Consider the following 115,343-nt stretch of genomic DNA (forward strand, 5'->3'; position numbering starts at 1 on the left):
TCAGCTACGGCACGCTGTTGCGCATCTTCTTCTCGGTGATCGCGGACCCGACGACGCTCAACTATCAGGGGCCGGATCACGGCACCCAATATCGCAGCGCGCTCTTCCCGCTGAACGGGGAACAAGACAGGGCCGCAAGAGCCTATCTTGTCCAACTCGGCCGATCGGGCCTCTGGGAGGGTCCCATCGTCACGCGCCTCGAACGCTTCACCGGCTTTCAGGACGCGGACGATTATCACCAGAATTTCCTGAGCAAGAATCCGCGCCATCCCTATATCCTGCGCTGGGACATGCCCAAGCTTGCCGCGTTGAAGACGATGTTCCCTGCACTCTACCGCGATCGGCCATCAGCCTGAAAATGGAGCCTTCATGAGTGACACCCAAGGCCTCAAACTCCTCTCGACCCTGCATGAGGACGGTCGTCTGATCGTCGAACTGGTCGAGGAAACGCTGCCCGCGCCCAGGGGCGGTGAAGTCCTGGTCCGGGTGGAGGCCGCGCCGATCAACCCGTCAGACCTGGGTCTGCTTTTCGCGTCCGCCGATGTCGCCAATGCCGATTATGATGAGCGGCGGATCGTCGCCCGGATGCCCGATCCTGCTCGCCGCGCACTGGCCGCACGGGTCGGCCAGCGCATGGCGATCGGCAATGAAGGCGCCGGTACCGTCATCGCCGCGGGGGAAGCGCCCGAAGCACAGGCGCTGCTTGGCAGTCGGGTGGCGCTGATCGGTGGGGGCATGTTCGCTGAATATAGGCTGGTCGATGCCAGTGCCTGCATGGCCCTGCCCGGCGATGTAACGGCGGAGCAGGGGGCTTCGGCCTTCGTCAACCCGCTGACCGCGCTCGGCTTTATCGAAACCATGAAGCGGGAGGGGCACAAGGCCATCGTCCACACGGCCGCCGCCTCCAATCTCGGCCAGATGCTGGTTCGTATCTGCCAGCAGGACGGCATCCCTCTGGTGAACATCGTCCGCAACGACGCGCAAGTGGCGATATTGAAGGATATGGGCGCAGACCATGTCCTCGACAGCGGGAAAGACGATTTCCCCGTCCAGCTCGAAGCGGCCGTCGCCGCGACCGGAGCCACCATCGCCTTCGACGCGATCGGAGGCGGGGCGCTGGTCAGCGAGATTCTCCATGCCATGGAGCGGGTGGCCAGCAAGGACGCACCCTATAGCCGCTATGGCTCCAACAGCCGCAAGCAGGCCTATGTCTATGGTGCGCTGGACCTGTCGCCGACCATCCTGACGCGCAGCTTCGGCTTTGCCTGGAATGTCGGGGGCTGGCTGCTCTTCCCCTTCCTCCAGAGTGCTGGCGCCGAAACGGCCGAGCGTATGCGCCAGCGCGTGCGCGACAATCTCACCACCACCTTCGCCAGCCATTACAAGGCTCGCATCTCTCTTGCAGAAGCGCTGAGCCGGGAGGCGGTGCTGACCTACAACGCCCGCCGCACCGGGGAGAAATATCTGATCGTCCCGAATTGAAGGGGGCGGTTCAGTCCTTCTCGTCCGCAGGTCGGACATAGGCGCCCTGGCCGTCGGGCGGGACCAGTGATCTGTCCCTGACGGTCAGGGTGAGCGTCCGGAAGCCGGGGTTGGGCACATCCTTCGTCTTTTCGGAGGTCAGGATGACGGCACCGTCCTTTTCGGTCCATCTGCCCTCCGCAAAAAGATCGAGCGCGCCATAGACCAGATACCATTGGAAGCGGCCGTCCGGATGGAGCATCAGTTCCGAGCCGGTCTCCATCACGCCGCGCAGATAATAATGGCCCGTGCGTTCGGAGGCTTGGGCCAATAGGGGGCTGGCAAGGAAGGCCGTCAGCGGCAGAAGGGCGATGGGGGCACGCATCCCGCAATGATATCGCATGGCGGCGCGGGGCAATAGCCCTACCAGGCGCGGGGGCTATGGCCGACGCGGTTCGATACCTGCCGCTCGATCTCGTTGAGTTGGGCCTGGTTGAGGACGCCGGAAAGGAGCAGTTGGCGCATCAGCTCGTCCACCAGCGCCGCAAGGAAGTGAAGCTGTGCCCTTTCGGACAAGGTGTCGTTGCTGTCGACGTTCATGGCCTGACTCTCCGGCGTAAAGGCCTAGTCTTACGGGCTGATGGGGCGACGCATAGGGTGCCGAGCGCGGGGCGTCCTTCATTCGAGGCGGCTCGACGGATATGGTTAAGATGGGGCAATTGTCGCACCGCGCAGGGCGAGACATTGTCGTCGACACCCGGAACGAAAACGCTCCGCCGCGGGGGGCTGGGCGGAGCGTCTTGTGTTTGTCTGGCGGACCGGGTTTTACGCCGCCAGGAACATCTCCGGGTCGAGCGCCATCAGGCTGTCTGCGCCGCCCTCGATCTTGCGGCGAAGCGATCCTGCATCGGGCATGATACGTTCCGCGAAGAAGCGCGCCGTCACCAGCTTGGCTTCGAGGAATTTCGCGTCCTCCGCGCCCGCCGCGAGCTGGGTTGCCGCCGCAGTCGCCATGCGCAGCCACATCAGGCCGGTCGCGACGATGCCCAGAATGTGCATATAGTGGACCGCACCGGCCCCGGCATTGTCGGGATTCTTCATTGCATTCTGCATCAGCCACATGGTTGCGGCACCAAGTTGGCCGCTGGCCTTTTCCAGCGCTTCGGCGATCGGAGCGAGCTTGTCATCGGCCTTGGCATCCGCGACTTCGGTGGCGATGATCTTCAGGAAAGCCTGGAGCGCTCGGCCGCCGTTCATGGGTAGCTTGCGGCCGACCAGGTCCATCGCCTGCACGCCGTTGGTGCCTTCGTAGATCTGGGCGATCCGGGCGTCGCGCACATATTGTTCGACGCCATTTTCCCAGATGTAGCCGTGGCCGCCGAACACCTGCTGCGCCATGACGGCGACGTCGAATCCCTTGTCGGTGCCATAGCCCTTGATCACCGGTGTCAGGAGCTGGACGAGGTCGTCCGCCGCCTGGCGTTCCTCTTGCGTGGCGGCATTGTGGGAGAGGTCGACCTGAAGCGCGCCCCACAGCATCAAGGCGCGCAGCCCTTCGGTCAGCGCCTTGGCCTCCATCAGCATGCGGCGCACATCGGGGTGGACAAACAGCGTGTCGGCCTTCTCCTCCAGATCCTTGGGACCGGTCAGCGCCCGGCCCTGGCGCCGGTCATGGGCATAGGCGGCGGCATTCTGATAGGCGATCTCCGCCTGTCCCAGGCCTTGCAAGCCGACACCCAGGCGCGCGGCGTTCATCATGATGAACATGGCGGCCAGGCCCTTATTCTCCTCGCCCACCAGCCAGCCGGTCGCGCCGTCATAATTCATGACACAGGTGGCATTGCCGTGGATGCCCATCTTATGTTCCAGCGATCCGCAGGAGACGGCGTTGCGTGCGCCCAGGGAGCCGTCTTCGTTGACCAGGAACTTGGGGACGACGAACAGGGAAATGCCCTTGCTGCTGTCCGGCGCGCCGGGCGTCTTGGCGAGGACGAGGTGGATGATATTTTCCGCCAGGTCGTGCTCGCCTGCCGAAATGAAGATCTTGGTGCCGCTGATCGCATGGCTGCCGTCGGCATTGGGCACGGCCTTGGTCTTGATGAGGCCGAGATCGGTGCCGGCATGCGGTTCGGTCAGGTTCATTGTGCCGGTCCATTTGCCCGACACCATATGGGGGATATATTTCTGCTTCTGCTCTTCGTTGCCCTTGGCGAGCAGCGCGGCGACGGCGCCGCTGGTCAAACCATGATACATCTCAAAGCTGTGATTGGCCGAGAGTATATATTCGCTAACAGCCGTCGCGACGACATGGGGCAAACCCTGGCCGCCATATTCCACCGGCGCGTGGAGCGTGGTCCAGCCGCCCTCGACATAGGCGTCATAGGCCGCCTTGAAGCCTGTTGGGGTCTTTACATTGCCGTTGGCGTCGCGAGTGCAGCCTTCCTTGTCGCCAATGGCGTTCAGCGGGAAAAGCACTTCGGCGGCGATCTTGCCGCCTTCTGTCAGGATCGCCTCGACCAGATCGGCCGTCGCATTTTCGAAGCCGGGCAGGTTGGTGTAGCGGTCCAGGCCCACGACATGGTCAAGCACGAAGCGGGTGTCGCGGACGGGAGCGGCATAACTGGGCATGGATCTTCTCCGAGGGTTCTGTTCTGGTGAAGGCGGATTATCTGTGAAGGACGGCCACGAATTGCGCCAGTTCGGCAATGGCGGCGTCGATGTCGTCCTTCTGCCGGGTCAGGAGGGCGATGCGCGCCTCACATTTGGCGACGGTGACGCGGCGCTGTTCCTCATGTTCCTCATCGGCGTCGTACAGGTCGATCATCTCGCGAATGTCGGACAGGCTGAAGCCCACCCGCTTGCCGCGCAATATCCAGGCAAGGCGGGCGCGATCGCGGCGCGAATAGATGCGGGCGAGACCCTGGCGTTCGGGTGAGATCAACCCTTCATCCTCATAGAAGCGCAGGGCGCGGGCGGTGACGCCAAATTCCTCCGACAGGTCGGTGATGGTGTAGCTCTGCCGGTCGCTATGATCGGGCAGTTCGATACCGGCGATGCTGGTGCGTTTGTCCATGTCGGTTGATGTAACTGTGCTTTACGTTTACGTCAAGGTCAGTATATCTTGCCGTGGCTCTTTTGTCCTAGTGACAGGGCGGTCGGTCGCCGCTAGGGCTTTGGCGACATGATGAGCGCTGTCAGACAATCGGAAGCCGCAAGGGGTCTGCTGGCCACGCTGGCTCTGCTTGTGTTGGCGATCCAGCTTGTCGCCCCCTCCGGCTTCATGCCGGTGCGGACCGAACGAGGCGTCGTGGTGACGCTTTGTACCGGCCAGGGCGCCGTCAATGTGGTGGTCGACCGGGGTGCCGTTGGCCGGGATGGGGCAGCGGGCGAACATCATCGCCAGGATGATGGCGCACCGGGCCAGCAGCATTGCCCCTTCGCCGCATCGGTGCAGCCGGCCGTGCCGCCGCTGGTGTTGGCCGATCTGCCGTTGCCGGCCTGGCAGCTCGGTTTCGGGCCGATAGCCTTTGCGCTCAAGACCGGGGCGATCGCTCGGCTGGCCGCGCCGCCGCCACCTTCATCGGGGCCTCCCGCCACCTTCTGAAAATCCGCTGTTTTCTTGTGATTTTTCAGTAAGGTTATCCTTCTATGTCCGCTTTTTCCGTTGCGCGCGGCGTTTCGCTGTGCGCGCTGGCCTGCTCGCTTTCCGCTCCTGTCCTGGCGGATGAAGGCGGCGATCAGGGCCGCATCATCGTCACCGCAAGTCCCATTGTCGAGGCAGTAGCGGAGAAGGTCGTCCGCACGCCCGGCGGCGTCGATGTCGTGTCGGCCGAGGATTTCGAAGACAAGCTGGCCGTGTCGTTGCGCGACACGCTGAGCTTTTCGCCGGGCGTCTATACCCAGCCGCGGTTCGGTCAGGAGGTACGGATTTCCATTCGCGGATCGGGCCTGTCGCGCGGCTATCATATGCGCGGGCTGACGCTGTTGCAGGACGGTATTCCGATCAACATGGCCGACGACAACGGCGATTTCCAGGAACTGGACCCACAGGTCTTCCAGCATCTGGAGGTCTATCGCGGCGGCAATGCGTTGCGGCTGGGCGGATCGACGCTGGGCGGGGCGATCAACGCGGTGACGCCGACGGGGCGCACGGCGCCGGGTGCGGACATGCGGGTCGATGGCGGGTCGTTCGATACGCTGCGGGCCAAGGCGGCCTATGGCTATAGCGACGAGCGGGGCGATGCCTGGGCGGCCGTGTCCGCCGACCGGTCCGATGGCGACCGCGATCATGGGCGGCGCAAGGCGTTGCGTTTCAACGGCAATGCCGGGCTGAAGCTGAACGATCGGGTGGAGACGCGCTTCTATGCGAGCGTGCAGACGATCCGGCAGAAGCTGTCGGGATCGCTGAATGAAGGCGATGCGCTGGACCTTCCAGCCAAGGGCAATTTCGCCGGGGATCAGGCGCGCAATATCGATTCGATCCGCTTGCAGAACCGGACCACGGTACAGCTTGGCGGCGGGCAACTGGCGTTTGGCGTCTATTATAATGCCAAGGCGCTCGATCATCCGATCTATCAGGTCGTCGACCAGAAGTCGGAGGATCGCGGCGTCTTTGCCAGCCTCGATTGGGCGGGCGATTGGGGGGGATTGCCGGTCGAGCTGACGCTGGGCGGTCAGGCACGCTTCGGGCAGGGCAAATTCCGCCAGTTCGTCAATGTGAACGGCCGGGCCGGGGCGCCGACCTCTTACCAGAAGGCGCGGGCGCAAACGATCAACAGCTATGGCGAGGTGCGGATCGCGCCGCTGTCCGGGCTGTGGCTGATCGCGGGCGGCATCTATACCCATGGCGAGCGGCGGCTGGATAATCGTTTCGCCCCGGCGCGGAGCGGGGATGTGTCGTTCGATGCCTTTGCACCGAAGTTCGGACTGCTGTTTGAACCGGCGCGGGCGGTGCAATTCTATGCGAACTACAGCCGGTCGGTGGAACTGCCGGGCTTTATCGAGCTGGGGCAGACAGCGATCGACGCGAACGGCGTCGCCTTGCCCGGTTTCACGCCGCTTGGCACGCAAAAGGCCTGGACGGCGGAGATCGGCACGCGTGGGACGCTGGGCATGGCCCATTGGGATGTCAGCCTCTACCGCGCCGACCTGAAGGGCGAGATGCTGCAATATAATGTGATGGCCGGGCTCTATCCGGCGGCGACCTTCAATGCGGACCGGACCCGGCACCAGGGGATCGAGGCGGGGCTGGACCTGGCGCTGACCCCTTGGGCTAAGCTGCGGCAGGTCTATCAATATAGCGATTTCCGGTTCCGCGACGATGCGCAGTTCGGGAACAACCGCCTGCCGGTGGTGCCGCGCCATTTCTATCGCGCGGAGCTGAAGCTGGGGACGAACCGGTTCAGCGTCTCGCCCGCCGTCGAATGGCTGCCGCAGGGGGCCTGGGTGGACTATGCCAACAGCAAGCGGGTGGGGGATTATGCCACGCTGAACCTTGGTGCGCAGGCGGAGGTGAAGCCGGGTGTCACCCTGTTCCTGGACGCGCGTAACCTGACGGCCGAGCGCGCGATCGGCGACATCAGCGCGGTGGTGAACTATGCGAAGCTGGCGCCTGCAAGCCGGGCGATCTTCTATCCCATCGAACGGCGCGCCTTCTATGGCGGCGTTCGTGCGCGGTTCTGACCATGGAAAGCGGAACCTTTTACCGGGCGATGTGGCGCTGGCATTTCTATGCCGGGCTGATCGTCCTGCCGATGCTGGCGCTGATGGCGGTGACGGGCGCGCTCTATCTCTACAAGCCGGAGATCGAGCGCATCGTCTATCGCGACCGGATCGTGGTGCAGCCGGGCGGGGCGCTGGTCGCGCCGTCGCGGCTGGTCGCTGCGGTCGAACGGGCGAGTGGCGGGGTGGTGAGCCAGATCCAGCGTCCGGCAGGCGATGGGGAGAGTTGGCGGCTGATGGTCGGTAGGACGGTCTGGTTCACCGATCCCCATGACGGGCGGATATTGGGCAGCATGGCGGGCGGCGGCGTCATGAAGACGATCAAGGATTTGCACAGCCTGGCGATCACCGGACCCATTGGCAATCGGCTGGTCGAGGTGGTGGCGGGCTGGGCGATCCTGTTGTGCGTGACGGGGCTCTACCTGCGCTGGCCGCGTGCGGGGAACCGGGCGCTGGCGCTGCGCGGGCGGCCCGGCGGGCGGCTGTTCTGGCGCGATCTGCACGGGACGGTCGGCTTTCTGGCGGCGGGCGTGATCCTGTTCCTGGCCGTCACCGGCATGCCCTGGACGGAGGTCTGGGGTGGCGGGTTGCGTGGAGCGATCGCAGCGCAGGGGCTGGGGCGGCCATCTGCCGCCATTGTGCCCTGGAGCGCGCCGGTCAAGGAGGCGCTGCCCTGGGCATTGCGGGAAGGTGGCGCCGTTCCGGGTGGTGCTGGCGGCGGCATCGGCGTGGACGAGGTCGTGCGGATCGCGGACCAGCGTGGCCTGGGGGGCGGCATCACGATCAGCTTTCCGGCCTCCGCAGGCATGCCCTGGCTGGTTTCGGCGCAGGCCGTGAAGGCGGAGGATGCGCGAGTCCTCACCATCGACGCAGGCTCCGGCGCGGTGGCGCAGGATGTCGACTGGCGCATGTTCGGCGGCGGCGCCAAGGCGGTCGAATGGGGGGTCGCCACCCATCAGGGGCTGGAATATGGCGAGCCGAACCGGCTGCTGATGCTGGCGGGGTGTTTGTGCCTGCTGCTGCTCTGCGTGACCGCGCCGGTGCTGTGGTGGAAACGGCGATGGGGTGAGCCTCCGGCGGCGACGCCTGCTGCCAGGCGCATGGTGGCGGGGCTGATGCTGCTGTTGGGCGTGCTGTTTCCGCTGACGGGCCTCAGCATGATTGCCGCGCTGCTTGGAGAATGGGGGGTAGTCCGCCTGCGCAGGGCATGACAGGGCTGGAGCCGACTCGGTAATGGGTTTAGGGGCGGGCGGATGTTACGCCTTTCCGGACTGAAACTGCCCCTCGACCATCCTGCCGAGGCGATGCCCGTCGCCATTTGCGATCGCCTTGGCCTCGCGCCGCAGGAACTGCTGAGCCATGTCGTGGTGCGTCGGGGCAATGATGCGCGGCGGAAGAATGCGATCCAGCTTGTCTATACCGTCGATGTCGAACTGGCCGACGAAGCCGGGGTGATGGAACGCTTTGCCAGGGATCATGACGTCCGGCCCCGTCCGGATACCGATTACAAGTTCGTGGCAAGGGCGCCCGCGGGCTGGTCGGGCAAGCGGCCCGTGGTCATCGGCGCGGGGCCGTGCGGGCTGTTCGCCGGGCTGATCCTGGCACAGATGGGTTTCCGGCCGATCATCCTCGATCGCGGCAAGGTGGTGCGGGAACGGACCAAGGATACCTGGGGGCTGTGGCGCCGGGCCGAACTCAATCCCGACAGCAATGTGCAATTCGGGGAAGGCGGGGCGGGCACCTTTTCGGACGGCAAGCTCTATTGCCGGGTGAAGGACCCGCGTTTCCTGGGCCGCAAGGTGCTGGAGGAATTCGTCGCGGCGGGCGCGCCGGACAATATCCTGACCGAGGCGCATCCGCATATCGGTACCTTCCGCCTCGTTTCGATGGTGGAGGCGATGCGGCGCCAGATCGAGGGGTTGGGCGGCGAATATCGCTGGCAGCACCGGGTCGACGAGCTGGAACTGGAACGGCGGGGTGACGGCACGCAGACGCTGCGCGGGGTGCATTTGGCGGATGGCGGTTTCATCGAGACGGACCATGTTGTCCTGGCGGTGGGCCACAGTGCCCGCCCGACCTTCGAGATGCTGCATCGGCGCGGCGTGCATATCGAGGCCAAGCCCTTTTCCATCGGCGTGCGGATCGAACATCCGCAAAGCTGGATCGACCGGGCGCGTTATGGCAATTGCGCGGGCCACCCGGCGCTCGGCGCGGCGGCCTACAGCCTTGCCCATCATTGCGCCAACGAGCGAACGGTCTACAGCTTCTGCATGTGCCCTGGCGGACGCGTGGTGGCGGCGACTTCGGAGGAAGGGCGCGTCGTCACCAACGGCATGAGCCAATATTCGCGAGCCGAGTTCAATGCCAATTCGGGTCTGGTCGTGGGCATCGATCCGGAGCGGGACTATCCCGGCGGGCCGCTCGCGGGCATCGAATTGCAGCGCCATTGGGAAAGCATGGCCTTTGTCGCGGGTGGCGCGAGCTATCATGCGCCCGGGCAGAAAGTAGGGGATTTCCTGGCCGGACGGGCGTCCACGCAATTGGGCGAGGTCGTGCCTTCCTATAAGCCGGGCGTTACCATGACCGACCTGTCGCGCTGCCTGCCCGCATTCGTGCTGGAGGCTTTCCATGAGGCTATCCCGGTCTTCGGGCGGCAGATCGCCAATTACGACCACCCCGACGCGGTGATGACGGGGGTGGAGACACGGACCTCCTCCCCGATCCGCATAAGCCGGGGAAAGGATTTTCAGAGCCTCAATGTGGCGGGGCTTTATCCGGCCGGGGAGGGCGCGGGCTATGCCGGCGGGATCCTCTCCGCCGCGATCGACGGTATCAAGGTGGCCGAAGCGGTGGGTCTCGGCATCGCAGCGAACTGACTGCAATCGTCCTGCCGGCTTCACCCTGATCGTTCGACGGCCGTCGCTGGTCGAGGGGAACTGGACCCCGGCCCGGACATTATTCAACCGGTCAGTGGGCATCGTGCTGACGCCAGGCGCATGAGCGCGCTCCATCCCCAGCCCGCGCCCAGCACAGGGAGGCGCGCCGATGATCCTTCTCTACGTCCATGCCTTGGCAGCGACCGGCGTGGTGCGCAACGCGCGGCTGCTGGCGTCGGGTCTTGCGGCGCGCGGTTATCCGGTGGAATTGGTGACGGCAACGCCGGGCGGCGAGGGTGTTCCTGGCGTTCCCCATCATGCGTTGCTGCGGGAAAGCCGTACCTCCAGCCTGTTCGAAAAGTTGATCGCGATCGGCGCGCTTCGCCGCCATCTGAAGCGCCGCCGGGCCGATTTGCTGATTTCCGCCGGCAATCAGGGCCATTTCGTGGCCTGGGCGGCAAGCCGGGGTCTTGGCCGGCTACGCCGCGTCTATCGCATCAGCAACGACATGGTACGCGCCATTCCGGGCGCACCCCACAGCGGATCGGCGAGTTGGGAAAGGCGCATCATGGCCCGGCTCATCGCGTCTGACGCCGACCGGATCGTGCTGGTGTCACCGACACTGGCCTCCATTCCAGCCTTTGCCGGTGCGGCCCGTGAGGGGCGGGTGGCGATCATCCCCAACGGCATCGATGCGGCCGCGGCGAAGGCGGACGCGGACGCCGCGGCGCCCCATATCTGGATGACGAAGGATATGTCCGTGATCCTTGCCATCGGCAGGCTGGCGAAACAGAAGAATTTCGAGACGCTGTTGCGCGCCTTTGCCATGGTGCGGTGTCGACGGCGAGCGCGGCTCATCATTCTGGGCGAGAGCCGCGACCGGATGCGTGATCGATTGATGGCGCAGGCGCGCAAACTGGGCGTCGCAGATGATCTGGCGTTGCCGGGCGTGGTCGCCAATGTCTTTCCCTGGCTGGTTCATGCGGATGCCTTCGTCCTGCCGAGTTGGTGGGAGGGATCGCCCAACGCGCTGCTGGAGGCGATGGCCGTCGGGATTCCCGTGGTCGCTTCCAGCACGGCCGGCAATGCGGCCGACCTGCTGGACGGCGGGCGGTTCGGGCGGTTGATCAATCCCGCCGATGCCACGGCTATGGCGGAGGCGCTGTTGGGCCAACTGGACCCCGCCAGCGCCATCGTCCCGGGTGATCGGATCGAGGCGTTCAGCCTGCGACGGGTGGTGGCGGGGTGGATGGAGGTGATCGACCGGCTCGGCCTGTCGCCGCGGCCCGAAAGAGAGCGAGTCGTTGCTTGCCGGCTTGGCCCGGTCCACCAAAATTGATCCGGCAAAATGGGTTGGCCGTTGCTGTTGCGACGGCATCGCAGCGATGTTCCATATCGGGACAGGCGGACGGCATTTTGAAATATTCCATATGTGTCTCAGATCATTGTTTTATATTCATTACTAAAGCTTCCTGTTTTGTAATATATAGCTTCGCGCCGTCTTTCGGCCGGTCAATACCGCCGCAGCGGCATCCCAAAATCCTATCACATCATAATGGCAGAGGAGGTCCTCATGCATGCCAAGCCCTTGATTTTGGCGCTTTGCTCATCCCTGCTGCTTTCAACAGGGGTTAGTGCCAGACAGCCAGGCGACCAATTGACTGTCGTTGCTTCACCGGAACAGCAAGTCACCTACCAGAAATGGTCGGACCGGACGGAGAACCGATTGACCAGCAGCATCCGCCGCAGCGCGGGTTTTTTCAATGATCGTCATTCGGTCGGCTATGCGCGTGTGCAATTCCGCCTGGATGCCGAAGGACGACCTCAGGCCATTGCCGTTGCCGGGCCGTCCGAATCCCGTACGATCGACCGCATATCGGTGCGCGCCGTCAGGACCATGGGGAGTTTGACACCGCTGCCGCAGGGAATATCCGCAGATTCCAAGTTCGAGGCATGGATCATCGTCGCCGATGATGTTTGGCAGAGGGACGATATGATGAGCCAACTGCGTGCGGATCAACGCGCGCGCACGCTGGTGCAGGCGGATAAGGAACAGCCTGTCCTGATTGCGGCGCGTTGAACGCTGCCTCTCCCCCAGGCCGTGTTTCGCGTTGCGGAGTCTGGAAGGGTGATCGAATGGGGTGATGGATGGTATCCGTCGCCCAGCGCCCTTCCAGCTTCCATCCCGCCTATATGGCCTCTCCTGATTCCGGCTCCTTCCCCAAAAACATGATATTTCCATGTTTGGCCGTTCCCGGTGTGGCAGATGCCGTGCCCCTGCGACCCGTGAATGGATATTTGATCCGGTACTTTCCTCTGGCTTCTGGCTTGCCTCCAGAACAGAGACGTAAGATATGATGGTCTAAAGGTTAATTATCATCACTCAGAAGAAGTGTACGGGTAAATCTTTAGTTATAGGTGCGGAAAGGGGCAGGGATGGGGAAGAGGAAATATTTCCTGTGAAGGAAGCTGCGACCATGATGGTGGCTGGGGCGGAATGATCGCGGCCTTGTTGATCGCCTCCGCTGTGACGGTGGTCGATGGCAGCATGCTGCGGGTCAATGGAGAGCCTATTCGCCTGCTTGGTATCGAGGCGCCGGACGTTGCCGCTCGCTGCCGCAAGGGTAGGATCTGCACGCCGGTCGATCCGCGTCGGAGCAAGGATAGCCTCAAACATTCGCTGCGCGATCCGATCACCATCGTTCCGGTTGCGCGCGATGCCGCCGGACGGACGGTGGCGATCATCTACGCGGGGGGACTGAACATCTCCTGCGAGCAGCTTCGCAAGGGTATGGCCGTGTACAAGCCCCATTGGGACAGTGGACGCCGGCTGGCCAAGGAATGCCGCTTCGCCCGCGCCGACGGTAAATAGAATCGCTTACCCCGTTTGCGCCATTGCGGCGCATTGCGCCGCATGCGCAATTGATCCGGCGGGCTTTGGCCCGCGTGCGACCTGACTTGCCTCGCCTGCCTTTCAAAAGGAGCGGGGTTTTTCGTGGAAATGGGCCATTCGCGCGCGACATGGCTTGCCCGGCGAGATTCGTTTTGGCGCTTATCCGCTCGTCATGGCTGCGACGCCGAGCCGCGGGATCGATCGTTTTCCGGCCCGTTCCATTGGCCCGCTGGCCGGATTGGCGGTGGTGCCCAATTTCGTTTCGAGTCAAGAAAAGCGACAGATTTCAGCAGCGGAGCGCGGAAGCCTGCCGACTGTCCCGGCCCAGACATCTGTGATAAACCACATGCCTCCCGTAATGCTGATCGCGAAGGGAAATCACATGGCAAATCGCTTAGTCCTGGCAACCTTGGCAACAATGCTTTCGGTTGGAGTATGTCAAGAAGCCGTAGCGCAGGATGCGGCTGAAACAGCGATTATTCTGGGCGGCGTGGGGCATGCGCAACGTGGCGCAAGCTCGTTGGGGGCGGCTATTTCACAGAGCTTCAACAATGCCGGTAATGCCTTCAGGACACCAAGCGCGAGAACCGTTTCTCACAGACCAGTTTCGGCGGCAGCAAGGTCTCGTGCCGCTCATGCTGTGCCCGTCGTGGAAGAATCCGGCGACCCGTTCGAGGGGACGAATGCGCCCATCTACCGGCTGGGTAACGGCGCTTCCATCAGCGCCAGTGGTGGGCTGACCCCGGAACCGAATGTCAGGTGCGTCAGGGATTGCCCAGCCGCCCGGTAGAGGTCGAGAGCTTTCCCCCGCAACTCATGTTTGCCGAACTGAGCGCCCTTCCAATGGGTTCAATCGCTTCAATCCAGTTGACAGCGATGGCTTCAGCACCGGTGCGGATGCCCTCGACAGCGACATTGGTCTGCAGAAGATGGCCCACATTTTTCAGCCAACCAACTTCCCACAAAGCACCATCGCGCGCTTGAACATAAAGGCTGACCGCTCCTGCGACCAGAACGCCTTCGAGGCGAAAATATGAACCGATATTCATCATGGGCAGATATGCCCATTTCGATGACAGCACCATGACCAGCCCCCTGGCGCGTGCCAATAAGCGGATAGGGTGAGCCTGGCTCTATGAGGCGCTATCTTGCGACGGAGAACGGCCAGTTGGAGCGATAGGCGGATCGCAAAGCTCAATGATAGCCAGAACGAACGGGGGGAGAGCGCTCATGGTCGCCTCCTGTCCGGCCCAACAATGAACAGCGTCTCAATCCGACATCTGAAAGCCTGCAAGGCAATCGGGCGGCAATGGCGCGACGGTCGTCCCGGAAAGCCGTGCATCGATCTGCTTTGACAACGCCGCGCACGCGTCGGAGAATGTGGGCGAGCTTCAGACTTGCAGTTGGAAACAGTTGAAGCTTCGGGCAGGGCTGCCCACGGATACTGATGGGGGCAGTTTTCTGATGTTTAACGGACAACCCTTTGTTGATCATTACAAAATCTTGCAGGTCAGTCCGAAATGTGACGCGAGAGGGTTGGAGGCTGCATATCGCTTGCTGGCGAAGCGATACCACCCGGACCATGCTGAAACCGCGGATGTCACGAAATTCAATGAAGTCATCAAGGCATATAATGCGCTGAGGAGCGCCAAGAAGCGTGCCGAATATAACATATTATACGCGACGAGAACCGGGTTCGATTTCTCCGAAAAAGATGAGATGGATGATGGGCAATCTGCATATGACGATGCTGATGCGCACGAAAAAATCCTTCATTTCCTGTACACGAAACGACGAGAAAATGCTCAGGATGCCGGTATTGGTCGGTATTACGTCCAGAAAATGTTAAACTGTTCTGACAACCATTTCGAATTTCATCTGTGGTATCTCAAGGCAAAGGGCCTGATCGAGATCACCGAAAATGGGACTTTGGCGATCACAATCGATGGCGTTGACCATGTGATCTCAATGTCCCGGACCGCCATGCGAGAGAAATTGCTGATCGCTCAGGCCATTGACCGTCAGGGACAGGCATAGGGGCGAGGCGCCTGCCGGCGATGCCCGGCTGGCTCCTGGCAAAACGGATAGTGCGATCTGATGGCCCAACATGCAGCCAGGTTGGGCCGCAGCCTTTCCCGTACAGGTCAGCAGCGATGTTTGCTGTCGACCTCTTTTCCGATCAGCGCGCCCGCGCCACCACCAATGATCGTGCCCGGCAGACGGTCGCCGCGCGTATCTACCGCTCGGCCAAGCAAGGCTCCCGCCGCTGCTCCGACCAACAGGCCAGTGGTGCCGCTGGTCTTGCAATCGCGGCGCACGTAGCGCGGCCGGTCATCGCGATAGTAGCGGCCATCGTAATAGCCGTCACGCTCATGATGCTTATACCAGCCCCGATGCCGTCCATTGTCCGCCATCGCGATCGACGGCACCGTTGTAGCCAGCATGGCGGCGAGGCCCAATGCCAATGTGATCTTCTTCCCCATGACTATCTCCCTGATGTTGCAGACAGTCTTTGGATTACGCGGCGTGGCTGCTCGCTGAATGGTCGATTTATCCGACGTTCATCAGAATGGCAGCCTCAACTCGACCAACGGCAACCGTAAGATTTTTTCGAGATATGACTAAGGTTATGGCGAACAATGACGGGTGCTCATAGGAGGGGCGCGCTCTTGCAGGTCACTGGCCTGTGGCACCCCGCTTCCTTACCCTGGGAGGCGGGGTTTATGTGGGGCATGATCATTCGCATCATGACAAACTGGCAGATCAGCACGTGTTGACGCTATCCCAATCCAGATGTCTGCTCTCACTTTCCTTTTCCCTGCCTAGCCATTCAAAAATGCCCCGTCTCTGCATGGAGAGACGGGGCCAGTTGGGTCGCACTACAGGCATTGCCTGCACAGGGAGAACGTCCGGACAGCAGTAAGGATCGCGAATATTTGGAGTTATGGCGGAGGATATAGGAAGAGGCCTGCTCGGCATGGCCGGAAGAACTTCCGCCCGCTTCAGATCCAGAAACGAATGAGCCCCGCGCTTGAAGGGGGCAGCGCGGGGCTTTTCGATCAAGGGGGATCGAGAACGCCAGCGTAACGTCTGTTGTTGTGATTCGCCTATCTAGCGATGGTGATAATCCCAATTAGTTTGTTCCGTGCCATATGTCATCCATGGACCAAGGAACCGCCGGGAGGAAGCGCGGACGCGCGAAAAATGGCGGAAAGGCGCGGGACTGGACCGCATCCGAAAATGCCCACCATATGAAGCGTCGGAAGACCAAACCGCTGAGTTTTATTGGAAAATCTGGATGCCCGACAAGGATTCGAACCTTGATTGACGGAGTCAGAGTCCCCCAAGATGGTACGGTTTTCTGCGGTTTTTAGGTTCCATGTTGCATCGGTGTTGCATGTGAGAGGCTAGGGTCTGGGCGTGAAGAGGCAGTCTCCGACGCTGAGGCCGAAAGTCCTACAGGTGGCTGTTAAGGCTCATTGCGAATTTGCATTGACGGCAAGGTGCTATCGTCCTCATCAGTGCGACAACAGCGCGAGGGACGAAGTTTGGCAGTACTTTATCATCTGGGGCAATTTCCTCCAGCCGATCTGGATCTTGCTCAACTGTTCCCGCTGGTGGGGCCGGCCAATGCGGCCGTCGCCCGCTATGAGGGCGTACTTTCCGGAATCCCGAACCCCAATGTCCTATTGTCGCCCCTGACTGCTCAAGAAGCCGTTCTCTCCAGTCGGATTGAAGGCACCCAAGCGACGCTGGGTGAAGTGCTTGAATTCGAGGCGGCGGGCGTTACCGATGATGAAAGCACCCCGAAGAAGGCGGATATCCGCGAAGTCCTGAACTATCGGGCGGCGCTGCATGAGGCGGTGCGGCTCATGGCTGAAGGCCTGCCGCTGTCGCAGCGACTGATCAAAGCCGCGCATCGTGTTCTCATGGATGGGGTGAGAGGGCGCAACAAAGATCCGGGCGAATATAGGCGCATCCCCAACTGGATTGGCACCGAAGGATGCACCATCGAGCAGGCGCGGTTCGTACCTTGCGGGGCGGACGACCTGCCGGGCTGCATGAATGCATGGGAGAGCTACATTCACGCGGATGCGCCTGACCGGCTCGTGCAACTGGCGATTGTGCATGCCGAGTTTGAAGCGATTCACCCCTTTCTGGATGGCAACGGCCGGTTGGGGCGGCTGGTGATCCCCCTGTTCCTGCACACCCATGGCTTGCTTTCACAGCCGAATTTCTACCTGTCCGAATATCTGGAGGCCCACCGCGCGGAATATTATGATCGCTTGCTGGCCATCTCGCGCGATGGCGATTGGACGGGGTGGGTCGCCTTTTTCCTTCGAGCCGTGGCTGCCCAAGCGGAAGTCAATATCGGCAAGGCACGTGCCATCCTGAAGCTGCACGAAGAATTGCGTAACTGGATCGTTGAAGCCACGCATTCCCAATATGGTGTCCGCGCACTCGACTGGATGTTTGTCCACCCGATCTTCAGTACGTCGGATTTCATACAGTCGGCGGATATTCCGGGGCCAACGGCCAGAGGGATCGTCCGGAAGCTGCGGGAGCATGGAATGTTGAGGGAACTGGTGGCTGCTTCTGGCCGGCGATCAGCTGTTTTTGCCTTTGCTGAGTTGCTTAACATTGCCGAAGGGCGAGAGGCTTTTTGATGATCGTGAAATGAAGGCAAAAAAGTTTGTTGTTAGCGAAATGGCGTTTTTCGATCATCAAACTGGTTTGTTGTAAATTCGCGATCATCAAAATCCGCTCGCGAATTGGACGGCCCAAAAATGAGGCGGTAAAACTGAGCTGCGTCCAAATGCGTTTCCCCGGCCTATCTGCCCGATTGAGAGAACGCCACCGTCCGGTGACAGTTCGGCGCGGGAAAACGGCTTTGCGGCTACAACGTAGCTCGACGGACGCGTGTGTTCAATCCGCCGCCGAAATTGGCCGGTCTCCGATCAGATCCCGCTCGATGGCTGCCGCAACGGCCGCATCCTGATCGGCTTGGTCAAACAGATGGCCGTAGGTATCAAAGGTGACCTGTATCGAGCTATGCCCCATCCACTTTTGCACTCGCTTCGGATTCACCCGCTGTTCGATCCAGAGCGAGGCGGCGGCGTGGCGGAAGTCGTGCAGGGTATAGCGTTGGGCCACCACCGGCTGCTGTTCTTTGTCCAGCGCCGGCTTGCCATCCTTCATCATCGGATCGGCAATACCGGCCGCAAGCTGCACGGCGCCCATGATGTTCACGTTCATAAACATGTGGCTCATCACGCGCTTAGCCAATGATGGGAACACAAGGCCGTCATCGGTGGGAGGACAGGCCAGCTTCCAGGCTGTAAGGGCGGCAATGGCAGAGGCGGGGAGGGGGATAGTCCGATAGCCGGCCTCTGATTTCGGGGGGCCAATTACGTTCTTCACGTCGGCGCGCTGGTCGACCGTCACCGTAGCCGCCTTCAAGTCTATACACCTCCAAGGCAGGCCGCGCAGTTCTGATGCGCGAAGACCGGCGAAGATGACGATGAGGGCGAGGGGGTAGGCCATCGGCTCGCTGGACGTCTTGGCGGCGTCGATGATGGCTTTCAGTTCGGCTTTGGTCGGGATGACCACCTTGGGCTTTTCGCGCTTCGCTCGGCGCATCTTTACGCCCGCCACGACATTCTGCGCGACATAGCCGCGGCCTTGGGCCTCGCTGATGATAGCGGTGAGAGAGCGGAGAACACGAGAGGCCATCGGCCGGGACAGCTTCTCCATCAACTCATCGCGCCAGCCTTCCGCCATTGGCCGCGTGATCTGGCTGAGCTTTTTGTCGCCGCACATGGGCACTATGTGCAGGCGGACATGCTGACCATAGGCGGCGAGGGTGGACGCCTCCAGGTTCTCGCGCTCCCCGCGCTTGATCCAAAGGTCGGCCGCCTTGGCGATCGTGATGGACTGGCTGTCAGGGGTGTGGGTGCCCTGCTGGACTTGGTACGCTGCCGTCGTCAGCCACGCTTCGGCGTCCTTTTTCCGGTCGAACTGCTTGGCGCGGCGCTTGCCGGCCGCATCCTTATAGTCGACCAGCCATGACTGCTTGGCGGTGCCGTCGGGGGCGGTCCAGGTGCGGCGGCGGATGCTAGTCACCTTGCATCCGATCCTTAAACATGTCGGCTAGATCGGCCTTTTCACGTTCCTTCGCCCACCAAATCAAGGCATTTGAGAAATCATCGGACGAAACGCCATGATGCTCGTTTAGATAATCAGCAATCCTGAATATTAGCGTTGTAGTGTTTACAAGGGAAAGTCGAGAAACCCAGAACTCATTATTGAGTTCCCTTATTTTACAACCTCTAAAAGTAGCTAGATTCATGTAAAATTGTCTATCTCCTTCACTAAGTCCACTTTTCGTGCCTTGCAGGCTGGCAAGTGCGGCAGGGTCAAAAAAGATAACATAGTAATCAGGAATATCGATTTTCCCGTATTTACCGGTGAGGAGGTGCCCTGCGTAACCCGCTGCTGTAGGAAGCGCGCCGCTGTAGTGGCGAAGTAGTGCCACGATCGCTTCCGGTAACATTCCCAGCTGCAGCATCTCGAATGCAACGCCCAAAGAAACCAGACTACCCGCACCGTACGCGGCTGGCTTTCCCCTTCCTGTGTTTACGCCTGGCGGAAACTTCAGCCTTTGAAAGTGCTGTAAGCGCCCTCTCAGCGCGGTCTGCCGGTCATCTGCCACTTCGTGCAAATGAGTTAACAGGCGTAACAAACCAGCCTGTGTGAGGGGGAAGGAAAACGACAAAATGCCTCCAGAACAACAACGATATGTTTTTACCTTGCAGGAACTCGCTCGCATGTCTATGCACAAGATGAACATAACAATGTGTTACTGGTTATCGGAGGTAATATATGGATATGCTCGGTGATGATCTGCTTGAAGGCGCGAAGGGCGTTGAAGAGCATTCCAAGGGAAAAATCAGGCAGCGGCAGGTTTACCGCATGGTCGCGGCGCCAGCGCCAGATATTCAGGCCGTCCGCCAGAAGCTGAATCATCTGTTGGAATTCGGCATGGTTGAACAGAGCGAGCTGCGCGCCATCGCTGCTGACGTTGAGCGTCTTTACGTTGACGTGCAAACGCTGGAATATGCCACAAAATCGGCCAAGGCCACTCAGCTCGGAACAGCGCTGGATCATGGGCTGAATGGGCTGGCTGCGGGCCGTTTGATCCCACGCAATTACCTGATCGCAGCTCCCGAGCTGGTCGCAATTCTCGAGAAAAATATCCCCGCGTTGAAGATCGCCGGCACCGCAATCCACGCCCGGCACCGGTCGAGCATGATGTAATGGGAGTTGGTGGAGTTTTCTGTTCCTCCACCGTGCGCGGCAACCGCGCACCGTTGGCCGCCGGGGACATGGGCGTCGACCCGGCGGCTGGCGAACAACAGCATACCATCGGGTCATTGAGTTCACTGCCGGTTCGACATCCGGCGGGCGCGCGTCCCACGGCGCTGCGCGGGCAGGCGGCGATATCCGTATTGGTCGCCGCCTGCCTTGAACATGTCCATCCAGAGGTTGGCGAAGGGCAGCGACTTCGCCGCGCGCGGCAACGCAGCGCCGCCACCGCCGGGGTTTCGAGTTCCCCCGGCGGTGGCGAACATCAGGATGACAGGAATTTCAGTTCGCCGCTGGCTGATGGTCCCAGCGGGCGCGGGCCGGGAGTACCGCGCGGGCGGGCAGCGGATTTCAGACTCTCCGCTGCCCGCCTCGATCATCAGTTTCGGAGGTTCCTATGAACGATGAACCCGAAGTTCCCAACGTTCCTTATACTCGATCGACCCTACCGGACGCCTCGTGCATCGTGGTCGGTCAGCGCCTGGTGATGGATCAGCAGGTTTACACCATTCTGCGCGTCGACCCTTGCCGCCGGCGTGACGGCTCCATTCGCACGATGATCACGTGGTCGGCACCATGCGCTGAATGTGGTGAAACCTTCTACGGCACAAGCGTCTGCGGCGGTGGCACCCCCACGCGCCGCTGCTTCACCCATCGCACCGGCGGCCGACCTGTGCGCGGCTATGATCCCGGCTAAGACCGCCAGTGCACCGCCTTGGAACAACATCATCTGCTTCTGAAGCAACCCTATGTTCTGGACTTCGCTTGTGTGCGTGAGGCCGGAGAGAAGGCTGCTGTCATAGGGAACTTCGGCGGAGACCGTAGTTTGGACGTTGAACGCGATGACAAGGGCAACTAGCCCGATCACAACCAAAATCCAGCCGGGTACATAGATGCTTGCGCCTGGCGCATTGGCAACGCGTTCTCGATCCCGCGCCGCCGCCTCATAGTAGCCGGTGGTGAATTCGAAACCGCAGATGCAAATATCCTTGTCCGGTCTGCGCGTGAGGCCGCAATTCTCGCATTTCGGCATGATGCTCTCCCCCTTGAGCTTAGGCGTCGAACGATGCCACCTCTCGCCTGCGCTCATCAAGCCCGCAGATGCACCCGTTATGATACAGACATCATGATGAAGAGAAGCAGGCCCAGCACGCAAAAGCCACCGAACAGATATGCCGTCATCACCTTGTTCTTGGCTGCCTCAGCATTAGCCGCTGCCTCATCGCGCGCATAGCTAATGCTCTCTGTTGAGGTAGGCATTTCACCTTCCGTTGCAGAGGTGACGGGCGTCGTTCCGGCGAGCGACGTGCCGGTGATGTCGCGCAGTCGATCTTCAAGCGTGCCGCCCACCAGCAACAATATGCCCGCCAGGAAGACGAAGCCGCCGCCGTGGAAGATCATCTCCCTGAGCTGCGCCCGCGGGAGATTATAGGTATCGGTGAAGCGGCCAGAGCCGATCTGGCTACCCAAAGACGTCAGATTGATCATCTCTTCCGTCGAGACCGTCGACGGCAACAGCAGTAGCGCCACGGCTGCAATCAATATGCCGGCCGCGATCAGCCCGAATCCCCATGCCTTCATGATGTCCACCCCTTTGCATCTGGTCCTGCTTAACCGGTGAAAAAGGGGGCGGGCAATCGCCATAAAATAAGGGGCCGAAACGCCGTGCAACACGCTTCTCATGTTGCATTCATGTTGCATGGAGTCGCCGGGAACTCTCGGAAATCACCGGAAAACGGCGGAATTGCGCGGGTTTCCCTTGCAACATGGGATTGCGGATGGGGGAGGGGCTTAGTGCCGCGAAGTCACTGATTTTCTTAGGGAAAGTGTGGATGCCCGACAAGGATTCGAACCTTGATTGACGGAGTCAGAGTCCGCTCTCTTACCATTAGAGGATCGGGCATCATGGTAAGCCAGTGGCTCACCGGAGACGGCCAAATAGGCGGGGATTCGGCATTGGTCAAGAGGGTTGCGACAGGCATTTCGCACAATTTCGCGCCTTGGCCATGGAACCCCAAAAGATAACCCGCCGGACAGGCTGTCGCTTCCGGCGGGTTCTTCATCAATCCGAAAGATCAGAGAATCTGCTTCCCCAGATAGGGAGCAGGCGCCCCTGTTTCCAAGACCTTATTCCATATCCTCGGTGGTGAAATCCTCACCCTGGACGGCGCCCAGCGGATCGTCTCCGATGGCTGCTTCCGGACCCTGGCGCAGTTCGGCGGCATGCTCTTCAGCAGCCGTCTTAGGCGCAATCAGGTCGACCTGGGCGGAGGCGCGCAGCGCGGCCCGCATCGCCGCGTCACGCGACGAGGCGGCAACGCGCATGCGGTTCATGCCAGCGCCCGTACCCGCCGGGATGAGGCGGCCGACGATGACATTTTCCTTGAGGCCCACCAGCGTGTCCTTCTTGCCCTGGACCGCCGCTTCCGTGAGGACGCGGGTGGTTTCCTGGAAGGAGGCCGCCGAGATGAACGAACGCGTCTGGAGCGAGGCCTTGGTGATGCCGAGCAGCACCGGCTTACCCGCGGCGGGCGCGAAGCCCGGCTGGAGCTTGGCGTTGATCTCGTCCATTTCCTCGCGGTCGATCTGCTCGCCCACCAGCAAAGTGGTGTCGCCGGACTCGATGATCTCGACCTTTTGCAGCATCTGACGAACGATCGTTTCGATGTGCTTGTCGTTGATCTTCACGCCCTGCAAGCGATAGACTTCCTGGATTTCCGCGACCAGATATTCGGCCAGCGGCTCGATGCCGAGCACTTCCAATATGTCGTGCGGGTCAGGCGAACCGCCGATCAGGTTGTCGCCGCGCTTCACGAAGTCGCCTTCCTGAACGTCGATCACCTTGCTCTTGGGGATCAGATATTCGACCGGCTCGCCGCCATCCTCGGGATTGATGGCGATCTTGCGCTTCGCCTTGTAATCCTTGAGGAACTGGACGCGGCCCGAGACCTTGGCAATGATCGCATTGTCCTTGGGCTTGCGGGCTTCGAACAGTTCAGCGACGCGTGGCAGACCGCCGGTGATGTCGCGGGTCTTCGCAGCTTCGCGAGAGACACGCGCCAGCACGTCACCGGCCTGCACCTGCGCACCATCGTCGACCGACAGGGTCGCGCCCACCGCCAGCATGTAGCGGGCGGCTTCGCCCGACTGGTCGTCGAGCAGGGTGAGGCGCGGCCGCAGATCTTCCTTGGTGCGGGCGGCACCACGATGCTCCGTCACGACGCGCTGGGCGATACCCGTCGCTTCGTCGGTTTGCTCGGCTAGCGTCTTGCCGTCGATCAGGTCCTGATACTTCACGATACCGGGCTTTTCGGTGATCACCGGCATGGTGAAGGGATCCCACTCTGCAAAGCGCTCGCCCTTCGCCACGGGGGCACCATCGGCAATCAGGACGGTAGCGCCATAGGGCAGGCGGTGCGTTTCGCGTTCGCGGCCTTCATTGTCGATGATCGCGATCTCGCCATTGCGGGCGAGCGACAGGCGGCGGCCATTCTTGTCGGTGATGGTCGGCATGTCGCGCAGCTCGATCGTGCCGTCCGACATGGCTTCCAGGTTCGACGTTTCGTTGAAGTTCGCCGCGCCGCCGATGTGGAAGGTACGCATGGTGAGCTGCGTGCCCGGTTCACCGATGGACTGCGCCGCGATGACGCCGACCGCTTCACCGATATTGACCGGCGTACCACGGGCGAGGTCACGGCCGTAGCACTTGCCGCACACGCCCATCTTGCTTTCGCAGATCAGCGGGCTGCGGATCTTCACGGCCTGCGTGCCGATGGCTTCGATCTGCGCCACCAGCGCTTCGTCGAGCAGCGTGCCGATCGGCACGATGACTGTACCGTCCTTGCTGTCGACAATATCCTGCGCCGTGGTGCGGCCCAGAATGCGCTCACCGAGCGAGGCGATGACCGAACCACCCTGAACGATGGCCTTCATCTCCAGTGCCTTTTCGGTGCCGCAATCTTCCTCGACGATGGTGCAGTCCTGCGACACGTCGACCAGACGGCGGGTCAGATACCCTGAGTTCGCCGTCTTGAGCGCGGTGTCGGCCAGACCCTTGCGAGCGCCGTGGGTGGAGTTGAAATATTCAAGGACGGTCAGGCCTTCCTTGAAGTTCGAGATGATCGGCGTTTCGATGATTTCGCCCGACGGCTTGGCCATCAGGCCGCGCATACCGGCAAGCTGCTTCATCTGGGCCTGCGAACCACGGGCGCCGGAGTGGGCCATCATGTAGATCGAGTTGATCTGGGCCATGCGGCCGGTCTGCGGGTCCTTGGGCTGGGCGCGGATCTCGTCCATCATGGCGTTCGCGACCTGGTCGCCGCAACGGCTCCAGGCGTCGATCACCTTGTTGTACTTTTCCTGCTGGGTGATCAGGCCGTCCTGATATTGCTGCTCATAGTCGGCCACCAGCGCCTTGGTCTCGTCGACCATCGCGGTCTTCGAATCCGGGATCACCATGTCGTCCTTACCGAAGCTGATGCCGGCCTGGAACGCGTGGCGGAAGCCCAGCGCCATGATGGCGTCGGCGAACAGCACCGTGTCCTTCTGGCCGGTGTGACGATAGACCTGATCGATCACGTCGCCGATTTCCTTCTTGGTGAGAAGGCGGTTGACGACGTCGAAGGGCACCTTGTGCGACTTGGGCAGGCATTCGCCCAGCAGCATGCGACCGGGGGTCGTCTCGAACCGCTTCATATATTGCTGACCGTTTTCGTCGGTCTGCGGCACGCGGCTGGTGATCTTCGAATGCAGGGTCACAGCCTTGGCATAGAGAGCCTGATGGACTTCCTGCATGTCGGCCAGCAGCATGCCTTCGCCCGGCTCGCCTTCGCGCTCCATGGACAGGTAATAGATACCCAGCACCATGTCCTGCGAGGGGACGATGATCGGCTTGCCGTTCGCGGGGCTGAGGATGTTGTTGGTCGACATCATCAGCACGCGCGCTTCCAACTGGGCCTCAAGGCTCAGCGGGACGTGGACGGCCATCTGGTCGCCGTCGAAGTCGGCGTTGAAGGCCGAGCAGACCAGCGGGTGAAGCTGGATCGCCTTGCCCTCGATCAGCACGGGTTCGAACGCCTGGATGCCCAGGCGGTGGAGCGTCGGCGCGCGGTTCAGCATGACCGGGTGCTCGCGGATCACTTCGTCCAGGATGTCCCAGACTTCCTTGCGCTCCTTCTCGACCCACTTCTTGGCTTGCTTCAGGGTCATGGACAGACCCTTGGCGTCGAGGCGGGCGTAGATGAAGGGCTTGAACAGTTCGAGCGCCATCTTCTTGGGCAGGCCGCACTGGTGCAGCTTGAGTTCCGGACCGGTCACGATGACCGAACGACCCGAATAGTCGACGCGCTTGCCGAGCAGGTTCTGACGGAAGCGGCCCTGCTTGCCCTTCAGCATGTCGGACAGCGACTTGAGCGGACGCTTGTTCGCGCCGGTGATGACGCGACCACGACGGCCGTTGTCGAACAGGGCGTCGACGGCTTCCTGCAACATGCGCTTTTCGTTGCGGACGATGATGTCCGGCGCGCGCAGTTCCATCAGCCGCTTCAGGCGGTTGTTGCGGTTGATGACGCGGCGATACAGGTCGTTGAGGTCCGAGGTCGCGAAGCGGCCGCCGTCCAGCGGCACCAGCGGGCGCAGTTCCGGCGGGATGACCGGCACGACGTCGAGGATCATCCACTCCGGACGGTTGCCCGAGTCCAAGAAGCTCTCCACGACTTTAAGCCGCTTGATGATCTTCTTGGGCTTCAGTTCCGACTTGGTGACTGCCAGTTCGTCCAGCAGCGCCTGCTTTTCGCCCTCAAGGTCGAGGTCCATCAGCATCTGCTTGACGGCTTCGGCGCCGATGCCGGCGGAGAAGGCGTCCTCGCCATATTCGTCCTGCGCGTCGAGCAGTTCGTCTTCGGTCAGAAGCTGGAACTTTTCGAGCGGGGTCAGGCCCGGCTCGGTGACGATGTAGCTCTCGAAATACAGCACGCGCTCAAGCTGCTTGAGCTGCATGTCGAGCAGCAGGCCGATGCGCGAGGGCAGCGACTTCAGGAACCAGATGTGCGCGACGGGCGCGGCCAGTTCGATATGGCCCATCCGCTCGCGGCGGACCTTCGACACCGTGACTTCGACACCGCATTTTTCGCAGACGATGCCCTTGTACTTCATGCGCTTATACTTGCCGCACAGGCATTCATAGTCCTTGATCGGACCGAAGATGCGGGCGCAGAACAGGCCGTCACGCTCGGGCTTGAACGTGCGGTAGTTGATGGTTTCCGGCTTCTTGATCTCGCCGAAGGACCAGGACCGGATGCGCTCGGGCGAGGCGAGGCCGATCTGGATCTGGTCGAAGGTTTCCGGCTTCTGGACCGGGTTCGCGAAGTTGGTCAGTTCGTTCATGATTCATGTCCCTCTAGAGGGTAAAATTTCTCGGGCGAAGAAGGGGAGGGGCGCCGCCGATAGGCAGCGCCCGACACGCCTTATTCCGCCGCCTGCGCGAAGCCGTCGCCGTCTTCCTCGATCTCGTCCATCGCGGCGAGTTCGACGTTGAGGCCCAGCGAGCGCATTTCCTTGACCAGCACGTTGAAGCTTTCGGGGATACCGGCTTCGAACGTGTCGTCGCCCTTGACGATCGCTTCGTAGACCTTGGTACGTCCGACCACGTCGTCCGACTTCACCGTCAGCATTTCCTGCAACGTGTAGGCGGCGCCGTACGCCTGGAGCGCCCACACCTCCATTTCACCGAAGCGCTGGCCGCCGAACTGCGCCTTACCGCCCAGCGGCTGCTGGGTAACAAGCGAGTAGGGGCCGATGGAACGGGCGTGGATCTTGTCGTCGACCAGGTGGTGCAGCTTCAGCATGTAGATGATGCCGACAGTCACCTTGCGGTCGAAACGGTCGCCGGTGCGGCCGTCGAACAGGTCCGACTGGCCCGACGAGTGCAGGCCCGCCAACTCCAGCATCGCGGACACGTCGGCTTCGCGGGCGCCGTCGAACACTGGTGTCGCCATCGGCACGCCGCGCTGGAGATGTTCGGCAAGGTCGACGATCTGCTCGGCCGTGCGGCCGTTGATCTGGTCGGCATAGTGCTCGCCATAGGTTTCCAGCAGGCGGGTCTTGACCGCATCCGGCATCTCGCCAGCCTGCGCGTTCGGATTGGCTTCGCGCCAATCTTCCAGCGCATGCTTGAGCTGCTGACCGAGGCCACGCGCGGCCCAGCCAAGGTGCGTCTCGAAGATCTGCCCGACGTTCATGCGCGACGGCACGCCCAGCGGGTTCAGCACAATGTCGACATGGGTGCCGTCTTCAAGGAACGGCATGTCCTCGATCGGCAGGATGCGCGAGATCACACCCTTGTTCCCGTGACGGCCGGCCATCTTGTCGCCCGGCTGGAGCTTGCGCTTCACCGCGACGAACACCTTGACCATCTTGAGCACGCCCGGCGGCAGCTCGTCGCCGCGCTGGAGCTTGTCGACGCGGTCCTCGAACTTCTCGACGATCAGCTTCACCGCTTCGTCATACTGCGCCTTGACGGCTTCGATGCCGGCCTGACGCGTGTCGTCCGCGACCGCGAACTTCCACCATTCGTGACGCTCGACCTCGCCCAGCAGGGCTTCGTCGATCTCGACACCCTTGCGCACGCCCTTGGGAGCAGCCGCAGCCGTCTGACCGAGCAGCATTTCCTGAAGGCGGTTGAAGGTCGCGCGGTTGAGGATGGCGCGTTCGTCCTCGCGGTCCTTGGCGAGACGGTCGATTTCCTCCCGCTCGATCGCCATGGCGCGCTCATCCTTGTCGATGCCGTGGCGGTTGAACACGCGCACTTCCACGACCGTACCGGCAACGCCCGGCGGCAGACGCAGCGAGGTGTCGCGCACGTCGCTCGCCTTTTCACCGAAGATCGCGCGAAGCAGCTTTTCTTCCGGCGTCATCGGCGATTCACCCTTGGGGGTGATCTTGCCGACCAAGATATCGCCCGGCTCCACTTCGGCGCCGATATAGACGATGCCCGCCTCGTCGAGGTTGCGCAGCGCTTCCTCACCGACGTTCGGGATGTCGCGGGTGATGTCTTCCGGCCCCAGCTTGGTGTCGCGGGCCATGACCTCGAACTCCTCGATATGGATCGAGGTGAAGACGTCATCCTTCACGATCCGTTCGGAGATCAGGATGGAGTCTTCATAGTTGTAGCCGTTCCAGGGCATGAACGCGACCAGCGTGTTGCGGCCCAGCGCCAGCTCGCCAAACTCAGTCGACGGGCCGTCGGCGATCACGTCGCCAGCCTCGATCAGGTCGCCCACCTTCACCAACGGACGCTGGTTGATGCAGGTGTCCTGGTTGGAGCGCTGGAACTTCTGGAGCGTATAGATGTCGACGCCCGACTGGCCGGGTTCAATGTCGCCGGTGGCGCGGATCACGATACGGGTCGCGTCGACCTGATCGATGATGCCCGCGCGCTTGGCGGCGATGGCCGCGCCCGAGTCACGCGCAACCGTGCCTTCCATGCCGGTGCCGACGAACGGCGCCTCGGCACGGACCAGCGGCACGGCCTGACGCTGCATGTTCGACCCCATGAGCGCGCGGTTGGCGTCGTCATTTTCCAGGAACGGAATGAGCGAGGCCGCGACCGAGACGAGCTGCTTGGGGCTGACGTCCATCAGGGTGATGTGGTCCTTGGGCGCCATCAGGAATTCGCCCGCTTCACGCGCCGAGATCAGATCCTCGGCCAGCGTGCCCTCTTCGGTCAGTTCGGCGTTGGCCTGCGCGATGGTGTGCTTGGCTTCTTCCATCGCCGACAGATAGACGACCTCGTTCGTCACCTTGCCGTCGATCACCTTGCGGTACGGCGTTTCGATAAAGCCGTACTTGTTCACGCGGCTGAAGGTGGCCAGCGAGTTGATCAGACCGATGTTCGGGCCTTCCGGCGTTTCAATCGGGCAGATGCGGCCATAATGGGTGGGGTGGACGTCGCGGACTTCGAAGCCCGCGCGCTCGCGGGTCAGACCGCCCGGCCCGAGCGCCGAGACACGGCGCTTATGGGTGACTTCCGACAGCGGGTTGGTCTGGTCCATGAACTGCGAAAGCTGCGAAGAGCCGAAAAACTCACGCACGGCGGCCACGGCGGGCTTCGCGTTGATGAGGTCGTTCGGCATCACGGTCGACACGTCGACGCTGCTCATGCGCTCCTTGACGGCGCGCTCCATGCGGAGAAGGCCGACGCGATACTGGTTCTCCAGCAGTTCGCCGACCGAGCGGACGCGGCGGTTGCCGAGATTGTCGATATCGTCGATCTCGCCCTTGCCGTCCTTCAGGTTCACCAGTTCCTTGACCACGGCGAGGATGTCCTCGACGCGCAGGGTGGTGACGGTATCCTCGGCATCGAGGTCGAGGCGCATGTTGAGCTTCACGCGGCCGACGGCCGAGAGGTCATAGCGCTCCGGATCGAAGAACAGGCCGGCGAACAGCGCTTCGGCGGTTTCCTTCGTCGGCGGTTCGCCGGGGCGCATGACGCGGTAGATGTCGGCCAGCGCCTGATCGCGTTCCTCGGCCTTGTCGGCCTTGAGCGTGTTGCGAATCCAGGGACCGGTGGTGACATGGTCGATGTCGAGCAGTTCGAGACGGTCGATGCCCGCCTTGTCCAGCTTTTCGAGGTTTTCCGGCGACACTTCGTCACCAGCCTCGATGTAGATTTCGCCGGTGCTCTCGTTGATGAGGTCGTAGGCGCTGTAGCGGCCATAGACTTCCTCGGTCGGGATCAGCAGCGTCTCAAGCCCGTCCTTCTCCGCCTTGTTGGCGGCGCGGGGCGAAATCTTGTGACCGGCGGCGAACACGACTTCGCCCGACTTGGCGTCAACAATGTCGAACGCCGGCTTCTGGCCGCGCCATGCTTCGGCGGTGTAGGGAATCTGCCAGCCGCCTTCGCCACGGACGAAAGTGACCTTGTTGTAGAAATAGCCGAGCATGTCCTCCGGCGTCAGGCCCAGCGCATAGAGCAGCGCGGTGACCGGCAGCTTGCGCTTGCGGTCGATACGGACGTTGACGATGTCCTTGGCGTCGAATTCGAAGTCGAGCCACGAACCACGGTAAGGGATGACGCGGGCGGCGAAGAGATATTTGCCCGACGAGTGGGTCTTGCCGCGATCATGGTCGAACAGGACGCCCGGCGAGCGGTGCATCTGCGACACGATGACGCGCTCGGTTCCGTTGACGATGAAGGTGCCGTTCTGGGTCATGAGCGGCATGTCGCCCATGTAGACATCCTGCTCCTTGATATCGAGCACGGAGCGGGTTTCGGTGTCCTGGTCCACTTCGAACACGATCAGGCGCAGCGTGACGCGCATCGGCGCCGCATAGGTGATGCCGCGCTGACGGCATTCCTCGACGTCATATTTCGGCTCTTCGAGTTCGTAGTGAACGAAGTCCATTTCCGCCGTGCCCGCGAAATCGCGGATCGGGAAGACCGAGCGCAGCGTCTTTTCCAGGCCGGAGACATAGCCGATCTTCGGGTCGGAACGCAGGAACTGCTCATAGCTCTCCCGCTGGACCTCGATCAGGTTCGGCATCTGCACCACTTCGTGGATGTCGCCGAATACCTTTCTGATGCGCTTCTTCGCGCCGGTATTGCTGATCGTGGGGAGAGCTTTGGTCGCCATTGCGGTTCCTGCCTGTAGTTCGTCGAATTTTTTCGCATCGCAGCGAAAATTCAGCCTTTGCATGACAAGTTTCGGGGTGATTCGCCCCTATGCAGTCACGCAAAAAAGTGCGGGCCGGGACTGTCCGATCCGCACTGTCAGCGTCTTGTAACCCGCCGTTTTCGCCCCATTCCGCCGGTTTCGAGCGCTAAACGAAACCGATCCCCGAGCGATCCGGGGGACGGCCCCCGCCTCGCCCGATGGCGGTGCATGGACCGGATTTGAATAGCCCATATAGGTCCGAGGTCGCTGTTTGTGAAGGGGCTTCCCGTGTCCGACTACTGCCTTCCCGCATTTGGCGGACGATCTGCCGGCGGTGGCGCAGTCTTGACCTGTCCGTCGGCCCGAGTCTCCGATGGGCGGATCAGTGCGACGAGCGCCGCCGCCGCCAGAGCCATTGCCGCATAAATCAGCACGGGCAGGTCATAGCCGCCGCTCGCAAGGTGCATCCAGTCTGTCCATATCGGTGCAAGCGCGCCCACCAGGCTGATGATCGCGGTGTTGATGCCCAGCAGTCGCGAAAAGGCGTTCGGGTGGACGCTGTCGGCCAGCAGCATCGGTCCCGACTGGCCGGGCAGGGCGCTGGCGATGCCCCATAGCAGGACAAAGGCGGTCACTCCGCCCCATCCCATGATACGCACGCCGATAAGTGCCGCCGTGCCGGCCGCCAGCAGCATCGCCGTGCCGATCAGCGCAGGCTGCGGCCCGATACGATCGGCCAGTATACCGCCCAGCAGCAGCGCCGGGAGGCCCAGCAGATTGGCGATGCTGTATGCGGCCACCGCGCCCGGTTGCGAAAGGCCCTGCGCCATGAGTCCGTCGACGGCCGCGAAGAGTATGCCGTTGATTGCCAGTTGCAGCAACGTCATCGCGCCGACGATCCGGCGGACATTCCCGCTGCGCAGGACGAGCCACAGCGGGCGTTCGTCGGTCTCGGTGGTCCTTGCGATCCGACCGCTGGGCACCGCCAGCACGAGCGCCGGACAGGCGAGTATGATCACCAGCGTGCAGAGCTGCATCGCCGCGCGCCAGTCCCAATGGATAATGGCCCCGCCGATGAGGGGCGGTACGACCGCGCCCGCCATGACCGCCGCGCCAAGGAAGACGCCCAGCGCTGCCCCCCGCCGCCGGGGATGGTGGCGGGTGATGATCGCGATGCCTGGCACGATGGTGGACGAGCCGACGCCTGCTCCTGCCACGGCCATCGCCGCCGCGAGCCACAGCCGTTCCTGCGCCAGCGATGCAGCGGCACAGCCCGCCGCGCTCAATATGATGCCGCCGAGCAGTACCGGCCGCACGCCCAGCCGGTCCAGCGCCCAGCCGACGGGCGCCGCCATGATACTCATCGCCAGCAGAAATGCTGTGGCGGCGATACCGGCCCGTCCGCCGAAATCCGCCGCCATGGCGGGAAGGAAAAGGCCGAGCGACATGAGAGTGCTACCCTGGATCAGCAGGGTGATGGCGGATAGCGCCAGCAGCGGTGGCGAGACCGGTATGGCGGAGAAAGAGGCAGGGCGGCGGACCACCGGACCGCCCTTATCGATTTTCTGCGCCGAAATGAACCGGTTGATGTCCGATTTGTGCAATGCGGCATCCATCAAGTCGGTATAGTCCATTCGGCTTTGGGTTCCGTGGGGACGGAACGGGTGGGGATGGAGCTTTGATCCGCACGGAAGATATTTATGACGCCGCCACGGACGATGCGGCTTTCGACCGGCTGGCTTCCACGCTGGCGGGCGCCGTGGGCGCGCGTTCGGGGGTGCTGCATTGGGGCCATGCATCCGATCATGTCGCCGAGATTTCCTATTCGGGCTATTTTTCCGACAGGCAAATGGCGATTTACGAAGAGGAATTCCAGGACGACGACTTATGGGGGGCGGCGGTCGTTCGGGCCGAAGCCGTCAATCGCGTCTGGAATGTCGAGACGTTCGTATCCGATCATATCTATGAGGGCAGCCGAATCTACAATGAGTGGATCAGGCCCATGGGCGATGATACGTTTCGCTGTTTGGGCGGAGTGATCCACAGGGATGGCCTGACCGGCCATATCGGCCTGCATCGCGGCCGCGCGCAAAAGCCCTTCAATTCCCAGGAGGAGCGCGTGATCCAGGAGAATATGGGCCATATCGCCCGGATGTTCGCGATTCGCAGCAAGCTCGACCGCATCAATCACCATGGCCGGTCCTTGCAGGCCACGCTCGATATGCTGGGGCATGCCGTCTTCACGCTGCGCCCGAACGGGACGCTGATCGACTGCAATCGGGCGGCGGATATGTTGCTGTGCAGGGCAGATGGGCTGACCTTGCGTCAGCGGCAGTTGAAGGCACGCGACCCCCGCGATGACGAAGCCCTGCAGACCGCGCTGAGGATCGCATCGGCGCGCGAGGGCGGGCAGGCCAGTGCGATCTTCATCCATCGGGCGGCGGATTCGCCCTATGTGCTCTCGATCGCGTCGGTGCGCGTCGGCGCGCAGCGGCAGATCGTTGCCATAGCCACGGATCCGAATGAAGAGGATGCAAGTCTTACCAGTCGCATTCGCGCGCTCTATGGCCTGACCAAGGCTGAAGCGGAGGTGGCTCAGGCGCTCTGCGCCGGTCGGGGCCTGGAGGAATTGTCCCAGGAACGGGGCGTGGCGCTCAATACCGTGCGTACGCAGATCAAGAATATCTATGCGAAGCTGGATTGCAGCCGTCAGTCCGAACTGGTGGCGCGCATCGGTGCGTTGCCGCGCTTGAGTGCTGCGAAGAACGGAGATTAAGGGCGCCCGGAATCTCCTGTTCCTGCAAAGGCAGGAGCATGACGTCAGGGCTGGGCGGGTACGGCAATGACGGGGGGAGGTGGGGTAATCTTCACCGTTTCGAACCGCTCTTTACGGCGCACGCCGGCAAGTTCTGGTGCGGCGGGAGGCGTAGCAGATGCGGTTGCCGTGGGAACGCGCTGGCGCATGCATTCATCCTTGTTGCCGCGCGGCGTCTGTATGCAATTCCACAACGCGCGCTGCAAACCCGTCGCCTCGTTGTGGATATAGGCGAACGCCATGCTTTCCATCTGGTCGCCGGACAACGGCAGGCCAGCCGGCGCGGTGCCGATACGCCACGCCATGATCCGGCATTCCGGCCGGCCCGCGCAAAAGGTTTGCGCCAGCGCCGGCCAACTGTCCGGCGCCGTATTGCGCCCCAGTTCGACCAGGAAGCTTTTCGCGCCCGGTGCGATCGCGATCAGCCGCACGCCTGCCATCATCTTGCCCAGCGAGTCCGCCCCGATCGCCTGTTGCGGCTGCGCGGTCAGGTCATGCAATGCGCCCCCGGCGAGCAAGGCGGCCGACGGCACGACGACCGCGCCCGGCCCGCCCTGATGAGCGGCGGACAGTCGGGCGATACGCGCGATCAACGGCTCGCCATTGTCGCCGGTCCGGCGGAAGGCGGGCGGCGTGCCCCACCAGCCGCGCCAGCGGAAGAAGAGGTGGGTGCCCACCGCGCCGATCTTGTCCAGACTGCCACTCCAATAGGGAACCACCCAGTCGGTGTGATAATGGGTGGCATAGCCGACAGGCTTGTAGACCTTGCCCGCCAGGGCCGATCTGGCGATCTCCCGCGCCCTTTCCCATGCCGCCTGAGTGGGCGTGCGGGCGAGGGCGCCATCACAGGTGAAGGTGAACTGGCAGCCGGTGGCGCGTTCCTGCCCCTGAAAGACGACGCCGCAGACGGTCTTGGGAAAGGCGGGATGGCGTACGCGGTTGAGCACGACCTGTGCCACGGCCCGCTCGCCTGACGCATCGTCGCCCGCCTCATAAAGTTGCGCCGCGGCCAGACAGTCCGTGGCGCGGGCGAGATCGGTTTCGGATCCTGTGAAGAGGAAAGGCCGCGCCGCCGGATTGGGCAGGTGGGAAAAGGGCACGGCGGCGTTGAACGTTCGCGCCTGATTCCGGTCGAGCGCATAAAAATCGACCGGCTCTACCGGCGGGGGCGGGGTTGCCGGACGTTTGAGACGCGTGACCGAGACGGCGTCAAACGGATGCTTTGACGCGGGTATGCGCCCTTCCCAGGTCGCGACCATGGCGGGCAGGCCGACGAACAGCATGAGCCAAAGCAGCCACGCCCATTTGCGTGGCTGGCCAGGGGGTGCAGCGTCGGTCATGCCCGGCCCGGAACTGCCTTATTCGGGCAGGAAGTCGGGCACCGACAAATAGCGTTCGCCGGTGTCATAGTTGAAGCCCAGAACGCGGCTGCCTGCGGCGAGTTCCGGCAGCTTCTGAGCGATGGCGGCGAGTGTCGCGCCGGAGGAGATGCCCACCAGCACCCCTTCCTCCCGCGCGGCGCGGCGGGCGAACTCCTTGGCGTCAGCCGGATCGACCTGGATCACGCCGTCGAGCAATTGGGTGTGGAGGTTTGCCGGGATGAAGCCAGCACCTATGCCCTGGATCGGGTGGGGGCCGGGCTGGCCGCCGCTGATGACATGGGACAGGGTCGGCTCGACCGCATAGACCTTGAGATGGGGCCAGAGCTGCTTGAGCACCTGCGCCACGCCGGTGATATGACCGCCGGTGCCGACGCCGGTGATCAGCGCGTCCAGGGGCGAGTCAGCAAAATCGGCGGCGATTTCCTGCGCCGTGGTGCGGACATGGACGTCGATGTTCGCCGGATTCTCGAATTGCTGCGGCATCCACGAGCCGGGGGTCTGCTCGACCAGTTCCAGCGCGCGCTCGATTGCGCCCTTCATGCCCTTTTCACGCGGCGTCAGGTCGAAGCTGGCGCCATAGGCCAGCATCAGCCGGCGACGCTCCAGGCTCATGCTCTCGGGCATGACCAGGATCAGCTTATAGCCCTTGACCGCCGCGACCATGGCCAGGCCCACGCCGGTATTGCCCGACGTCGGTTCGATGATCGTGCCGCCGGGTTTCAGGTCGCCCGATGCTTCGGCGGCCTCGATCATGGATAGGGCGATTCGGTCCTTGATCGACCCGCCGGGGTTGGAACGTTCGGACTTGATCCACACTTCCGTGCCTTTGGGTGCATCACCGAACAGCCGGTTGACGCGGATATGCGGCGTATTGCCGATGGTTTCCAAAATGCTGGATGCCTTCATTGCGCTTTCTCCTGCTTGGATTCAGCCGCCCCTTGTTCGGGTAGGATTTCAGGTGGGTCGAAGGTACGGGCAAGGCGCAGTTCTGGAAAGAGCCGTGCCCAGATAAGGGTTATCATAATGGCGCCGATGCCGCCGCCGATCACCGCCGCAACCGGGCCGACCAGTGCGGCGAGGAAGCCGGATTCCGCCTCGCCCAGTTCGTTGGAGGCGGAAATGGTGAGCTGCGACAGGCTGGACACGCGACCGCGCATCTCGTCGGGCGTATGAAGCTGGATCAGTGACTGGCGGACATAGACGGATACCATGTCGGCCGACCCCAGCAGGATCAGGGCGGCGATGCCGACTTCCGGCGCGATGGCGCGAGGCAGGAAGGCGGTACTGCCGAAGATGATGGTCGCGATGCCGAACAGGATGACGGCGCCCAGCATTTTCAGACCGACTTCGGTCTTCATCGGACGGAAGGAGAAGAAGAGTGCGGTGACACCCGCGCCGATGCCCGGCGAAGCGGCGAGATGGCCAAGGCCCGCCGACCCCACATGCAATATGTCGCGGGCGTAGACTGGCAACAGCGCGGTCGCGCCGGCCAGCAGAACCGCGAACAGGTCGAGCGTGATGGTCGCAAGCACGAGCCGGTTGGTGCGGACATAGGTGAGGCCGTCGATCATCTGGCGCACCGGATGGCGGCTGGTGTCCCGGGGCGGCTGCGGCACCGGACCGATCAGCAGCATGCAGAGCAGGGCGACGGCGAACAGGCCCGATGCCAGCGCATAGGCGCCCCAGGGTTGAATGGCATAGGCATAGCCGCCCAGCGCCGGACCCGCGATCATCCCCGCCTGCCAGACGACGCTGGCAATGGCGATGGCGTTGGGCAGCACTTCGCGTGGCACCAGATTGGGGGCAAGGGCGCTGTAGGCCGGGCCGTTGAAGGCGCGAGCGATACCGACGATGGCGGCGATGCCGAAGATCAGGGGCAGGGTGATCCGACCCTCATAGGTTGCGAAGGCCAGTGTTCCCGACGCCAGCATCAGCAGCAACAGAGTGAAGCGGGCGATCTTGCGCCGGTCGAAATGGTCCGCCACCCAGCCTGTCACGGGCGTCAGGAAGAAGAGCGGCAGGAATTGCGCGAGGCCGATCAGGCCAAGCTGGGCCGAGGCAGCCCCCGTGCTCATCGTTTCGCGCGCGACATTATAGGCCTGCCACGCCAGCACGACCATCATGCTGTATTGCGCGAGTACCGCCGTCAGCCGCCCCAGCAGATAGGCCCGGAAATCACCGAAGCGCAGGGGATGGTGCGGGATGGAAGGGCTATGCATCGGCCCTCCTTAGCGCCTGCACAATGACTCTCGCAACCTGATCGGTAGAGAAAAGGCGCAGCAATATTTGGGGTGGGGAAGGTGTGGCTTTAGGGGAACGGGATGCCCTGCCCGTAGGCTGGAGAGGCGCCATGTTCCTGCCTTCGCAGGAACATGGTGGAAAGGATCTAGCGATCCGGCTGCAACATGATCCCGCTCACCGATCCATTCCGCACGGAGCAGACGAAAGGCACTGACCGCTGACCATCGAAGGGGCCGACTTCGCCCTCGACTTCCCATCCTGTTGACATGCTGCTGGCGGCGATCCGCCCGAAGATTTTCGTGCCGGGTCCGGCCTCCTCCCGTGCCTTGGCGGCGCAGGCATTGCGCGCGGCCGTGGCGGTGCGGATCGGGCCATAGGCGGGCGAGGCGTAAGGTTGGCGCTTGGCGTCGCGTTCGGCCTGACGGTCGCGGGCGATGTCGCTGGCAATGGCGGCATCGGCGGCGCGATGCAGGTCGCGATAATCCTGCGCATGAACGGGAATGGCGGATGCCAGACCCAGGATGCAGATGCCCTTAATGCAGATGACCATCTTTCGCATGGCGTTTCTCCCCGTGCCTATTTGAACAGGCTGCCCAATATGCCGCGCACCAATTGACCCGCGATCCCGCCCGAGCTTTTGCGGCTGGACCCGCCGAAGACCGCGCGGCCAAGCTCATTGGCGACCTGACGGCCGACCGACGAGGCGGCGGAGCGGGTGGCGGACTGGATCGCCTTGTCGAAACCGGATGGCTTGGCGGCTTCGCGGGCGGCGGCGGCTTCCTGCCGGGCCTGTTCCTTGAGCTGGGCCTCGCGCTGTTTGGCCTCGACCTTCGCCTGGGCGGCGGCGGCCTTGTCGGCTTCGGCCTGCGCCTTGGACGCCTGCGCGGCGGCAGCGGCGGCCTGCCCCCGCGCGGCGAGGATCTCCTCGGCCGATTCGCGATCCACGGTCGTGTCATATTTGCCCGCGCAGGGCGAAATCGACTGGATGATCGCGCGCTCTTTGGCATCCACCGGACCCAGGCGCGAACGCGGCGGCGCGATCAATGTGCGCTGCACGATGCCCGGTGATCCATCCTCCTGAAGCAGCGACACCAGCGCCTCGCCCACCTTGAGTTCGGTGATGGCGGTTTCGACGTTCAGGTCCGGATTGACGCGGAAGGTATCCGCTGCCGCCTTGATCGCCTTCTGGTCGCGGGGCGTGAAGGCGCGCAGCGCGTGCTGGACCCGGTTGCCGAGCTGGCCCGCCACATCCTCCGGAATGTCGATCGGGTTCTGGGTCACGAAATAGATGCCGACGCCCTTGGAGCGGATCAGGCGCACCACCTGCTCGATCTTGTCGGTCAGCGCCTTGGGCGCGTCGTCGAAGAGAAGGTGCGCCTCGTCGAAGAAGAAGACGAGGACGGGCTTGTCCGGATCGCCGACTTCGGGCAGCGTCTCGAACAGTTCGGAGAGCAGCCAGAGCAGGAAGGTGGCATAGAGCTTGGGGCTCTGCATCAGCTTGTCGGCGGCAAGAACGTTCACATAGCCGCGGCCCTTCTCGTCGACTTTCAGCATGTCGTGAATGTCGAGCGCGGGTTCACCGAAGAAATGGTCGCCACCCTGGGATTCAAGCTGGAGCAATTGCCGCTGGATGGCGCCGACGCTGGCCTTGGTCACATTGCCGTAGCGGGCCGACAGGCTGTCGGCATTTTCCGCGCAATAAGCCAGCATGGCCTGAAGGTCGCCGAGATCGAGCAACAGCAGCCCTTCCTCGTCGGCATATTTGAAGGCGATGGAAAGCACGCCCTCCTGCGTTTCGTTGAGGTCCATCAGCCGCGACAGCAGCAGCGGTCCCATTTCGCTGACAGTGGTGCGGATCGGATGACCCTGTTCGCCGTACAGATCCCAGAAGATGGCCGGATTGTCGGCATAGCTGTAATTCTCGATGCCGATTTCCTTGGCGCGGGCGACCAGCTTATCGGCATTTTTGGCGGTGGGCGAGCCAGCCATGGAGATGCCCGAAAGATCGCCTTTCACATCCGCGAGGAAGACGGGGACGCCGAGCGCCGAAAAGCTTTCGGCAATGCCCTGCAACGTCACGGTCTTGCCGGTGCCGGTCGCGCCCGCGATCAGGCCATGGCGGTTGGCCCTGCGCAGGTTCAGCGTCTGGGGGATGCCGCCATCCTTGTCCGGTGCGCCAAGGCCGATGAAAATGCCGTCGCTCATTCCGTCATGCTCCCCAAAAGCTTCGGGCCACGCCCGCCGGAGTCTGTCGCCTCAGTGTAGAGGGGAGACAGGGTTCCCGGCAAGCGCGGCCCGTAACGATCCGCTGATTATCAGCGGTTTATTTGTCGCGCAGCCGCACAGGCAGGAACACCGCAGGCTGGCCGCGACGCAGGACTTGCAGGAGGATCGCGCTGCGGCCCTGGGCCGACACCGCCTTCACCTGCGCGTCAAGTTCCGCCTGGGTGGCGACCGGCCGGTTGTTGGCGGTGATGATCACATCGCCGCGGCGCAGGCCCTTGGCGCCCGCATCGGTCGAGCTGTCCACCGCGGTGATCACGATGCCGCGCGTGTCGGCCGCGATACCGAGCTGGCGGATGATGGTCGAGGTCAACGGGATGGCGGAAATGCCGAGCGATTGCTGCGTCGCCTGGCCGCTGCCGGACTGGTCGTCCTGTTGCTGGTTGAAATCATCGTCCTGTTGCTGGGCGAAGGCGTTCAACTCATCCTCGGACGGGCGCTCGCCAACCACGGCGGTCACGGTCTGGCGCTGGCCGTTGCGCAGCAGCACGATCGGCACGCGCGATCCGATGGGCTGGTTGGCGACGATGGACGAGAGGTTCTGATCCGGCGTCACTTCCTGGCCGGCCACGCTGACGATCACGTCGCCTGCCTTGATCCCGGCCTTGTCGGCGCCCTTGCCGGGTTCCACGCCCTGCACGAACTCGCCGCGATTCTTGGCAAGGCCAAGCGAATCGGCCAGATCCTCGCCCAGCGGGCTGATCTGGATGCCAAGATAGCCGCGCTTGACGGCCTGGCCCTTGCGCAGCGTGTCCACGATCGGCGCGGCCTGTTCCGACGGGATGGCGAAGCCGATGCCGACATTGCCGCCCGAAGGCGAGAGGATCTGGCTGTTGATGCCGATCACATTGCCGCGCATGTCGAACATCGGGCCGCCGGAGTTGCCCTGGTTGATCGACGCGTCGGTCTGGATGAACTTGTCATAGGTGCCGCCGGTGCCGCGGTGCACGGCGGAGATGATCCCCGCCGTCACCGTGCCCGACAGGGCGAAGGGATTGCCGATGGCGATCACCCAGTCGCCCACGCGCGCCTTGGTGCTGTCACCGAACTTCACGAAGGGCAGGGCCTTTTTCGGCTCGATCTTCAGCACGGCGATGTCGGTCGCCGGATCGCGGCCGATCAGCTTGGCTGGATATTCCTCGCGGTTGGTCAGCGTGACGGTGATCGAATCCACCGACGCGCCTTCCGCGCCTGCCGACACCACATGGTTGTTGGTGACGATATAGCCGTCGGCCGAAATGATGAAGCCGGACCCCAGCGACTGGGCTTGCCGGGTCTGGGGCTTGCCGCCCGGTGCCTGGCCCTGGCCGAACAGGTCGCCAAATGGTGTGCCGGCAAAGGGATTCTGGACCTGCACCCGCTGTCTGGTCGAGATGTTGACCACGGCGGGTTGCAGCTTTTCGACCATATCGGCCAGACTGGCGGGTGCGCCGGCGGGAGCCGCTGCCTGCATGCCTTCATTTTGCGCGACTTGCGCGCCGACATGGGAACTGGTCGTGACGGCGATGGCCGTGCCGCCGAGCAGCAGGGCACCGGTAATGGCATAAGCGTAACGCACTCGTGACGGTCCTCTCATGAACTTGGCGAAGGAAGGGCGGGACTTTGCGATGAGCGGAATGCGCCGCCTTGCCTTAACCGTCATTGAATGGCGCTGGTTCCGTAATGAAATCAACGCCCCTGAAACTGTTTCAGGAAATCATTGTCGCGGGAGAGGACCATGGCGGTCGACCCCTGCTTGTCCGGGGAGAAGGTATAACGATAAGCCTGCATGGCGCGATAGAAATCGTAGAATTGCGCATCCTTGCCGAAGCTGTCCGAATAGATGCGGGCGGCATTGGCATCGGCTTCCGCGCGGATGATCTGCGCCTGCTTCGCGCCCTGGGCCCGGATCGTCAGCGCCTCCTGCTCGCGTGCGGTGCGCATGCGGGTGAAGGCGCTTTCCAGCGGCGCGCCATCGGGCAGGTCTGCGCGCTTGATGCGCACATCGACGATCTGGGCGCCATATTGGCGGGCAACCCGGTTCAGGCCGGCTTCGATATTGTCCATCACCTGGCCGCGCTCCGGCGAAAGCAGCGCTGCGAACGGCCGCTTGCCCAGTTCGTTGCGCAGCGCGGAGCCGAGAATGGGTCTCAGCGCATCGGATACGCGGTCTTCGCTGCCCGCAGCGATATACATGCGCAGCGGATCGACGATGCGGTACCGGGCGAAGGCATCGACCTGCAAGCGCAACTGGTCGGTGGAGAGCACCTGCTGGCGTTCCATTTCCACGGACAGGACGCGCTTGTCGATCCAGACGACCTGGTCGATGAACGGCCAGCGAAGGATGATGCCCGCGCCGGTCTTCCCGAAATCCTCGTTCGGCCGGTATCGGTTGATGATCTTCTTGGGATCGCCGAAGCGCACGATCACGCCCTGCTTGGTTTCGGGCACGATCGCGATGGTGCTGCCGATCAGCAGCAGCGCGGCGATGGCGAGCAGCGCGAGCGCGACGGGATGGCGGACCAGGCCCTGCATCACTGGCCTCCCTCGGTCGCGGTGCCCTGGGCTGCGTTGGCCTGCGCCCGGCGCTTGAGTTCGGGCAGCGGCAGGAACGGCGTCACATTGCCGCTTTCGACGATGGTCTTGTCGACGTTCGCCAGGACGCCCTCCATGGTTTCATAATACATGCGGCGGCGGGTCACGTCGGGCGCGAGCTTATACTGCTCATAGACCTTGTCGAAGGCGGCGGCCTCGCCCTGCGCCTTGGCCGTCACCTGTTGCGCGGCGGCGCGGGCTTCATTGAGATAGGTCTGGGCAGTCTGCTGCGCGGCGGACACGGCCTTGAACGCGTCGTTGACCGCTGTCGGCGGGTCGGCCTGCTTGATCGCGACGCCCTGCACGCGGATGCCGGATTTATAGCCGTCGAGGATTTCCTGCATCCGCTGCTCGACCTGCTGCTCGATCTCGGTCCGGCCCGCGCCCAGCGCATCCTCCAGGCTGACGCTGGCGACGACCGAACGCATCGCGCTTTCCGCGACTTCGCGGACCGATGCGTCAGGATCGGACAACTGGAACAAATAAAGTTCGGGGCTGCGGATGTTCCAGCGCACCGAATAGGCAAGGTCGATGATGTTCTGGTCGCCGGTCAGTACCAGATTCTCGCTTTCCGCGCGGGTCGATCCGATGTCGATCGTGCGGATTTCCTCTACGTCAACGGTCGTCACATTCTCGAACGGCGCGGGCAAGGTCAGGCTGATGCCCGGCGAGAGGGTGCGGCTATATTTGCCGAGCAGGGTGACGACGCCGCGTTCCTGCGGACCGACGCGGTGGAAGCAGGTCAGGACCAGCCAGAGCACCACCAATATGCCGATGGCGGCAGGCCACAGCGCCTTGCCCGAAGGACGAGGCGGCAGGTTGCCGAAGCCGCCACCGCCGCCCTGGCCGAAGCTTTCCTTGCCGCGGCGGAGCAGTTCCTCGATCGCGGAGGGGCCTTTGGGACCGGAGGGGCGCCCCGGTTGGGTCCAGGGATTGCGCGGGCCGCCCTCGCGCCCGCCATCGCCGCCCTTGCCTTGGCCGTCGTTGCCGTCCGGCCCGTCGTTTTTACCGCCCCAGGGACCCTGGGCCATGGCGCTCGCAATGCGCGGCATCCACCCGAAAATTCTGTTCATCGCTCCTCTATAGGAAGGCTTTCCCACGAAAAACAGTGCCCTTCGCAACGATTATTGTGTCGAATGATGTCGCGGGGGATAAAAAAGGGGGCCGGCCGGTTTAACCGGAGGTCGAAAGCCATTAGATGGCGCTCCCATGACCGAGCTTGAAGATTTTGCCGCCCGCCTGAAAATACTGACCGACGGTCGCGCCAGCGCGCCGCGGGTCAAGGACCGCGTGATGTCGCTGGTGCTGGATGTGGCCGGCCTGTCGCTGGAGCAGCGCGATGCCGTCGCCGCGGCGATCCGCGAGGGCGCACTCAACCTGCCGGACGTCAGCGACGTGCGTATCGCGATGACGGCGGAGCGCAAACCGATGAAGATCATCGCTGTCGCTTCGGGCAAAGGGGGCGTCGGCAAATCGACGCTTTCGGCCAATCTGGCGGTCGCGCTGCAACGGCTGGGTATCCGGGTCGGGTTGGTCGATGCCGATATTTACGGCCCGTCTCAGGCGCGACTGATGGCCAGCGAGGACAGGAAGCCGCAGGCGAAGGACAAGCAGCTTATCCCGGTGCTAAGCCCGCTCGGCATTCCGATGCTGTCGATGGGCCATCTGGTCGAGCCGGGCAAGGCGCTGGCCTGGCGCGGGCCGATGGCGGGCAATGCGCTGGCCCAGCTGGTCGAGGCGGACTGGGGGGAAGTGGAAGTGTTGATCGTCGACATGCCGCCGGGCACGGGCGACGTGCAGCTTTCGATGGTGCAGAAGCACAAGCCTGCTGGAGCCGTCATCGTCTCCACGCCACAGGACCTGGCGCTGATCGACGCGACCCGCGCGGTCAGCCTGTTCGAGCAGACGCAGGTGCCGATGATCGGTCTGGTCGAGAATATGGCGGGCTATGCCTGCCCGCATTGCGGAGAGGTGTCGGACCCCTTCGGGCAGGGCGGCGCGGAGGCGGCGGCGGGCGAGATGGGCATGCCCTTCCTCGGCCGGATTCCGCTGGCGATCGACATTCGTCGCCGGTCCGACGCGGGCGATCCTCCCGCGGCGGGCGACGATGTGCATGGCGCCGCCTTCCGCGCGATCGCGGAAAAGGTAGCGGCGTGGCTGCGGCCTCAAGCAAAGTTTTGAAGGGGGGAACGGCTTGCGTCCCTCCCGCGTCCTTCCCATGTCGAAAGGCCATTGGAGGGTGATATCATGCCGTTGACCGACGCACAGGACATTGCCGATCTGCTGAATGAAACCCGCACCATCGCGCTGGTCGGGATTTCCGACCGGCCCGACCGGCCGAGCTATGGCGTGATGAAGACCTTGCAGGACCATGGCTATCGTGTGTTGCCCGTCAATCCGCAGATCGCGGGCGAGCATGTGCATGGCGAATTCGTCTGGGCGCGCTTGTCCGACATCGGCGTGCCGATCGACATGGTCGACATCTTCCGCCGAAGCGAGGCGGCGGGCGAGGCGGTGGACGATGCCATTGCCGCCGGTGCCAAGGCGGTCTGGATGCAACTGGCCGTGGTGAACGAAGCCGCCGCCGCCCGCGCCGAGACCGCGGGGCTCAAGGTCGTGATGGACCGTTGTCCGGCGATCGAGATACGTCGCCTCCAACTTGCGCCGATTGACGCGCAATAAGGCTTTCCAGTCGTCCCAAGCCTCTTTATCAGCGGGGCTATGGGGCGCGCACCGCGGAAGCTGGGTCAGCAGAAGACAAGAGGTTTGAACCGGCGCACGCTGCTGATCGGCGGGGGCGCGAGCGCGGGGTTGCTGCTGGCCTGGGCGGTGTGGCCAAGGGCCTATCGCCCGAATCTCAATACCGCGCCGGGCGAGACCGCCTTCAACGCCTTCCTCAAGATCGACCGGGCCGGGCAGGTCATCGTCATCGTGCCCCAAACGGAGATGGGACAGGGAATCAGCACCATCTTGCCGCAGATATTGGCGGATGAACTAGGTGCCGACTGGCGTACGGTCGGCGTGCAGAGCGCGCCGGTCAGCCCGCTCTATGCCAACACATTGTTGGCGCGCGAATGGCTGGCCAATGACTGGAGCCGCCTTGCCGGGGAGGCGGGCGACTGGACGATCGACCAATATGCGACCCGCCGCGCGCTGATGCTGACGGGGGCGGGCACTTCCCTGCCGATGTTCCACCAGGCCTATCGTGAGGCGGGCGCGGCGGCGCGCGTGCTGCTGTGCAAGGCGGCGGCGGCGCGCTGGGACGTGGCGTGGGAAAGTTGCGATATCCAGAACGGCATCATCTCCGACGGCGGCCAGCGCAGGCTGAAGATCGGGGAGGTGGTGGAGGATGCTGCCACTTATGACCTGCCCGACATATTGCCCTTCCGTCAGACGGATGCGGACAGGCTGGCCGGGCAGGAACTGCCGCGGCTCGATACGCCTTCCAAGATCGATGGCAGCCATAATTTCGCTGCCGACATCCGCCTGCCGGACATGGTCTTTGCCTCGATCCGGCAGGGACCGATCGGCGATGCCGTCCTCAAAAGCGTCAATGAGGGCGCGGCGAAATCCGTCACCGGATTCCTCAAGATCATCCGGCAGGAACGCTGGGTGGCGGCGGTCGCCAGCAACTGGTGGGCGGCGAACAAGGCGCTGGACCTGGCCGATCCGGTGTTCGAGCTTGCCGGTACGCCCGTCGACAGCGGGGGCATGGAAGCGGCGCTGGAGCAGGCCTTTGCCGCATCCTCCGGCGAGCGGCTCTATGCGCAGGGCGATGTCCAGCCGTTGGCTCAGGGCGCGGCGATCCTTGCCAGCGAATATAAGGTGCGGCCGGGGCTGCATCTGGGGCTGGAGCCGATGTGCGCGACGGCGCGGATCGGCGACGAAGGTGCGGAAGTCTGGATGGCGAGCCAGGCGCCCGGCCTAGCGCGTGCCGCCATTGCGAAAGCGTTGGGGTTGTCCGTGGGGGCGGTGACGCTCTATCCGCTGCATGCCGGTGGCGGTCATGGGCGTCGGATGGATTTCGAGCCGGGCGTGCAGGCGGCGCTGCTGTCCCGCGAAATGGGGCGGCCGGTGCAACTGCTCTGGTCGCGGCTGGAGGATGTGATCCAGGACCGGCCCAGCGCGCCAGCCCATGCGCGCATGGCGGGCAAGCTCGGCCGCAACGGCGCGATCGAAATCTGGTCTGCCAAGGTCGCTGCGCCCTGCGCAATGGCGCAGACCTGGGCGCGTATCGCCCATCACAGACTGCCGCACGAGGCGATTGCGGACACGGCCGGCGTTTCGAGCCGGCTGGCGGTGGCAGGCATGGAACTGCCCTATGCCGTGCCCAATTGGGCAGTGGAGCATTTCCCCGCCGAGATCGGCCTGCCGCTGGGTTTCGCGCGAGCCAATGCGCATCTGCACGGCGCCTTCTTTACGGAGAGTTTCATCGACGAAATGGCGCATCAGGCGCAGATCGAGGCGATGTCCTTCCGCATCCAGATGCTGGGCGGCAATCCGCGTCTGGCGCATTGCCTGGCGACCGTGGGCGCCATGGGCGGCTGGCAGGGCGGGATCGCCGGGAGCGGGCAGGGACTTGCCGCGCACAGGATCAACGGTGCCTATATTTCCGTCATGGCGGAGGCGGGGATTTCCGAGGGCAAGCTACAGGTCGGCCGGATCATCGCCGCCGTCGATGGCGGGGAACAGGTCAATCCCGACATCGCCCGGCAACAGATCGAAAGCGGGCTTGTCCATGGGCTGGCGCTCGCCATGGGGGCAGCCATACCCTATGCCAAGGGCATGCCGACCCGCGCGATATTGGGCCGCATGGGGCTGCCCCGGCTGGGCGACATCGGCGAGATCACGGTCGAGTTGATCCGCAGTACCGCGCCGCCCACGGGTCTGACCGACGTGGCCGCGCCCCTGGTCGCACCTGCCATCGCCAACGCGCTGTTCACCACGGCCGGGCGTCGTTTCCGCAACTTGCCGCTGCTGATGGAGGGATAATGGGCAAGATCGGCATCCTCCTCATCAATCTTGGTACACCCGACGCGCCCGACACAGCGTCCGTGCGACGGTATCTGAAGGAATTTCTTTCCGACCCCCGCGTGGTCGAATTACCGCAATGGCTCTGGCAGCCGATATTGCGTGGTCCGATCCTGATGACCCGGCCGCGCAAGTCGGCCCATGCCTATCGACAGGTGTGGATGGAGCATGGCTCTCCGCTCGCGGTCTATACCCGTGCCATCTCTTCGGCGCTCCAGCAGGGTTTGCCCGAACTGGTCGTGGATTGGGCGATGCGCTATGGCAATCCCTCCATCGCCTCGCGACTGGAGGCCATGGTCGCCGCGGGATGCGACCGTATCCTGCTGGCGCCGCTTTATCCGCAATATTGCGGCGCGACGACCGCGACGGCGCTGGATGCGGCTTATGAAGCCCTACGCAAGATGCGCGCGCAGCCTGCCATTCGTACCCTTACGCCCTATTATGCGGACCCAGCCTATATCGAGGCGTTGCGCGCCTCCACACTGACTCAGTTGGCCGCGCTCGACTTCGCGCCCGACCTGTTGATCGCCAGTTTCCACGGCATGCCGGAGCGGACGCGGCTGCTGGGCGATCCCTATCGCGACCAGTGCGTGGAAACGGCGCGATTGCTGGGGGAGGCGCTGGGCTGCGAAGTACGGGTGACGTTCCAGTCGCGTTTCGGCCGGGCGAAATGGCTGGGACCGGCGACGGATGACAGTCTGAGGAAACTTCCCGGCCAAGGCGTCGGAAAGGTCGCGGTGCTGACGCCCGGATTTGCCGCGGATTGCCTGGAGACCGTAGAGGAAATCGCTATTCGAGCCAAAGCGGACTTTATCGCCGCCGGTGGTCATAAATTTGTCCATTTGAGTTGTTTGAACGCGTCACGGGACGCTATGAACCTGTATGAGAATCTGGCCCGTCGCGAACTGGCCGGCTGGTTGGAGAGGTGAGTTTCGTCCGTCACTATTTTTAAGGAGAGCCGATATGAGCAAAGTTGCAATCGTCACGGGCGGGACGCGTGGTATCGGCGAGGCAATCAGCCTGGCGCTCAAGGAAATGGGTTATACGGTCGCGGCAAATTATGCCGGCAATGAGGCAAAGGCGCAGGCCTTTACCGAGCGGACCGGCATAGGCTCCTTCAAATGGGACGTGGGTGATCACCAGGCCTGTCTGGACGGGTGCGCGCAGGTGGAAGAAGCGCTGGGGCCGATCTCCATCGTCGTCAACAATGCGGGCATCACCCGCGACGGCGTGCTCGCGAAGATGAGCTTCGACGACTGGAACGAGGTGATGCGCATCAATCTGGGCGGTTGCTTCAACATGGCGAAGGCAACCTTCGGTGGGATGCGTGAGCGGGGTTGGGGCCGCATCGTCAACATCGGCTCGATCAACGGCCAGGCCGGCCAATATGGTCAGGTGAACTATGCCGCCGCCAAGTCCGGCATCCATGGTTTCACCAAGGCGCTGGCGCAGGAAGGCGCGAAATATGGTGTGACCGTCAATGCCATCGCGCCTGGCTATATCGACACCGACATGGTCGCCGCGGTGCCCGCCGCCGTGCTGGAAAAGATCGTCGCCAAGATCCCGGTCGGCCGTCTTGGCCATGCCGATGAAATCGCGCGAGGCGTCGCCTTCTTCTGTAGCGAGGATGGCGGCTTCGTGACCGGCAGCACGCTGTCGATCAACGGCGGCCAGCATATGTATTGATGGATGGGTTGGTCGACATGCAGTGGGGACGAGCCCGTACACGGCGATTTTCCGGGCTCCCCTGTTCGAACATCCGCCTTTTCGGTTCCCCCTGAACGCGATGTCGGCTGAACGTGAAGATGGCGCTTCGGCGGCGCTCTTCGCGCCGCCTGTCAAGCGTAGCGTGACCATCGCGGGCCATCAGACCGCCATCAGCCTGGAACCGATATTCTGGGAAGCCCTCCGCGCGGCCGCCGTGCGCGAGGGCTTGCCTGTCAATGCGCTGATCGCGCGTATCGACGTGGCACGCATGGCGGCGGACGATCCCCCCAATCTGGCCAGCGCGATAAGGTGCTGGCTTTTCAGGGATAATATGCGGCCATAAAATAATAATTATTCGCAATAGCATTGACTATGCGAACGAGTCGCAATAGCAGATGTCCCGGAATAGAGAAAAGGGGTTCTGTTTCCATGTCCAAAGCAATGTCACATTCTTCCTTTCTGGCGCTTGGTTGCGTCAGTGCCATGGCCTTCGCTTCCACCGTTCAGGCGCAGGACGGCGCGCAGGGCGCCAAGCTCGGCGGGATGACGGTCACCGACACGGCGATCGATGAATCGGCAGTGAAGGTCGAGAAGGCGGAATCGCCCAAATATGTCCGGCCGCTGCTGGACACGCCGCAGACCATCACCGTGATCGGCAACCAGACGATCCAGAAACAGAATCTGCTGACGCTGCGCGATGTGCTGGCGACCGTGCCGGGCATCACCTTCGGTGCCGGCGAGGGTGGCGGGGGCTATGGCGACAGCATCAACCTGCGCGGCCAGAGTGCGAACACCGACATCAGCATCGACGGCGTGCGCGACAGCGCTCAGTACAGCCGCACCGATCCGTTCAATCTGGAGCAGATCGAAGTCACCAACGGCGCCAACAGCGTCTATGGCGGCTCGGGTGCGATCGGCGGCAATATCAATCTCGTCACCAAGCGGCCCAAGGCCGATGACGAAACGCTGATCCAGGCGGGGGTCGGCACATCCGACTATTATCGCGCGACGATCGACAGCAACGTCCGGGTGAATGACCGGATCGCGGTGCGCCTGAACGCCATGGTCCACGAAAATGATGTGCCCGCACGGCAGGTCGATCATTACAAGCGTTGGGGCGTCGCACCGTCGGTTAAGCTGGGCGTGGACGGTCCTACCTCCCTGACACTGCTCTATGTCCATCAGGAGGACAGGAACACGCCGCTCTATGGCGTGCCTTATTACAAGAACGGCATCTATGACGGTCCGCTGCCGGGCGTGCCCTACAGCGCCTATCTCGGCTACAGGAATATCGACCGTCAGGATCAGACGGTCGATCAGGCCACCGCCATCTTCGAGCACAGGTTCAGCGATCTTCTTTCCATCCGCAATCTCTCGCGCTGGCAGCGGGTCGAGCAGAATCTGGTGGTCGATCCGCCGCAGGCGGGCAGCTACTGCCTGTCGAGCGGCCTGACCCAGGCGGGTATCGCCTGCGCGGCGGGACAGGTGCCTGGCACCTATTACCCCGGCGGTCCGCGCGGTAATTTCCGCTTTTCCGAGAACCAGGCGCTCTACAACCAGCTCGATCTGACCTTCGACATTCCCGGCGGCCACAGGCTGGTGCTGGGCACCTCCGCCATGCAGGAGGATTATGCGCTCGACAGCGGCAATGTGCTGCGCAACGCCAATGGCGCCACGCCCAATCCGACGCTCAATCCGATCGCCATCGGAACGGCGACGGACTATAGCGGGCCGGTCAATAGGATCCGCACCGGCCACCAGGACGGCGACCTGTTCAATGTCGCGGCCTATGCCTTCGGCGTGGTCAAGCTGATGGATCAGCTCGAACTGAATGGCGGCCTGCGCTACGAATATAATCGCGGGAAATTCCGGTCCGACACCATCGCCACGCCTGCCCTGGGAGGTGCCTCCACCCCCGGCGCCGGTCAGGTCGCGAAGGACCATCTCTTCTCCTATCGCGTCGGGCTGGTCTATAAGCCGGTCGAAAATGCCAGCCTCTATATTGCCTATGGCAATTCGAAGAATCCGACGGCGACCAGCGTGCGGTCGGGCTGCGGCCTGGCGGCTGCGGCGAATTTCAACAACGATCCCTGCGATCTGTCACCCGAAGAGGCGCGCAATTATGAGATCGGCGCCAAGGTCGATCTGTTCGACAGCCAGCTTCAGTTGACGGCGGCACTGTTCCGCAACGAACGCACCAACTATCGGGTGGCGACCAATGACCCGTTCGTCGGCAACCTGCCGGTGGGCGACGGCCGGAACCGGGTCAATGGCGTCACGCTCGGCGCGTCGGGCAATATCACGTCGCGCTGGACGATCTTCGCCAACTATACCTATCTCGACAGCAAGGTGTTGCAGAGCGTTTCGGACCATTGCCTTGCCAATCCCTGGACACCGGCTGTCTCGGCCACGACCAATGGCTGCGGCAATAATCCGTCGGTGATCGATCCGCAGCGCGGCCAGCAACTGACCAACACGCCGCGGTATTCAGGCAGCCTGTTCACCACCTACAATTTTCCGTTCGGGCTGCAGATCGGCTATGGGCTGACCTACCAGGGCAGCTTCTTCCTGACCAACCGGGCTCTTGCGACGCCGCTGGTGGCGAACAGTACGGCGATCGTGCCGCTCTTCAAGTCGGACTCCTATGCGGTGCATCGCGCGATGCTGTCTTATCCGATCACGGAGAATCTGTCGGCGCAACTCAACGTGCAGAATTTCACCAACAAGAAATATTATACGAGCATCCGCAACAATGGCTGGGCCAATCCCGGTGAGGGCCGGTCCTGGGTGCTGACCTTGGGCTACAAGCTCTGATTGTCCTCCTTCCCCCCGGCATTCGTCCCTTGCCGGGGGATATGGGCGGGTGGCGATACAATCCTCTCCTCCTCGGGTCGCCACCCGTCTTATTTTCATATACGAATGAGTCGCATTACTATTAGCGTTATGACCCGGCCAAAGGGAATCTGCCATGTTTCGTTCAGCGGATAGGGTGATGGAAGATGCTGCGGACGAACTGATCGTCCCATCCCCGGCTGCGCCGGCGCCGGCTTCTGCCTATCTCGTTCCGCAGTCCGATCTTCCTGTCTCTCGCTACGGCGTGCGGCGCACGGTCCATGTGCCGGCGGTCATGCTCATCATCCTGGTCCACGCGGCGCTGATCACGGCGCTGGTGCAGGCGCGCCAGCATGTCCCGCGCTTCAAGGAGGTGCGTCTCTCGGTCGTGAACCTCTCGCCGCCCCCACCCCCGCCCGTCGCCGAAGCCCCGCCGCCGCCGTCGCGGCCTGAGATTGTCGCGCCCCCGCCGCTGGTGCCTGTGCCCGTGCCGCCAACCCTTGCCGTCGCGACCACGCCCGATCCAGTGCCCGTTCCCTCCGCATCGCCCGTCGCCGTTCCGGTGCCCGTTGCCGCGACGGCCACAACTGTCGCCCCGAACATTGTGCAGGGAGGGGATATCGGCACGCAGATGGTCGCCGGAAAGCCGCCTCGCTATCCGATCGAAAGCCGTCGCAAGCGCGAACAGGGAACGGTGATACTCGATTTGACATTGGGCATTGATGGCGCGGTGGAAAGCATGACCGTGACGCAGAGCAGCGGGTTCCCGCGACTGGACAATGCGGCGCGCGACGCCGTGCGCGGTTGGCGTTGGAAACCGATGATCCGCGATGGGCAAGCCGTTCGCGTCAGGGGAATCGTCGAAATTCCTTTCGTCTTGCGCAGGGAATAAGCCCGGCAGTGGCACCGTCGGCAAAATGATTTTGTTTCGCAATAGTGTTTGACTATGCGAACGCGTCGCAATAACTGGAACCCAAGAAGATTAGGCAATAGGGGCTCCATCACCATGCAAGACGACAATCGCCGCCGCACGACACCGGCCTTCCTGGCCTTGGGGTGTGTGGGGGCGTTGGTTTCGAGCCCTGCACTGGCGGTCGACAGGGCGGAGGACATGTCTGGCGCGGCTGCCGACCAACAGGCGGACGCCAGCCAGATCATCGTCAACGGCCGCTATAATCAGGACATTATTTCGCCCAAGGCGACCGCGCCGCTGATCAATACCCCCCGCTCGATTGCGATCGTCAGCGAAAATGTCATCAAGGATACGGGCTCGGCCACGCTGGTCGACGCGCTTCGTACCGTGCCCGGCATCACCTTCGGCGCGGCGGAGGGCGGCAATCCGATTGGCGACCGTCCGTTCATCCGTGGCTTCGACAGCCAGGGCAGCACCTATGTCGATGGTGTGCGGGACAGCTCCGCGCAGTCGCGCGAAGTCTTCGCCGTCGAGCAGATCCAGGTGGTGCGCGGTTCCGACAGTTCGCTGGGCGGGCGCGGCAGCGCGGGCGGATCGCTCAACATCATCACCAAGCTTCCCCGCGACCGCGATTTCGCCGCCATGGACCTGTCCTATGGCACCGCGGACTATAAGCGGATCACGGCGGACCTGAATTACCGGCTGACGGATTCCATCGCCTTCCGCGTGGCGGGCATGTGGCATGACCAGGATGTGGCCGGACGCGACGCCATCTGGCAGAAGCGCTGGGGCGTGGCTCCCTCGCTCACCATCGGCCTGAACGCGCCGACGCAACTGACGCTTTCCTGGTATCATCTCGATACGGATGAACTGCCCGACAGCGGCATTCCCTACACCTATGCCTGTTCGACGACCGTGTGCAATGCGCCCACCGGCTTCACTTTTTCGCAGCCGGCCGTCGGCGATGTGACCCTGGCCAACGGCACCAAGGGACATGTCGGCCGCGACACCTATTATGGCCTGAAGGATCGCGACTTCCGCAAGAGCAAGACGGATCAGTTCACCGTCCGCGCGCAGCATGATTTCGGCGGCGTGACGTTGCGCAACACGGCGCGCTATAGCCGCAACGACCAGGCCTATATCTATACCCAGCCCGATGACAGCCAGGGCAACGTCTTCAACACCGGTCAGGTTTGGCGCCGTGCCAACACCCGCTATGGTGCGGTCGACACGCTGACAAACCAGATCGATCTGTTCGGTAAGTTCAACACCGGCGCGATCGAGCACAGCTTCTCCGCCGGTGCGGAACTCAGTTGGGAAAAGGCGCGTCGCGGCACCTATAATGTGACCACGCGCCATTTTTCGACCGGCACCACCAATGGTCCCTCGTGCAGCGTGGCGCAGGTCGCGACCTTCGATTGCACCAGCCTGTTCAACCCGAACCCGTCCGATCCCTGGGTCAATTATGTGAACGGCAACTATGCCGCCACCGGCCCGATCACCCGCACCACGCCGGGACAGGAAACGCAGAACGACGCCCATACCAAGGCGATCTACGCCTTCGATTCGATCAGCATCGGCCCGTCGCTGATCGTCAATCTGGGCGCGCGTTATGACGATTATCATTCGAAGGTGACGTTGCCGGTGATCAACGGCGTGTCCCCGACCGTCAGCCGCGACGACGGCGTGTTCAACTGGCAGGCAGGTGCGGTGTTCAAACCGACCGTGAACACCAGCCTCTATGCCTCCTACGCAACCTCGGCCACGCCGCCCAACAGCCTGATCGGCGAAGGGCAGGAGGGCAATTCGCTGGGCACGATCGCCACCACCACGACCCCGGCGAACACCGCCACCGCCATCGCCGCATTGCGGGCCGCTGCGGAGGAAACGCTGAAGGTCGAGCGCACCAAGAGCTACGAAGTCGGGGCCAAGGCGGACCTGTTCCATTCGCGCCTGTCGCTGAACGTCGCACTGTTCCGCACGGAAACCAAAAATGCCCGCGTGACCGGCGCCGACAACACGATCCAGTTCATCGGCGAACGCCGGATCAAGGGCGTGGAATTCGGCTTCAACGGCGAAATCCTGCCCAAGTGGAGCGTCTTTGGCGGTTACACCTATATGGACGCGAAGATCGTCGAGGGCGGCTTCACCGCGCTGACCGCGGCGGCCGTTCCGGGACAGGCGGCCAAGACCGTTCTGGTGGAATCGGTCAACACCGGCCGCCAGTTCCCGCAGACCGCCAAACACAGCTTCTCGCTGTGGACCAATGTGGAAGTGCTGCCCAAGCTGAATGTCGGCGGCGGCGCCTTCTACATGAGCCGGGTCTATGGCGGCTATGCGGACAACCGCACGGCCACGCAGAACAGCGCGGGGGTGGTCACGGTCAGTCCGGCTACGAAGATCATCGCCCGCTCCGTTCCCAGTTACTGGCGCTTCGATGCCCGGGCGAGCTATGATTTCAACGAGAAGATCGGTCTTTCCGTCAATGTTCAGAACCTGACCGACAAGAGCTATTTCAGCCAGGCCTACAGCAACCATTATGCGATGCTCGCACCGGGCCGGTCGGCCTTTGCGACGCTCAGCATCAAATATTGATGCGATGACCGAACCATCCCTGCCTTCGCTGGCCGAATTGAGCGCGATGAGTGCCGACACACTCGCCGCGCGGCTGGCGGAGCCGGGGGCGGATCGCGTCGCGCTGATCCGCGTCGCGGCGGAGGGGGGCGTGACGCAGGCGCAGCTCCTGCTGGGGCAGATACTGCTGGATGGGGTCGAACTGCCCGCCGATCCGCGGGCAGCCTTTGGCTGGTTCAACCGGGCCGCCGCCAGCCATGACATGTTCGCGCTCAACATGGTCGGGCGTTGCTATGAACTGGGCTGGGGCGTGGCCGTCGATCCGGACCGGGCGATGGAATGCTATCGCGTCGCGGCCGGTCGGGGACTGGCCGAGGCGATGTACAATTACGCCACCCAGCTTGCCTTGCGGGACGAGCATGAGGCGGCGCTGGACTGGTTCCGCAGGGCGGCGTCCGATCCGGGCCCGATCGGGGCCAAGGCGGCCAATTATATCGGCAGCTTCCATGAGGATGGCTGGGCCGTCGCGCCCGACCGGGGCGAAGCCTTGCGCTGCTACAGGATCGCGGCCGAGGGCGGCGATTTTCGCGGGGCATTCAATCTGGCGCGCCTGTTGGCCGAGGATGGCGCGATGGACGAGGCGCTGGTCTGGCTCGGGCGGGTGCGGGAAACGGCGATACCCGCTTTCATGGACAAGGCCGCTGATTTCCTGCGCCGATCGAGTGATGACCAGTGGCGGCAGACGGCGCTTGCCGTCTTGCTGGACAAGGAGATACCGACATGCTGACCGTCATTCCCGACCTGCTCGACGCTGGTACCTTGGGGCGTGTCCGGGCGCTGATCGAGGCGGCGCAATGGGTCGACGGCAATGTCACGTCCGGTCATCAATCGGCATTGGCCAAGCGCAATCTGCAACTGCCCGAAGATTGTGCCGAAGCGAAGCAAGCGGGGCAGATCGTGCTGGACGCGCTGGGCCGATCGCCCCTGTTCATTGCCGCGGCGCTGCCGCTCAAGGTCTTTCCCCCGCTGTTCAACAGCTATGCGGGCGGGCAGGCCTTCGGCACCCATGTCGACAATGCCGTGCGAATTCAGGCGGGAACGGGTTTTCGCGTGCGGTCGGACCTGTCGATCACCGTCTTCCTGGAGGAACCGGAAAGCTATGACGGCGGTGAACTGACCATCGAGACCAATTTCGGCGTCCAGCGGGTGAAGCTGCCCGCAGGTCATGCGGTGCTCTATCCGTCCTCCTCGCTGCATCGGGTGGAGCCGGTGACGCGCGGGCGGCGCGTGGCGAGCTTCTTCTGGCTGCAATCCATGGTGCGCGACGATGCGGCGCGGCAGATGCTGTTCGACCTCGACAGCAGCATCCAGGCGCTGGCGGTCGATTTGGGGCATGACAATGCGCAGGTGATCCGGTTGACCGGGGTGTATCACAATCTGCTGCGGCGCTGGGCCGACGCCTGATCGCGGGAAGCCTGATCACTTGGGTTTCGGCCATTTTCACGCCGAAGTTCACACCATATGCGCGCGCGTGCCTGGGCGCGCGTAGGCGCAAGGGCGTGATCGATCGGATGTTTCAAAGAGCGAGGCGGGATAGGCCGGTGGGCGCGAAATAGGACAGGTAAATCCGCCTGCTGTGGAGAAATAGGATGGATTTCGGGGCCCCTGTTGCCATTGGGTCACCTATCCTCTGGTCCGGGCGGCTGAAGCTTTGGATGACCGCGAGGGAGGACATGCGGTCATTCCAGCATCGCGGCCAGCGTCGGTGTCATATATTCCTGACCGCCTGATGCCGTTCGCCGGATCAGCATTGCAGCGAGGCCGTGGCGGGTGGCGAGCGTCATGCCGCGATCGGCGCCCAGGACGGTGATCGCGGTCGCCCAGGCGTCGGCCAACATCGCGCTTTCGTGCAGTACCGTGACCGAGGCGACGGCGTTGGCGATGGGCGCACCGGTGGCCGGATCGATGCTGTGGGAAAGGCGGATGCCGCCTTCCTCGCGGAAGCGGCGATAGTCGCCCGAGGTTGCGACGGACAGGCCGCAGAGCGCCACGCGCAATGTCGGCAGGGACAGATGTGGAGGCGCCTCCACATCGACCCACCAGGGTTGGAGGTCGGGTTTCACACCCTGTCCCCGCAATTCGCCGCCTATCTCCATGAGGAAATGCCGGGCGCCGAGGTCATGCAGCGCCGCCGTGACGGCATCGACGGCAAAACCCTTGGCAATGCCGGAAAAGTCGAGCGTTACATCTGCCGTGCGGCGGGCGCGGCGATCGTCCAGCTCTATGGCGGTCCAGGGGGAGGGGTGATGGGGCGTGGTGGACAGGCCGGTGACGCCGCCGGGGCCGAAACCCCATCGCGCGACCATCCGGCCGACCGCCGGATCGAACGCGCCACCCGACAGCCGCGCGACATCCAGCCCGGCACGCAGCACCCGTGCCATGTCGTCCGGCAGTGTCGTCCACTGGCCGAGCGGCGTGGCATTGAATCGGCTGATGTCGGATGCCGCTTCCCAATTGCTCATCTGCGCGATGACGCGGGAAAGGACGGCCTCGATCGCCTCGGCACTGCCGGGGGGGCATCGACGATGCGGGCCGACCAGCTTGTGCCCATGGTCGGCCCGCCAAAGTCGCTGATCCGGCCCAGCCCGTTCCGTCCTTCGAACGGGGCGGGCGACAGGCCGGGCGGGATGGCGATGCGAAGGGAGGCGGCGATCAGCCCTGTACCTCGACCGTCATGGCATAGGTCGCGCGGTCCTGCGGCGGGCCGATGGGACGCGGCGCTTCGGGATTGTTCTGGCCCTGTGGACCGCCCGCGCCGGATGCGCCGTTGCCGGGACCAGCGGGACCGCCTTCGCCGCCCGGCCCGCGCCGTCCGCCGGAACTGATGCTGACCCAGTACATGCCCGCTTCCGGCCAGGTGAAGCTCACCCTGCCTGTCGCGTCGGTCTTCGCATCCATCTGCTTGAGGTCGGCGCGGTAGCGGATGCCGCCCGGAACGGCGACCACGTCCAGCCCGGCGGCGGGCTTGCCGTTGAGCAGGAACTGGAAGGTCGCGGGCTCGCCCACGGCCAGGTCGTTGGGATGGGTCACGGGGATCATTTCCAGCCCCTTGCCGGTCGTGGCGAAGACCTTGCGATCCGGCTCGCCCGCCGTCACGAAGGTTTCGATACGGGTCGTCGCCGTCGCCGTCTGCACGTCGGTCGCGCCCTGCGGCACGGCCGTTGCCAGCGTCGCGGCGGTGGTGCCGCGCGGCAGCATCTTGCGTTCGCCGTTCAGCATGTAGTTGCCCATCAGCATCTCGTTGACGACGGCGATCTTGTATGTGCCCTTCGCCTTGATGCCGAGGTCGAAGGTCTGGCGCAGCTTGCCGACGGCGCGGTTCTCGATCGCCGCGGTGCTGCCGTCGGGCGCGGTCACCACCGGCTGCCAGTCCTGGCCCGGATGGTCGAAATAATAAAGATCGCTGGAAATGGCGGCATCGACCGTCAGCCATTCATTGCCTGACCCCGCGAACATGGTTTCGGAAGGCAGCAGCCAGGGACGCGCGGCGCCGGCCATTTGCGGCACGGCGATGGCAGCAGTGGCGGCGAGCAGCAGCAGCTTGCGGAATCCGGTCATGACTTCTCCCCTTTTCAGCGTGACAGCAGGACGTTCACGGCGCCCAGTTCGAACTGGCCCGTCGCGCTGCCCTTGGCCCCTGCGGCGGTCACGTTCAGCGGCACGCGCACGACTTCTCGGCCGCCGGATTCGCGAGCGGCTTCCACCACGACCGTATATTTGCCGGGGGTGAGATTGGGCATGCCGCCCTTGCCCGCGGTGAAGCTCAGCTTATGGGTGCCGGGTGCACGGGTGGCGCCGGACACGCCGTCGGCGGGCAGGGTCAGCGAACGGCCCGATGCACGCCACCACATGCGCACGTCGCGCAGCCATTTGGCGCCGCCATTGTTGCGCTTGTCGACATCATAGAGGATCGTCAGCGTGCGCGCGGGCGCGCCTTCCTTCTCCAGCCAGACGGCCACATAGGGGCGGTGATATTCGGCCACTGACAGGCGCGGCAGGGTGAGGGTGACGTCCAGCGTCTGCGCCGTCGCGGGCGCGGCGATGGCGCCGGCCGCGCTCATGGCGGCACCCGTCAGGACGATCTTGTGGCTGATCTGCATGAGGTGAGAATCCCCCTTAATGGATGAAGATGATGGCGAGTATCGCCGGAATGGCGAGGCCCATGGCGACCAGCGGCCAGGTGGTGGGGCGCTTGCGGGAATGAAGCCAGAGCAGGACCAGGCCGGTCAGGGCGAACAGGAAGCAGGCGACGGCGAAGATGTCGATGAACCATTTCCAGACATCGCCCGCATTACGGCCCTTGTGCAGGTCGTTCAGGTAGCTGATCCAGCCCCGGCTGGTCGCTTCGCTGGACACCGCGCCGCTGTGCCGGTCGATCGACACCCAGCCGTCGCCGCCGGGGCGGGGGAGGGCGAGATAGACCTCATCCGCCGACCATTCCGCCACGCCAGCGCCGCTCTGTGCCATTTCCTTTTCCACCCATGCCGCCACGGGGGCGGGCAGGGGCTTCTTGACGTCGGGTGCATCGGCGCCAGCATCATCGGGCGCGACCTGTTTCAGCAGGGCGGGGGGAAGGGTGCCCGATCGGGCGACGGTTTGTGGCGAACCCTCGACATCGGCCGCATGGTTGAGCGTGATGCCGGTGAAGGCGAACAGCAGCAGGCCGATCAGGCTGATGGCGGAGCTTACCCAATGCCAGGTGTGGAGCTGCTTCAGCCAGAAGGCCTTGGCGCTCTTCTTCCTGGGATTTTGAGCGCGGACGGGGGCGTGCATCGGGAGCGGGACAAGTCCTGGAGGTGGATGATGGGCGTTGAATAACGCGAACGACTCGCAATTGCAAACCTGAGCTGCCGCAAAAAATGTAACAAAATGTATGGGCGCGGCGGGAACGTGGCGGGCGAACGGCGGTTCGCGCCAAGCCGAGACGTCATGCACTTGACGGTTGGCATCATCCCAACTAGCCGCCATTGGAAACGGGGGTGACACGGAACCGTCATGGTTTCGCAGGGGAACTTTCCGCAAAGGACCGAAAGATGCTGTTGCCGGCCGTCGCCGCTGGAATGATGATGCTGGGCGCGCAGACGGAGGCGGCCGACACGCAGCAGCCGCAACATCCGTCCGCCGCCGTACCTGTCGCAACGCCGGCTGAGGCGCCCCAGGCCGCGTCCGCTCCGGTCATCGTCGTGCCCCCGCCGCCGGTGCTGCCGAACCTGCCGGGTGCGGCGGACGCGACGACGGTCCCGGTCGCGCGGCAGGGCGATATCGTCGTCACCGGGCGGACGGGGCCGGCGCCGGGCGACCCGATGGAGCGGCTGAACCTCAAGAGTTTCGAAGCGGTGCAGTCGGTCGACAAGGCCGTGGTGGAACCGGTCGCCAAGGCCTATAACAAGGGTCTGCCCAAGCCGGTGCGCAAGGGGTTCCGCAACTTCTTCTCCAACTTGCAGGAGCCGGTGGTGTTCCTGGCCTATATGCTGGAGCTGAAGCCCGGCAAGGCGATGGAGACGGTCGGGCGCTTCACCGTCAACACTTCCCTGGGCGTGGCGGGGCTGTTCGACGTGGCGAAGCGCAAGCCCTTCTTCCTGCCGCATCGGCCCAACGGGTTGGCCAATGTACTGGGCTATTATGGCGTGGGGCCGGGACCCTATATGTATCTGCCGATCGTCGGGCCGACGACGCTGCGCGACATCATCGGCGACACGGTTGACAAGATGATCGTGCCCTTCGCCGTGGGCAAGCCGTTCAACCAGCCCAAATATGTGATCCCGGCGACGATCCTCAATCAGCTTGGCGAGCGGGCCGCGTTCGACGAGACGATCCAGCAGATCCGCGACGAGGAAAATCCCTATGCCTATTATCGCGAACTGTATCTGAAGCAGCGCGAGGCCGAGATCGAGGCGCTGCATGGACGCAAGCCCGCCGAACCCGTGGTGCCTGTCTATGGGCCGGGGCTGGGCAAGATCACGCCTCAGGACGTGATCGACGGCACGGCAGACGTGCCGCAATAGGCCCATCATCCCTTCCTCCGTCCGCGGGAAGCGGACGGAGGAGGGCGTTTTTCATCGTCCCAGCAACCCGCGCGCCTGTCCGGCGATTTCCGCCAGCATGGCGACGTTGGGCGTCGCGGCGGCCTTGGCGCGGTGGACGAGGGTGCGGAACTGCTGGATGCGGGCGCCCTTCGCTTTCAGCCATTCCTCGACATGATGAGCGATGTCCTTGCCCTTGCCCTGGGCCAGGAAGTCGAGTCGGACCTGCTGCATGTCGCGGGCGACGCCGGAGATCAGCAGGCGTTCCCATGGGTCGGACGGTTCCATGCGCGCGGCGGTCGACTGGACCCAGTCGATGCCGACCGCTTCGCCCAGATGGGTGAAGGCGCGGGTGAGGGCGACTTCGTCCACCGACAGGCGGCCTGCCAGCGCGGCGATGCCGACCGCGCCGTCCAGCTTGAAGAGGCCGGCGGCGCGGCGCGTGAGGTCCTGCGGCGTGCCGAGCGAGAGGAGTCCGTCGGTCACGGCATTCACACGGCGCAGCGCCTCGCTGGTGAGGAGGTCGTCGACCTGTTTCGCCAGCTTGCCGACTCCGCTGGCCAGGATCGCGTGCCCGGCGTCGGGCAGCGTGCCCGCGGGCAGGCTGCGCAATATGTCCGCGATCTGGGCCCGCATGCCGCTGGCGATGTCGCCGAACAGGGCGAGGCGGGCCGCTTCGGACATGTCCGCTGCGTCGATATCGTCCCACAGCTTGCGGATGTCATAGAGCCGCTCCGCGATCAGGAAGGCGCTGGCCAGGTCGGCCATCGAGCAGCCCTCTTCCTCCGCCAGCTCGAATGGATGGATGAGGCCGAGGCGATTGACGATGCGGTTCGCGACCTTGGTGGCGATGATTTCCTTCCTGAGGGCATGGGCGGCGATGGCGTCCGCTTCCTTCTTCCGCATCGCAGGCGGGAAGGCGGCGGCGAGTTCGCTGCCCATCGACGGATCGGTGCTGAGGTCGCCATGCTCGATCGCGTCCTGTAGCGCGAGCTTGGCGGTGGAGAGCAGCACGGCCAGTTCGGGCCGGGTGAGGCCCAGGCCATCCTGTCCGCGCCGCAGCAACTGGTCGTTGGCGGCCAGACCCTCGACCTGGCGGTCGAGGCGGCCCGATTCCTCGAAGGTTTCGATCAGGCGCACATAGCTGGCAAGGTCCGCCGCGCCGCCCGCCTCCGCAATGGAGAGGCCGAGCGCTTGCAGCCGGTTATCCTCCAGCACGATGTCGGCCACAGCGTCGGTCATGCTGACCAGCAGCTTGTTGCGGTCGTCGAAGGATAGACGCCCTTCGGTCATTTCCTTGTTGAGCGCGATCTTGATATTGACCTCATTGTCGGAGCAGTCGACGCCCGCGCTATTGTCGATGAAGTCGGTGTTGATCCGTCCGCCCCGCAGCGAGAAGGCGATGCGCGCGGCCTGGGTGGTGCCCAGATTGGCGCCTTCACCCACCACCTTGACCCGCAACTGTTCGGCGTTGACGCGCAGCCGGTCGTTCGCCGGATCGCCGACATCGCCATGGCTTTGCGCGGCGGCCTTCACATAGGTGCCGATGCCGCCGAACCAGAGCAGGTCGTTGGGGCTTTTGAGGATCGCGGCGATGAGCGCGGTCGGCTCCATCTCGCTCTCCGTCACGCCCAATATCGCCTGCACCTCCGGGGTGAGGGAGATTTTCTTCAGGGACCGGGCAAAGACGCCGCCGCCCCTGGAGATCAGCGCCTTGTCATAATCGTCCCAGCTGGAGCGGGGGAGCTGGAACAGGCGATTGCGTTCCTCCCACGATTTCGCCGGGTCGGGATCGGGGTCGAGGAAGATATGGCGGTGGTCGAAGGCGGCGACCAGCTTGATCGCCTTGCTGAGCAGCATGCCGTTGCCGAACACGTCGCCCGACATGTCGCCGCAGCCGACGACGCGCACCGGCGCGCTCTGCACGTCGACGCCCATTTCCGCGAAGTGGCGCTTCACGCTGATCCACGCACCCTTGGCGGTGATGCCCATGGCCTTATGGTCGTAACCGTTGGAGCCACCGCTGGCGAAGGCGTCGCCCAGCCAGAAATCTTGGGTAAGCGCGATCGCATTGGCGACGTCGGAGAAGGTCGCCGTGCCCTTGTCGGCGGCGACGACGAAATAGGGATCGTCGCCGTCATGGATGACGACCTGCGCCGGATGCCTGACCTTGCCCTTGACGATATTGTCGGTGACCGAGAGCAGCGATCGGATGAAGATGCGGTAGCTTTCGGTCCCTTCCGCGAACCAGGCGTCGCGATCGACCTGCGGGTTGGGGAGCTGCTTGGGATAGAAGCCGCCCTTGGCGCCGGTCGGCACGATGACGGCGTTCTTCACCCGCTGCGCCTTCATGAGACCCAGTATCTCGGTGCGGAAGTCGTCGCGCCGGTCGGACCAGCGCAGGCCGCCGCGCGCCACCGGCCCTGCGCGCAGATGGATACCCTCCACGCGTGGCGAATAGACCCAGATTTCGCGCCAGGGCAGCGGCGCGGGCAGCCCGGGAATCTGCGCGCTGTCCAGCTTGAAGGCCAGCGCCTCCTGCGCGGTATCGCTGTAGAAATTGGTGCGCAGCGTCGCGGTGATGACGGCGCGCAGCAGGCGCAGCACGCGATCCTCGTCGATCGCCGTGACCTTCTCCAGCCCGGCCTCGATCTCCAGCTGCGCGGCGGCGGCGCGGGCGGCGCCATCCTTCGCCTGCGGATCGTGCAGTGCCTCGAACAGTTCGATCAGCTGGCGCGCGATGCCTTGTTCGCGCCGCAGCGTTTCGGCAAAGGTCGCCATGCCATAGGCCATGCCGGTCTGGCGCAGATAGCGGAACAGCGCGCGCAGCAGCACCACCGATCGCTGGTCCAGTCCCGCCGTCACGATCAGTTCGTTGAAGCGATCATTTTCCGCCACCCCCTCGGTGACTTGCGCAATGGCTTCGGTCACGACATCGGCGCGGGCGATCACCGTGTCGGCATTGCCGCCCGCGGGCAGTTCAAGGACGAAACGCTGGACATGGCCCAGCGAGCCGCCATCCACCGGGGTCATCATCTCCTCGATCACGCGGAAGCCGAAATTCTCGAAGGCCGGGACGACTTCGGACAGGGCGATGGCGTCATGGCTGTAGAGTTTGAGGCGCAACCGTGCGGGGGTGTCATCCTGGTTGCGGTAGATGCGGATCGACTTGTCGCCCGGACCGGACAGGCCGTGCAGCAAACGGATGTCGATCGCCGCCTCGGCCGGGCCAGCGCCGTTGCGATAGCCCATGGGGAAACCGGCCGCGAAACGCTGGGCGAGGGCGGCGGCGCGGCCCGCTTCCTCGGTTTCCGCCAGCGCCTCCTCCACGGCGGGGAGCCAGCCGCGCACCATCTGCTTCAACTGCCGGTCGAGCGGCTGTTCGTCGGGCACCACCCCTTCGCCGCGCAGGTCGAGCGTGATGCGCAGCAGGGCGAGACCGCTTTCCTCCAGGGCGATCGACCAACTGAGCACCGGACCATTGGCGGCCTGGGCCAGCATGTCCTGCACCGCGACGCGCCGCGCCGTGGTCAGTTCCTCGCGCGGCAGCCAGGCGAAGGCATAGAGGTGGCGGTTGAGCGCGCTCGTTCCCAGCACCAGCTTCGGGCGCGGACGATCGGTGAGCGACATGAAGGTCAGCACAAGCCGTTCCAGCGTCTCCCGGTCGAAGCCGATCAATATGTCGTGGGGCAGGGCGGTCAGCGCATGGGTCAACACCTTGCCCGCATGGCCGTGCGGGTCGAAGTTGAACTTGTCCATCAGCGCGGAGAGTGCCGAACGCAGCAACGGCACCTTGTCCGGCGTCGTCGCCAGCCCCGCGCTGGTCCACATGCCTGCATGGATGGACAGGGCCGTGACCCGCTTGCCCTCGCGCACCGGTATGATGATGAGGTCCAGCAGCACCGGGCGATGGACGCGCGAGAGGCGGTTGGACTTGATGATCAGCGGTGTGCGCTTGCCTTCCTCGAACCAGGTGAAGGCCGCCTCCAGCGAGGCGGGCGCCAGCAATGCCTGATCCTTCAGCGCGCAGATGCCGATGCGCGCATCCGCCTTGCCGTCGCGGCGGCGGCGTTCATGGCCGACCTGCGTGAAATGACGGGCCAGGAACCAGCGCAGCAGCGCCGCGCCTTCCTCATCGGTGACGGTGTCGGCATCATTGCCCATCGCCTCGCGCATCTTCGGCCAGTCGGTAACGGCGGCGCGGACATCCTCCAGCGTATCCTCCAGCGCCTTGGTGAGCGCATGGCGGGCCTTCGCATCAACACGGTCCGCCTCGATATAGATCATCGATTCCCGCCGGGCCCCGGCGGCATCATCCTCCAATATCGCCTTCAGATGGCCGTTGCCGTCCCGTTCGACCGACAGCACCGGATGCAGCAGGCGGTGGATGATGATGCCGCCGGCGGTGAGCGCATTGGCGATCGAATCCACCAGGAAGGGCATGTCGTCATTGATGATGGCGATCCGCATGAAACGCCCGCTGATCCCTTCGCCCAGCGTTTCCATGGCGATGGCGACATGACCGGGCCTGCGGGCGCCGGCGGTGCGGGCGAGGAAGGCGGCGGCATCCAGGACCGCATCATGATCGAAACCCTCGCTCTCGCCGGGCAGGGCGCCCCGGGCCAGCGCCGTTTCCAGCGCGTCGCGAATGGAGATGTCGAGTTCCTTTGGCTCCGCCAGTGCCGTCATGCGCTTGCCTCTTCCTTGCGGGGTCCGTCCCCGCTTCCTGTGAACGGAGAAGGCGCCGGGGAACCGCCACGGGCCTTCTCCAACCTATGCCGTCCACTATGCGCCACTGCGTCCGGAGGCTCAACCCAGGATAGGAAATAAAGTTACGCTAAATTGAAATATTATGACGCGGCGCAGCATGGCGGAACAGCATGCAAGGGAATGGAGACGAGGAATCGGCCTTCGGTACGTATCTGTCAATGCAGCAGGGCCGTTTCAACCGATAAAGGACGGATCAATTGGCAGCGGCGATGATGGCGCGCTGGCTGAGTTCCGATCCCTCGGGCAGGGCGCCGACCAGCACGAGCGAGCCGTCCTTTTCCCGGCGGGCGATCACGACGGCCAGGCCGTCCCCGTCGGTGGCGACGGCGAAGGGATCGAGCGCGGCGGCGGCCTTCATTGCGGCGCGGGCGGTCTGTTGCCGGTCGGGCCTGGCCGGATCGTCGCTGCGGCGCTGGGCGCGTTCGTCGCGGACCAGGGCCTTGAGGCCGCCCTCATAGTGGGCGAGATAATCGCCGAAGCTGCCGAGCGCGATGCCTTTCGCGCGGGCATGGTCCAGCGCGGTCGCATATTCGGTGATCCGCGTCTTGTCATAGGCGGAGCCGAAGACGAGCTTGACCACGGCGGTCATCGGCGCGCGCGCCTGAACCTTCAGCCCGCTGTTCGCGAGCAGTTCGGCATATTCATCCGGCCGGGCAATCGTCACCAGCGCGAAATCGTAGGAAAGGCCGATGGCGCGATAGAGTGCGGCATGGCTGCGCGCCTCGCTGGTGCGGGCCTGTTCCGCGCTGTCGCGGGCAAGCGCCAGCCAGTCGGCCAGCGGTGCGTCCTCGTCGGGCGTTTCCATCCCCGACAGGTCGAGCGTGCCGAATTCGTCGTCGGCGGCCGGGCCGTCGGCCCAGATCGGGGCGACCGGCGGCGCGCTGGGTGCGGTGCGCAGCGCTTCCTCGACCTCCCGGTCGATTTCCGCGCTGACGTCGGTGGCTGCGACTTCCTTCCAATTGATGACGCCGAAGACGAAATCGATCGTCTCGTCGTTGGAGGAGAAGGGCATCAATATGCCGCGATACAGGATTTCCGCGCCGCGCTGGTTGACGAAGCCGGCCTCGAAGCCGATCGGCGCGGCATTGGCGATGATCTGGAGATAATGGTCGGTCAGCCGCGACAGCAGCGAGCGCGAGGGGACGTCGTTGATGAACTGGATCGGCCCGCTGATCTCGCATTCCTCGCGCAGGGCGGAGCCGAGATAGACGAGGGCGGGATTTTCAAGGCCGGTGCTGAAGTCCAGCAGGACGCTGTAGGGGCCGAAATCCTCCAGGTCCTCGGGCGAAAGGTCCTCGATCGAGGGCAGGCCGCGCTCGCCCAGCAGCGATGCCCAATAATTATAGGCGCGCACCTGCATCCGGCGCTCATCCGATCCGATGAGGGGCGGCGTTTCGATCGCTGCGTCGTCCGCGGACTCGAAATCGTCCGCTTCACTGGCGATTCCATATCCGCGCAGAATGTCCATCCAATCAGTCCCTAGCCCAGGCAAAGCTTTACCTTCGAGACTCGACAGTGACACGGGATGGTAAACATGCCGTAAAGACGGGAGAGGAATGATGATCCGATACGGTTGGACAAGGGAGAGGCGCGGAAAGTGGAATTGAGCGCTTGTCCTTCGCCCCAAGCGCTGTTATTTGGCCGCCCCAACGCCGCTTTAGCTCAGTTGGTAGAGCATCGCATTCGTAATGCGAGGGTCACGTGTTCGAGTCACGTAAGCGGCACCAGGAACGCCCCTCCAAAGGGGCCTAAACCCTCGAAAATCAGCCAAAAATTTGCTATGCTTGAGCATCGGCTTTCCGGTGAGGCCCCCACGCGTCCACCTGCATCCAGGTGATTTGGGGGCCCCAAATCCGGGGGCCTAAATTACATGCTTGAGTCGAGGCCCCCAGATGCTGACTGCCGTTCAGATCAAGACCCTGAAGCCCAGGGAAAAAGCCTATAAGGTCGCCGACGGCGCCGGGCTCTATCTCCTGGTCAACCCTAATGGCTCGCTGCTCTGGCGGGTGAAATTCCGCTTTCACGGCATCGAGAAGAAAATGGCGCTGGGGCGCTATCCCGATATGAGCCTGAGAGAGGCGCGCGAGAAGCGCGACGAAGCCCGGGAATATCTTGAGCAGGGCGTCGATCCTGTTGCGCACAGGACGCAGGAAAGGCTGAAGGCCGAGGCTGCGGCCCGTACGACCTTTCGGGTCGTGGCGGACGAATTCATCGCGAAGATGGAGATTGAGGGCAAGGCTCCCGCCACGCTCAAGAAAATGCGCTGGTTTCGCGACGTCCTGGACCCCAAAATAGGCAATCGGCCGATCAAGGACATCACGGCCCATGAATTGCTCAGGGCGCTCAAGCGGTTCGAGCAGAAAGAGCATTATGAATCTGCCACCCGCGCCCGTGCATTCTCCGGCCGCGTATTCCGTTATGCGGTGGCAACCTTACGGGCGCAACACAACCCGGCCGACATTCTGCGTGGTGCGCTGATCAGCCCGAAGGTAAAGCATCATGCCGCCATCCTGAAGCCGGAGAAGGTTGGTGAGCTGCTGCGTGCGATCGATGGCTATGGCGGCAGGATTGAAACGCGGTTTGCTCTGCAACTGGCCCCGCATGTCTATCTCCGTCCTGGCGAACTGCGAAAGGCAAAGTGGGACGAGATTGATTTCGAGGCTGCGATATGGCGCGTGCCTGCCGAGCGCACGAAGATGCGCAAGCCTCATGTTTTTCCCTTGTCGAAGCAATCGCTCGATTTGCTGCGGGATCTCCGGGCGTTGGGAAACCGGGGTGACTATTTGTTTCCTGCCAACAGCACATGGCTTAAGCCCATTTGCGAAAATACGCTGAACATCGCTATCCGGCGCATGGGCTTCACGGGCGAGGAGATGACCTCGCATGGTTTCCGATCCACTGCGAGTACGCTTCTGAATGAAAGTGGGCTCTGGCATCCTGATGCGATCGAAAGGTCCCTGGCGCATCGGGAGCGTGACAGCGTTCGGGCTGCTTACCATCGCGGAGCTCATTGGGATGAGCGTGTTCGCATGGCGCAATGGTGGTCGAATTATCTCTGTCGGCTGCGTGATGGCGCGGAAGTGATACGTCCAATGTTCGGTACCTGACCCTTCTCGGCCCCCGATTGCCCTATTATTGCCAAATGGCATAACACGAATTATATCATGCCAAATGGAGGTCTGTATGGCGATGTTGCAGCCGATCGAAACTGTTCCGGCCCCTTTCCGGCCAGAGCCGATTTCGCAGGAAGAAGGTGGTGCGCTATTTCGTGCGGCGCTCAACCTCTTTGCGCGATGGGGTGTCACGGATGAGCAGGCTGCTGTGCTGACCGACATGCCGGTGCGGACCTACCGTAGGTGGAAGGCGGAGGGTTCGGGACGTATCTCGCGCGACGGGCTAGCACGGCTTTCCAACCTGATGGGCATCCACAAGGCTTTGCGGATCATCTTTCAGGAGCCGCAGCGCGGATATGACTGGATCAAGGCCCCCAATATCGCTTTCAACGGCGCCAGCGCCCTGCAGGTGATGATCGGGGGAGAACTGACCGACATCATGCGGGTCCGGCGCTATCTCGACGCGGAGCGTGGTGGCTGGTGACGAGATCGGCCGAACCGCCGGTCAGCAAGGTCGAATGGGAGGGGGCGGTCAGGATCATCCGTAGCATCTATCCTCCCATCGACCTGTTCGAGGATATTGCGGACCCTGCCGACTGGCCCCTACTGCTTTCGGCGGAGCAGAAGACGAACCCGCGCATCATGGCATCCGTCGGCAACATCGATCTAGTGCCGTCGGGGCGCCGGGTTGGAGGTGCGGGTTCCTCATATCTGATGGCATCGTTCACGCACGTCAGCATGGATCGGCCGAGCCGTTTCTCGCGCGGAGAATTTGGCGTCCTATACGTGGCGAGCAGCTATGAAACCGCGCTGTTCGAGACGATCCATCACCATGCTGCCTTCATGGCAAAGACCAGCGAGCCTGCGGGCTGGACGTCTCAGTTCCGCGAGATCGTGATGAACGTCGATGCCGAGCTTCACGATCTTCGTGACGACAGGAAGGAATTTCGGGCCTGCCTTGACGCGGATAGCTATCGAGCGGCGCAGCAACTCGCGGCGCGCTTGCGCGCCGATGGGTCGAACGGCATTGCTTATCCAAGCGTTCGGGACGCTGGTGGAGAATGTGTCGCTGTCTTCTACCCTGATTGCGCGTCCGATCCTGTTCAGGGGCGGCATCTGGACTATCACTGGGATGGAAGGCGGGTTGATCTCGTGCGCGACGCAGGAAGCGGCTCCGTCTTCAGGGTCGTCGAGGCAGCATGAACGCGGTCGATGATCGCCATGCGCATGCGGCCGAATTGTTGGGCGCACATCCTGACTTCCGCGTGCAGCGGCGCCTGATGCCGGTCACCGCATTCCATGAGGCGGCCCCACTCGTCCCAAGCCGGATTGGCGTCGCGATCGACGTTGAGACAACCGGGCTGAACCATGATGCGGATCGCATCATTGAGCTGGCTGTCCAGCGCTTCCGGTTCGACGCACGAGGGCGCATCATTCAGGTGGGCACGCCCCGCGTCTGGCGTGAGGATCCGGCCATGCCGCTGGACCCCAGGATCACAATGCTGACCGGCCTGACGGAGGAAGCTCTTGCAGATCAGGCGATCGACGAAGCTGCGGCGGTGGACATACTTGCCTCGGCTGAAATCATCGTTGCCCATAATGCCGCTTTCGACCGGCCGTTTGTTGATCGTCGCCTGCCGGCCGTCGCCGGCAAGCCATGGGTTTGTTCAATGGCCGAACTGGACTGGCTTGAGGTCGGTTTCGAGGGGCGCGCGCTTGCGCATCTCGTTTCGCAATGTGGGTGGTTCTACGAAGGGCACCGGGCCGAAAACGACATACTTGCTCTTCTCTATCTGCTTTCGCATGGGTTACCGGACGGCGAGACGATCCTCGCAAAACTGATCGCTTGCTCGGAGCAGCCAACCTGGCGTGTAAATGCCGTCGATGCGCCTTTCGATGCCAAGGGTCGATTGAAGGCGCGGGGATATCGCTGGGACGCCGCCTTGCGCTTCTGGTGGAAGAGCATCGGCCAGGGGGAGGCAGATGCCGAGCGCATCTGGCTGCTCACTGACGTTTATGGAGGATATGGCGAACCTGTATTCATACCCGTCACGGCCTGTGAGCGACATAGGTAATCCGTAGATCGCATCCCGACGCCGAGCGCTCGCCGGTTTCATGCCGCCCAGCGATCAAGGTCCGGAAATAGCGGCAATGCCGGCGGGTTGCCTGGCTCCACTACGCGAGCGTCGAATGCCGCGATAGTCAGCCATTCGATGCGCCACTCGACACGGGCAGAATTGCCCTCAAAATGAACGAAGCCCGCGCCATCGCGAGCGACTTCCCAACGGCAGCGCATGTCCTTGTCGTAGGAGCCCATCAGCAATGTGCCGTCGCTCAGGCCAACCAGAAATCGATCGTCATTTTCATAAGGCACTGCCAGCATCGTTTCCACGTCGCCGGTAACCCGCAGCCGAACACTATCCGAAATCGGGGTGATCAGAACGCACATCGCAGAATCCCTCTTTCCTACTTGAGAACAAATAGAGAACATATCGGGCGGAAAAGGAGTCGGCAATGATGATTATCGACGGATCGTTTCTTCTTGGAGTGGCAGCGGTGCTGACAAGTCTCGCGACGCTGTGGCGGGCGGTGAAGGAGCGAAGGTAGCAAATTACAGGCCGATGTCGGTCGGGAGACAAGGTCCGGCAAGATGCATGCGGCTAAATTTGGCTTTGGATTCTGTGAGGGTTTAGAAGCCATGCTGCGTTTCTGAATTCCATTTTTGGCCCATTGCTGCTCGTGGGTTCACACTGACACCCTCAACGTCGCACTCAATTCGCCGCAGTATATGCATCTCATCTCGAGATCGAGAAGCGCGTGTTCGCCGCTCGTGCGCAGTATCTCGGCGACCCCGACTTCATGAAGGTCCCGGTCGCGGCGTTGACCGACCCGGCCTATCTCGCGCGCCGCGCCGCCGAGGTGGACTCGGTCAATCCTTCGAAGCTCGCTTCGGTCCAGCCGGGTCTCGAGAAACCCCAGACCACGCATTTCTCGATCGTCGATCGATGGGGGAACCCCACCACCCGCCGACGCAGGGACAAGCGCCAGCCTCAACCCGTTCCGAGGCTGGCGGCCCTCCTGACGGTCATTCCTAGCCTGTCCCGCCCAGAGCTTGGCCGACTGGTTCAACGGATGATCGATCACATGGACCAGATGGACGGCGATCCTTGAGGACGCAACCGACATGGAGGACGACTTTTCACTGACGCGACAGGCGCGGGACTATGACAGCAATGGGCCCGGTTGCTCGATCGCGGATGCTGGCGGCCAGTGCGATGAGGACGGGATCAACACAGCCTTCCCGCCCTCCGATGGAGCCGGACGCCCAATCAGCGATCCGGGCGGCTGCGAACTGGAAGACGGCCTTTAATCGCCTCACGGCGCCCGGTTCGAAAGGATTGGGGCGTTCCCCTTTCATCGACTGAGCGATTCAATCCGAACGCACTGATTCGAATTGTCAATCCGCTCAGACCGAGCCGACAGGATAATATCCCCATGCGGTACAGCCTTATCATTTTCGCCCTCGCGCTGCGTATCCTTGGCGTCGTCGCCGTCGATGCCATGTTCAGCGCCGCTACCAGCATCATGCAGAGCGCGCTGGCGCGCCCCTGATAGCAAAAAAGCCCCGTCGCGTGGGGCTAATGTCGAATTTTTGCAAGGCGAATCGCTGCACCAGCGCTATGCAGCCAGTGCGACCCGAAGGATGGCTTATCCCAACCTTCTCCTGGCCCGGTGGGAAACTGCCGGGCCATTTTTTTGATATGAAAAACCCCGCCTCCAGCGCATGCGAGGAGACGGGGGCCTTGGAGCGACCCAAAGGCTTGCGTCTCAACAATGCATAGCTTGGCTGAATATGTCCAGACAACTTTCGCCAAGCTGTGGACACGGGGAGATCGCGGGCAGAAGAAAACCCCCGCCTCCTTGTGGGAGACGGGGCGTGCATAGCGGATCGGCGTTTGATCAGTTGGAGCTTGCCCCTGATCCCATCGATCGGGCCTGATCGTGCCCCGTGGGCTGGTGTAACAGCGCGGATCCTCGCTAGAGGATCGGACTGGATCAGGCGGCCACGCCGGGCAGCTTGATGAGAGGATTGTCGCTGACTGGCGCGAGACTTTCAAGGCTCATGTATCGGCGGGATACGGCCCATTCGTCCTGCTGTTCGAGCATCAGGGTGCCGACGAGCCGGATCACGGCCGCATCATTGGGAAAGATGCCGACGACATCGGACCGTCTTTTGATCTCGCCGTTGAGCCGCTCGAGAGGATTCGTGCTGGAGATCTGCGGCCAATGGTCCTTCGGGAAGGCGGTATAGGCGAGGACATCCTCTCGTGCGGCGTCCATCATTTCGGCGAGCCTGGGAGCGCGGTCGCGTAGGGCATCGGCGATTGTCTGCCACTGCTTATAAGCCTCCTGAGTGGTCTCCTGGGCAAAGATCGTCTTGATCATGGCCGTGACCGCAGGCCGCTGCTTGGTCAACACATGCGCGAGGGCATTGCGCATCCAGTGGATTCGGCAGCGCTGCAGGGTCGCATGGAAGACCTTGCTGGCGGCAGCGCGCAGCCCTTTGTGATCATCGGCGATGACGAGTTTGACGCCCCGCAGCCCGCGATCGGCGAGAGACCGCAAGAAGCCCTTCCAGAATGTTTCAGCCTCGGTGGGCCCCGTGGCGAAGCCCAACACCTCACGCCTACCGTCGGTGCTCACGCCAACGGCGATTATTGTCGCTGTCGACAGGATCCGGCCCCCTTGGCGCGATTTGATTTACGTCGCATCGATCCAAACGTACGGAAATTCGCCCTCTATCGGCCTGTTCAGGAAGGCGTTGACGATAGCTATCGCATCACGCTGGCGCTCGCCGGCTTCCGCCCCGAGGACATCGAGGTTGTGGCCCAGCAGAACCAGCTCACCGTCACCGGCAAGCGTGCCGAGGACGACGGCCAGGGCGAATATCTGCATCGCGGCATTGCCGCACGCGCGTTCGAGCGGCGCTTCCAGCTTGCCGACTTCGTGGAAGCCGGGGATGCCCGCTTCGAGAACGGCCTGCTGAGCATCGCGCTCAAGCGCGTGGTGCCCGAGGCAATGAAGCCGCGCCGGATCGAGATCAGCGGCGGCAAGGCTGCCCAGGATCAGATCGAAGCGCACAGGGATGAGGCCCGCGAAGCGGCCTGATACCCTGATTAACAGGTTTGCCGGCGCCGCCCCAGGCGGGCCGGCAGGCCTTGCCCCTTCCAGCCAGAAAAGGAGATGACCATCATGGCTTTTCGTGATCTCATTCCCTGGAGCCGGCAGGAAAACCGGCTGCCCGTCCCGGTCAGCGCCGAGCGCGGCCGCGCTACCGACAGATATGCGAGCCGTGATCGAGTCGGTGCCGCGCGCGACCAACCAGGGCGGACGCGGCGGGCGCGGGCAATGGCGGGTGCGCTTCGCGCCGCGCCGGCAGCCCGTGGCCGATCCCCTGACCGGATGGACCGGCGGCGGCGATCCGCTCGGGACGATCGAGCTGCGCTTTTCCGATCTGGAGACCGCAGCGGGCTATTGTCGGCGCCAGGGATTGGACTTCTCGCTCCATGGCGCGCCGCCGAGCGAGCAGGACTCGCCAAGCCGGTCGCGAAGGTCGTTGAGCAGCGGCTGCGCGCGGGAGGCCAGCGACCCGGAACCGGCAAAGGCACTTCCAAGTGAGAAGCGCTCATTGTGTGGAATGAAGCCGCCGACAAGGTTGACGGCCGCGGTTTGAATGCGCATATATTTGCGCATTAAATTGCGGAGGCTACGATGGGCAAGCACCAGTATGATTTGGCGACGCAGGCTCGCAAGCCGACCAATGTGTCGCTGGATATCGCGCTTGTCGCTGAAGCAAAGCGGCTGGGTATCAATATTTCCCGCGCGTGTGAGGTTGGGTTGACCGAGCAGATCGCGAAAGAGCGTGGCCGCCTTTGGAAAGAGGAAAATGCGTCTGCATTGGAAAGTTCGAACAGCTATGTGGATCGTCATGGCCTGCCCCTGAGCCAGTATCGTCGGTTTTAATGGCCAAGTTCGATGTGTATCGGCAGAAGCAGGGCGGCTGTCTTGTCCTGGATTGCCAAGCCGATCTTTTAAGTGATCTGAATACCCGTCTGGTTGTGCCGCTGTTGCCGATCGACGAGGCACCGAAGCCTGCCATTCGATTGAACCCGATTTTCGATGTGGAGGGTGAACGGCTGATGATGGTGACGCAGTTTGCCGCAAGCGTTCCCCTTCGCGAATTGGGGGAGATCATACACTCACTCAGCCCAGAGCAGGACGCTGTCAGCGCTGCGCTGGACATGCTGTTCATCGGCTTCTGAGATGAGCGTCTGCAGTCATGACGCTGGTTGAATTCGACATCTCGCACCGGTGTCATTTGGCTATGGTCCTGTCAGCCGCGACAATGTCATGGCCCTCGCGCGCGCCCTCGCCGCGCACATGGCGGCCGAGCAGATGATCCTGTTTGCCGAGCGCCAGCAGGCGCCACTGACCGCCATCGGCCGTGCGCGGGACGAGTTGTCGTCCCTCGCGGATCAATAGACCCTCCAATATGATCGGACGATAGCGGGCCATGTGGGCGGCAGTTCCTTGCAGATATTTGGGATCAGACCAGAGCTGGACGGAGTGCATGTCAGATCGCTGATGTGGCTCCATAATCCCCGCCTGCATCATTGCTTGAAGACATTTTCACGATGCCAGGCAAGGAAATGGGGATGGGGGCGATCAATCGGCCGAAGTGGCAGGTTGGCGCGCCCGCTCCGGTTGATCAGCCCGCTTATGCTGTCGGTGTCGTTGGCCTGACGGGAGATCATGATGTCGAGATCGTCGGAGAGGCTGATGAGTCCGCGATCAAACATCCAGTGCACGGTACCGGACAGGGCTATACCGTTCTGGACGCTGTCGGGACCATTGGCCTCGACGGGGCGGATATGCGCCGCCTCGGCCTCGGCGCGGCCGCCGCCGTTGATGAGCTTGAGACCGGTGATGGCGCAGCGCTCATCATAAGCCCGGAGCACGACCCGGCGAAAGACGCGGTCCCGCTCAATTCTCGAGATGAGTTTTGGCGTGCGAATGTGCTCCTGTTCAGCGAGAAACGGAATGGCTTCTTCGCGAAAGGAGGGCAGACCCAGATCATCGACACGCGGCAGAAGCGGTGCACGATCTTCAAGGCCAAGATCGAGGATGCGGTTGAAATCGGCGGGGGAGATGGGACGCACCGCTGATTGTGCACGGCCGGAAATTTTGCCGGCATCGTTCAGGAGCCCGCGTTCGATGAGACCATCGGGACCGCTGAACGGAACGGCGTTGGCGAATTCGAGATAGCTGCCCGGTTCGATCATGGCGATATACATGCCAGGCGCTTGAGGATCGGGGATCACCTGCTCAACTTTGGCGACGGCGAAGTAGCCGCGCGAGCCTCGCACCTTCACCGGCTCATAATAGATAATCCAGTCATTGATGCAGGCGGAGAGTCGGCCGAGATATTGGGACGGGAACTGATAGCGTTCTGCCGGGCTGTCGTCATAGATCGAATCCGAACGATGAATGAAAACCCCGAAGGCCATGGCCCGACTATCCCCCGATATATGGTCATCTCATGGCCTGTCTTCATGGGATCGGACAAGAAGTAAGTTGTTCTGCTTGGGGTAGTTTGATGGCGTCGCCTTCGGGCCGCGCTCTATTTCGCTGCGCTCCACCGAGCCAGCTTCGCTCGTCTCGTCCCTGTCGGTTGACGATCGCTGACGCTCGATCCGGGGGGATCGGATGCGGACATCGCCTGGGGAGCGATGGTGTCGGCCGGTCCCGGCCAGGCGGTGTGGGCGGTCGCTTCCCTCTAGGCCCGTCGCGGCGGGCGGCAAGCCGGCCTTCGGCGCGGCTCCTTCACTTGTCGTTGCGGTCCGTTCGGATGCAGCCCGCCGCTTGTCCGGGCCTGCCGGTGCGCTCTTGCCGCCCACTCCGCCTTCCGGGGCCGGGTATGTGCAAGAGGAGTAACAGTCATGGAACTCAAGCATATAGACATTGCCTGCCTCTCGGTTTCGCCCGCCAACATGCGGGGCGTGAAGAAGGCGCCGGACCTGACCAACATCCTTCCGTCCGTTCGAGCGCGTGGGGTTCTGGTGCCGCTGATCGTGCGGCAGAACGGATCGCCCACGACCTATGAGATTGTCGCGGGCAAGCGGCGCTATCATGCCTCGCTGATCGTGGCGCAGGAGGAAGGGAGCGTCGAACCGCTGCCCTGCGCGATCATGGAGGCAGGCGACGATGCGGCGGCGCTGGAAGCCTCGCTCATCGAGAACATCGCCCGGCTCGATCCCGACGAGGTGACGCGCTGGGAAACCTTCACCCGGCTGGTCAAGGAAGGCCGGTCGCCGGAGGATATTTCGCTGACCTTCGGTTTGACCGCTTTGCAAGTGAAGCGGACATTGGCGCTGGGCAATCTTCTGCCCCGCATCCGCAACCTCTATCGCAGCGATATGATCGACGCCGTGACCGTGCGGCATCTGACCTTGGCGTCCAAGGCCCGGCAGCGTGAATGGCTGGCGTTGCTGGACGACGAGGATGCTCGGCCACCGATGGGGCATCGTGTTAAGGCGTGGCTGCTGGGTGGCAGCGCCATCCCGACCGACAAGGCGCTGTTCGATTCGGCCGATTACAAGGGCGGGATCGTGGCCGATCTGTTCGGCGATCACAGCTATTTCGCGGACGCGGATCTCTTCTGGCAGATGCAGGCGGCGGCGGTTGCCGCACGCGTCGAGGCCTATCGCGACGCAGGATGGCAGGATATTGCCGTCATGGCGCGGGGTGAGGCTTTTCATTCGTGGGAGCATGAGCGCTGCCCAAAAGCCAAGGGCGGGCGCGTCTATGTGAGCATCGGCCATGGCGGCGACGTCAGTTTCCATGAGGGCTATATCACCCTCAAGGAGGCGCGCAGGCTGGAACAGGGCAGCAGCGTCGAGAAAGTAATCCGGCCCGAACTGTCCGCGCCGCTGGCCAGCTATGTGGACCTGCATCGTCACGCCGTCGTGCGGGCGAAGCTCGCCGATGCCCCAGCCATCGCCCTGCGCCTGATGGTGGCCCATGCCATTGTCGGGTCGTCGCTGTGGCGGGTGGACCTTGCCTCCCAGCGAGGCGCAAGTGATGCGATCACCGAGAGTGTCGAGAATTGCGCGTCGGAGGCGGGCTTTGACAAGGAGCGGCGGATTGCGCTCGACCTGCTTGGCCTTGATCCCGAAACGCCGACCGTCAGCGGCCATGGCTATGACAGGGAGATGATCCCGCTCTATCTCCGGCTGCTCGATCTCGACGACGCCATGGTGATGGGCATCCTCGCCATCGTCATGGGCGAGACGTTGGAAGCCGGATCGGCGCTGGTCGAACTGCTGGGCGTTCAGCTTGAGGTGGACATGGCGTCATGTTGGCAGGCCGACGATGCGCTGCTCGACATGATCCGCGACAAGGAGGTGATGGGCCATGTCCTCGCCGATGTGGCGGGCAGGGAAACCGCAACCGCCAACACCGGGACGACCGCCAAGGTGCAGCGCCAGATCTTGCGCGACTGTCTGGCCGGGACCAATGGCCGGGAGAAGCGGGAGGGCTGGGTGCCGCGCTGGATGGCCTTTCCGCCGTCAGCCTATACCGAGCGGGGCGGGGTCGGCAGCGTCGAGCGGTGGGAGGTGGTGGCTCCGCTTCTCGAGACGGAAAGCCCGGACGAGGGCGAAGCATCGGCGGAACGCACAACGGGCGCGGAGGCGTTCGAGGAAGAGCCGGTTCATCAGGCTGCTTGAGATCGATGGGGCAGGCGGTGGGGTACTGCCGCCTGCCTTGTCACGCGGTCAGATCAACGAGGGCGGATCGAAATTCGCGCCGGTCGGCTTTGCCGCCCGGCGCTGAGGGGCGGGATTCAGGATGATACGGCAGGCCGATGGATGGCTGACCTCGGATAATTCCGCCCGGTCATGATCAATGATGCGGAGCGCTGCTGCAGGCAGCGCGAAGGGCCTGGTCGCGGACACCGCGCGCCTCGCGCAGTGGCGTCTGGTCTGTATTTGATTGATCGGCCTCCGGCGCGGCGGGGGTGGGCGTCGCTGCCCTCTAGTCCCCCGCGGCGAGCCGCAAGCCGGAGCTTCGCCCCAACTCCTCCTCTTCGTTGCGGCCCTGCGGGTGCTGCCCGCCTCATGACGGTGGGACTGCCGGTTCGCTCCTGCCGCCCACCCCCGCCGTTCCGGCGGCCGGTGCGATGCGGGAAGGAGGAAGAAATGGGTTATCAGGACAGATCGCAGCGGACTGGCTTCACCCTCTATAGCGAGGTGACCGATCGCATCATCGCGCAGATCGAGGAAGGCACCTTGCCTTGGGTGCGGCCGTGGGATGACGGCAAGGCAGCATTGGGGCTTCCGCGCAACGCCGGAACCGGCAGACGCTATTCGGGGATCAACGTGCTGATCCTCTGGCACCGGCTGTTCGAGCAGGGTTACGGCTCGCAGCGCTGGCTGACCTACCGGCAGGCGCAGGCGCTGGGTGGCAATGTCCGCAAGGGCGAGCAGGGCACGACCGTCTGTTACGCGGATCGCTTCACGCCCAAGTCCGGCGATGACATCCCGACCGGGCCGGATGGCGAGCCGCGACAGATCGCCTTTCTGAAGCGCTTCACCGTCTTCAACCTCGACCAGTGCGAGGGGCTGGATGAGATGGCAACCGCCCCCGTCACAACATGGAACAAGGCGCGGATCATTCCCCGCGCGGTGGCGCTGATCGGCGCGACTGGGGCGGATATCCGCATCGGCGGCGGGGAAGCCTATTATGCCCCGCAGGAAGACTATATCCGCGTGCCCCGGCCCGAACATTTCCATGAGCCGATCAACTGGTATCGCACCGCCCTGCATGAGCTTGGGCACTGGACCGGTCACCGATCACGGCTCGACCGTCTGCCCGATAGCGGCTTTGGCAGTCCCGCCTATGCGCGGGAGGAACTGATCGCCGAGATGGCCAGCGCCTTCCTGTGCGCGGAACTCGGCATCGTACCGACCGTGCGGCATGCCGACTATCTGGGGGCATGGTTGTCGGTCCTGCGCGAGGACAGCAAGGCGATCTTCCGCGCCGCCAGTCAGGCCAGCAAGGCCGCCGATTTCCTCCTTGCCTTCACCAGCGACGAGGGAGGGGACCATGGCTGACACTGATGCGGACAAGCTTGCCCGCGCCAAGGCCGCGCTGGCGCGGATGCCTGCCCGGACCCGCAGAATCTTTGTCGCCAACCGCGTCGAGGGGCTGAGCTATGCCGAGATTGCCGAGCGGGAGGGCCTGTTTCTCTGGCAGGTGCGGCGGCACATGCTCCGGGCCATCCGGATCATTGCCCGCCACATGCTGTAGGAGGCGCTAAATCGCCTTGCCAGCCGTAAGGGGCTTGGCAAGGCGATGATTTGCCGCGATTCTGCGCGGCATCATGAGACGGCTCGACGACCCCGATGTAAATTTGCCCGCCGCCAAGCGGCAGGAACTGGCGCATGTTGTCGACATCATCCGGGACGGCTTTGCCCGCGCCATCCGCCATCGCACCCAGCCCCGCTTTCGCGACGGGCATATCCTCAGGATCATCCTGTTCGGGAGTTACGCGCGCGGCGACTGGGTCGAGGATCCGGTGGGCCGCTATTTCTCCGACTATGACATATTGGTGGTGGTCGACCATGAGGATCTCACCGACATTCCGGAATTCTGGGCGAAGACCGAGGACCGGCTGCTGGCGGAACTGACCGAGGGCAGGGCACTGCGCACCCAGGTCAGCCTCATCTATCACAGCCTCGACGATGTGAACGAGAAGCTGCGGCTTGGGCGCTATTTTTTCATGGATATCCTCAGGGACGGCATTGTCCTGTATGAGGAAGCGGGGCACCCGTTCGCCGAGCCGAAACAGCTCTCGGCGGGGGAGGCGCTGCGGGAGACACGGGACTATTTCGAGGAATGGTTCGAAGGCGCGCAACGGCGCAGGGAGCTCGCTGATGGCGCCCGTCAAAAGGGCTATTTGAAGGAGGCCTGTTGATTACCGTTGAGAAGTGACCCGGGATTTCCACCGAGAAGTGACCCGCCTGATATTATGTTTCGGATGTCATTGATGGGTCAAGGTGCAGGTTTCTCCTTTCTGGGTTTGGCCTGGTGGGCCGAGCTGTTTTTGAACCGGAAGCTGTCGTTGCCGGTTTCCAGGATATGGCAGTGATGGGTGAGCCGATCGAGGAGCGCGGTGGTCATCTTGGCGTCACCGAACACGGTGGCCCATTCGCTGAAGCTCAGGTTGGTGGTGATGATGACGCTGGTGCGTTCGTATAATTTGCTCAGCAGGTGGAAGAGCAGTGCGCCGCCTGATGCGCTGAACGGCAGATAGCCTAGCTCGTCGAGGACGACGAGGTCGGAGTGGACGAGCCGGTTGGCGATCTGCCCGGCGCGCCCCTGGGCCTTTTCCTGTTCCAGGGCATTGACCAGCTCGACCGTGGAGAAGAAGCGGACGCGCTTTCGATGATGCTCGATAGCCTGAACACCCAGCGCCGTGGCGACATGGGTTTTGCCGGTGCCCGGTCCGCCGACCAGCACGATATTGTCGGCAACGTCGATGAAGTCGCAGCGGTGCAACTGGCGCACCAGCGCCTCATTCACCTCGCTGCTGGCAAAGTCGAAGCCGGCGAGGTCGCGATAGGCGGGGAACCGCGCGACCTTGAGCTGATAGGCCACAGACCGCACCTCGCGTTCGGCTGTTTCGGCTTTCAGCAACTGGGAGAGGATCGGCACCGCCGCCTCGAAGGCGGGCGATCCCTGCTGCATGAGGTCGGTCACAGCCTGGGCCATGCCGGGCATTTTCAGGCCGCGCAGCATCACGACGAGGGCGCCGGTGGCGGGATCATGACGCATGACGGTTCTCCCGGCGCAGGGCATCGTAGCGTTCGACATTGGCCATCGGCTCACTGACCAGCCTCAACGCCTGTGGCGCCGTCACCGGCGGCGTCGAGAGCGGCTTTCCATCAAGCAGCCGGTGCAGCAGGTTGAGGATGTGCGTCTTGGTCGGAACGCCTGCATCCAGCGCCATGGCGACGGCGGTCAGCACCGCCTGCTCGTCATGATGGAGGACCAGCGCCAGGATCTCGACCATCTCCCTGTCGCCGCCGGGGTTGCGCAGCAGATGCCGTTGCAACCGCTGGAAGGCATCGGGCAGTTCGAGGAACGGCGCGCCGTTGCGCAGGGCGCCGGGCTTGCGTTGAACGACGGCGAGATAATGACGCCAGTCATAGACGGTGTGGCCGGGACCATCATGGGATCGGTCGATGATGCGCTGATGCTCGCATATGACCTGTCCCTCTGCGACGACCAGGAAGCGATCGGGATAAACCCGAAGGCTGACGGGCCGATTGGCGAAGGACGCCGGAACGCTGTAACGGTTGCGTTCCAGGTGGATCAGGCAGGTTGGCGAGACCCGTTTGCCATATTCGACAAAGCCATCGAACGGTCTGCCCACCGGCATCAGGCTTTCCACTTCATCGCCCCAGGCATCGGCGACCGAACCCGGTTCGATCCCGTGCGGGATATCCTGCCACAGCGCCTTGCAGCGCTCCTCCAGCCACAGGTTCAGGGCATCCAGGCTTTCCGCCTGCGGCGTGGGTTGCCATAGCCGATGACGGGCATCCTGGACATTCTTCTCGACCTGGCCCTTTTCCCAGCCCGCTGCCGGATTACAGAACTCGGCCTCGAACAGATAGTGACTGACCATGGTGAGGAAGCGGTTGTTGACGTTGCGCTCCTTGCCGCGCCCGACCTTGTCGATGGCGGTGCGCATATTGTCGTAAATCCCACGGCGCGGAACGCCGCCCAGCACGCGGAATGCGTGATTATGGGCATCGAACAGCATCTCGTGGGTCTGGAGCAAATAGGCCCGCACGAGGAAGGCCCGGCTGTAGCTGAGCTTGAAGTGCGCCACCTGCAGCTTGGTGCGCACGCCGCCGATGATCGCCCAGTCCTCGCTCCAATCGAACTGGAATGCTTCCCCCGGTGCGAAGGACAGCGGCACGAATGTCCCGCGCCCGCTCATCTGTTGCTCACGACGATAATCATCGCGCCAGTCCCGGGCAAAGGCCGCCACCCGATTGTAGGAGCCGTCATAGCCCAGGCTGACCAGATCAGCATGCAGCTGCTTCATCGTCCGCTTCTGCTTGCGGGTCCGACCCATCTCCCGTCTCAGCCAGGCTGACAGCCGCTCCGCGAACGGGTCCAGTTTGCTCGGCCGATCGGGCACCTTGAACCGCGGCTCGATCGTGTCCGAACGTAGATATTTACGGATCGTATTACGTGACAGCCCGGTACGCCGCGCAATCTCGCGGATCGAAAGATGATCGCGGAAATGCCAGCGCCGGATAACGCTCAATAACGCCATGTCCAACACTCCATGACCCCTCGCTCGTCAATGCCAGGGGTGAGTTCAACATGGGTCACTTCTCAGTGGAAATATCGGCCCTTCCCGGGTCACTTCTCAACGGTAATCAACACAAAGGTACAAAGGAGAGAAAAGCATAAAGCGCCACGCCCGCTGAAAGCAGGCCGATATTATGTCGCCCGCTATTCACCCAGATCCGCTTGAGGATCGACTTCCAGCCCGCCCAGTGCAGCTCACGCGGCGTGTCGGCAGTAGCGCCCCTTTCAGCCGCTTGATCCTGCTGATTTGCTGACGACATGCCTCCTCCCGATCCAACCTGAAAACTGAGGACTAGTCAGCAGGCGCATCGGTTCCTGCAGCTTCAACGGTGGGCAGTGGCTCCGGCCGCCGCAGATCGTCATGAACGACTTCGGGCGCAGGATAATCCGTCGTTTAGCGAGAAACGGTCACTCTGCGTCAACAAACCAGACGTTTGGCGATATCCGCTCGGCCGTCATGATGCGCAGATGGTCAGGCAGGGCCGGATCGATCGATGAGGCCGCTGTCGAGCAGCGGCGCGGCATCGATGTTTTGCGCGTCCATCAGCATCGCCAGCCGCTCGACCGCTGCAAGGATCATGGCCTGTTCCCATGGTGGAAGTTGGTCGAACCGCTCCGTGAATATGGTCTGCAGCAAGTCGGGAGCGTTGGTGAGCGCGCCAAAGCCTGGAGGAAGCGCGGAGAGGATGAACTGGCGCTTGTCGCGTTCGTTGCGCCGACGCTGAACGAAGCCCAGTTCCTGGAGACGGTCGACGACGGTGGTGATGGTCGCCTGGCTGAATTGCAGTGCGTGGGCGATCTCGCTGGGCGTTGCCGAATCACTGGAGGCGATCTCACGCAGGACAAGCCATTGCGAGGGGGTCAACCCCGTCACATTGGCAAGACGGCGGCTGCCGATTTCGGTGGCACGCAGGACGCGGCGGAGGGCACGGAGCGTAAGCGATGCGATGTCGGAACTCATGAAGGAAACATAGAAAGGACGGGGATTTGAAGCCATGCAAATTCCTTCGGTAGACAAAGTATTTTTATGGATTCTTTATACGCTGAAGAATTGAAAAATTGCATTCCGGTTGAAAAATGGCTCAAAATCGCTTAAATCTGTCGACGACACGAGGGGGTGAACCTGACATACGCAAAAATATAGTTCGGGAGATAAAGCATATTTAAGACAGATTCCGATGCGGCCGCGAAGCCGCCACGGACGTTTGCGCGCCCTTCGCCGGCCCGTACATCCCATTTCCAGTTTCGCAGGCCCGTCGCCACCGACGGCCCGGCGGTCACCATGCTGATCGCACATTGTCCGCCGCTTGATCCCAACTCGGCCTATTGCAACCTTCTTCAGTGCACGCATTTCGCCGACAGCTGCATCATCGCCGAACGGGACGGCGTGATAGCGGGGTGGGTTTCGGGATATCGTCCTCCTTCGGAACCCGACAGCTTCTTCGTCTGGCAGGTGGCCGTAGCAGCCGCCGCGCGAGGCCAGCGGTTGGGCGGTCGCATGATCGAGGCGCTGCTCGATCGCCCATCAGCCGACGGCGTCACCCACCTCATCACCACGGTGACGGTGGATAACGGCCCGTCCTGGGCCTTGTTCGAGGGCCTCGCCCGTCAATGGAGCACGGCCCTTTCCAAGAGCGCACTGTTCCACCGCGACACCCATTTTGCCGGCGCGCATGCCACCGAATGGCTTGCCCGCATCGGCCCGCTGCCCCGTTCATCGGGCAGCCCAACCCAAGGAGAAATGGCGACATGATCACCACCCTTCCCCGGCCCACCATGCGAAAACCGGACATCGCCCTTTACGAGCGCCGCGAGTCAGCCGTGCGCAGCTATGCCCGGTCCATGCCGCGCCAGTTCACCAAGGCGCAAGGCGTCTGGATGCACGACAATCAGGGAGGACGCTATCTCGACTTCCTCTCGGGATGTTCGACGCTGAACTATGGCCACAATCATCCGGTGCTGAAGCAGGCGTTGCTCGACTATATCGGGTCCGACGGCATCGCCCACGGCCTTGACCTGCACACCGATGCCAAGGCGGCATTCCTGGAGACGCTGGAACAGGTCATCCTGACGCCCCGTGGCCTTGACTATCGGGCGATGTTCACCGGGCCGACCGGCACCAATGCCGTCGAAGCCGCGATCAAGCTGGCGCGCAAGGTGACCGGGCGAGAGCTGGTGATCGCGTTCACCAATGGCTTCCACGGCATGACGCTGGGGGCGCTGGCCTGCACGGGCAATGCGGCCAAGCGGGGCGGCGCGGGCGTGCCACTGAACCATGTCGCGCATGAACCCTATGACGGCTATCATGGCCCGGATGTCGACACCGCCGAACTGCTGGAGCGGCGGCTGTCCGATCCATCGAGCGGGCTGGACGCCCCGGCCGCGATCCTGGTGGAGACCGTACAGGGCGAAGGGGGTCTGAACAGCGCGTCGCCGCAATGGTTGCGCGCGATCGCCGCCATCGCCAAGCGCCACGGCGCCCTGATGATCGTCGATGACATCCAGGCGGGCTGCGGGCGCACCGGCAGCTTCTTCAGCTTCGAGGGCATGGGGCTCACGCCCGACATCGTCACCATGGCAAAGTCGCTGTCGGGCATGGGCCTGCCTTTCGCGCTCACCCTGTTGCGTCCTGAACTCGACCAGTGGTCGCCGGGCGAGCATAATGGGACGTTCCGGGGCAATAACCACGCCTTCATCACCGCAACCGCCGCGCTACGCCACTTCTGGAGCGACGCGCGGTTCCCGCAGGACGTTGCCCGGCGCAGCAAGCAGTTGGACCGGCGCCTGACCGCGATGGCGCAGGAACACGCCCTCTCCACGCGCGGGCGGGGCATGATGCGCGGAATCGATCTCGGATCGGGTGAGATTGCCGCTGCGGTCACATCGACTTGCTTCGATCGCGGCCTGATCATCGAAACCAGCGGCGCGCATGACGAGATCGTGAAGGTCCTCGCCCCGCTTGTCATCGACGACGCCACATTTTCGGCCGGACTGGACATTCTAGAAAACAGTATCCGCGAAGTCCTGTCCATACCCGTCGGCGTCGCAGCAGAATAAAGGAATATAGATAATGATCGTTCGCAAATTGCAGGACATTCGCAAGTCCGATCGCAACGTGAAGTCGGAGCAGTGGGAAAGCGCACGCCTGCTGCTGAAGGATGACGATATGGGTTTTTCCTTCCACGTGACCACGATGTATGCCGGTGAGGAGATTCACATGCATTACCAGAACCATCTGGAAGCTGTGTTGGTGCTGAAAGGAAACGGCACGATCGAGGATCTGGGCACGGGCATCACCCACCAACTGGCCTCGGGCGTCATCTATGCGCTCAATGCCCATGACAAGCATATCGTCCGGCCCGCCACTGACATATTGTGCGCCTGCGTCTTCAACCCGCCCGTCACGGGCAAGGAAGTGCACGACGAAAGCGGCGCCTATCCGGCCGAAGCGGACATGATCCGCGAGGCCGCGCTTACGAACTAATTCTTACGAAAAAGGGGGAAGTCCCTTGCAAGACATCTACCCATCCCGCCATGCGAAGATGGCCGAATTTCTGCCGCGCCTCGATCCGGTCGTTCACAGCGAATGGGCCGATGGCGCGCCTATTACCCAGGCCCAGACCGCGCAGTTCGAAAGCGACGGCTATCTGGTGCTGGAAAATCTGTTTTCCGACGAAGAGATCGCCTTCCTCCAGCGGGAGGCCGGCAAGCTGCTGGCCGATCCCGACGCACTGGAGGAGGAGACGGTCATAACCGAACCGGGCGCGCGCGAAATCCGTTCGATTTTCAGGATCCACGCGCAGAGCCGGGTGCTCGCAAGGGTGGCGGCCGACGAGAGGCTGGCCAGTGTCGCGCGCTTCCTGCTGGGCGACGACGTCTATATCCACCAGTCGCGGCTGAATTATAAGCCCGGCTTTCAGGGCAAGGAATTTTACTGGCACAGCGATTTCGAAACCTGGCATGTCGAGGATGGGATGCCGCGCATGCGGGCGCTGTCCATGTCCATATTGCTGGCGGAGAACACGCCGCATAACGGCCCGCTGATGCTGATCCCCGGATCGCACCGTAGCTTCCTGACCTGCGTGGGCGAAACGCCGGAGGATCATTACCGCATGTCCCTGAAACGTCAGGAATATGGCGTGCCGGACGAGGACAGCCTGGCGGAACTGGCGGACAAGCATGGCATTGTCGCGCCGACGGGGAAGCCGGGATCGGTCGTCATCTTCGATTGCAACATCATGCATGGGTCGAACGGCAACATCACGCCCTTCCCGCGCGCCAATGCCTTCCTCGTCTATAATGCGGTGAGCAACCGGCTGGCCGCGCCCTTCGGCGTCGACAGACCGCGTCCGGACTTCATTGCCGCACGGGGCAAGCCGGAGGTGATCATGCCGATTCCCGGGCCGTTGATGCAGGAGGTGCCGGCATGAGCGGCCATAGCGTCGAAAAGATCGGCGGCACGTCGATGGCCGCCACCGCAACCTTGTTCGACAATGTGCTGATCGCAGGCCGCAAGGGCGCCGGTCTCTACAACCGCATTTTCGTCGTGTCCGCCTATGCCGGGATGACGGACCTGCTGCTGGAGCATAAGAAGAGCGGCGAGCCGGGCGTCTATGCCCGTTTCGTGGCGGATGAAGGCGCCGATGGCTGGCGCCGGGCGATGGAGGCGGTGCGCGACGCCATGCGGTCGCGTAATGCGGAAATGTTCGCGCGCAGCGAAAGCCTGGCCCAAGCGAACGCCTTCATTGATCTACGGATCGACGCCGTGGCCGCTTGTCTGAACGATCTGGCCCGGCTGCGCAGTCATGGGCGCTTCTGCGTCAAGGAGCAGCTGGTGACGGTGCGCGAGATGCTCGCGGGCCTTGGCGAGGCGCATAGCGCCCATAGTACGGCGCTGCTGCTGCAGGACCGCGGCGTCAATGCCGCCTTCGTCGACCTCACTCTATGGGACCAGCAGGATATGCGCGGGCTGGACGAACGCGTCACCAGCGCGCTGGGGCCGATCGACCTCACCTCCACGCTGCCGATCGTTACCGGCTATGCCGGGTGTAGCGAGGGCATGGTGCGCCGCTATGCGCGGGGCTATTCGGAAATGACCTTTTCCCGCATCGCGGTGCTGACAGGTGCCCGCGAGGCCGTCATCCACAAGGAATTTCACCTGTCGAGCGCGGACCCCAAGCTGGTCGGCACGGACAAGGCGCGCAAGATCGGGCGCACCAATTACGATGTCGCGGATCAGCTCGCCAATCTGGGCATGGAGGCGATTCATCCCGGCGCGGGCCGGGGACTGCGCCAGTCGGGCATTCCGCTGCGGGTGCGTAACACGTTCGACCGCGAGGATGGCGGGACCCTGATCTGCGGCGATTATGTGTCGCAAAGTCCGCGGGTCGAGATCGTGACCGGCATCCGCCATGCACAGGCGTTGCAATTTTTCGAGCAGGACATGGTGGGGGTGAAGGGCTATGACGCCGCCATCCTGGAGGCGTTGACCCGGCATGGTGCGTGGATCGTCAGCAAATCCTCCAACGCCAACACCATCACCCATTATCTTTCGGCCGACGCCGCCACAGTCAAACGGGTGATCGATGATTTGCAGCAGCGCTTTCCCGAAGCCTCCATATCGGCGCATCCCGTTGCGATGGTATCGGTGATCGGCAGCGACATATCGCGGCCATCGCTGGTGGCGGACGCGCTGGGCGCTTTGGCGGGCGAAGGCATCGGCATCATCGCGATGCAGCACCAAATCCGCAATGTCGATGTGCAGTTCATCGTCGATGTCGCGCATTATGATGCCGCCGTGCGCGTGCTTCACCGCGGGTTGGTGGAAGATGGCGAAGATAAGGCGCAGGAGCAGCGCGCCGCCTGAACGGTGCGCCGATCCATCCCATGTTGATTGCCATCCAACCCGTCCGCAGCCTTTTGCTTTCCATCTTCATGCTGATGGCGGGCAGCGGCTTCCTGGCGACGCTCATCAGCCTGCGGCTGGAGCGCGCGGGCAGCGGCACGATGACCATTGGCCTCGTCGCGACGGCCTATTTCGGCGGCCTCATCATAGGGTCGCTGCGGGCGGCGAATGTGGTGCGGCGCGTGGGGCACATCCGTGCTTTCGCGGCCTTCGTCGCACTGCTGTCAGCCAGCACGCTGGCCTATGCGCTGCTGACGCATCCGCTGTTCTGGATGCTGTTGCGGCTGGTTGATGGAATTTGCGTGGCCGGCGTCTTCGTGTGCCTGGAAAGCTGGCTCAATGACCGGGCCGAACCGCAGACGCGGGGCAGCGTGCTGGCGGCCTATATGGTCGCGCTCTATTCGGGGCAGGCGATCGGCCAGTTGCTGCTGGGCGCGAGCGGCGGGCTGCCCGCTATCCCCTTTCAGATCGCATCCATCCTCATTTCGCTGGCCATCATTCCCCTCTGCCTGACGCGCAGTTCGGCTCCCACGCCGGTTGAGGCGAGCGCCTTTTCGATCCGGTCGCTGCTGGCCGCATCGCCGCTGGGCGCATGGGGCGCGGTGGCGACGGGGCTGATGCTAGGCGCCTTTTATGGCCTGGCGGCGGTACATGTGCGGAGGCTGGGGCTGGGCCTCGCCGAAACCGCGCGCTTCATGATGATCGTGATCCTGGGCGGTGTGGCGCTGCAATGGCCGTTGGGGCGATTGTCCGACCGGCACGACCGTAGGCGGGTGATCGTCGGCAGCTTCGGTCTGGCGGCGCTGGTCAGTGTCGCGCTCTCGCTGACCGGGGAGAGCCTGTTGCTGATGATGTTCGGCGCGCTGTTCGGGGGATTGAGCTTCGCACTCTATCCATTGTGCGTCGCCCATTGCAACGACCGGCTCCTTGAAACTGAGCGGGTCGCGGCGAGCGGCCGGCTGGTGCTGCTCTATTCGATCGGCGCGGCGCTCGGGCCGGTGCTGGCTGCGAGCTTCATGACCATGGCGGGCACGGGCGGACTATTCCTCTTTATCGCCCTCGCCGCCGGGCTGGCGATGATGGTGGGCCTCTGGCGGCAACGGGCGTCCGACCCCGTGCCCGACAATTACCGGCAGGATTTCCAGATCATGCCCCGCACCACGCCCATGGCCGCGCTGCTGGACCCCAACAGCGCCGATGAGGGCCTGACGCAAGGACACACGACATGACCGCGATTTCCACGCCTGCCGCGGCGTCCTGCGCTCCTGCGCCGGGGCAGGCCGCCACGCTGCGCCGCGCCATCGCCGCTTCGGCCATGGGCAATGCGACCGAATGGTTCGACTATGGCATTTATGCCTATGGCGTGACCTATATCTCCGCGGCGCTCTTTCCGGGCGACATGGACGATGCCGTGCTGTTCGCGCTGGCGACCTTCGCGATTTCCTTTCTCGTGCGGCCGCTGGGCGGGCTGTTCTGGGGGCCCCTTGGGGACCGGCTGGGGCGAAAGTCGGTGCTGGCCCTCACCATATTACTGATGTCGACCGCGACCCTGGGCGTCGGGCTGATCCCCGATCATGCGAGCATCGGGCTGTGGGCGCCCGCCCTGCTGATCGCCCTGCGCATGGTGCAGGGCTTTTCGACGGGCGGCGAATATGGCGGGGCGGCGACCTTCATGGCCGAATATGCGCCCGACGATCGGCGAGGCTTCTACGGCAGCTTTCTGGAATTCGGGACACTGGCGGGATTTTCGCTGGGGGCGGCGCTGATGCTCGGTTTTTCGCTGATGCTGGGCGACGCCGCGATGCATGCCTGGGGATGGCGCATTCCGTTCCTGGTCGCGGCGCCCATGGGCCTCGTCGGCATGTATCTGCGATCCAGGATGGAGGATACGCCAGTCTTTCAGGCAGCGGCGGCGCTGCATGATGCGGGACCGTCCTCGCCCGGCCTTGGCCTGCTGATGCGGCGATACTGGCGGCCGATGCTGGTCGTGGGTGGACTGGTCGTCGCGCTCAATGTCGTCAACTATACGCTGCTCAGCTATATGCCGACCTATCTGCAAAGGCGGATCGGTCTGTCGAGCGACGAGGCGCTGATCGTGCCTATCATCGGCATGCTGCTGATGATGGTCTTCCTGCCCTTCGCCGGGGCATTGTCGGACCGGGTCGGCAGACGGGCGATGTGGCGGGTTTCGCTGATCGGCCTATTGGTCGCGGTCGTGCCGCTCTATCTGCTGATGACGACAGGGCTTGTGGGCGCGATGATCGCCTTTATCGCCCTGGGGCTGCTCTATGTTCCGCAGTTGGCGACGATATCGGCGACCTTCCCCGCGCTCTTTCCGACGCAGGTGCGCTTTGCGGGGTTCGCCATCGCCTACAATGTGTCGACGTCGATTTTCGGCGGAACGGCACCGGCGATCGGGAGCGGGCTCATCAGCCTGACCGGCAATGAGCTGATGCCGGCCTTCTATATGATGCTGGCATGCATCGTCGGACTGGTGGCGCTGCGCTTCATGCCAGAGACGGCGGGTCGATCCCTTTATGACGATCCCTTTGCGGAGAAGCAGGCTTGATCACCAATCTCCCCGTTTCCAACGAGAGCCTCGACGTGCTGGCGCACGCCTATGTGCGCGAGCCCTGGATGCAGAGCGGACTGGCGCTGCTGCTGCTCGGCGCCTTCGCCTGGATCGCCAACTGGGTGGCGAAGCGCATCGTGCTCAAGCTGCTCCTGCGCCTGCTCAATCACCTGCCCTTCCAGATCGAGGCCCAGCATATCGGCGCGATCGTGGCGCGTCTGTCGAATATCGTGCCCGCGCTGGTGATACAGGCCGGCATCGGCGCTGTACCGCATCTGCCGGTCGAGGCGATCACCTTGATCCGCAGCCTGTGCACAGCCTTCATCATCCTGACGATGGCCGTCGCGCTCAGCGGTTTCCTGGCCCTGCTCAATGACCTCTACCAGCGGCGCCCGAACGCCGCCAACCGGCCGATCAAGGGCTATGTCCAACTGGGAAAGCTGCTGGTCTATGGCGGCGCCGCGATCCTGATCATCGCCGCGCTGATGGACCAGTCGCCGCTGCTGCTGCTGTCGGGCCTTGGCGCCATGGCAGCAGTGCTGATGCTGGTGTTCAAGGACACGATCCTGTCGCTGGTCGCCTCCGTCCAGATCGGGTCCAACGACATGGTGCGCGTGGGCGACTGGATCGAGATGCCGCAGTTCAACGCGGACGGCGACGTCATCGACATCGCCCTGCATACGGTCAAGATCCAGAATTTCGACAAGACGATCACCACCGTCCCGACGCATCGGCTGATTTCGGAGAGCTTTCGCAACTGGCGCGGCATGGCGGAGTCGGGTGGACGGCGCATCATGCGGTCGTTGATGATCGATCAGCGCAGCGTGCGCTTTCTGGACGAGGACGCCATTCAGAAGATGGCGCAGTTCGCCGTGCTGCGCCCCTATCTGGAGGCGAAGAGGCGGGAGATCGAAAGCTGGAACGTCGAGCATGGCGCGGACGGAACCGTCAACGGAAGGCGGCTCACCAATATCGGCACCTTTCGCGCCTATGTGTTCGCCTATCTACAATCGCGCAGTGACATCGCGCAGGACAAGACGTTGCTGGTGCGCCAGCTCGCCCCCAGCGAAAACGGGCTGCCGCTGGAAATCTACGCCTTCGCCAACAGCACGGTCTGGTCTGAATATGAGGGCATACAGGGCGACATTTTCGACCACCTGATCGCGATCCTGCCGGACTTCGGCCTTCGCCTGTTTCAGCGTCCGGCTGGCGCCGATCTGGCGGCGCTCGCTGCTGCCTAAGGTCCGATGTCGATGGCCTCGGGTTGCGACTTGCGGCCTTTGCTGTTGAAACCCAGACGCTGGGCCACGGCATCGTTCCAGCCGTAGGGATCGGTCCGAAAGGCGATTGCGCCCGAGGATCTGACGAAGACATTGCGGTAGAGCAGGCGCACCGGAATTTCGCGGGGCAGGTCAACGAACCTTTCCTGCCCGGACTCCCGCGCCGCCAGCCACTGGTCGAGAACGCCCTCATCTGAAGCCAGCAGCTGCGCGAAGCCCAGCGCATCCTCGACCCGGACGCAGCCATGGCTCAGATGGCGCTCGCTGCAATCAAAATAGATGGAATGCAAGGCAGCGGGATCGACGACCCCATGCGCAAGCGCGGAAGCATAAGCGAGCGCAAGGCGCGTCAGATTCAACTCGCGATCGATCGTGCTGTCCGACGAGGATGGCGGGGTGCCGAAGTCGATGCGATCGAGGCCATGCCTGGCGCGGCCATCGAGCGCGGCAAGCAGTTCCTGTTCGGCCGCCGTCGTCCAGACCGCCCGCCAGCCCGCTGCCGCATAGAAACTGCGAACCTGGTCATCCTGTATGGCTGCGCGCAGATGCGCCTCTGGCAACACAGCCTGCGGCTGCGGTGCATATAGGGCGTCCGCAGGAAAAGATGGCGCCTGCGTGTTTGCAAGGCCCGCCCCTAGGATGGCGATAATCGTCAGAATGGCAAGGCGAAATCGGCAAAAGCGCATGTTCTTATGAACGGTTTATACCGGGTATTTCTCCCTCCCTGGCACGGAAAGGACCGCTATGGTGTTCGATAACCGACAGGGCCCTCTGTGCGTGATCGTGCCGGGGCGGATATCGCAAGGCAGCGCAGGCGCGCGATCCACAGGGCCACAGGAGCGCCTGTCATGAAGGCCCACTTTCTACGCCTGGCCTGCATATAGCATCAAAGCTACTGATTCCTGCCATCGATCATGGCTGGCGCAGCCATGTTGTTGGCGGGGGCGATGGTCTGAATGGACAGCTATTCGGGAGGATAAGGATGAGTGCTGCGCGTCATCGCGCATCCGCAAAGCTTCGCCGATTTCATGGACCGTAGCCGTTGAGCCGGATGGCGAGCCCGGCGACGACCACACCGGCAGAAACGGCGGCGTCGACCGCCATGTGAAGGAAGGCACCCTGAATATTGATGTCGCCCTTGGGACCCGACATGAACAACGGCGCTGTGGCCATGTTAACGGCGATCCCGTGCCCGCGCCGTGATCCCAGACCGTCCTAGAAGGGAAAGAACCAGTGGATTGCGGCGACGGCCGTCGCCCAGGTAATGAGATTGAGCGGCAGACCCACCTTGGTGAAATCGAGATAGCTGTATCCGGCCATCTGATAGACCAGCACATTGGTCTGATAGCCGAAAGGGGTGGCAAAGGCAGCGCTGCCCGCCATCATGACGGCAACGAGAAAAGGCCGCGGACTGACGCCCAGGCTTTCCGCCAGCGCCACCGCGATCGGCGTCACCAGCACGGCCACGGTGGCGTTGGAGAGCAATTCGGTCAGCACCAGGGTCGCGCCATAAAGAAGAATCAAAGCACCCAAGGGTCCGAAAAGGCCGACCTTCCCAACCAGCGCGTTCGTAGCCGATGCGGCGAGGCCGGTCTGTTCAAGCGCGATGCCGATGACGACCATGCCAACAATCAGCATCAGTATTTCCGGCCGCAGGCCGCCATAGGCCTCCTCCGGGCGGATCACGCGGAGCAGAATCAGCAGTACCGCGCCAGCAAAGGCCGAGGCTGCGATGGGCGCTATGTTGAGCGCCGCCAGCGTGATGACCCCCACGAAGATGGCCGTCGATGTCAGCGCCTTGGTCAGCGCCAGCGGCCGTTGCACAGCAAAGTCTTCTGTTTCGCCGATTGCGTCCCCGGCAAGGTCGAGATGGCTGACATGATGCGGGAGCGCGGCCTCTACCCGGCCAAGCGCCGCTGGCAAGGGTCTAGCAAGCAGGCGGCCGGAAAACAGGAAAAGATAGAGGCCCCCTGCCGCCGCGACGACGAGGCCCACCGGTGTGATCTCGAATATCGAGAAAGGCGGCTGCCCCGAAGACCGCGCCATATCGTCGACGAGAAGATTGGTGGAGGTCCCGATCAGGGTGCAGCAGCCCCCCAGAACCGCCACATAGGAGAGCGGCATCAGAAAGCGCTTGGGATCGAGCCTGAGCGATTTCGCCACGTCCCGCACCACAGGCGCCGACAGTACGACGATCGGTGTGTTGTTGAGAAATCCCGACGCTCCGCCGCACAGCAGGATCAGCAGCCAGATCCCGAGCGCGCCGATGCGGCGGCAGAGCGCGACCGCCTTCGTTATCAGCAAATCGAGAAGGCCCGACAATTCCATGGCATGGGCGATGACGAACAGGGATGCGAGCGCAATGATCGCGGGGCTACCGAAGGCGCCTTGCACCTCGCTCGGGCGGACGGCGCCGGTGAGCAGCAGCAGCGCAGCGCCCGCCAGCGCTACGACGTCCGCGCGCACCTTGTCCCATATCAGTGCGACAATCACACCGGCGAGCACTAAGAGTGTGACAAATTGCTCAAGCGTCATTGGCTTCGGCTACCATAAACCGGCGAACGGAGGAGCAGAAATGCAAAAAAACAGCATTTTTCTGATCGCCAGGGGTCAATTTGCCCATCGCTATCTGCTAGGCTGCCGCCCATGGCCGAACAGAATTTCCGGTGCCGCATCCTGTCCCATCTGATCGCGGCCGCAGCGGGCTCTGCGCTGACCTTCCTCTTCGTGCAGAAGGAGATCGCGCGAGAGCCGACCGATGACAAGCCGGCGGTTCAGGAACAAGCGCCAGTCGTTGAGGTTCCAAAAGTTCCAGTGATTCCTGCGCCAGTCCCTCCACTCGATCGGGGAGGGCTTATCGCCGCGGCGGCCAGCGCCGCCGATGCGGTGGCGAGCGGCTCGGCCGTCCCGCAATCCAACGCCGCGCTCGTGGGCCGATCCTTCATCCTGCGCATGCCCTTCGGGTGCGGTGGCGAGATGGCGGACAGCGAACAAAAAGCCGAATGGGCCGGCTGGGCCTTCAATCCCAAGAGCCGGGCGCTTCGGCTGGTGGCAAGGGGCAGCAACCTGGCCGACGCGGAATGGATAAAGCAAATCGCCGGTTCGATGGAGTTCGACGCGGCAGAGGGCTTCTGGCTGCGCCGTCCCTGGACCCGCGCGGAGCGATGTGGAGCGAAAGGCCCCGCGCTATCGGATGCAATCCTCGACCCTGCCGCACAGCGCCTGGCGATCGCCCAATTCTATTCCCCACAGAGTTCCCGGACTCTCAGACGGGGCGACCGTCCTTATTCGGCCACGGTCAAGCTGGAGGAAGGCGAAGGGCCCTCCCCACTTGGCTACCAGCTGCAGCTGGAAGGGAAGCTGTCCGGCTTTCCCGATGGCCAGGCGGTTCACTGTTCGCAGGACAACCCATCGGTTGCTCCCCGCTGCGTGATTGCGGTCGAGTTTGAACGGGTAGCGTTCGTGGCGCCCGGAAAGGACGAGCCGATCGTCGAATGGCGCTGAGCAAGGCCAATGCTCTCAGCGCGCCGGGAGCATGTCTGCCCCCGACCGCGCCGATCAGGTAAAGGATCAGCCCACCATTGCAGATTGAGCGAGAACCTCGGCCGATGGTTTGTTCGCGGCGTCGACGGTTCCATCCGCGATCATCGCCTTCGACATGGTCGCAGCTTCGGCCTTGAGCGCGGAATCCGCGTTCGTCTGGCTCGCGCCGATCAGCGCGGCGAGCAGCAGGTTGCGGTTCACCGGGTTCGACTGTTCAGCGACGGACTTGCGCGCGAGCGGGATCGCTTCGGCATAGAGCGGGGCGGCGCCCGCCTTGTCCTGCCTGCCAAGTTTGAAGTTGCCCACCTGAATCAGAATGCCGGTCAGTACGCCCCTGCTCTGCGCATCGGCAGGCTTGGCGGTCACGACCTGGCGCCAATAGGGCAGGCTTTCTTCGTACAGCGGCGCGACGGCGTCTAGCTTTTGCAGCGCGGCATTTGCGGCCGCCGTCGCATAGAGCGCGTTGGCGAGGAAGTTCACATTGTCGATCTTGTCGGGCTGCGTCTTGACCGCATCGCGGATCGCCGGAAGCGCGGCTTCATATTTGGCAAGCGCGCCCGCGTTGTCGCCCTTTTGCTGCGCCTGCTGGCCGGCGGTAAAGTCGGTGACCGCCTTGTTGAAGGCCAGGATCTGTTGCTGGCTGAGGGTGGGCGCTGGCGCCTGGGTCGCTGAGGCGGGAGCAGCCGGCGCCGGGGAGGTCGCCGATTCCTGTGCCGCAGCCGGCAAGGCGACCGAAAGGCAGAGGGTGGTGAGCAAGGCTTGATGCATTGATTTTCTCCGGTTGGATGGGTCCGCGTGGGTTCCAACTCCGCACACGGGGCACGGTTGCTTCGATGAAGGAGGGGTTGCTGATGATCTTGTTGGTTCGGGGAAAGCCCCGCACATCATCGAACGATTCCGTCATATCAAGATGACGGTGCCCCCATTCGCGGCCTCGACAGAATGGGAATTCTGGACCAGTTCTTCGAGGAACTGATTTTCAGGCAGTCGTTGCCGAGCCATACATATGGCTTCGTGAACCAAGGTCGCATAAAGCTGCTGACGGGTTTCGACGCTGCCGGTCTGTGCATCCAGTTCCGCAAAGCCCTTCGTCAGCCGCTGCACTATCAGCGAGCGAAACGATTGCACATCGGGAGCGTCCAGCCAGTGGGTCGTGATCACATCTTCGTTCAAGTCGAATGGACCTCATCTCTTCAGGGAGATCAGGATAGCACGCCTTGTCGCAAACCGTTTTTATGACATTTAAACCCCGTCCTAGTTCATCCTGATAATCGCGCGGGTAACATTACCCATCAGCCGCATGCGAACCGGGATGGGTTCATGTGTGCTTGCGATCATGACCGCAACCGCATAGCGGTGGCCGTCGGGCGAAACAAGGATGCCCACGTCATTATAGCCCGTGGAGAGACTGCCCAGTTCCTGTCCCGTGCCGGTCTTGTGAGCGAGCGTCCATCCGGAACGAAGGCCGGAGCGCAGACGGAGCGGGCCCGTCCTGCTTGCTCTCATAAGGGCAAGCAGGTGGTTGGTGGACTTTCTGCTGAGCAGTTCGCCTCGCTTCAACAGCGCCAGTCCCAGCGTGATGCCGTTTGCCGACGCTCCGTCATAGGGCGCGGCGAGATAGCGCTTGAGCGCGCGGTTCCGCGCCGCATAGGGCATGGCGGCGCGCGCCTTGAGAAACCCCCAGCCGCCGGCCCATTCGGGCCGCCATTTCAATCCCGCCGTCTTCGCCTGCAATTCGCGCTCGCCAGGCCCGAAGCCAACATCGTCGATATCTTTGCGCGCCAGCATGTCCCGCACGGCTTGCGGGCCGCCTACCTTCCAGAGCAATACATCATTGCAGCTGTTCGCGCTGCGCGTCAGGGCCATCTCAAGCAATTTGCCCACCGTCGTATGATAGCCCGCCTTGGTCACAAGCGGGCGGATCGGCTGATGAAAGACAGTCAAGTCCGATCGCCGGACTGTGACCGGATCGGAGAGCGATAATTTGCCCCTGTCGACCGCATCCATGACCGTGATGGCGACCCATAATTTGCTCACACTCTGCTGCGGGAGTGGCGCGTCTCCGTTCGATGAGAGGGTCCAGCCTTCATCGATGTCCCGCACGGATATTCCGACGCGGCCCTTGAACGATGCGCTGAGGCCCTGGACCGCGTTTAACAGATCGGCGGGCGGCTGCACTGTCTGACCATGGCGCACCACCGGTACCGGAGCCGGTTCGCTGCGCGGCTTCGTCAAAGGCGCGGCTCGGGCAACAGGTTCCAGCCGTCCCCCCGCCGGAACACATCCCATGAGCAAGGGCAACAGCAATGAGGCCGTTAGGAGGCGACGTGAATTCGTGATCGGCAAAATGAGTCCCTTTTTCGCGATCCGCTGGAGGCGGGGATGCAGGTTTGGCAAACCAGATCAACCGTTGGCCGCATCGGGGCAACCGTTCAACGCAGATGTCGCGCGCTGGCAGCGCCCGAACCTGATAGGATCGAATTGCCGAACTTTTCAAGGCCTTGCGGTAGCCGGTTTTGCCGCCCGCCGATCACATGGCTCGCGACTGGAGCATTCAAGGACAGTCTATGCACAAACATCTTTGCGGATCGGTTCTGTTGCTGCTTGTGGCGCCGCTCCCGGGCTATGCCGCTCCGCTTCGGCAGAGTACGAAAGTGCTGGCAAACGATGCGGCGACCGCCTTTTCCGATCGCCAAGTCCACGCCTATGCGTCGGCCCTGCTGGAAATCGAAAAGATGAAGCGCGCCGTTCAGTTTCGCGCCGCAAAGCTCTCGATAGATCAGGCAGCATTGCTGAAATCGAGAGCCAGTGCCGAGACGATGAACATATTGGCGCGTCATGGCCTTGACGTCGAAACATTCAACCAGATTTCCGCCAAGGTCGATAAGCAGGGGCGGCTTCGGCACAAAGTCAAGCAGCTGATGATGGAAGAACAATTGTCCATCTGAAGCATCCGATGGCTAATCTGCACCGATTGCCTTGGAAGCCATCATTCCGAGAATTTCCAGCCTGTATGGCTTTGCCAGCATCGGGCCAAATTTCTGCAGGTCCGGCGGCAGATCGGAGGGATCCCGCCCCCCGGTCGTGATCAATATCTTGACGCAAGGCCATCGTTGGTGCGCCAGTCGAACAAGATCGAACCCGTCAAGTGTTCCCGGCATGTTCACATCGGTGAAGAGAAGATCGACTGCCCCGCCCAGTTCCTCCATCAAGGAGATGGCTTCATCCGCATCACGCGCCGAAAAGACGGTGAATTCCTGATCGACGAGAAAGTCGCAGGCGTTCATGTTGACGAGCGCCTCATCCTCGACCACCAGGATGATCATGGGCCGGCTGAAACGCGGCCTACCACTATATTCAGGCGTTGCGAAAGGCGCAGTCACGATCGAACGGCCCCAACAGTGACTTCGCAATATCGGCGACTAATGCTCGCCGCGGTACAGCCTTTCATTATCTTGCGCCCCCGCCGACCGGTCCCTACCCCGTCGGTCAGTTTCTCCGCTACAGCATAATCGGCAAAGCTGTTATTATAGGTTTTTTATGCATGGACCCGCTCGCTGCGCCTTCCTAGATTTGGCGAAATGGCGACGATGGCGGTCTGGAAAATGATGATAAGCAGGCGCGATCAAACGCCAGGCTCACGCTTTGGCCTTATCAGCAGCAGCAGCGCCTGGCGTATATCGGCAGTGACTTTCGTTATCCTGCTCTCCTGGTTTGCCGCAGTCATGGTAAAGCCTGCTTTCGGACAGGCCGCGGCTGCCTTGTTCTTCGTGCTGGGCGTCGTAACGGCTGGCGCCATAGGCGGTCTTGTCGGCGCGCTTCTGGCCGCCACTGCCGCTTTCCTGCTCTACAATTTCTATCTGGCCGAGCCAGTCTTCACCTTTCGCATAGCGACGGGGCGCGATATCGTCCCTTTGCTCGTCTTCACCCTTTGTGCTCTTGTTTCCGGAATATTGGCCGGACGACTAAGGGACCATGCCAGCGCTGCGGAGCGCAGCCGGTCGCAATTGGCAAGCCTGCTGGAGATCAGCAGAGCGTTGCAGTCTGCTGTCCGCATGTCTGATATCCGGCCCGCGCTGAAAGAAAGCCTTGCGCCCCTCACCGACGCGACGGCCACGCTTTTCCTTGTCAGGGACGGGTCTTTCGCCAACGCAACGGGTGCGGAGGACGGACATGCGGGGCAGAAATTGCTCAGGCACATGCAGGGCAATCCGGCCAACCCGATTGAGGAAGGCCGCTTTACCGCCTACCGGCTCGACAGCAGCGTGGGCTTCGAAGGAGCGATCCTGTTCGAACGGGGCTCATCATCCCCACCGGCTAACGCTTTCATGTCTGCTCTGGCCAATCTTGTCGCCTTGGCCGTGGAACGCGCCTCGCTGTCCGAAAGCAACGCCGAAGTCCGGGCGCAAGCGCGGACCGAGGAACTCAAGACGGCGCTCCTTTCCTCGGTCAGCCATGACCTGCGCACGCCTCTCACCGCCATCAGCGCGTCCGCTTCCAGCCTGATCGATTTTCGCGAACAGCTTGATGCAGCGGCGACCACCCGGTTCCTTCGCCGCATTGTCAACGAGTGCGAGCGCCTCAACCGATACACGGCCAATCTGCTTGAAATGAGCCGCCTCGAAGCGGGGCAGTCCCTGGCGCGACGGCAGACGCTGGACGTGGCCGAAACGCTGGGCGCCATCATCCAACGGGTGCGCACCCGTGCGGGGGGACGATATATCGAGCGGAGACTGGAAGACGGCCATCTTCTCGTCAGCGTCGATGCCGCCATGTTCGAGCTTGTGCTGATCAATCTTCTCGACAACGCCATTCTCTATAGTGAGGACGGCACGCGTATCGCCGTTAAAGCCCGCCGCGATGGGGAATGGTGCCGCATCAGCATCACCGATGAAGGCTGCGGCATTCCGAAGGCCGATCTGGAAAGGATTTTCAGCCGCTTCTATCGCGTTCCCCGCCCGGAACCTTCGCCGCGCGGCAGCGGTCTCGGCCTTGCCATCGCAAAAGGCTTCGTGGAGGCGCTTGGCGGAGCGATCAAAGCGGACTCGCCGGGGCCAAGCGGACGCGGGACCGTCATCAGCATTTCCCTTCCTCTCGCAGAAGAAGCCTCTTCCGCATGACTGTGCAGCACATTCTCATCGTCGATGACGAACCGGCCCTTATAGATGTGCTGCAATCCGTTTTGGGAACGGCAGGCTATCATGTCAGTATCGCGCGGGAAGGCGGAAGCGCCTGTGCCCTTGCTGAATCGCTGGACTTCGACCTCATTCTGCTTGACCTCGGCCTTCCCGACATTGACGGCAAGGCGCTGATCCAGCGTATAAGGCTGCGCAGCGACGTCCCCATCATCGTTATTTCGGCGCGGCATCAGGAGCAGGAGAAAGTTGCCGCCTTGGACGAGGGCGCCGACGATTATGTCAACAAACCATTCGAGATCGGCGAATTGATGGCGCGCATCCGCGCAGCGCTACGTCGCCACTCCCGTTTGAAAAGCAATGCGCCGACCTATTCGGCAGGCCCGCTCACCATCGATTTCCCTACCCGGCGCGTGAGCCTTGCGGGTGAGCCGGTCAAATTGTCGCCCAAGGAATATGACCTGTTGCAGACATTGGCGCGCAGTGCAGGTCAGGTGGTCACTCACAAGCGTCTGCTGTCTGCCGGTTGGGGACCAGAGGCGACCGATACCCAGTATTTGCGGGTCTATATCGGCCTGCTGCGCCAGAAAATTGAGGAAGATCCGTCAGATCCCTGCCTGCTGTTGACCGAACCGGGGGTGGGTTACCGGCTCGTAGGAGCGGGCTGAGATGTTGAACGATCACCTCCAGTCCGATTTGGGAGATTATCGTGATTGAATATCGTCCAGCTCGTCTGATGGGAACGACCCAACGGGCCGAACTGTTCGCCCGGCACCATTTCTCATTCGCCGGCTATGCGCGTTCCGACCGAACGAACTGGGGCAGTCTTCGCATCCTCAATCATAATTTCCTGGCGCCCGGAGCTTCAACCGTCCCTCAGCCACTCGACCATTTCGATATCCTGCAATGGGTTCTGCGGGGCCGAGTTGGGCACGTCGGAACTCTTGGAACCAGCCATCTTGCTCAAGCCAGGCACATCCAGCTCATTTCTTCTGGCGAGGGCCTGGTTCATGCCGACATTAATCCAGATAAGGAGGAAGCGGAATTTCTCGAACTCCGCTTTCCGGCTCCCGAGGGACATGGCCCCGCCTTCCGCGCCGTGGGTCAATTTCCGGGCAAAGAAGATGGGGGACGATGGACCTTGCTGGCCAGTGGGCGCCGGGATGACCACGCTCTTCTCCTGCGCGCGCCGTCGCGCGTCTGGGGTGCAAGGATCGAAACAGGCGAGCAACTTCACGCCAATCTCGATCCGCGCGCGTCTTGCTATATCGTGGCGGGATCGGGTCGATCTGTGCTCGGCGACAACTACTTGTTGGATCCGGGCGATGGGCTGGCGATACAAGGGGAAAGCGAGGCAACAATCCGCGCCATCGAAACGGCGGAAATACTCTTGGTCGAATCCCTGTGAGCCCAATGAAAACTGCCTTCGGAAAGGGGCGGTTCAGAACAGATTTCTGGGCCGCTATATCGATCCGCCGGCCGACGAGAAAGGCCATCGGCACCTTGACTATCAGACCCCTGATCTGAACTGGAACGTACCGGCCTTCGATCCGTCCCAGCCGAAGGGATTTCCGTAATTTTTGTCGGCGCACCGAGACTGGATGCTTCGCATGCTCGGCCGGGAGCTGAGAAAGAAGGTCCGTCTGCAAGCCACTGAGCTTACCCCTGAATCCCAATTCCCGAACAAGGCGCCAGCACCGATGCGCTGATTCCGCCTGCTGTCCCGTCAGTGCTTCGCGCTGCCGGGCTCCATAAAACGCAACGACAGCTGGTGATAAAGGCGGTTGCGGCAAACGAACGGTGCCACAAAATCCGCTACCAACGCCGATGCGAGCAGAGGCATCATGAGGCCCCGGCTGGCGGTTGTTTCGGAGATGATGATGACCGCTGTCAACGGAGCGCGCACCACGCCGGTAAAATAGGCGACCATACCAAGCAGGACGATCGCGCCGGGCGGATAGGCCGGAAAGATGCTGCGAAGGATGTCCCCAACTCCGGCGCCGACCGAGAGAGATGGCGCAAAAATGCCGCCCGGAAGGCCCGACGCGGCGGTGGCCAGCGTCGAAAGCAGTTTTGCCGCGCCATACCACATGGGCACATCGGACCCGGTGATGATTGCCTGCGCCGTCGAATAGCCGGTGCCCCATGTCAGGCCGCTTGCCACGCCGAGAAACGCCACAATCGCTCCGCAACAGGTTGCAAAAGCGATCGGCCGGTTCCGCAGCCATGCCAGCGGCTGCCATGATGCAGTCCCGGCCGCCAGCAGAGCGCGAGAGAAAAATGCACCCAGAAGGCCACCGAGCACGCCCGCGACAGGCGCGGCCACCAAGGCTTCCCGGACGCTGAGCGTCTGTGACATGGTGCCGAAGTAAACATAATCGCCCGCAAGCCCGAGGCTGACCATGCCCGCTATCAGCACCGCAGCCATGACGAGCAGGGTCATGCGCTGCTCATAGGCGGCGGCCAGTTCCTCGATCGCGAAGGCCACGCCTGCCAGTGGTGTGTTGAACGCAGCCGCCACGCCCGCCGCGCCTCCGGCGATATAGACCGAGGCGCGGATCGGGATGGCCAGAAAGCGGTGAGCATAGCCCATGATCGACGCGGCGATCTGGACCGTTGGCCCTTCACGCCCCACCGATGCACCCAGCAGCAGCGTGCCGATCGTCAGGACGAATTTGGCAACGGCCGTCCGCGCGGAGACAAGCCGGTCCATCCCGCGCTCCGGATTGCGCGTGGCGGCGATGGTCTGTGGTATGCCCGATCCCGGCGCGGCCGGGGCGAAGCGGCGCGTCATCCATACGAGGCCAGCAAAGCCAGCCGGGGTAATCAGCAGCGGCGCCCACCACCAGCGAGCGACCATGGTAAGGAAAAGCTCGTTGGCTTCGTCGGCAAGGTGCGCGAACACCAACGCGACAAGGCCGATCAATATCGCGCCGCCCAGAAAGGCCGACCGCCTGCGCCATATGGTCGGGCGTAAGCCATAGAGACGCAGCCGCGCCCGCAGGCGTAGAGAGTTAGGCTTCTTCATGATCAGCCTCATCACGCGACGGGCCAGGGGCAAGCCGCAACAGCAAATAGCCCGACAGGGCCGACAAAAGCGAACCACCCAGCACGCCGATCTTGACCTCGTCGGCAAGCAGCGGATCGGCGAAAGCCAGGCCGCCGATGAAGAGGCTCATGGTGAAGCCGATCCCGCAGATCAGGGCGAGACCATAGACCTGGAGCCAGGTCGCACCCGGCGGTCGTCCAGCGATACCCAGCGCTACCGCGGCCCTGATGCTCCCGAAAATCCCGACCTGCTTTCCCAAAAACAGCCCGGCGGCGATGCCCAGCGGAAGCGGCGCCATGACTTGCTGAAGTCCCACGCCTGCGAGCGACACACCGGCATTGGCAAAGCCGAACAGCGGCACGATGCCGAAGGCTACCCAGGGGTGAAGCGCATGTTCGAGGCGATGGAGGGGAGACTCGATATCATCCGGCGCGCCGGGCGACTTGCGGATCGGGATGGCCAGTGCCGCCAGTACCCCAGCGATCGTTGCATGGACGCCCGACAGGAACACCGCAATCCAGAGTGCGGCTGCCAGCATCATGAAGGGCCAGAGCCCTTTTACGCCCGCGCGATTGAGTACCATCATGGCGCTGAAGATCAGCCCTGCCGCTAGCAGCGCCAGGCCACTGATGCCCTTTGTATAGGCGAGGGCAATGATGAGCACCGCGCCCATGTCATCGACGATCGCGACAGTCGTGAGCAGCAGTTTGAGCGAGGTCGGTGCCCGGCTCCCCAGCAGGGCCAGCACACCAATGGCGAAAGCGATGTCGGTCGCAGCTGGAATGGCCCATCCATTGGCGAGACCCGGCGTACCACCCGCGACCAGAAGATAGGTGATCGCAGGCACGGCCATCCCAGCGGCCGCGGCAATCACCGGCAACCAGCGATCAGACCAGTTCGAAAGCCGACCGTCGATGAACTCCCGCTTTATCTCCAGCCCGACCAGCAGGAAAAAGAGGGCCATCAGTGCGTCATTGATCCAGTGCAGCAGCGAAAGCGGGCCGACATGATGGTGCAGGGCCTCGAAATATCCTTCCGCCCATCCGCTGTTGGCGACGATCATGGCCAGGGCAGCAGCCAGGATCAGAAGGATGCCGCCGGCTGCTTCCGTTTGAAGGAAGTCACGCAGCGCCGATCGGGGCCGGCCAAGTGTCTCAAGAGAAAGCATGCAAGCCCGTTAACGGCCTTTGACAAGGGATGTCCAAAGAAACCGAGCCATTTTCCTCAAAAAATGCCCATTTGGGCGTTTCGCGCGGGCGCCCGTGGCTGGTTACCGACTGACGCGAGCTTTGCCCAGGGATCATTCGGAGTGCTTCTCCGTTTCGTTACGGGCGGCCACGTGTTGGAAGAGGAACAGCGCATGAAAGCGGGCGAGGACAACGCGCAGGCCAAGGGCATGCATTACGGGCGCTTTGCGATGATGATCGTGACGTCCACAATCGTCATGTTCGGACTCATGTACCTCAACACCTACGCGCTCAGTCATGTCGCCTTCAGCCAGACGCGCCTTTGGATGGCGTTGGTCATGGGCGCTGTGATGGCGATCATCATGCTGGCGTTCATGTAGGGCATGTACCGGAACAGGAAGCTTAACATAGCGATTCTTTGCGGCAGCGTGCTGCTGTTCGCCGCAGCGCTGTGGCTGGTCAGGAGCCAGGAAACGGTCGATGACATTTCCTATATGAAGGCGATGATCCCGCATCATTCCATCGCGATCATGACCAGCGAGCGGGCGCATATAAAGGATCCGGAAGTACGCCGCCTCGCCGATGGCATCATCGATGCCCAGGTGCGCGAGATCGCTCAGATGAAAAAGATGATCGCTCGTCTGGAAGCGAGCCCGACTCGCGCCAGTGCGCCCGACCTTCCCTCCTATCGCGACGCGGGCACCGCACCGCCGCCGCCCCAAACCGACGAGAGCACCGGCATCGATACGCGCAAGCCGATCCGGTGACGCCTGCGGGCCGGCTGTCGAGCCTGCTGCAGCCGCCCCCCTTGCGCGACATGCTGATTAATCGCTAGGAGCCGGGCACTCGCATGGACCCGGTGAGAATCCGGGTGGCTATTCCGGCCGCCGATCCGCCGGACAACATCACATATGACAGCGCCGAACCAGCCTTTGGGCGTCATGTGCCCTGATGTGGACTTTCCAATGACATCGCATCTCGCTGCTTATTGCCGTCAATGGTTCAACGACGCCTCTTCCGCGCGCGCGGATATCCTCGCCGGCATCGTCGTCGCCCTTGCCCTCATTCCCGAAGCCATCGGCTTTTCCATCATCGCCGGCGTCGATCCCCGCGTAGGCCTCTACGCCTCCGTCGCGATCGCCATGACGATCGCTTTCGTCGGGGGGCGTCCCGGCATGATTTCCGCAGCCACCGCTGCCGTCGCCGTGCTGGTCGCTCCGCTGGTGAAGGAGCACGGGGCGTCCTATCTGTTCGCCGCAACGATCCTGATGGGCGTGATCCAGGGACTTGCCGGACTGGCACGGCTCGACCTTCTGATGCAGTTCGTTTCCCGCTCGGTGATAACGGGCTTCGTCAACGCGCTCGCCATCCTCATCTTCATGGCGCAACTGCCTCAACTGACGGGCGTTGGCTGGCAGACCTATGCGATGGTCGCCGCCGCACTCGCCATCATCTATCTCTTTCCAAAGCTGACGAGGGCAGTCCCCTCTCCGCTTGTCGCCATTCTGGTCATGACGGCCATCAGCACGGGATTTGGCATATCGGTCCACACGGTCAGCGACATGGGCCGCCTTCCCGAAGGATTGCCCAGCTTCAGCCTGCCGCAGGTTCCTCTGACCCTCCACACGTTGCGCATCATCCTGCCCTATTCGCTCACCATGGCGGCGGTGGGATTGCTGGAATCCATGCTGACGGCGCAGATCGTCGATGACATGACGCGCACGGGCAGCAACAAGAAACAGGAGTGCTTCGGCCAGGGCGCAGCGAATATCGTGGCTGCCCTGTTCGGCGGAATGGGCGGCTGTGCGATGATCGGCCAGTCGGTGATCAACGTGACGTCCGGTGGGCGGCGGCGGCTTTCGACCTTCGTCGCCGGCGCTTTCCTCCTTTTCCTGCTTGCGCTGCTGGGACCGCAGGTCGGGCGTGTCCCGATGCCGGCGCTGGTCGCCATCATGATCATGGTGTCGGTCGGCACCTTCAGCTGGAATTCCATCACGAACCTGCGCAAACATCCGCCTACCTCGTCCGTGGTCATGCTGGTGACGGTGATCGTGGTGGTTGCGACGCGTGATCTGTCTCTGGGCGTTTTGTGCGGCGTGCTGTTGTCCGGCATTTTCTTCGCCGGCAAGGTGCAGCGCATGTTTGCCGTCCTGCGCCTGCCGTCCGCCAACGGGGACAGCGTCATCTATCATGTCACCGGGCAGCTGTTCTTCGCCTCCGTCGACAGGTTCACACGCGCTTTCGCCGGAGAAGAGAGCGCCAGCCATGTAACGATCGACGTATCGGTCGCGCATTTCTGGGACATTTCGGCGGTGGGAGCGCTCGACAAGGCGGTAACGGCCTTGCGCCGCGGCGGAAAGACGGTCGAGGTCGTCGGCTATAACCGGGCCAGCGCGGATTTGGTAGATCGCTTTGCCCTGCACGACAAGACAGGAACGGAAATGGGCCTTGTCCCACACTGACGCAGCCTAGTGGATTGATCGGAACGAATGAGTCCATTTGAGGGATTCCCATACTGTCGGTGCCGTACGACGATGCGGCATGCGAACGGGTATCGAGATAGAAGTCACCGTACCGGACACGAAGCGGCTTGAGGCGATCGTCGCGGCGCGCGGTTCGCCGCAGAAGCATGTCTGGCGGGCGCGGATCATTCTCTTGACGGCTCAGGGCTTGGGAACCCAGGCGATCATGGCGGCGACCGGAAAATCGAAGACATGTGTTTGGCGCTGGCAGGAACGGTACATGGCCGAAGGCGTGGATGGTCTGCTGCGCGACAAGACCCGGCCTCCGGGGATCGCGCCTCTCGATGCGGCTTTGGTCGACAAGGTGGTCGCGCTGACGCTGGAACCGCCCAGCCATGAGGCCACGCATTGGACGGTGCGCGCGATGGCCAAAGCCATTGGTATCGCGGCATGGTTGTGAAGATCTGGCACGACCACGGTCTGGCGCCCCATCGGTGGCGCAGCTTCAAGCTGTCCAACGGCACCCATGGAAATACCGTCGTCACGGTATTTCGGAACATTCGACATGAGCAGGCGCGCGGATTTTAATTCTCTACGGAAATGTCACGCCATAGCCCACGAAAGTCTTCTCCACCTGAGGACTGACCGCAATGGCGGCGGCGCGATCGCTCTCGGCTTTGACTTTGTCGCCCTTGCGAGCCAAAGCAACCGCGCGCCCAAAGAGGGAAGCAGACAGTGTCGGGCTTTTCGCTAATACGACATCATAGGCCGCTATGGCTTCATCCAGGCGGCTGAGGCGTAAGAGCACGAAAACCCGGCTATCGATCACCGCCTGACTTTCGGGTTTCCCGACCTGCTTTCGACAGCCTTCCTTGATCGCTGATGCGCGCCGTCATTCTGGACTCGGCTATTGAGGACCCGCAACTGAGCTGCCGGTCCGCACCTGGGAGTGAAAAATAGGCAACTGAACGGCCGGGAAGGGTCGATCACCGGCTTCGATTTCTGATGGAGGTTGCAGCGGAAAAAGGAAGAATCGCCTTCTCCAAGGCGTGCCAAGGACTCGAATTCGTGGCGAATTGGCTCGAAATTTTTTGGGGGCTTATCCGGGGGCCTTTGTCATCCTCTAGTGCAAATTATCGAGCTTATTGAGGATGATAGTATCGCTTTATGAGTCCCGTAAGCGCACCAGAATCCAAGCACTTAGCAGCATTCCAGACCAGCCCATTCAGGCGAATGGCCGTGGATAAGCACGCGATAAGCGCGGGATGAAAACTCGCCCTATTGGGTCGAACCCTCCGCCATCAGTCGTTCCAGCCGCCGCGCAACCTCCTTCCACAGCGCCACGCCTTCCGCCTTTCCCTCGCTGGCAAGCTGGCCGATCCTCTCCGCCACCACGACCGGCGCACGGTCGCCATGCTGGCGCAGGACCATCGACGCCACGCCCCATAGCTCCTGATCGCGGGTCATCATCTGGGTAGGATAGAGAAAGGTCGTTAGGCGCGATAGGTTTGCGGCACCGTGGCGCGAACCGCCCACCAGATCGCGGGCGCTTGGTTACGTTACGGCCTGAGACATAACCAAGCCGTACGGTACGGCGGTGCAGGTTATTTCCCATTCCGGAAAAAATCCCATGACGTTCGTAACAGTCTGGGACGTACGTCGCGGTGCGGTGCCGCGCCGGATCAAGCGAACGAATTTCGTCTGGCTGGTCACTGTCCGCGATCCGGATAGTGGTTTTTGGGCGTTTTCCAAAAAAGTCTGGCCATCACCGCTGCAACGCTTTGGTTCACCAAATCGGGGGAACCATCGGCACGTCCCCCATTGGGGGTTGTGCGATTACTCCCCGGCTGCCTGAAATTCGGACGCTTGGGTATTCCCCAATTTCGGGGAATATTCCGGATGGCGGCTGCTAATCGGACGAATTTCGTTCGATAGGCCGAGGGCGTCGGCGGCTATCCGCGCCATCGTGTCGCAAAATCTCCTCCCCACTACGTCCGGAAAACGGACGCACTCTTTTTCGGGATTTTCCGAAAAACCAATGCCGCAGCGTGCGACGTTGGTTCCTGCCCATTCTGTTCGTTCCGATAGGTGCCCTCAAAACTGAGGATACCCCGCAGTGCGAACGAATTTCGTACGCAGTCTGACGCCCTCAATTTGAGGGAGTCAGCATGACGCAGATTTGCGTGATCCCCCAGCGGGGGAAGATATTGCCCATCCGGCAGAAACCAGAAGACTACGTTTAAATTAGGGTCGCCGTCACTGAATCGTGAACCCAGGCGGCGGCGGAGGGATCGAGAAGCCCGGAGGCGGAGGCGGAATAGATCCCGCACCGACACCCATATTCTCCTTCGCCAGCTTCCGGGCCGCCTTGACGATCTTGTTCACCGCCTCCTGCTTGTCGTCACCCGGCATCGCCGCCCAATCCGGCGAGCCGATCAGCCCGGCAATGTCATTGTAGCTGGTCGCTCCTGCCATCTCCCGAAACCGCCCATATTCTTCCGGCGTCATGTCCTTGCGGACGAAGGACGGCACGGTGACATCTGCGTTCAGCAGGGCATTGTTGACCGGATCGCCTTGGCGCGTCGAAAGCATCGCAGGCGAAAGAATGTCAGGGCCGATGCCGCCTTCGCGGGTGACAGGGCGGCCCCACGCATCACGACTGGGCGGAAGCGAAGTTGACAGGCCCGGCACGCGGGCGCGGACAGAATTGAGGACGGTTTCAGCCTCCCATAGTATCTGGTCAGCCAGCCCCGCGTTCGGATCAATTTCGCTTCCCGCCGTGGTTTCGCGCATGGTCGGGTCAGTGATGCGAGCCACCTGTGCGACACCGGCAGGAACCATGGAGCCGCCAAGCTGGCCGACATAGCTTGCACCATAGCGATCAGGTTCATTGATCGCCTCCAGAATACCAGACGCACCCGACAGCCATGTTTTCGAGGCAAGGTTTTGCAACACGGACGCGACCAGAAGCGTAGAGACATGCTCGCGCTGCTTCTCCGTCATGTGATCCTGCAACTCGACCATTCCGGCCGCCACGCCGAGGGTAGAGGCGAAGGGATCGAGGCGCGAATAACTGACGTACCGATCTCCGATTTTGACCGAGTAGGGTTGCCAGCCATCAGCCCGGAGCAGCGCACGCGCCTTCTGGTCGGCAGGCCCCGCAGCCGTTATCAAACCCTGCGCGGCCATCTGTGCCGCAAGCGCGCCAACGCCCGATCCGACCAGAGCGCGAGCCACGGCAAGATCGCGGCGAGCGCCACCCGCCCGGAAGTCCGCCCGCCAGTGATCAATCAATGGCGCAGCGGGCGAACGCTCCGTAGCGAATTTCAGGAGATTGGTCGGCGTCCGCACGAAGGGGATCACCACCTTGGCGATTGGGCTGGAATTGCTCAACGCCATAGCAGCCCGTCCGAATTTACCCAGCGGGCGCTGGAAGGTCAGATAGCGGCCATAGTCGAAAGCCTGCTCCAGCATTTCATCTGTAGGATTCGCGACCAGTTCAGCAGCCCGGCGCTTGCCCTCTTCGCCGCGCAGACCTTCCGCAGCAGCCTTCCGGACAGCAAGCCCGTTCAACTCCATACGGCGAGCGATGGCTTTATATAACTCATCCGCTGACGACAGGAGCCGCGTGGGCGTCCGGATGATCTTCCCCGCCGTGCCGCCGATAGCGTCTTGATACTTGATCTCGGTTTTGTTCGCGAAGTCCGACCCCTCGCCCGTCCGCAGGGTGCGCGCCGCCTGTCGCAATCCATCCTTCACGCCCTGGATCAGCCCGACCGATCGCGCCCCTAATTCGGAGAACAGCACGCGGTCAGCAACCTTGCCCCGCGCCGCCAGATTGCGGACGCCGCCGAAGGACGCGGCAATGGCATGCTCCGGAATCTGCGCAAGCGCCGTCATGGTGTTGGACACGGCATTGACCACATGGGTTTGCGGCCCCGACAGAAGCGAGTTGATCCACAGTTCCTTGAACTTGTCACCCCAACCCGGCTTGAGAGCGAGGGCGGCGTTGCGGTTCATCGAACCCGGATCGAGCTTTTCCCCTTCAAGGATCAGGTCGGCGGCTTCCTTCAGACGGTTCTTGCCCCCGCCACCTTCCGACAGGGCATTCAGGACATTGCCGCGCACATTGCGCCCATCGGCCACCATGCGGAACTGCGCGAGGGTCCGCCCAGCTTCCGCCGTCGCCCCGGCAATCTGCTCCTGAATGGCGACATGACGGACCAGCGCTTGCCGGAAGGCGGACAGCGCCTCTTCGCCCGGATCGTCCATGCGCTGGATACGCCGCGCCATGTTCACCAGTTCATTGCCCGACTTGGCAAGGATTTGACGGGCGGCCAGCGCTTCTTCTGCGTTGAACGCCTGCCCCTTCCGCCGGGACAATAGCTGATCCGGCGTCATGCCCAACTCATCGGCAAGGCTCTGCGTCTCTGCTTGGGTGATGCGACCGCGCCGGGCTGCGTCGAATCCAGCGGCAGAAGGTCAGCAGGGTTAACCCGCTCCGCCATGGCGCGGCGCTGCATCTCGGTTGCGGGATCGAGCAATGGACGCGGCCCCGCGTTCACGTCGATGCGATCCACCAGACGCGGGGAAGAGATGGACGGCGAGGGCATCGCCCCCTCATTCTCCATGGCGATCCGAAAGCCGGGAGGAGGTGCCGGAATGTCTGCGTTCATGCCTTGGTTCGGCATAGAGGAAGGCGGCACATCGAATGGTTCAGGCGATGGCATCCGCGAAGATGGAAGCGGCGGACGCCCACCCATCCTACCAGCGAGCGAACCCGCCCCGAAGCCACCCACCAGCCCACCGGCCAGTTGCGCGCCCATCTGGGCGTAGGGATTGCCGGGCGCATAGTCGTCTGCGGCCTGACCGGCGAGGTTCGCGCCGATATTCCCGCCAGCTTCGCCAGCAATCAGCACGCCGGGACGGGCAGCGGCTTCCATCGTTGCATTGCGCAGGGCTTGACGGACTGCTCCGGTTTCAAGGACTGACGGGAGGGCAGAGGCGGCCATTCTGGTTCCTGCCGCCAGCGAACCACCCACTGGCAGCACCGCCTGACCCGTGCCCCGGAAGAAGGCCTGCGAATATCGCTCCGCATCTGAGCGCGGCGCGAATCCTTCATCGTACTGACCGACGCCCAGCTTGTGCAATTGGCCCTTGATCCAGTCCGAACCCATGATGGGCTGATCCGACATAGGCAATCCGGTCAGGCGAAGCCCCGTGTTCATCGCATCGACCGGGAAGCCGAAGACTTCGGCCAAGCCCTCGTTGAGAGAGCCTAGATTGCGCTCCACGATATTATGACGATCCGGAAGGACGGGAGCGCCCGTCACATCGGCCTGCTGGAAATAGGTGGCCGCCTTCGCGTGCGGGTTGCGCCGCATGAACGACAGAATATCCTCCGCATCGAAAAGGCCATAGCGGAGCGTGACATGCTGCCGAGCCGGTTTGGACGGAACGTCGCCAATGCGCCCGACCTTATCGACCGGATCAAGTCAGGGGCGGGAATCCGGCATGAGACGCGGGAGAAGGTCGTCGCCTATCTCGCCAAGCTGGAATGGAGGCCCTGACCATGGCGAGCAAAGCACCACGCGCAAGAGCCTACCAGCCGCGCAGGAACCCCACCACGCGCCGACGCAGGGACAAGCGCCAGCCTCAACCCGTTCCGACGCTGGCGGCCCTCCTGACGGTCATTCCTAGCCTGTCCCGCCCAGAGCTTGGGCGGCTGGTCCAACGGATGATCGATCACATGGACCAGATGGACGGCGATCCCGATCTTGAGCAGGAGGGGATGGAAGACGATTGGGTCCGCCACAAGGCCGATGGCCCCGGATGCCCAATCAGCGATCCGGGCGGCGGGAATGTCGAGGACGAGGGACAGATTAACGAGGTTGCGCCCTACACAGGCCCGATCGCAGTTGGCACCGCCCGCACCGCTGCCGAACGCGGCGAAAGCAAAGCACAATAGAGCATGTGACCAGCGCCCCGGTTCGAAAGGATCGGGGCGTTCCCCATTCATCGACTGAGCGAATCAATTCGAACGCACTGATTCGAATTGTCAATTTCCGCTCAGGTCACGCCGACAGGATAATCTCCCCATGCGGTACAGCCTTATCATCTTCGCCCTCGCGCTGGGCATCCTTGGCGTCGTCACCGTCGATGCCATGTTCAGCGCCGCTACCAGCATCATGCAGAGCGCGCTGGCGCGCCCCTGATAGCAAAAAAGCCCCGTCTCGCGGGGCCCATGTCGAATTTTTGCAAGGCGAATCGCTGCACCAGCGCTATGCAACCAGTGCGACCCGAAGGATGGCTTATCCCAACCTTCTCCTGGCCCGGTGGGAAACTGCCGGGCCATTTTTTTGATATGAAAAAACCCCGCCCCACCGCATGCGAGGAGACGGGTGCCTTGGAGCGACCCAAAGGCTTTGTGTCCCACCATTGCCATAGCTTGGCTGAATATGTCCAGACAACCTTCG

100 protein-coding genes, 2 tRNA genes, 6 pseudogenes and 1 other annotated feature (1 of these 109 cut by a window edge) are annotated in these 115,343 nt (G+C 62.9%); of the genes and pseudogenes, 58 read left to right on the top strand and 50 right to left on the bottom strand.

The features are described from left to right. Positions 1-356: the 3' portion of a peptide-methionine (S)-S-oxide reductase MsrA gene (msrA, locus tag CAF53_RS11685; RefSeq protein WP_100238133.1), read on the top strand. 316 nt of this gene lie to the left of the window's left edge; the window shows 356 of its 672 coding nt (coding positions 317-672); its start codon lies beyond the left edge, outside the window; its stop codon occupies positions 354-356. 13 nt (positions 357-369) lie between these two features. After that, a complete protein-coding gene (locus CAF53_RS11690) occupies positions 370-1,482 on the top strand; it encodes a zinc-binding dehydrogenase (RefSeq protein ID WP_100238134.1) in 1,113 nt (370 codons plus the stop codon). 10 nt (positions 1,483-1,492) lie between these two features. Here the strand turns inward: CAF53_RS11690 and CAF53_RS11695 are convergent, their stop codons facing one another. From CAF53_RS11695 to CAF53_RS11705, 4 genes are all read right to left on the bottom strand, one after another. Further along, positions 1,493-1,846, bottom strand: a complete 354-nt coding sequence (locus CAF53_RS11695; RefSeq protein ID WP_046763523.1) for a hypothetical protein — start codon at positions 1,844-1,846, stop codon at positions 1,493-1,495. Positions 1,847-1,884: 38 nt separating this feature from the next. Further along, positions 1,885-2,061, bottom strand: coding sequence for a hypothetical protein (locus tag CAF53_RS27525; RefSeq protein WP_197707396.1), 177 nt, complete (start codon positions 2,059-2,061; stop codon positions 1,885-1,887). Between the two features lie 225 nt (positions 2,062-2,286). After that, complete coding sequence (locus CAF53_RS11700) at positions 2,287-4,089, bottom strand: acyl-CoA dehydrogenase C-terminal domain-containing protein (protein ID WP_100238135.1); 1,803 nt, start codon at positions 4,087-4,089, stop codon at positions 2,287-2,289. Positions 4,090-4,126: 37 nt separating this feature from the next. Next, positions 4,127-4,534, bottom strand: coding sequence for a MerR family DNA-binding transcriptional regulator (locus tag CAF53_RS11705; protein ID WP_100238136.1), 408 nt, complete (start codon positions 4,532-4,534; stop codon positions 4,127-4,129). Between the two features lie 108 nt (positions 4,535-4,642). Between CAF53_RS11705 and CAF53_RS11710 the strand changes: the two genes are divergently transcribed. From CAF53_RS11710 to CAF53_RS11740, 7 genes are all read left to right on the top strand, one after another. After that, positions 4,643-5,065, top strand: a complete 423-nt coding sequence (locus CAF53_RS11710) for a DUF2946 family protein (RefSeq protein WP_100238137.1) — start codon at positions 4,643-4,645, stop codon at positions 5,063-5,065. A gap of 44 nt (positions 5,066-5,109) precedes the next feature. Beyond that, positions 5,110-7,143, top strand: coding sequence for a TonB-dependent receptor (locus tag CAF53_RS11715; RefSeq protein ID WP_100238138.1), 2,034 nt, complete (start codon positions 5,110-5,112; stop codon positions 7,141-7,143). Between the two features lie 2 nt (positions 7,144-7,145). After that, positions 7,146-8,393 (top strand): PepSY domain-containing protein, encoded by a 1,248-nt coding sequence (locus CAF53_RS11720; RefSeq protein ID WP_100238139.1) that lies wholly within the window; start codon positions 7,146-7,148, stop codon positions 8,391-8,393. A gap of 42 nt (positions 8,394-8,435) precedes the next feature. Beyond that, entirely contained in the window at positions 8,436-10,058 is a 1,623-nt protein-coding gene (locus tag CAF53_RS11725) for an NAD(P)/FAD-dependent oxidoreductase (protein ID WP_100238140.1), read from the top strand. Between the two features lie 169 nt (positions 10,059-10,227). After that, positions 10,228-11,397: a glycosyltransferase gene (locus CAF53_RS11730; RefSeq protein WP_100238141.1), complete on the top strand. Its 1,170-nt coding sequence runs from the start codon at positions 10,228-10,230 to the stop codon at positions 11,395-11,397. Positions 11,398-11,631: 234 nt separating this feature from the next. Continuing rightward, entirely contained in the window at positions 11,632-12,138 is a 507-nt protein-coding gene (locus CAF53_RS11735; protein ID WP_100238779.1) for a hypothetical protein, read from the top strand. Between the two features lie 417 nt (positions 12,139-12,555). Then, positions 12,556-12,930: a thermonuclease family protein gene (locus tag CAF53_RS11740; RefSeq protein WP_046763514.1), complete on the top strand. Its 375-nt coding sequence runs from the start codon at positions 12,556-12,558 to the stop codon at positions 12,928-12,930. Between the two features lie 785 nt (positions 12,931-13,715). On the opposite strand, the gene CAF53_RS11745 is transcribed toward CAF53_RS11740, so the two are convergent. Continuing rightward, the gene (locus CAF53_RS11745; protein WP_046763513.1) at positions 13,716-14,036 is read right to left on the bottom strand and encodes a DUF5818 domain-containing protein; all 321 of its coding nucleotides are present in this window, start codon (positions 14,034-14,036) and stop codon (positions 13,716-13,718) included. A 295-nt stretch (positions 14,037-14,331) separates the two neighbouring features. Here CAF53_RS11745 and CAF53_RS11750 point away from each other — a divergent pair, with 295 nt between their 5' ends. Further along, positions 14,332-14,988 (top strand): DnaJ domain-containing protein, encoded by a 657-nt coding sequence (locus CAF53_RS11750; RefSeq protein WP_157801252.1) that lies wholly within the window; start codon positions 14,332-14,334, stop codon positions 14,986-14,988. Positions 14,989-15,095: 107 nt separating this feature from the next. On the opposite strand, the gene CAF53_RS11755 is transcribed toward CAF53_RS11750, so the two are convergent. After that, a complete protein-coding gene (locus tag CAF53_RS11755) occupies positions 15,096-15,395 on the bottom strand; it encodes a glycine zipper 2TM domain-containing protein (protein ID WP_100238780.1) in 300 nt (99 codons plus the stop codon). 1,104 nt (positions 15,396-16,499) lie between these two features. Between CAF53_RS11755 and CAF53_RS11765 the strand changes: the two genes are divergently transcribed. Next, the gene (locus CAF53_RS11765) at positions 16,500-17,618 is read left to right on the top strand and encodes a Fic/DOC family N-terminal domain-containing protein (RefSeq protein WP_100238144.1); all 1,119 of its coding nucleotides are present in this window, start codon (positions 16,500-16,502) and stop codon (positions 17,616-17,618) included. A 259-nt stretch (positions 17,619-17,877) separates the two neighbouring features. On the opposite strand, the gene CAF53_RS11770 is transcribed toward CAF53_RS11765, so the two are convergent. Then, positions 17,878-19,074 carry a site-specific integrase gene (locus CAF53_RS11770; protein ID WP_100238145.1) on the bottom strand — a complete coding sequence of 399 codons (1,197 nt, stop codon included), beginning with the start codon at positions 19,072-19,074 and terminating at the stop codon, positions 17,878-17,880. After that, on the bottom strand, positions 19,067-19,726 hold the full coding sequence (locus CAF53_RS11775; protein WP_157801253.1) for a hypothetical protein: 660 nt from the start codon (positions 19,724-19,726) through the stop codon (positions 19,067-19,069). The genes CAF53_RS11770 and CAF53_RS11775 overlap by 8 nt, the downstream gene beginning before the upstream one ends. Positions 19,727-19,833: 107 nt before the next feature. Here CAF53_RS11775 and CAF53_RS11780 point away from each other — a divergent pair, with 107 nt between their 5' ends. Next, positions 19,834-20,268, top strand: a complete 435-nt coding sequence (locus CAF53_RS11780; protein WP_100238147.1) for a hypothetical protein — start codon at positions 19,834-19,836, stop codon at positions 20,266-20,268. Positions 20,269-20,390: 122 nt separating this feature from the next. On the opposite strand, the gene CAF53_RS27070 is transcribed toward CAF53_RS11780, so the two are convergent. From CAF53_RS27070 to CAF53_RS11815, 7 genes are all read right to left on the bottom strand, one after another. Further along, positions 20,391-20,696 (bottom strand): hypothetical protein, encoded by a 306-nt coding sequence (locus tag CAF53_RS27070; protein ID WP_157801254.1) that lies wholly within the window; start codon positions 20,694-20,696, stop codon positions 20,391-20,393. 65 nt (positions 20,697-20,761) lie between these two features. Continuing rightward, the gene (locus CAF53_RS11790; protein WP_100238149.1) at positions 20,762-21,349 is read right to left on the bottom strand and encodes a hypothetical protein; all 588 of its coding nucleotides are present in this window, start codon (positions 21,347-21,349) and stop codon (positions 20,762-20,764) included. A gap of 77 nt (positions 21,350-21,426) precedes the next feature. Beyond that, positions 21,427-21,897: a hypothetical protein gene (locus tag CAF53_RS11795; protein WP_100238150.1), complete on the bottom strand. Its 471-nt coding sequence runs from the start codon at positions 21,895-21,897 to the stop codon at positions 21,427-21,429. Between the two features lie 248 nt (positions 21,898-22,145). Continuing rightward, positions 22,146-22,219, bottom strand: a tRNA-Gln gene (locus CAF53_RS11800). A 224-nt stretch (positions 22,220-22,443) separates the two neighbouring features. Beyond that, on the bottom strand, positions 22,444-26,700 hold the full coding sequence (rpoC, locus tag CAF53_RS11805; RefSeq protein WP_046763511.1) for a DNA-directed RNA polymerase subunit beta': 4,257 nt from the start codon (positions 26,698-26,700) through the stop codon (positions 22,444-22,446). Between the two features lie 80 nt (positions 26,701-26,780). Beyond that, a complete protein-coding gene (rpoB, locus tag CAF53_RS11810; RefSeq protein WP_100238781.1) occupies positions 26,781-30,947 on the bottom strand; it encodes a DNA-directed RNA polymerase subunit beta in 4,167 nt (1,388 codons plus the stop codon). Positions 30,948-31,264: 317 nt separating this feature from the next. Then, positions 31,265-32,602: an MFS transporter gene (locus CAF53_RS11815; RefSeq protein ID WP_242443424.1), complete on the bottom strand. Its 1,338-nt coding sequence runs from the start codon at positions 32,600-32,602 to the stop codon at positions 31,265-31,267. Between the two features lie 44 nt (positions 32,603-32,646). Between CAF53_RS11815 and CAF53_RS11820 the strand changes: the two genes are divergently transcribed. Then, positions 32,647-33,744: a LuxR C-terminal-related transcriptional regulator gene (locus CAF53_RS11820; protein WP_242443425.1), complete on the top strand. Its 1,098-nt coding sequence runs from the start codon at positions 32,647-32,649 to the stop codon at positions 33,742-33,744. A 44-nt stretch (positions 33,745-33,788) separates the two neighbouring features. Here the strand turns inward: CAF53_RS11820 and CAF53_RS11825 are convergent, their stop codons facing one another. The 8 genes from CAF53_RS11825 to hflK all read right to left on the bottom strand — a co-directional run bounded on the left by CAF53_RS11825 (position 33,789) and on the right by hflK (position 43,336). Continuing rightward, positions 33,789-35,123: a cell wall hydrolase gene (locus tag CAF53_RS11825; protein WP_100238151.1), complete on the bottom strand. Its 1,335-nt coding sequence runs from the start codon at positions 35,121-35,123 to the stop codon at positions 33,789-33,791. Between the two features lie 18 nt (positions 35,124-35,141). Further along, positions 35,142-36,071 carry a cysteine synthase A gene (gene cysK / locus CAF53_RS11830; protein ID WP_046763508.1) on the bottom strand — a complete coding sequence of 310 codons (930 nt, stop codon included), beginning with the start codon at positions 36,069-36,071 and terminating at the stop codon, positions 35,142-35,144. Further along, entirely contained in the window at positions 36,068-37,384 is a 1,317-nt protein-coding gene (locus tag CAF53_RS11835) for an MFS transporter (protein ID WP_100238152.1), read from the bottom strand. The genes cysK and CAF53_RS11835 overlap by 4 nt, the downstream gene beginning before the upstream one ends. Positions 37,385-37,551: 167 nt before the next feature. Then, positions 37,552-37,965: a hypothetical protein gene (locus CAF53_RS11840; RefSeq protein WP_100238153.1), complete on the bottom strand. Its 414-nt coding sequence runs from the start codon at positions 37,963-37,965 to the stop codon at positions 37,552-37,554. Positions 37,966-37,982: 17 nt separating this feature from the next. Beyond that, positions 37,983-39,611 carry a helicase HerA-like domain-containing protein gene (locus CAF53_RS11845; protein ID WP_046763505.1) on the bottom strand — a complete coding sequence of 543 codons (1,629 nt, stop codon included), beginning with the start codon at positions 39,609-39,611 and terminating at the stop codon, positions 37,983-37,985. Between the two features lie 118 nt (positions 39,612-39,729). Then, complete coding sequence (locus CAF53_RS11850) at positions 39,730-41,247, bottom strand: Do family serine endopeptidase (protein ID WP_046763504.1); 1,518 nt, start codon at positions 41,245-41,247, stop codon at positions 39,730-39,732. A 110-nt stretch (positions 41,248-41,357) separates the two neighbouring features. Then, the gene (locus tag CAF53_RS11855) at positions 41,358-42,203 is read right to left on the bottom strand and encodes a protease modulator HflC (protein WP_046763503.1); all 846 of its coding nucleotides are present in this window, start codon (positions 42,201-42,203) and stop codon (positions 41,358-41,360) included. Next, complete coding sequence (hflK, locus tag CAF53_RS11860) at positions 42,203-43,336, bottom strand: FtsH protease activity modulator HflK (protein WP_197707397.1); 1,134 nt, start codon at positions 43,334-43,336, stop codon at positions 42,203-42,205. Before hflK ends, CAF53_RS11855 begins: the two co-directional genes overlap by 1 nt. A 136-nt stretch (positions 43,337-43,472) precedes the next feature. Here hflK and CAF53_RS11865 point away from each other — a divergent pair, with 136 nt between their 5' ends. The 11 genes from CAF53_RS11865 (at position 43,473) to CAF53_RS11915 (ending at position 56,784) form a co-directional block, all read left to right on the top strand. Further along, positions 43,473-44,444, top strand: a complete 972-nt coding sequence (locus CAF53_RS11865) for an Mrp/NBP35 family ATP-binding protein (protein ID WP_100238154.1) — start codon at positions 43,473-43,475, stop codon at positions 44,442-44,444. Between the two features lie 66 nt (positions 44,445-44,510). After that, positions 44,511-44,945: a CoA-binding protein gene (locus tag CAF53_RS11870; protein WP_100238785.1), complete on the top strand. Its 435-nt coding sequence runs from the start codon at positions 44,511-44,513 to the stop codon at positions 44,943-44,945. A 39-nt stretch (positions 44,946-44,984) separates the two neighbouring features. Continuing rightward, a complete protein-coding gene (locus CAF53_RS11875; protein ID WP_197707398.1) occupies positions 44,985-47,255 on the top strand; it encodes a molybdopterin cofactor-binding domain-containing protein in 2,271 nt (756 codons plus the stop codon). Then, positions 47,255-48,223: a ferrochelatase gene (hemH, locus tag CAF53_RS11880; protein WP_100238156.1), complete on the top strand. Its 969-nt coding sequence runs from the start codon at positions 47,255-47,257 to the stop codon at positions 48,221-48,223. The genes CAF53_RS11875 and hemH overlap by 1 nt, the downstream gene beginning before the upstream one ends. Before the next feature lie 34 nt (positions 48,224-48,257). Further along, positions 48,258-48,980, top strand: a complete 723-nt coding sequence (gene phbB / locus CAF53_RS11885; RefSeq protein WP_046763498.1) for an acetoacetyl-CoA reductase — start codon at positions 48,258-48,260, stop codon at positions 48,978-48,980. Between the two features lie 100 nt (positions 48,981-49,080). After that, positions 49,081-49,344, top strand: coding sequence for a ribbon-helix-helix domain-containing protein (locus CAF53_RS11890; RefSeq protein ID WP_046763497.1), 264 nt, complete (start codon positions 49,081-49,083; stop codon positions 49,342-49,344). Positions 49,345-49,430: 86 nt separating this feature from the next. Beyond that, on the top strand, positions 49,431-51,815 hold the full coding sequence (locus CAF53_RS11895) for a TonB-dependent receptor (RefSeq protein ID WP_100238157.1): 2,385 nt from the start codon (positions 49,431-49,433) through the stop codon (positions 51,813-51,815). Positions 51,816-51,993: 178 nt separating this feature from the next. Beyond that, positions 51,994-52,725 carry an energy transducer TonB gene (locus CAF53_RS11900; protein WP_242443426.1) on the top strand — a complete coding sequence of 244 codons (732 nt, stop codon included), beginning with the start codon at positions 51,994-51,996 and terminating at the stop codon, positions 52,723-52,725. A gap of 114 nt (positions 52,726-52,839) precedes the next feature. Then, a complete protein-coding gene (locus CAF53_RS11905) occupies positions 52,840-55,341 on the top strand; it encodes a TonB-dependent receptor (protein ID WP_100238159.1) in 2,502 nt (833 codons plus the stop codon). Positions 55,342-55,345: 4 nt separating this feature from the next. Next, entirely contained in the window at positions 55,346-56,107 is a 762-nt protein-coding gene (locus CAF53_RS11910; protein ID WP_100238160.1) for a tetratricopeptide repeat protein, read from the top strand. Next, positions 56,101-56,784, top strand: coding sequence for a Fe2+-dependent dioxygenase (locus CAF53_RS11915; RefSeq protein ID WP_100238161.1), 684 nt, complete (start codon positions 56,101-56,103; stop codon positions 56,782-56,784). The genes CAF53_RS11910 and CAF53_RS11915 overlap by 7 nt, the downstream gene beginning before the upstream one ends. A 275-nt stretch (positions 56,785-57,059) precedes the next feature. Here the strand turns inward: CAF53_RS11915 and CAF53_RS11920 are convergent. From CAF53_RS11920 to CAF53_RS11935, 4 genes and pseudogenes are all read right to left on the bottom strand, one after another. After that, positions 57,060-57,931 (bottom strand): annotated as a pseudogene (locus tag CAF53_RS11920) (FAD:protein FMN transferase). 101 nt (positions 57,932-58,032) lie between these two features. Then, positions 58,033-58,938 carry a DUF4198 domain-containing protein gene (locus tag CAF53_RS11925; protein ID WP_100238162.1) on the bottom strand — a complete coding sequence of 302 codons (906 nt, stop codon included), beginning with the start codon at positions 58,936-58,938 and terminating at the stop codon, positions 58,033-58,035. Between the two features lie 14 nt (positions 58,939-58,952). Next, entirely contained in the window at positions 58,953-59,480 is a 528-nt protein-coding gene (locus tag CAF53_RS11930) for a DUF2271 domain-containing protein (protein WP_046763490.1), read from the bottom strand. 16 nt (positions 59,481-59,496) lie between these two features. Continuing rightward, positions 59,497-60,153 carry a PepSY-associated TM helix domain-containing protein gene (locus CAF53_RS11935; RefSeq protein ID WP_100238163.1) on the bottom strand — a complete coding sequence of 219 codons (657 nt, stop codon included), beginning with the start codon at positions 60,151-60,153 and terminating at the stop codon, positions 59,497-59,499. A 260-nt stretch (positions 60,154-60,413) separates the two neighbouring features. Between CAF53_RS11935 and CAF53_RS11940 the strand changes: the two genes are divergently transcribed. Next, the gene (locus CAF53_RS11940; RefSeq protein WP_046763488.1) at positions 60,414-61,385 is read left to right on the top strand and encodes a VacJ family lipoprotein; all 972 of its coding nucleotides are present in this window, start codon (positions 60,414-60,416) and stop codon (positions 61,383-61,385) included. A 51-nt stretch (positions 61,386-61,436) separates the two neighbouring features. Here CAF53_RS11940 and CAF53_RS11945 read toward each other — a convergent pair whose 3' ends face one another. Next, entirely contained in the window at positions 61,437-66,092 is a 4,656-nt protein-coding gene (locus CAF53_RS11945; protein ID WP_100238164.1) for an NAD-glutamate dehydrogenase domain-containing protein, read from the bottom strand. A gap of 274 nt (positions 66,093-66,366) precedes the next feature. Then, positions 66,367-67,641 (bottom strand): hypothetical protein, encoded by a 1,275-nt coding sequence (locus tag CAF53_RS11950; protein WP_046763486.1) that lies wholly within the window; start codon positions 67,639-67,641, stop codon positions 66,367-66,369. Positions 67,642-67,824: 183 nt separating this feature from the next. Between CAF53_RS11950 and CAF53_RS11955 the strand changes: the two genes are divergently transcribed. From CAF53_RS11955 to CAF53_RS11975, 5 genes are all read left to right on the top strand, one after another. Beyond that, positions 67,825-67,900, top strand: a tRNA-Thr gene (locus CAF53_RS11955). A 165-nt stretch (positions 67,901-68,065) separates the two neighbouring features. Then, positions 68,066-69,280: an integrase arm-type DNA-binding domain-containing protein gene (locus tag CAF53_RS11960; RefSeq protein WP_100238165.1), complete on the top strand. Its 1,215-nt coding sequence runs from the start codon at positions 68,066-68,068 to the stop codon at positions 69,278-69,280. 76 nt (positions 69,281-69,356) lie between these two features. Continuing rightward, positions 69,357-69,770: an MbcA/ParS/Xre antitoxin family protein gene (locus tag CAF53_RS11965; RefSeq protein ID WP_100238786.1), complete on the top strand. Its 414-nt coding sequence runs from the start codon at positions 69,357-69,359 to the stop codon at positions 69,768-69,770. Next, a complete protein-coding gene (locus CAF53_RS11970; protein ID WP_100238166.1) occupies positions 69,767-70,489 on the top strand; it encodes an RES family NAD+ phosphorylase in 723 nt (240 codons plus the stop codon). The genes CAF53_RS11965 and CAF53_RS11970 overlap by 4 nt, the downstream gene beginning before the upstream one ends. Further along, positions 70,486-71,361, top strand: coding sequence for a 3'-5' exonuclease (locus tag CAF53_RS11975; protein ID WP_100238167.1), 876 nt, complete (start codon positions 70,486-70,488; stop codon positions 71,359-71,361). The genes CAF53_RS11970 and CAF53_RS11975 overlap by 4 nt, the downstream gene beginning before the upstream one ends. A gap of 38 nt (positions 71,362-71,399) precedes the next feature. On the opposite strand, the gene CAF53_RS11980 is transcribed toward CAF53_RS11975, so the two are convergent. After that, on the bottom strand, positions 71,400-71,735 hold the full coding sequence (locus CAF53_RS11980) for a hypothetical protein (protein WP_100238168.1): 336 nt from the start codon (positions 71,733-71,735) through the stop codon (positions 71,400-71,402). 332 nt (positions 71,736-72,067) lie between these two features. Between CAF53_RS11980 and CAF53_RS11985 the strand changes: the two are divergent. Both CAF53_RS11985 and CAF53_RS11990 read left to right on the top strand, forming a co-directional pair. Beyond that, a pseudogene (locus CAF53_RS11985) lies at positions 72,068-72,457 on the top strand (gamma-glutamyltransferase); the annotation flags it as partial. Positions 72,458-72,470: 13 nt separating this feature from the next. After that, on the top strand, positions 72,471-72,656 hold the full coding sequence (locus CAF53_RS11990; RefSeq protein WP_100238170.1) for a hypothetical protein: 186 nt from the start codon (positions 72,471-72,473) through the stop codon (positions 72,654-72,656). Between the two features lie 686 nt (positions 72,657-73,342). Here the strand turns inward: CAF53_RS11990 and CAF53_RS11995 are convergent. Beyond that, positions 73,343-74,113, bottom strand: a pseudogene (locus CAF53_RS11995) (IS256 family transposase); the annotation flags it as partial. On the opposite strand from CAF53_RS11995, the gene CAF53_RS12000 reads away from it, so the two are divergent. The 4 genes from CAF53_RS12000 to CAF53_RS12020 all read left to right on the top strand — a co-directional run bounded on the left by CAF53_RS12000 (position 74,057) and on the right by CAF53_RS12020 (position 75,609). Then, entirely contained in the window at positions 74,057-74,455 is a 399-nt protein-coding gene (locus CAF53_RS12000) for an Hsp20 family protein (RefSeq protein WP_242443481.1), read from the top strand. The pseudogene CAF53_RS11995 and the gene CAF53_RS12000 sit on opposite strands and share 57 nt — an antisense overlap. Before the next feature lie 184 nt (positions 74,456-74,639). Continuing rightward, positions 74,640-75,020: an NADH dehydrogenase ubiquinone Fe-S protein 4 gene (locus tag CAF53_RS28080; protein ID WP_242443428.1), complete on the top strand. Its 381-nt coding sequence runs from the start codon at positions 74,640-74,642 to the stop codon at positions 75,018-75,020. Positions 75,021-75,058: 38 nt separating this feature from the next. Then, on the top strand, positions 75,059-75,310 hold the full coding sequence (locus CAF53_RS12015; protein ID WP_100238171.1) for a type II toxin-antitoxin system CcdA family antitoxin: 252 nt from the start codon (positions 75,059-75,061) through the stop codon (positions 75,308-75,310). Beyond that, positions 75,310-75,609 carry a CcdB family protein gene (locus tag CAF53_RS12020; RefSeq protein WP_100238172.1) on the top strand — a complete coding sequence of 100 codons (300 nt, stop codon included), beginning with the start codon at positions 75,310-75,312 and terminating at the stop codon, positions 75,607-75,609. The genes CAF53_RS12015 and CAF53_RS12020 overlap by 1 nt, the downstream gene beginning before the upstream one ends. 52 nt (positions 75,610-75,661) lie before the next feature. Here CAF53_RS12020 and CAF53_RS12025 read toward each other — a convergent pair whose 3' ends face one another. Further along, a complete protein-coding gene (locus CAF53_RS12025) occupies positions 75,662-75,862 on the bottom strand; it encodes a DUF5818 domain-containing protein (RefSeq protein ID WP_157801255.1) in 201 nt (66 codons plus the stop codon). Positions 75,863-75,957: 95 nt separating this feature from the next. Further along, entirely contained in the window at positions 75,958-76,854 is an 897-nt protein-coding gene (locus tag CAF53_RS12030) for an HNH endonuclease (RefSeq protein WP_100238174.1), read from the bottom strand. Positions 76,855-77,286: 432 nt separating this feature from the next. Between CAF53_RS12030 and CAF53_RS12035 the strand changes: the two genes are divergently transcribed. The 4 genes from CAF53_RS12035 to CAF53_RS12055 all read left to right on the top strand — a co-directional run bounded on the left by CAF53_RS12035 (position 77,287) and on the right by CAF53_RS12055 (position 81,323). Beyond that, entirely contained in the window at positions 77,287-79,074 is a 1,788-nt protein-coding gene (locus CAF53_RS12035) for a ParB/RepB/Spo0J family partition protein (protein WP_100238175.1), read from the top strand. A gap of 471 nt (positions 79,075-79,545) precedes the next feature. Continuing rightward, a complete protein-coding gene (locus tag CAF53_RS12045; protein ID WP_100238177.1) occupies positions 79,546-80,460 on the top strand; it encodes a zincin-like metallopeptidase domain-containing protein in 915 nt (304 codons plus the stop codon). Next, positions 80,453-80,656, top strand: coding sequence for a sigma-70 region 4 domain-containing protein (locus CAF53_RS12050; protein WP_100238178.1), 204 nt, complete (start codon positions 80,453-80,455; stop codon positions 80,654-80,656). Before CAF53_RS12045 ends, CAF53_RS12050 begins: the two co-directional genes overlap by 8 nt. 73 nt (positions 80,657-80,729) lie before the next feature. Then, a complete protein-coding gene (locus CAF53_RS12055; RefSeq protein WP_100238179.1) occupies positions 80,730-81,323 on the top strand; it encodes a nucleotidyltransferase domain-containing protein in 594 nt (197 codons plus the stop codon). Positions 81,324-81,400: 77 nt separating this feature from the next. On the opposite strand, the gene istB is transcribed toward CAF53_RS12055, so the two are convergent. From istB to CAF53_RS12075, 4 genes are all read right to left on the bottom strand, one after another. Next, positions 81,401-82,183, bottom strand: a complete 783-nt coding sequence (istB, locus tag CAF53_RS12060; protein ID WP_100236963.1) for an IS21-like element helper ATPase IstB — start codon at positions 82,181-82,183, stop codon at positions 81,401-81,403. Further along, the gene (gene istA, locus CAF53_RS12065) at positions 82,173-83,696 is read right to left on the bottom strand and encodes an IS21 family transposase (RefSeq protein WP_100236964.1); all 1,524 of its coding nucleotides are present in this window, start codon (positions 83,694-83,696) and stop codon (positions 82,173-82,175) included. The genes istB and istA overlap by 11 nt, the downstream gene beginning before the upstream one ends. A gap of 106 nt (positions 83,697-83,802) precedes the next feature. Next, positions 83,803-83,994: a hypothetical protein gene (locus tag CAF53_RS27530; RefSeq protein ID WP_197707399.1), complete on the bottom strand. Its 192-nt coding sequence runs from the start codon at positions 83,992-83,994 to the stop codon at positions 83,803-83,805. 212 nt (positions 83,995-84,206) lie between these two features. Then, positions 84,207-84,731 (bottom strand): MarR family transcriptional regulator, encoded by a 525-nt coding sequence (locus tag CAF53_RS12075; protein ID WP_197707400.1) that lies wholly within the window; start codon positions 84,729-84,731, stop codon positions 84,207-84,209. Positions 84,732-84,893: 162 nt separating this feature from the next. On the opposite strand from CAF53_RS12075, the gene ectA reads away from it, so the two are divergent. From ectA to CAF53_RS12115, 8 genes are read left to right on the top strand one after another with little or no spacing between them, the layout of a single operon-like run. After that, complete coding sequence (gene ectA / locus CAF53_RS12080) at positions 84,894-85,487, top strand: diaminobutyrate acetyltransferase (protein ID WP_100238180.1); 594 nt, start codon at positions 84,894-84,896, stop codon at positions 85,485-85,487. Next, positions 85,484-86,791, top strand: coding sequence for a diaminobutyrate--2-oxoglutarate transaminase (ectB, locus tag CAF53_RS12085; RefSeq protein WP_100238181.1), 1,308 nt, complete (start codon positions 85,484-85,486; stop codon positions 86,789-86,791). Before ectA ends, ectB begins: the two co-directional genes overlap by 4 nt. Positions 86,792-86,804: 13 nt before the next feature. Beyond that, positions 86,805-87,218: an ectoine synthase gene (locus CAF53_RS12090; RefSeq protein ID WP_100238182.1), complete on the top strand. Its 414-nt coding sequence runs from the start codon at positions 86,805-86,807 to the stop codon at positions 87,216-87,218. 25 nt (positions 87,219-87,243) lie between these two features. Then, entirely contained in the window at positions 87,244-88,164 is a 921-nt protein-coding gene (gene thpD / locus CAF53_RS12095; protein ID WP_100238183.1) for an ectoine hydroxylase, read from the top strand. Next, positions 88,161-89,600 carry an aspartate kinase gene (locus tag CAF53_RS12100; protein ID WP_100238184.1) on the top strand — a complete coding sequence of 480 codons (1,440 nt, stop codon included), beginning with the start codon at positions 88,161-88,163 and terminating at the stop codon, positions 89,598-89,600. Before thpD ends, CAF53_RS12100 begins: the two co-directional genes overlap by 4 nt. Positions 89,601-89,620: 20 nt before the next feature. Continuing rightward, entirely contained in the window at positions 89,621-90,868 is a 1,248-nt protein-coding gene (locus tag CAF53_RS12105; protein WP_100238185.1) for an MFS transporter, read from the top strand. Further along, entirely contained in the window at positions 90,865-92,208 is a 1,344-nt protein-coding gene (locus CAF53_RS12110; RefSeq protein ID WP_100238186.1) for an MFS transporter, read from the top strand. Before CAF53_RS12105 ends, CAF53_RS12110 begins: the two co-directional genes overlap by 4 nt. Then, positions 92,205-93,452 (top strand): mechanosensitive ion channel domain-containing protein, encoded by a 1,248-nt coding sequence (locus tag CAF53_RS12115; protein WP_100238187.1) that lies wholly within the window; start codon positions 92,205-92,207, stop codon positions 93,450-93,452. The genes CAF53_RS12110 and CAF53_RS12115 overlap by 4 nt, the downstream gene beginning before the upstream one ends. On the opposite strand, the gene CAF53_RS12120 is transcribed toward CAF53_RS12115, so the two are convergent. The 3 genes and pseudogenes from CAF53_RS12120 to CAF53_RS12130 all read right to left on the bottom strand — a co-directional run bounded on the left by CAF53_RS12120 (position 93,449) and on the right by CAF53_RS12130 (position 96,026). After that, on the bottom strand, positions 93,449-94,054 hold the full coding sequence (locus CAF53_RS12120) for a hypothetical protein (protein WP_242443429.1): 606 nt from the start codon (positions 94,052-94,054) through the stop codon (positions 93,449-93,451). The genes CAF53_RS12115 and CAF53_RS12120 overlap by 4 nt on opposite strands. A 487-nt stretch (positions 94,055-94,541) precedes the next feature. Next, positions 94,542-94,685, bottom strand: a pseudogene (locus CAF53_RS12125) (cation transporter); the annotation flags it as partial. 21 nt (positions 94,686-94,706) lie between these two features. After that, the gene (locus CAF53_RS12130; RefSeq protein WP_100238188.1) at positions 94,707-96,026 is read right to left on the bottom strand and encodes an SLC13 family permease; all 1,320 of its coding nucleotides are present in this window, start codon (positions 96,024-96,026) and stop codon (positions 94,707-94,709) included. Positions 96,027-96,137: 111 nt separating this feature from the next. On the opposite strand from CAF53_RS12130, the gene CAF53_RS12135 reads away from it, so the two are divergent. Then, positions 96,138-96,995: a hypothetical protein gene (locus CAF53_RS12135; RefSeq protein ID WP_100238189.1), complete on the top strand. Its 858-nt coding sequence runs from the start codon at positions 96,138-96,140 to the stop codon at positions 96,993-96,995. A gap of 66 nt (positions 96,996-97,061) precedes the next feature. Here the strand turns inward: CAF53_RS12135 and CAF53_RS12140 are convergent, their stop codons facing one another. The 3 genes from CAF53_RS12140 to CAF53_RS12150 all read right to left on the bottom strand — a co-directional run bounded on the left by CAF53_RS12140 (position 97,062) and on the right by CAF53_RS12150 (position 99,269). Then, positions 97,062-97,802: a hypothetical protein gene (locus CAF53_RS12140; protein ID WP_100238190.1), complete on the bottom strand. Its 741-nt coding sequence runs from the start codon at positions 97,800-97,802 to the stop codon at positions 97,062-97,064. Between the two features lie 132 nt (positions 97,803-97,934). Beyond that, positions 97,935-98,207 carry a hypothetical protein gene (locus CAF53_RS12145; protein ID WP_100238191.1) on the bottom strand — a complete coding sequence of 91 codons (273 nt, stop codon included), beginning with the start codon at positions 98,205-98,207 and terminating at the stop codon, positions 97,935-97,937. 81 nt (positions 98,208-98,288) lie between these two features. Further along, positions 98,289-99,269 (bottom strand): serine hydrolase, encoded by a 981-nt coding sequence (locus CAF53_RS12150; protein ID WP_242443430.1) that lies wholly within the window; start codon positions 99,267-99,269, stop codon positions 98,289-98,291. 332 nt (positions 99,270-99,601) lie between these two features. Between CAF53_RS12150 and CAF53_RS12155 the strand changes: the two genes are divergently transcribed. Further along, positions 99,602-99,982, top strand: coding sequence for a DUF4168 domain-containing protein (locus CAF53_RS12155; protein ID WP_100238192.1), 381 nt, complete (start codon positions 99,602-99,604; stop codon positions 99,980-99,982). Between the two features lie 12 nt (positions 99,983-99,994). Here the strand turns inward: CAF53_RS12155 and CAF53_RS12160 are convergent, their stop codons facing one another. Further along, complete coding sequence (locus CAF53_RS12160; protein WP_242443431.1) at positions 99,995-100,348, bottom strand: response regulator; 354 nt, start codon at positions 100,346-100,348, stop codon at positions 99,995-99,997. 372 nt (positions 100,349-100,720) lie between these two features. On the opposite strand from CAF53_RS12160, the gene CAF53_RS12165 reads away from it, so the two are divergent. Genes CAF53_RS12165 through CAF53_RS12175 form a run of 3 tightly spaced genes read left to right on the top strand, consistent with a single transcriptional unit; the run spans position 100,721 to position 103,577 of the window. Further along, positions 100,721-102,154 carry an ATP-binding protein gene (locus CAF53_RS12165; RefSeq protein ID WP_197707401.1) on the top strand — a complete coding sequence of 478 codons (1,434 nt, stop codon included), beginning with the start codon at positions 100,721-100,723 and terminating at the stop codon, positions 102,152-102,154. Then, a complete protein-coding gene (locus CAF53_RS12170) occupies positions 102,151-102,837 on the top strand; it encodes a response regulator transcription factor (RefSeq protein ID WP_100238195.1) in 687 nt (228 codons plus the stop codon). Before CAF53_RS12165 ends, CAF53_RS12170 begins: the two co-directional genes overlap by 4 nt. 41 nt (positions 102,838-102,878) lie before the next feature. Further along, the gene (locus tag CAF53_RS12175) at positions 102,879-103,577 is read left to right on the top strand and encodes a pirin family protein (RefSeq protein WP_157801256.1); all 699 of its coding nucleotides are present in this window, start codon (positions 102,879-102,881) and stop codon (positions 103,575-103,577) included. A gap of 318 nt (positions 103,578-103,895) precedes the next feature. On the opposite strand, the gene CAF53_RS12180 is transcribed toward CAF53_RS12175, so the two are convergent. Continuing rightward, entirely contained in the window at positions 103,896-105,197 is a 1,302-nt protein-coding gene (locus CAF53_RS12180; protein ID WP_197707402.1) for a chloride channel protein, read from the bottom strand. Then, positions 105,184-106,386 (bottom strand): Na+/H+ antiporter NhaA, encoded by a 1,203-nt coding sequence (gene nhaA, locus CAF53_RS12185; RefSeq protein ID WP_100238198.1) that lies wholly within the window; start codon positions 106,384-106,386, stop codon positions 105,184-105,186. The genes CAF53_RS12180 and nhaA overlap by 14 nt, the downstream gene beginning before the upstream one ends. 228 nt (positions 106,387-106,614) lie before the next feature. On the opposite strand from nhaA, the pseudogene CAF53_RS12190 reads away from it, so the two are divergent. From CAF53_RS12190 to CAF53_RS12200, 3 genes and pseudogenes are all read left to right on the top strand, one after another. Further along, a pseudogene (locus tag CAF53_RS12190) lies at positions 106,615-107,172 on the top strand (DUF305 domain-containing protein). Positions 107,173-107,254: 82 nt separating this feature from the next. After that, positions 107,255-107,310 (top strand) — a sequence feature (sul1 is cis-regulatory element that is thought to sense ions involved in sulfur or methionine metabolism; They are found in Alphaproteobacteria). A 60-nt stretch (positions 107,311-107,370) separates the two neighbouring features. Continuing rightward, the gene (locus CAF53_RS12195; protein WP_100238199.1) at positions 107,371-108,867 is read left to right on the top strand and encodes a SulP family inorganic anion transporter; all 1,497 of its coding nucleotides are present in this window, start codon (positions 107,371-107,373) and stop codon (positions 108,865-108,867) included. Positions 108,868-108,946: 79 nt separating this feature from the next. Then, positions 108,947-109,386 (top strand): annotated as a pseudogene (locus tag CAF53_RS12200) (helix-turn-helix domain-containing protein); the annotation flags it as partial. Positions 109,387-109,459: 73 nt separating this feature from the next. Here the strand turns inward: CAF53_RS12200 and CAF53_RS12205 are convergent. The 4 genes from CAF53_RS12205 to CAF53_RS12220 form a co-directional block, all read right to left on the bottom strand. Beyond that, positions 109,460-109,696: a tetratricopeptide repeat protein gene (locus CAF53_RS12205; protein WP_100238200.1), complete on the bottom strand. Its 237-nt coding sequence runs from the start codon at positions 109,694-109,696 to the stop codon at positions 109,460-109,462. A gap of 449 nt (positions 109,697-110,145) precedes the next feature. Further along, a complete protein-coding gene (locus CAF53_RS12210; RefSeq protein WP_100238201.1) occupies positions 110,146-110,337 on the bottom strand; it encodes a hypothetical protein in 192 nt (63 codons plus the stop codon). A 786-nt stretch (positions 110,338-111,123) separates the two neighbouring features. After that, positions 111,124-113,268 (bottom strand): hypothetical protein, encoded by a 2,145-nt coding sequence (locus CAF53_RS12215; RefSeq protein WP_100238202.1) that lies wholly within the window; start codon positions 113,266-113,268, stop codon positions 111,124-111,126. Continuing rightward, a complete protein-coding gene (locus CAF53_RS12220; protein WP_100238203.1) occupies positions 113,265-114,251 on the bottom strand; it encodes a hypothetical protein in 987 nt (328 codons plus the stop codon). The genes CAF53_RS12215 and CAF53_RS12220 overlap by 4 nt, the downstream gene beginning before the upstream one ends. A gap of 48 nt (positions 114,252-114,299) precedes the next feature. On the opposite strand from CAF53_RS12220, the gene CAF53_RS12225 reads away from it, so the two are divergent. Then, positions 114,300-114,437: a hypothetical protein gene (locus CAF53_RS12225; protein ID WP_157801257.1), complete on the top strand. Its 138-nt coding sequence runs from the start codon at positions 114,300-114,302 to the stop codon at positions 114,435-114,437. Between the two features lie 2 nt (positions 114,438-114,439). Continuing rightward, positions 114,440-114,835 carry a hypothetical protein gene (locus CAF53_RS12230; RefSeq protein ID WP_100238790.1) on the top strand — a complete coding sequence of 132 codons (396 nt, stop codon included), beginning with the start codon at positions 114,440-114,442 and terminating at the stop codon, positions 114,833-114,835. Positions 114,836-115,343: the final 508 nt, after the last annotated feature.

This window comes from Sphingobium sp. LB126 (assembly GCF_002795205.1).
In the GTDB taxonomy this organism is placed as follows: Bacteria; Pseudomonadota; Alphaproteobacteria; order Sphingomonadales; family Sphingomonadaceae; genus Sphingobium; species Sphingobium chungbukense.

Bases quoted from the DNA above. Each gene is read 5' to 3' on its own strand.
- CAF53_RS11790 (WP_100238149.1), bottom strand. From the start codon at position 21,349: ATGCCGAAATGCGAGAATTGCGGCCTCACGCGCAGACCGGACAAGGAT.
- CAF53_RS11735 (WP_100238779.1), top strand. From the start codon at position 11,632: ATGCATGCCAAGCCCTTGATTTTGGCGCTTTGCTCATCCCTGCTGCTT.
- CAF53_RS12020 (WP_100238172.1), top strand. From the start codon at position 75,310: ATGGCCAAGTTCGATGTGTATCGGCAGAAGCAGGGCGGCTGTCTTGTC.
- CAF53_RS11950 (WP_046763486.1), bottom strand. From the start codon at position 67,641: ATGGACATTCTGCGCGGATATGGAATCGCCAGTGAAGCGGACGATTTC.
- CAF53_RS11890 (WP_046763497.1), top strand. From the start codon at position 49,081: ATGTCGGCTGAACGTGAAGATGGCGCTTCGGCGGCGCTCTTCGCGCCG.
- CAF53_RS12090 (WP_100238182.1), top strand. From the start codon at position 86,805: ATGATCGTTCGCAAATTGCAGGACATTCGCAAGTCCGATCGCAACGTG.
- CAF53_RS12100 (WP_100238184.1), top strand. From the start codon at position 88,161: ATGAGCGGCCATAGCGTCGAAAAGATCGGCGGCACGTCGATGGCCGCC.
- CAF53_RS12215 (WP_100238202.1), bottom strand. From the start codon at position 113,268: ATGACGCCGGATCAGCTATTGTCCCGGCGGAAGGGGCAGGCGTTCAAC.
- CAF53_RS12180 (WP_197707402.1), bottom strand. From the start codon at position 105,197: ATGAAGAAGCCTAACTCTCTACGCCTGCGGGCGCGGCTGCGTCTCTAT.
- CAF53_RS11855 (WP_046763503.1), bottom strand. From the start codon at position 42,203: ATGCAGGGCCTGGTCCGCCATCCCGTCGCGCTCGCGCTGCTCGCCATC.
- CAF53_RS12035 (WP_100238175.1), top strand. From the start codon at position 77,287: ATGGAACTCAAGCATATAGACATTGCCTGCCTCTCGGTTTCGCCCGCC.
- CAF53_RS12135 (WP_100238189.1), top strand. From the start codon at position 96,138: ATGGCCGAACAGAATTTCCGGTGCCGCATCCTGTCCCATCTGATCGCG.
- CAF53_RS11795 (WP_100238150.1), bottom strand. From the start codon at position 21,897: ATGAAGGCATGGGGATTCGGGCTGATCGCGGCCGGCATATTGATTGCA.
- CAF53_RS27530 (WP_197707399.1), bottom strand. From the start codon at position 83,994: ATGTCGTCAGCAAATCAGCAGGATCAAGCGGCTGAAAGGGGCGCTACT.
- CAF53_RS12130 (WP_100238188.1), bottom strand. From the start codon at position 96,026: ATGACGCTTGAGCAATTTGTCACACTCTTAGTGCTCGCCGGTGTGATT.
- CAF53_RS11895 (WP_100238157.1), top strand. From the start codon at position 49,431: ATGTCCAAAGCAATGTCACATTCTTCCTTTCTGGCGCTTGGTTGCGTC.
- CAF53_RS27525 (WP_197707396.1), bottom strand. From the start codon at position 2,061: ATGAACGTCGACAGCAACGACACCTTGTCCGAAAGGGCACAGCTTCAC.
- CAF53_RS11835 (WP_100238152.1), bottom strand. From the start codon at position 37,384: ATGCATAGCCCTTCCATCCCGCACCATCCCCTGCGCTTCGGTGATTTC.
- CAF53_RS11875 (WP_197707398.1), top strand. From the start codon at position 44,985: ATGGGGCGCGCACCGCGGAAGCTGGGTCAGCAGAAGACAAGAGGTTTG.
- CAF53_RS11940 (WP_046763488.1), top strand. From the start codon at position 60,414: ATGCTGTTGCCGGCCGTCGCCGCTGGAATGATGATGCTGGGCGCGCAG.
- CAF53_RS11825 (WP_100238151.1), bottom strand. From the start codon at position 35,123: ATGACCGACGCTGCACCCCCTGGCCAGCCACGCAAATGGGCGTGGCTG.
- CAF53_RS11910 (WP_100238160.1), top strand. From the start codon at position 55,346: ATGACCGAACCATCCCTGCCTTCGCTGGCCGAATTGAGCGCGATGAGT.
- CAF53_RS11710 (WP_100238137.1), top strand. From the start codon at position 4,643: ATGATGAGCGCTGTCAGACAATCGGAAGCCGCAAGGGGTCTGCTGGCC.
- CAF53_RS11980 (WP_100238168.1), bottom strand. From the start codon at position 71,735: ATGTGCGTTCTGATCACCCCGATTTCGGATAGTGTTCGGCTGCGGGTT.
- CAF53_RS11730 (WP_100238141.1), top strand. From the start codon at position 10,228: ATGATCCTTCTCTACGTCCATGCCTTGGCAGCGACCGGCGTGGTGCGC.
- CAF53_RS11870 (WP_100238785.1), top strand. From the start codon at position 44,511: ATGCCGTTGACCGACGCACAGGACATTGCCGATCTGCTGAATGAAACC.
- CAF53_RS11900 (WP_242443426.1), top strand. From the start codon at position 51,994: ATGGAAGATGCTGCGGACGAACTGATCGTCCCATCCCCGGCTGCGCCG.
- CAF53_RS12195 (WP_100238199.1), top strand. From the start codon at position 107,371: ATGACATCGCATCTCGCTGCTTATTGCCGTCAATGGTTCAACGACGCC.
- CAF53_RS12030 (WP_100238174.1), bottom strand. From the start codon at position 76,854: ATGGCCTTCGGGGTTTTCATTCATCGTTCGGATTCGATCTATGACGAC.
- ectB (WP_100238181.1), top strand. From the start codon at position 85,484: ATGATCACCACCCTTCCCCGGCCCACCATGCGAAAACCGGACATCGCC.
- CAF53_RS11845 (WP_046763505.1), bottom strand. From the start codon at position 39,611: ATGAGCGACGGCATTTTCATCGGCCTTGGCGCACCGGACAAGGATGGC.
- CAF53_RS11815 (WP_242443424.1), bottom strand. From the start codon at position 32,602: ATGGACTATACCGACTTGATGGATGCCGCATTGCACAAATCGGACATC.
- CAF53_RS12055 (WP_100238179.1), top strand. From the start codon at position 80,730: ATGAGACGGCTCGACGACCCCGATGTAAATTTGCCCGCCGCCAAGCGG.
- CAF53_RS11965 (WP_100238786.1), top strand. From the start codon at position 69,357: ATGGCGATGTTGCAGCCGATCGAAACTGTTCCGGCCCCTTTCCGGCCA.
- CAF53_RS27070 (WP_157801254.1), bottom strand. From the start codon at position 20,696: ATGATCGAGGCGGGCAGCGGAGAGTCTGAAATCCGCTGCCCGCCCGCG.
- nhaA (WP_100238198.1), bottom strand. From the start codon at position 106,386: ATGCTTTCTCTTGAGACACTTGGCCGGCCCCGATCGGCGCTGCGTGAC.
- CAF53_RS11740 (WP_046763514.1), top strand. From the start codon at position 12,556: ATGATCGCGGCCTTGTTGATCGCCTCCGCTGTGACGGTGGTCGATGGC.
- CAF53_RS11720 (WP_100238139.1), top strand. From the start codon at position 7,146: ATGGAAAGCGGAACCTTTTACCGGGCGATGTGGCGCTGGCATTTCTAT.
- CAF53_RS12045 (WP_100238177.1), top strand. From the start codon at position 79,546: ATGGGTTATCAGGACAGATCGCAGCGGACTGGCTTCACCCTCTATAGC.
- CAF53_RS12105 (WP_100238185.1), top strand. From the start codon at position 89,621: ATGTTGATTGCCATCCAACCCGTCCGCAGCCTTTTGCTTTCCATCTTC.
- CAF53_RS11705 (WP_100238136.1), bottom strand. From the start codon at position 4,534: ATGGACAAACGCACCAGCATCGCCGGTATCGAACTGCCCGATCATAGC.
- CAF53_RS11840 (WP_100238153.1), bottom strand. From the start codon at position 37,965: ATGCGAAAGATGGTCATCTGCATTAAGGGCATCTGCATCCTGGGTCTG.
- istB (WP_100236963.1), bottom strand. From the start codon at position 82,183: ATGCGTCATGATCCCGCCACCGGCGCCCTCGTCGTGATGCTGCGCGGC.
- CAF53_RS11945 (WP_100238164.1), bottom strand. From the start codon at position 66,092: ATGACGGCACTGGCGGAGCCAAAGGAACTCGACATCTCCATTCGCGAC.
- CAF53_RS12025 (WP_157801255.1), bottom strand. From the start codon at position 75,862: ATGGCCCGCTATCGTCCGATCATATTGGAGGGTCTATTGATCCGCGAG.
- CAF53_RS12210 (WP_100238201.1), bottom strand. From the start codon at position 110,337: ATGATGACCCGCGATCAGGAGCTATGGGGCGTGGCGTCGATGGTCCTG.
- CAF53_RS11930 (WP_046763490.1), bottom strand. From the start codon at position 59,480: ATGCAGATCAGCCACAAGATCGTCCTGACGGGTGCCGCCATGAGCGCG.
- CAF53_RS11745 (WP_046763513.1), bottom strand. From the start codon at position 14,036: ATGGTGCTGTCATCGAAATGGGCATATCTGCCCATGATGAATATCGGT.
- CAF53_RS12225 (WP_157801257.1), top strand. From the start codon at position 114,300: ATGCTGCCGAGCCGGTTTGGACGGAACGTCGCCAATGCGCCCGACCTT.
- CAF53_RS12220 (WP_100238203.1), bottom strand. From the start codon at position 114,251: ATGCGGCGCAACCCGCACGCGAAGGCGGCCACCTATTTCCAGCAGGCC.
- istA (WP_100236964.1), bottom strand. From the start codon at position 83,696: ATGGCGTTATTGAGCGTTATCCGGCGCTGGCATTTCCGCGATCATCTT.
- rpoC (WP_046763511.1), bottom strand. From the start codon at position 26,700: ATGAACGAACTGACCAACTTCGCGAACCCGGTCCAGAAGCCGGAAACC.
- CAF53_RS11960 (WP_100238165.1), top strand. From the start codon at position 68,066: ATGCTGACTGCCGTTCAGATCAAGACCCTGAAGCCCAGGGAAAAAGCC.
- CAF53_RS12050 (WP_100238178.1), top strand. From the start codon at position 80,453: ATGGCTGACACTGATGCGGACAAGCTTGCCCGCGCCAAGGCCGCGCTG.
- hemH (WP_100238156.1), top strand. From the start codon at position 47,255: ATGGGCAAGATCGGCATCCTCCTCATCAATCTTGGTACACCCGACGCG.
- phbB (WP_046763498.1), top strand. From the start codon at position 48,258: ATGAGCAAAGTTGCAATCGTCACGGGCGGGACGCGTGGTATCGGCGAG.
- CAF53_RS11755 (WP_100238780.1), bottom strand. From the start codon at position 15,395: ATGCTGGCTACAACGGTGCCGTCGATCGCGATGGCGGACAATGGACGG.
- CAF53_RS11915 (WP_100238161.1), top strand. From the start codon at position 56,101: ATGCTGACCGTCATTCCCGACCTGCTCGACGCTGGTACCTTGGGGCGT.
- CAF53_RS11935 (WP_100238163.1), bottom strand. From the start codon at position 60,153: ATGCACGCCCCCGTCCGCGCTCAAAATCCCAGGAAGAAGAGCGCCAAG.
- CAF53_RS11715 (WP_100238138.1), top strand. From the start codon at position 5,110: ATGTCCGCTTTTTCCGTTGCGCGCGGCGTTTCGCTGTGCGCGCTGGCC.
- CAF53_RS11990 (WP_100238170.1), top strand. From the start codon at position 72,471: ATGGAGGACGACTTTTCACTGACGCGACAGGCGCGGGACTATGACAGC.
- CAF53_RS12110 (WP_100238186.1), top strand. From the start codon at position 90,865: ATGACCGCGATTTCCACGCCTGCCGCGGCGTCCTGCGCTCCTGCGCCG.
- CAF53_RS12140 (WP_100238190.1), bottom strand. From the start codon at position 97,802: ATGCATCAAGCCTTGCTCACCACCCTCTGCCTTTCGGTCGCCTTGCCG.
- CAF53_RS11695 (WP_046763523.1), bottom strand. From the start codon at position 1,846: ATGCGTGCCCCCATCGCCCTTCTGCCGCTGACGGCCTTCCTTGCCAGC.
- cysK (WP_046763508.1), bottom strand. From the start codon at position 36,071: ATGAAGGCATCCAGCATTTTGGAAACCATCGGCAATACGCCGCATATC.
- CAF53_RS12155 (WP_100238192.1), top strand. From the start codon at position 99,602: ATGCACAAACATCTTTGCGGATCGGTTCTGTTGCTGCTTGTGGCGCCG.
- CAF53_RS11700 (WP_100238135.1), bottom strand. From the start codon at position 4,089: ATGCCCAGTTATGCCGCTCCCGTCCGCGACACCCGCTTCGTGCTTGAC.
- CAF53_RS11725 (WP_100238140.1), top strand. From the start codon at position 8,436: ATGTTACGCCTTTCCGGACTGAAACTGCCCCTCGACCATCCTGCCGAG.
- CAF53_RS12230 (WP_100238790.1), top strand. From the start codon at position 114,440: ATGGCGAGCAAAGCACCACGCGCAAGAGCCTACCAGCCGCGCAGGAAC.
- CAF53_RS12015 (WP_100238171.1), top strand. From the start codon at position 75,059: ATGGGCAAGCACCAGTATGATTTGGCGACGCAGGCTCGCAAGCCGACC.
- CAF53_RS11925 (WP_100238162.1), bottom strand. From the start codon at position 58,938: ATGACCGGATTCCGCAAGCTGCTGCTGCTCGCCGCCACTGCTGCCATC.
- CAF53_RS11780 (WP_100238147.1), top strand. From the start codon at position 19,834: ATGGATATGCTCGGTGATGATCTGCTTGAAGGCGCGAAGGGCGTTGAA.
- rpoB (WP_100238781.1), bottom strand. From the start codon at position 30,947: ATGGCGACCAAAGCTCTCCCCACGATCAGCAATACCGGCGCGAAGAAG.
- CAF53_RS11905 (WP_100238159.1), top strand. From the start codon at position 52,840: ATGCAAGACGACAATCGCCGCCGCACGACACCGGCCTTCCTGGCCTTG.
- CAF53_RS12075 (WP_197707400.1), bottom strand. From the start codon at position 84,731: ATGGCTTCAAATCCCCGTCCTTTCTATGTTTCCTTCATGAGTTCCGAC.
- CAF53_RS11975 (WP_100238167.1), top strand. From the start codon at position 70,486: ATGAACGCGGTCGATGATCGCCATGCGCATGCGGCCGAATTGTTGGGC.
- CAF53_RS11690 (WP_100238134.1), top strand. From the start codon at position 370: ATGAGTGACACCCAAGGCCTCAAACTCCTCTCGACCCTGCATGAGGAC.
- CAF53_RS11865 (WP_100238154.1), top strand. From the start codon at position 43,473: ATGACCGAGCTTGAAGATTTTGCCGCCCGCCTGAAAATACTGACCGAC.
- hflK (WP_197707397.1), bottom strand. From the start codon at position 43,336: ATGAACAGAATTTTCGGGTGGATGCCGCGCATTGCGAGCGCCATGGCC.
- CAF53_RS12170 (WP_100238195.1), top strand. From the start codon at position 102,151: ATGACTGTGCAGCACATTCTCATCGTCGATGACGAACCGGCCCTTATA.